General features: G+C 68.3%; 105 protein-coding genes, 2 tRNA genes and 1 pseudogene (1 of these 108 cut by a window edge). 57 read left to right on the top strand and 51 right to left on the bottom strand.

Annotation, left to right across the window (positions count from 1 at the left end):
• Positions 1–444: 444 nt before the first annotated feature.
• Complete coding sequence (gene tyrS, locus ACIO3S_RS18080) at positions 445–1,716, bottom strand: tyrosine--tRNA ligase (protein ID WP_400466423.1); 1,272 nt, start codon at positions 1,714–1,716, stop codon at positions 445–447.
• A 134-nt stretch (positions 1,717–1,850) separates the two neighbouring features.
• Here tyrS and ACIO3S_RS18075 point away from each other — a divergent pair, with 134 nt between their 5' ends.
• Entirely contained in the window at positions 1,851–3,311 is a 1,461-nt protein-coding gene (locus ACIO3S_RS18075) for a serine/threonine-protein kinase (RefSeq protein ID WP_400466420.1), read from the top strand.
• Positions 3,312–3,323: 12 nt separating this feature from the next.
• Here the strand turns inward: ACIO3S_RS18075 and ACIO3S_RS18070 are convergent, their stop codons facing one another.
• From ACIO3S_RS18070 to ACIO3S_RS18015, 12 genes are read right to left on the bottom strand one after another with little or no spacing between them, the layout of a single operon-like run.
• A complete protein-coding gene (locus ACIO3S_RS18070) occupies positions 3,324–3,659 on the bottom strand; it encodes a gas vesicle protein K (RefSeq protein WP_400466418.1) in 336 nt (111 codons plus the stop codon).
• Positions 3,656–4,315: a GvpL/GvpF family gas vesicle protein gene (locus ACIO3S_RS18065; RefSeq protein ID WP_400466415.1), complete on the bottom strand. Its 660-nt coding sequence runs from the start codon at positions 4,313–4,315 to the stop codon at positions 3,656–3,658. The genes ACIO3S_RS18070 and ACIO3S_RS18065 overlap by 4 nt, the downstream gene beginning before the upstream one ends.
• Positions 4,312–4,509 carry a gas vesicle protein GvpJ gene (gene gvpJ / locus ACIO3S_RS18060; RefSeq protein ID WP_160028538.1) on the bottom strand — a complete coding sequence of 66 codons (198 nt, stop codon included), beginning with the start codon at positions 4,507–4,509 and terminating at the stop codon, positions 4,312–4,314. The genes ACIO3S_RS18065 and gvpJ (ACIO3S_RS18060) overlap by 4 nt, the downstream gene beginning before the upstream one ends.
• The gene (locus tag ACIO3S_RS18055) at positions 4,506–5,309 is read right to left on the bottom strand and encodes a GvpL/GvpF family gas vesicle protein (protein WP_400466411.1); all 804 of its coding nucleotides are present in this window, start codon (positions 5,307–5,309) and stop codon (positions 4,506–4,508) included. Before ACIO3S_RS18055 ends, gvpJ (ACIO3S_RS18060) begins: the two co-directional genes overlap by 4 nt.
• Positions 5,296–5,658, bottom strand: a complete 363-nt coding sequence (locus ACIO3S_RS18050) for a gas vesicle protein (protein WP_350712773.1) — start codon at positions 5,656–5,658, stop codon at positions 5,296–5,298. Before ACIO3S_RS18050 ends, ACIO3S_RS18055 begins: the two co-directional genes overlap by 14 nt.
• Positions 5,655–5,927 (bottom strand): gas vesicle protein, encoded by a 273-nt coding sequence (locus ACIO3S_RS18045; RefSeq protein WP_400466408.1) that lies wholly within the window; start codon positions 5,925–5,927, stop codon positions 5,655–5,657. The genes ACIO3S_RS18050 and ACIO3S_RS18045 overlap by 4 nt, the downstream gene beginning before the upstream one ends.
• A complete protein-coding gene (locus ACIO3S_RS18040) occupies positions 5,920–6,156 on the bottom strand; it encodes a gas vesicle protein GvpG (RefSeq protein WP_400466406.1) in 237 nt (78 codons plus the stop codon). Before ACIO3S_RS18040 ends, ACIO3S_RS18045 begins: the two co-directional genes overlap by 8 nt.
• Positions 6,147–6,896, bottom strand: a complete 750-nt coding sequence (locus ACIO3S_RS18035) for a GvpL/GvpF family gas vesicle protein (RefSeq protein ID WP_400466403.1) — start codon at positions 6,894–6,896, stop codon at positions 6,147–6,149. The genes ACIO3S_RS18040 and ACIO3S_RS18035 overlap by 10 nt, the downstream gene beginning before the upstream one ends.
• 2 nt (positions 6,897–6,898) lie before the next feature.
• Entirely contained in the window at positions 6,899–7,354 is a 456-nt protein-coding gene (gene gvpJ, locus ACIO3S_RS18030; RefSeq protein WP_400466401.1) for a gas vesicle protein GvpJ, read from the bottom strand.
• A gap of 3 nt (positions 7,355–7,357) precedes the next feature.
• Positions 7,358–7,609, bottom strand: coding sequence for a hypothetical protein (locus ACIO3S_RS18025; RefSeq protein ID WP_400466398.1), 252 nt, complete (start codon positions 7,607–7,609; stop codon positions 7,358–7,360).
• A 2-nt stretch (positions 7,610–7,611) separates the two neighbouring features.
• Positions 7,612–8,904, bottom strand: coding sequence for an SRPBCC family protein (locus tag ACIO3S_RS18020; RefSeq protein WP_400466395.1), 1,293 nt, complete (start codon positions 8,902–8,904; stop codon positions 7,612–7,614).
• Between the two features lie 3 nt (positions 8,905–8,907).
• Positions 8,908–9,618: a hypothetical protein gene (locus ACIO3S_RS18015; protein ID WP_400466392.1), complete on the bottom strand. Its 711-nt coding sequence runs from the start codon at positions 9,616–9,618 to the stop codon at positions 8,908–8,910.
• Positions 9,619–9,696: 78 nt separating this feature from the next.
• Here ACIO3S_RS18015 and ACIO3S_RS18010 point away from each other — a divergent pair, with 78 nt between their 5' ends.
• Together ACIO3S_RS18010 and ACIO3S_RS18005 are read left to right on the top strand one after the other, a co-directional pair.
• A complete protein-coding gene (locus ACIO3S_RS18010; RefSeq protein ID WP_400466389.1) occupies positions 9,697–10,965 on the top strand; it encodes a helix-turn-helix domain-containing protein in 1,269 nt (422 codons plus the stop codon).
• Positions 10,966–11,053: 88 nt separating this feature from the next.
• A complete protein-coding gene (locus ACIO3S_RS18005) occupies positions 11,054–13,057 on the top strand; it encodes a fatty acid desaturase (RefSeq protein ID WP_400466386.1) in 2,004 nt (667 codons plus the stop codon).
• Positions 13,058–13,308: 251 nt separating this feature from the next.
• Here ACIO3S_RS18005 and ACIO3S_RS18000 read toward each other — a convergent pair whose 3' ends face one another.
• Complete coding sequence (locus tag ACIO3S_RS18000) at positions 13,309–13,869, bottom strand: hypothetical protein (protein WP_400466383.1); 561 nt, start codon at positions 13,867–13,869, stop codon at positions 13,309–13,311.
• A gap of 782 nt (positions 13,870–14,651) precedes the next feature.
• Here ACIO3S_RS18000 and ACIO3S_RS17995 point away from each other — a divergent pair.
• A complete protein-coding gene (locus ACIO3S_RS17995; protein ID WP_400466380.1) occupies positions 14,652–14,891 on the top strand; it encodes a hypothetical protein in 240 nt (79 codons plus the stop codon).
• A 19-nt stretch (positions 14,892–14,910) separates the two neighbouring features.
• Here ACIO3S_RS17995 and ACIO3S_RS17990 read toward each other — a convergent pair whose 3' ends face one another.
• The 5 genes from ACIO3S_RS17990 to ACIO3S_RS17970 all read right to left on the bottom strand — a co-directional run bounded on the left by ACIO3S_RS17990 (position 14,911) and on the right by ACIO3S_RS17970 (position 19,507).
• The gene (locus tag ACIO3S_RS17990) at positions 14,911–16,176 is read right to left on the bottom strand and encodes a hypothetical protein (protein WP_400466377.1); all 1,266 of its coding nucleotides are present in this window, start codon (positions 16,174–16,176) and stop codon (positions 14,911–14,913) included.
• Positions 16,177–16,290: 114 nt separating this feature from the next.
• Positions 16,291–17,133 carry a hypothetical protein gene (locus ACIO3S_RS17985; RefSeq protein ID WP_400466374.1) on the bottom strand — a complete coding sequence of 281 codons (843 nt, stop codon included), beginning with the start codon at positions 17,131–17,133 and terminating at the stop codon, positions 16,291–16,293.
• Positions 17,134–17,165: 32 nt separating this feature from the next.
• Entirely contained in the window at positions 17,166–17,519 is a 354-nt protein-coding gene (locus ACIO3S_RS17980) for a hypothetical protein (RefSeq protein WP_400466371.1), read from the bottom strand.
• Complete coding sequence (locus ACIO3S_RS17975; RefSeq protein WP_400466368.1) at positions 17,516–18,661, bottom strand: hypothetical protein; 1,146 nt, start codon at positions 18,659–18,661, stop codon at positions 17,516–17,518. The genes ACIO3S_RS17980 and ACIO3S_RS17975 overlap by 4 nt, the downstream gene beginning before the upstream one ends.
• Before the next feature lie 498 nt (positions 18,662–19,159).
• Positions 19,160–19,507, bottom strand: a complete 348-nt coding sequence (locus tag ACIO3S_RS17970) for a GntR family transcriptional regulator (protein ID WP_400466365.1) — start codon at positions 19,505–19,507, stop codon at positions 19,160–19,162.
• Between the two features lie 120 nt (positions 19,508–19,627).
• Between ACIO3S_RS17970 and ACIO3S_RS17965 the strand changes: the two genes are divergently transcribed.
• The 29 genes and pseudogenes from ACIO3S_RS17965 (at position 19,628) to ACIO3S_RS17825 (ending at position 45,905) form a co-directional block, all read left to right on the top strand.
• Positions 19,628–19,891 carry a DUF6284 family protein gene (locus ACIO3S_RS17965; protein ID WP_400466362.1) on the top strand — a complete coding sequence of 88 codons (264 nt, stop codon included), beginning with the start codon at positions 19,628–19,630 and terminating at the stop codon, positions 19,889–19,891.
• A gap of 20 nt (positions 19,892–19,911) precedes the next feature.
• On the top strand, positions 19,912–20,124 hold the full coding sequence (locus ACIO3S_RS17960; protein WP_400466359.1) for a hypothetical protein: 213 nt from the start codon (positions 19,912–19,914) through the stop codon (positions 20,122–20,124).
• Positions 20,121–20,483 (top strand): hypothetical protein, encoded by a 363-nt coding sequence (locus tag ACIO3S_RS17955; RefSeq protein WP_400466356.1) that lies wholly within the window; start codon positions 20,121–20,123, stop codon positions 20,481–20,483. The genes ACIO3S_RS17960 and ACIO3S_RS17955 overlap by 4 nt, the downstream gene beginning before the upstream one ends.
• Entirely contained in the window at positions 20,483–20,881 is a 399-nt protein-coding gene (locus ACIO3S_RS17950; RefSeq protein WP_400466353.1) for a hypothetical protein, read from the top strand. Before ACIO3S_RS17955 ends, ACIO3S_RS17950 begins: the two co-directional genes overlap by 1 nt.
• Positions 20,874–21,050: a hypothetical protein gene (locus tag ACIO3S_RS17945; protein WP_400466350.1), complete on the top strand. Its 177-nt coding sequence runs from the start codon at positions 20,874–20,876 to the stop codon at positions 21,048–21,050. Before ACIO3S_RS17950 ends, ACIO3S_RS17945 begins: the two co-directional genes overlap by 8 nt.
• A gap of 118 nt (positions 21,051–21,168) precedes the next feature.
• Positions 21,169–21,363, top strand: coding sequence for a hypothetical protein (locus tag ACIO3S_RS17940; protein ID WP_400466348.1), 195 nt, complete (start codon positions 21,169–21,171; stop codon positions 21,361–21,363).
• Positions 21,364–21,366: 3 nt separating this feature from the next.
• A complete protein-coding gene (locus ACIO3S_RS17935; RefSeq protein ID WP_400466345.1) occupies positions 21,367–21,579 on the top strand; it encodes a hypothetical protein in 213 nt (70 codons plus the stop codon).
• A 32-nt stretch (positions 21,580–21,611) separates the two neighbouring features.
• On the top strand, positions 21,612–21,815 hold the full coding sequence (locus ACIO3S_RS17930; protein ID WP_400466342.1) for a hypothetical protein: 204 nt from the start codon (positions 21,612–21,614) through the stop codon (positions 21,813–21,815).
• Positions 21,816–21,921: 106 nt separating this feature from the next.
• On the top strand, positions 21,922–24,258 hold the full coding sequence (locus ACIO3S_RS17925; protein ID WP_400466339.1) for an FtsK/SpoIIIE domain-containing protein: 2,337 nt from the start codon (positions 21,922–21,924) through the stop codon (positions 24,256–24,258).
• 290 nt (positions 24,259–24,548) lie between these two features.
• A complete protein-coding gene (locus ACIO3S_RS17920) occupies positions 24,549–25,619 on the top strand; it encodes a helix-turn-helix domain-containing protein (RefSeq protein WP_400466336.1) in 1,071 nt (356 codons plus the stop codon).
• Positions 25,606–25,845: pseudogene (locus tag ACIO3S_RS17915) on the top strand (WhiB family transcriptional regulator); the annotation flags it as partial. The gene ACIO3S_RS17920 and the pseudogene ACIO3S_RS17915, both read left to right, overlap by 14 nt.
• A gap of 158 nt (positions 25,846–26,003) precedes the next feature.
• Entirely contained in the window at positions 26,004–26,267 is a 264-nt protein-coding gene (locus tag ACIO3S_RS17910; RefSeq protein ID WP_400466333.1) for a hypothetical protein, read from the top strand.
• Positions 26,264–27,244 (top strand): bifunctional DNA primase/polymerase, encoded by a 981-nt coding sequence (locus tag ACIO3S_RS17905; protein ID WP_400466330.1) that lies wholly within the window; start codon positions 26,264–26,266, stop codon positions 27,242–27,244. The genes ACIO3S_RS17910 and ACIO3S_RS17905 overlap by 4 nt, the downstream gene beginning before the upstream one ends.
• Entirely contained in the window at positions 27,244–28,941 is a 1,698-nt protein-coding gene (locus ACIO3S_RS17900; protein ID WP_400466327.1) for a DNA cytosine methyltransferase, read from the top strand. The genes ACIO3S_RS17905 and ACIO3S_RS17900 overlap by 1 nt, the downstream gene beginning before the upstream one ends.
• A gap of 39 nt (positions 28,942–28,980) precedes the next feature.
• Positions 28,981–30,711: a hypothetical protein gene (locus ACIO3S_RS17895; RefSeq protein ID WP_400466324.1), complete on the top strand. Its 1,731-nt coding sequence runs from the start codon at positions 28,981–28,983 to the stop codon at positions 30,709–30,711.
• A 250-nt stretch (positions 30,712–30,961) separates the two neighbouring features.
• Positions 30,962–31,168, top strand: coding sequence for a helix-turn-helix transcriptional regulator (locus ACIO3S_RS17890; RefSeq protein ID WP_400466321.1), 207 nt, complete (start codon positions 30,962–30,964; stop codon positions 31,166–31,168).
• Positions 31,165–32,571: a tyrosine-type recombinase/integrase gene (locus tag ACIO3S_RS17885; protein WP_400466318.1), complete on the top strand. Its 1,407-nt coding sequence runs from the start codon at positions 31,165–31,167 to the stop codon at positions 32,569–32,571. The genes ACIO3S_RS17890 and ACIO3S_RS17885 overlap by 4 nt, the downstream gene beginning before the upstream one ends.
• Before the next feature lie 453 nt (positions 32,572–33,024).
• Positions 33,025–35,382, top strand: a complete 2,358-nt coding sequence (locus ACIO3S_RS17880) for an MrcB family domain-containing protein (RefSeq protein WP_400466315.1) — start codon at positions 33,025–33,027, stop codon at positions 35,380–35,382.
• The gene (locus ACIO3S_RS17875; protein WP_400466312.1) at positions 35,354–36,577 is read left to right on the top strand and encodes a hypothetical protein; all 1,224 of its coding nucleotides are present in this window, start codon (positions 35,354–35,356) and stop codon (positions 36,575–36,577) included. Before ACIO3S_RS17880 ends, ACIO3S_RS17875 begins: the two co-directional genes overlap by 29 nt.
• Before the next feature lie 65 nt (positions 36,578–36,642).
• Positions 36,643–36,948 (top strand): hypothetical protein, encoded by a 306-nt coding sequence (locus ACIO3S_RS17870; RefSeq protein ID WP_400466309.1) that lies wholly within the window; start codon positions 36,643–36,645, stop codon positions 36,946–36,948.
• A 35-nt stretch (positions 36,949–36,983) separates the two neighbouring features.
• On the top strand, positions 36,984–37,439 hold the full coding sequence (locus tag ACIO3S_RS17865; RefSeq protein WP_400466306.1) for a hypothetical protein: 456 nt from the start codon (positions 36,984–36,986) through the stop codon (positions 37,437–37,439).
• A 313-nt stretch (positions 37,440–37,752) separates the two neighbouring features.
• Positions 37,753–39,468 (top strand): ATP-binding protein, encoded by a 1,716-nt coding sequence (locus ACIO3S_RS17860; RefSeq protein ID WP_400466303.1) that lies wholly within the window; start codon positions 37,753–37,755, stop codon positions 39,466–39,468.
• A 716-nt stretch (positions 39,469–40,184) separates the two neighbouring features.
• Positions 40,185–41,072 carry a hypothetical protein gene (locus ACIO3S_RS17855; RefSeq protein ID WP_400466300.1) on the top strand — a complete coding sequence of 296 codons (888 nt, stop codon included), beginning with the start codon at positions 40,185–40,187 and terminating at the stop codon, positions 41,070–41,072.
• Between the two features lie 671 nt (positions 41,073–41,743).
• On the top strand, positions 41,744–42,199 hold the full coding sequence (locus tag ACIO3S_RS17850) for a hypothetical protein (RefSeq protein WP_400466297.1): 456 nt from the start codon (positions 41,744–41,746) through the stop codon (positions 42,197–42,199).
• A 543-nt stretch (positions 42,200–42,742) separates the two neighbouring features.
• A complete protein-coding gene (locus ACIO3S_RS17845; protein WP_400466295.1) occupies positions 42,743–43,078 on the top strand; it encodes a hypothetical protein in 336 nt (111 codons plus the stop codon).
• Positions 43,079–43,097: 19 nt separating this feature from the next.
• Positions 43,098–43,171, top strand: a tRNA-Ile gene (locus tag ACIO3S_RS17840).
• Positions 43,172–43,422: 251 nt separating this feature from the next.
• Positions 43,423–44,457 (top strand): hypothetical protein, encoded by a 1,035-nt coding sequence (locus tag ACIO3S_RS17835; protein ID WP_400466292.1) that lies wholly within the window; start codon positions 43,423–43,425, stop codon positions 44,455–44,457.
• A 251-nt stretch (positions 44,458–44,708) separates the two neighbouring features.
• A complete protein-coding gene (locus ACIO3S_RS17830; RefSeq protein ID WP_400466289.1) occupies positions 44,709–45,791 on the top strand; it encodes a DUF4238 domain-containing protein in 1,083 nt (360 codons plus the stop codon).
• A gap of 39 nt (positions 45,792–45,830) precedes the next feature.
• Positions 45,831–45,905, top strand: a tRNA-Ile gene (locus tag ACIO3S_RS17825).
• Here the strand turns inward: ACIO3S_RS17825 and ACIO3S_RS17820 are convergent.
• The 5 genes from ACIO3S_RS17820 to ACIO3S_RS17800 all read right to left on the bottom strand — a co-directional run bounded on the left by ACIO3S_RS17820 (position 45,900) and on the right by ACIO3S_RS17800 (position 51,890).
• On the bottom strand, positions 45,900–46,862 hold the full coding sequence (locus ACIO3S_RS17820) for a GNAT family N-acetyltransferase (protein ID WP_400466286.1): 963 nt from the start codon (positions 46,860–46,862) through the stop codon (positions 45,900–45,902). The genes ACIO3S_RS17825 and ACIO3S_RS17820 overlap by 6 nt on opposite strands.
• An 89-nt stretch (positions 46,863–46,951) precedes the next feature.
• Complete coding sequence (locus ACIO3S_RS17815; protein WP_400466283.1) at positions 46,952–49,213, bottom strand: transglycosylase domain-containing protein; 2,262 nt, start codon at positions 49,211–49,213, stop codon at positions 46,952–46,954.
• A gap of 207 nt (positions 49,214–49,420) precedes the next feature.
• Positions 49,421–49,846: a ribonuclease domain-containing protein gene (locus tag ACIO3S_RS17810; protein ID WP_400466280.1), complete on the bottom strand. Its 426-nt coding sequence runs from the start codon at positions 49,844–49,846 to the stop codon at positions 49,421–49,423.
• Positions 49,847–49,956: 110 nt separating this feature from the next.
• A complete protein-coding gene (locus ACIO3S_RS17805) occupies positions 49,957–50,610 on the bottom strand; it encodes a response regulator (protein WP_400466277.1) in 654 nt (217 codons plus the stop codon).
• A complete protein-coding gene (locus ACIO3S_RS17800) occupies positions 50,607–51,890 on the bottom strand; it encodes a sensor histidine kinase (RefSeq protein WP_400466274.1) in 1,284 nt (427 codons plus the stop codon). Before ACIO3S_RS17800 ends, ACIO3S_RS17805 begins: the two co-directional genes overlap by 4 nt.
• A gap of 118 nt (positions 51,891–52,008) precedes the next feature.
• Between ACIO3S_RS17800 and ACIO3S_RS17795 the strand changes: the two genes are divergently transcribed.
• On the top strand, positions 52,009–52,761 hold the full coding sequence (locus ACIO3S_RS17795) for a GAP family protein (protein ID WP_400466271.1): 753 nt from the start codon (positions 52,009–52,011) through the stop codon (positions 52,759–52,761).
• 3 nt (positions 52,762–52,764) lie between these two features.
• On the opposite strand, the gene ACIO3S_RS17790 is transcribed toward ACIO3S_RS17795, so the two are convergent.
• From ACIO3S_RS17790 to ACIO3S_RS17735, 12 genes are all read right to left on the bottom strand, one after another.
• Positions 52,765–53,607 carry a hypothetical protein gene (locus ACIO3S_RS17790; RefSeq protein ID WP_400466268.1) on the bottom strand — a complete coding sequence of 281 codons (843 nt, stop codon included), beginning with the start codon at positions 53,605–53,607 and terminating at the stop codon, positions 52,765–52,767.
• A gap of 31 nt (positions 53,608–53,638) precedes the next feature.
• Entirely contained in the window at positions 53,639–56,407 is a 2,769-nt protein-coding gene (locus ACIO3S_RS17785; protein WP_400466265.1) for a family 78 glycoside hydrolase catalytic domain, read from the bottom strand.
• Positions 56,408–56,466: 59 nt separating this feature from the next.
• Positions 56,467–59,631 carry a family 78 glycoside hydrolase catalytic domain gene (locus ACIO3S_RS17780; RefSeq protein WP_400466262.1) on the bottom strand — a complete coding sequence of 1,055 codons (3,165 nt, stop codon included), beginning with the start codon at positions 59,629–59,631 and terminating at the stop codon, positions 56,467–56,469.
• A gap of 93 nt (positions 59,632–59,724) precedes the next feature.
• Positions 59,725–60,333, bottom strand: coding sequence for a lactate utilization protein C (locus ACIO3S_RS17775; protein WP_400466259.1), 609 nt, complete (start codon positions 60,331–60,333; stop codon positions 59,725–59,727).
• A complete protein-coding gene (locus tag ACIO3S_RS17770; protein WP_400466256.1) occupies positions 60,326–61,786 on the bottom strand; it encodes a lactate utilization protein B in 1,461 nt (486 codons plus the stop codon). Before ACIO3S_RS17770 ends, ACIO3S_RS17775 begins: the two co-directional genes overlap by 8 nt.
• Positions 61,783–62,550, bottom strand: a complete 768-nt coding sequence (locus ACIO3S_RS17765; RefSeq protein ID WP_400466253.1) for a (Fe-S)-binding protein — start codon at positions 62,548–62,550, stop codon at positions 61,783–61,785. The genes ACIO3S_RS17770 and ACIO3S_RS17765 overlap by 4 nt, the downstream gene beginning before the upstream one ends.
• A gap of 9 nt (positions 62,551–62,559) precedes the next feature.
• On the bottom strand, positions 62,560–62,787 hold the full coding sequence (locus ACIO3S_RS17760) for a helix-turn-helix domain-containing protein (protein WP_160028490.1): 228 nt from the start codon (positions 62,785–62,787) through the stop codon (positions 62,560–62,562).
• 62 nt (positions 62,788–62,849) lie between these two features.
• Positions 62,850–65,948, bottom strand: coding sequence for a glycosyl hydrolase (locus ACIO3S_RS17755; RefSeq protein WP_400466248.1), 3,099 nt, complete (start codon positions 65,946–65,948; stop codon positions 62,850–62,852).
• Between the two features lie 23 nt (positions 65,949–65,971).
• Positions 65,972–67,453 (bottom strand): rhamnulokinase family protein, encoded by a 1,482-nt coding sequence (locus tag ACIO3S_RS17750; protein WP_400466245.1) that lies wholly within the window; start codon positions 67,451–67,453, stop codon positions 65,972–65,974.
• Entirely contained in the window at positions 67,450–69,480 is a 2,031-nt protein-coding gene (locus tag ACIO3S_RS17745) for a bifunctional aldolase/short-chain dehydrogenase (protein ID WP_400466242.1), read from the bottom strand. The genes ACIO3S_RS17750 and ACIO3S_RS17745 overlap by 4 nt, the downstream gene beginning before the upstream one ends.
• Before the next feature lie 7 nt (positions 69,481–69,487).
• The gene (rhaI, locus tag ACIO3S_RS17740; protein ID WP_400466239.1) at positions 69,488–70,657 is read right to left on the bottom strand and encodes an L-rhamnose isomerase; all 1,170 of its coding nucleotides are present in this window, start codon (positions 70,655–70,657) and stop codon (positions 69,488–69,490) included.
• 193 nt (positions 70,658–70,850) lie between these two features.
• Positions 70,851–71,189: an L-rhamnose mutarotase gene (locus ACIO3S_RS17735; protein WP_400466236.1), complete on the bottom strand. Its 339-nt coding sequence runs from the start codon at positions 71,187–71,189 to the stop codon at positions 70,851–70,853.
• A gap of 138 nt (positions 71,190–71,327) precedes the next feature.
• On the opposite strand from ACIO3S_RS17735, the gene ACIO3S_RS17730 reads away from it, so the two are divergent.
• From ACIO3S_RS17730 to ACIO3S_RS17705, 6 genes are all read left to right on the top strand, one after another.
• A complete protein-coding gene (locus tag ACIO3S_RS17730; RefSeq protein WP_400466233.1) occupies positions 71,328–72,371 on the top strand; it encodes a LacI family DNA-binding transcriptional regulator in 1,044 nt (347 codons plus the stop codon).
• Positions 72,372–72,455: 84 nt separating this feature from the next.
• Positions 72,456–73,478, top strand: coding sequence for a LacI family DNA-binding transcriptional regulator (locus tag ACIO3S_RS17725; protein ID WP_400466230.1), 1,023 nt, complete (start codon positions 72,456–72,458; stop codon positions 73,476–73,478).
• A gap of 232 nt (positions 73,479–73,710) precedes the next feature.
• The gene (locus ACIO3S_RS17720) at positions 73,711–74,862 is read left to right on the top strand and encodes a Gfo/Idh/MocA family protein (protein ID WP_400466227.1); all 1,152 of its coding nucleotides are present in this window, start codon (positions 73,711–73,713) and stop codon (positions 74,860–74,862) included.
• Positions 74,859–76,043 carry a dihydrodipicolinate synthase family protein gene (locus ACIO3S_RS17715; RefSeq protein WP_400466224.1) on the top strand — a complete coding sequence of 395 codons (1,185 nt, stop codon included), beginning with the start codon at positions 74,859–74,861 and terminating at the stop codon, positions 76,041–76,043. Before ACIO3S_RS17720 ends, ACIO3S_RS17715 begins: the two co-directional genes overlap by 4 nt.
• Complete coding sequence (locus ACIO3S_RS17710) at positions 76,040–76,891, top strand: sugar phosphate isomerase/epimerase family protein (protein WP_400466221.1); 852 nt, start codon at positions 76,040–76,042, stop codon at positions 76,889–76,891. Before ACIO3S_RS17715 ends, ACIO3S_RS17710 begins: the two co-directional genes overlap by 4 nt.
• Positions 76,891–78,012, top strand: coding sequence for a glycerate kinase (locus ACIO3S_RS17705; protein ID WP_400466218.1), 1,122 nt, complete (start codon positions 76,891–76,893; stop codon positions 78,010–78,012). Before ACIO3S_RS17710 ends, ACIO3S_RS17705 begins: the two co-directional genes overlap by 1 nt.
• 78 nt (positions 78,013–78,090) lie before the next feature.
• Here ACIO3S_RS17705 and rhaS read toward each other — a convergent pair whose 3' ends face one another.
• From rhaS to ACIO3S_RS17685, 4 genes are read right to left on the bottom strand one after another with little or no spacing between them, the layout of a single operon-like run.
• A complete protein-coding gene (rhaS, locus tag ACIO3S_RS17700; RefSeq protein WP_400466215.1) occupies positions 78,091–79,122 on the bottom strand; it encodes a rhamnose ABC transporter substrate-binding protein in 1,032 nt (343 codons plus the stop codon).
• Between the two features lies 1 nt (position 79,123).
• A complete protein-coding gene (locus ACIO3S_RS17695) occupies positions 79,124–80,203 on the bottom strand; it encodes an ABC transporter permease (RefSeq protein WP_400466212.1) in 1,080 nt (359 codons plus the stop codon).
• On the bottom strand, positions 80,200–81,243 hold the full coding sequence (locus tag ACIO3S_RS17690) for an ABC transporter permease (protein WP_400466209.1): 1,044 nt from the start codon (positions 81,241–81,243) through the stop codon (positions 80,200–80,202). Before ACIO3S_RS17690 ends, ACIO3S_RS17695 begins: the two co-directional genes overlap by 4 nt.
• The gene (locus ACIO3S_RS17685; protein ID WP_400466206.1) at positions 81,240–82,766 is read right to left on the bottom strand and encodes a sugar ABC transporter ATP-binding protein; all 1,527 of its coding nucleotides are present in this window, start codon (positions 82,764–82,766) and stop codon (positions 81,240–81,242) included. The genes ACIO3S_RS17690 and ACIO3S_RS17685 overlap by 4 nt, the downstream gene beginning before the upstream one ends.
• Positions 82,767–82,944: 178 nt before the next feature.
• Between ACIO3S_RS17685 and ACIO3S_RS17680 the strand changes: the two genes are divergently transcribed.
• Both ACIO3S_RS17680 and ACIO3S_RS17675 read left to right on the top strand, forming a co-directional pair.
• Positions 82,945–83,643: an NAD(P)H-dependent oxidoreductase gene (locus ACIO3S_RS17680; RefSeq protein ID WP_400466203.1), complete on the top strand. Its 699-nt coding sequence runs from the start codon at positions 82,945–82,947 to the stop codon at positions 83,641–83,643.
• 69 nt (positions 83,644–83,712) lie between these two features.
• A complete protein-coding gene (locus ACIO3S_RS17675; RefSeq protein WP_400466200.1) occupies positions 83,713–84,273 on the top strand; it encodes a hypothetical protein in 561 nt (186 codons plus the stop codon).
• A 5-nt stretch (positions 84,274–84,278) separates the two neighbouring features.
• On the opposite strand, the gene ACIO3S_RS17670 is transcribed toward ACIO3S_RS17675, so the two are convergent.
• On the bottom strand, positions 84,279–85,148 hold the full coding sequence (locus ACIO3S_RS17670; protein ID WP_400466197.1) for a family 16 glycosylhydrolase: 870 nt from the start codon (positions 85,146–85,148) through the stop codon (positions 84,279–84,281).
• Positions 85,149–85,357: 209 nt separating this feature from the next.
• On the opposite strand from ACIO3S_RS17670, the gene ACIO3S_RS17665 reads away from it, so the two are divergent.
• On the top strand, positions 85,358–85,531 hold the full coding sequence (locus tag ACIO3S_RS17665; protein WP_168381132.1) for a hypothetical protein: 174 nt from the start codon (positions 85,358–85,360) through the stop codon (positions 85,529–85,531).
• Positions 85,528–87,048, top strand: a complete 1,521-nt coding sequence (locus tag ACIO3S_RS17660) for an amino acid permease (RefSeq protein ID WP_400466193.1) — start codon at positions 85,528–85,530, stop codon at positions 87,046–87,048. Before ACIO3S_RS17665 ends, ACIO3S_RS17660 begins: the two co-directional genes overlap by 4 nt.
• Positions 87,049–87,057: 9 nt before the next feature.
• On the opposite strand, the gene ACIO3S_RS17655 is transcribed toward ACIO3S_RS17660, so the two are convergent.
• The 4 genes from ACIO3S_RS17655 to ACIO3S_RS17640 all read right to left on the bottom strand — a co-directional run bounded on the left by ACIO3S_RS17655 (position 87,058) and on the right by ACIO3S_RS17640 (position 92,695).
• On the bottom strand, positions 87,058–88,206 hold the full coding sequence (locus tag ACIO3S_RS17655; RefSeq protein ID WP_400466190.1) for a S1C family serine protease: 1,149 nt from the start codon (positions 88,204–88,206) through the stop codon (positions 87,058–87,060).
• 622 nt (positions 88,207–88,828) lie between these two features.
• Positions 88,829–89,323, bottom strand: a complete 495-nt coding sequence (locus ACIO3S_RS17650) for a (2Fe-2S)-binding protein (protein ID WP_400466187.1) — start codon at positions 89,321–89,323, stop codon at positions 88,829–88,831.
• 11 nt (positions 89,324–89,334) lie between these two features.
• Positions 89,335–91,671 carry a molybdopterin cofactor-binding domain-containing protein gene (locus ACIO3S_RS17645; protein ID WP_400466184.1) on the bottom strand — a complete coding sequence of 779 codons (2,337 nt, stop codon included), beginning with the start codon at positions 91,669–91,671 and terminating at the stop codon, positions 89,335–89,337.
• Positions 91,672–91,870: 199 nt separating this feature from the next.
• Positions 91,871–92,695 (bottom strand): class II glutamine amidotransferase, encoded by an 825-nt coding sequence (locus ACIO3S_RS17640; protein ID WP_160028446.1) that lies wholly within the window; start codon positions 92,693–92,695, stop codon positions 91,871–91,873.
• Between the two features lie 35 nt (positions 92,696–92,730).
• On the opposite strand from ACIO3S_RS17640, the gene ACIO3S_RS17635 reads away from it, so the two are divergent.
• The 5 genes from ACIO3S_RS17635 to ACIO3S_RS17615 are packed head-to-tail and all read left to right on the top strand — an operon-like array spanning position 92,731 to position 96,755.
• Positions 92,731–93,870, top strand: a complete 1,140-nt coding sequence (locus ACIO3S_RS17635) for a glutamate--cysteine ligase (protein WP_400466180.1) — start codon at positions 92,731–92,733, stop codon at positions 93,868–93,870.
• 30 nt (positions 93,871–93,900) lie between these two features.
• Positions 93,901–94,569 (top strand): methyltransferase, encoded by a 669-nt coding sequence (locus ACIO3S_RS17630; RefSeq protein ID WP_400466177.1) that lies wholly within the window; start codon positions 93,901–93,903, stop codon positions 94,567–94,569.
• Positions 94,570–95,505 (top strand): iron-containing redox enzyme family protein, encoded by a 936-nt coding sequence (locus tag ACIO3S_RS17625; RefSeq protein ID WP_400466174.1) that lies wholly within the window; start codon positions 94,570–94,572, stop codon positions 95,503–95,505.
• A complete protein-coding gene (locus ACIO3S_RS17620; protein WP_400466171.1) occupies positions 95,502–95,723 on the top strand; it encodes a CDGSH iron-sulfur domain-containing protein in 222 nt (73 codons plus the stop codon). The genes ACIO3S_RS17625 and ACIO3S_RS17620 overlap by 4 nt, the downstream gene beginning before the upstream one ends.
• Positions 95,724–95,735: 12 nt before the next feature.
• Positions 95,736–96,755 (top strand): DNA topoisomerase IB, encoded by a 1,020-nt coding sequence (locus ACIO3S_RS17615; RefSeq protein WP_400466168.1) that lies wholly within the window; start codon positions 95,736–95,738, stop codon positions 96,753–96,755.
• 23 nt (positions 96,756–96,778) lie between these two features.
• Here the strand turns inward: ACIO3S_RS17615 and ACIO3S_RS17610 are convergent, their stop codons facing one another.
• The 3 genes from ACIO3S_RS17610 to ACIO3S_RS17600 all read right to left on the bottom strand — a co-directional run bounded on the left by ACIO3S_RS17610 (position 96,779) and on the right by ACIO3S_RS17600 (position 98,508).
• Positions 96,779–97,453 carry a DUF6766 family protein gene (locus tag ACIO3S_RS17610; RefSeq protein WP_400466165.1) on the bottom strand — a complete coding sequence of 225 codons (675 nt, stop codon included), beginning with the start codon at positions 97,451–97,453 and terminating at the stop codon, positions 96,779–96,781.
• Between the two features lie 94 nt (positions 97,454–97,547).
• Positions 97,548–97,943 carry a hypothetical protein gene (locus ACIO3S_RS17605; RefSeq protein WP_400466162.1) on the bottom strand — a complete coding sequence of 132 codons (396 nt, stop codon included), beginning with the start codon at positions 97,941–97,943 and terminating at the stop codon, positions 97,548–97,550.
• Between the two features lie 10 nt (positions 97,944–97,953).
• Entirely contained in the window at positions 97,954–98,508 is a 555-nt protein-coding gene (locus ACIO3S_RS17600; protein WP_160028430.1) for a DNA starvation/stationary phase protection protein, read from the bottom strand.
• A 65-nt stretch (positions 98,509–98,573) separates the two neighbouring features.
• On the opposite strand from ACIO3S_RS17600, the gene ACIO3S_RS17595 reads away from it, so the two are divergent.
• From ACIO3S_RS17595 to ACIO3S_RS17585, 3 genes are all read left to right on the top strand, one after another.
• Positions 98,574–99,035 carry a DUF3817 domain-containing protein gene (locus ACIO3S_RS17595; protein ID WP_400466158.1) on the top strand — a complete coding sequence of 154 codons (462 nt, stop codon included), beginning with the start codon at positions 98,574–98,576 and terminating at the stop codon, positions 99,033–99,035.
• 245 nt (positions 99,036–99,280) lie between these two features.
• Positions 99,281–100,366 (top strand): ice-binding family protein, encoded by a 1,086-nt coding sequence (locus ACIO3S_RS17590; protein WP_400466155.1) that lies wholly within the window; start codon positions 99,281–99,283, stop codon positions 100,364–100,366.
• A gap of 275 nt (positions 100,367–100,641) precedes the next feature.
• Positions 100,642–101,088: a class F sortase gene (locus ACIO3S_RS17585; RefSeq protein WP_400466152.1), complete on the top strand. Its 447-nt coding sequence runs from the start codon at positions 100,642–100,644 to the stop codon at positions 101,086–101,088.
• Between the two features lie 93 nt (positions 101,089–101,181).
• Here ACIO3S_RS17585 and ACIO3S_RS17580 read toward each other — a convergent pair whose 3' ends face one another.
• The gene (locus ACIO3S_RS17580; RefSeq protein WP_400466150.1) at positions 101,182–101,616 is read right to left on the bottom strand and encodes a winged helix-turn-helix transcriptional regulator; all 435 of its coding nucleotides are present in this window, start codon (positions 101,614–101,616) and stop codon (positions 101,182–101,184) included.
• A 99-nt stretch (positions 101,617–101,715) separates the two neighbouring features.
• Between ACIO3S_RS17580 and ACIO3S_RS17575 the strand changes: the two genes are divergently transcribed.
• The 4 genes from ACIO3S_RS17575 (at position 101,716) to ACIO3S_RS17560 (ending at position 104,982) form a co-directional block, all read left to right on the top strand.
• Entirely contained in the window at positions 101,716–102,411 is a 696-nt protein-coding gene (locus ACIO3S_RS17575; protein ID WP_400466147.1) for an SDR family oxidoreductase, read from the top strand.
• A gap of 20 nt (positions 102,412–102,431) precedes the next feature.
• Positions 102,432–103,223, top strand: a complete 792-nt coding sequence (locus tag ACIO3S_RS17570) for a thioesterase family protein (protein ID WP_400466146.1) — start codon at positions 102,432–102,434, stop codon at positions 103,221–103,223.
• Positions 103,224–103,287: 64 nt separating this feature from the next.
• Positions 103,288–104,454, top strand: coding sequence for an acetyl-CoA C-acyltransferase (locus tag ACIO3S_RS17565; protein ID WP_160028420.1), 1,167 nt, complete (start codon positions 103,288–103,290; stop codon positions 104,452–104,454).
• Between the two features lie 6 nt (positions 104,455–104,460).
• The gene (locus ACIO3S_RS17560) at positions 104,461–104,982 is read left to right on the top strand and encodes a PaaI family thioesterase (protein ID WP_400466143.1); all 522 of its coding nucleotides are present in this window, start codon (positions 104,461–104,463) and stop codon (positions 104,980–104,982) included.
• Between the two features lie 19 nt (positions 104,983–105,001).
• Here ACIO3S_RS17560 and ACIO3S_RS17555 read toward each other — a convergent pair whose 3' ends face one another.
• Both ACIO3S_RS17555 and ACIO3S_RS17550 read right to left on the bottom strand, forming a co-directional pair.
• Complete coding sequence (locus ACIO3S_RS17555) at positions 105,002–105,556, bottom strand: hemerythrin domain-containing protein (RefSeq protein ID WP_160028416.1); 555 nt, start codon at positions 105,554–105,556, stop codon at positions 105,002–105,004.
• Between the two features lie 69 nt (positions 105,557–105,625).
• Positions 105,626–106,024 (bottom strand): DUF5709 domain-containing protein, encoded by a 399-nt coding sequence (locus tag ACIO3S_RS17550; protein ID WP_400466139.1) that lies wholly within the window; start codon positions 106,022–106,024, stop codon positions 105,626–105,628.
• A 124-nt stretch (positions 106,025–106,148) separates the two neighbouring features.
• Between ACIO3S_RS17550 and ACIO3S_RS17545 the strand changes: the two genes are divergently transcribed.
• Positions 106,149–106,709 carry the start of a cation:proton antiporter gene (locus tag ACIO3S_RS17545; RefSeq protein WP_400466136.1) on the top strand. It continues 720 nt past the right edge of the window, so only the first 561 of its 1,281 coding nucleotides appear in the window; it begins with the start codon at positions 106,149–106,151; the stop codon falls past the right edge of the window.

Below are 106,709 nucleotides of genomic sequence, written 5' to 3'. Positions count from 1 at the left end.
CCGGTCCTGCCCCGCAGACTTTATCAGAGCCACTCTCGCTTTACCAACTCGGCGCTTTCGCGCTTTCCGCTGGATTAGCAGTTGTGTTTCTGCTTCGTCCTGGAGGACTTTATCGGATCTCGCTTTGTTGTCCAATTCGGCGAATTCTCGCTCTTATCGGATAAAGACGATATCCACGCCGACACAGCACAAGACAATCAAACTGCGGTCCGTCACGGTCTTGATGCCTGGTCCGAAGACCTGACTGAGACTCTGAACCGAGCTGAAGCTCGAGAATGTTGGCGGCCGACTCAGGGGCCGGAAACCCGCTCGAAGACTCGAACTTGCTTCCCGCCGCACCCCGGCGACCAGATGAACATTACGCCTCAGTGACGCGCTTGCCAAATCGAGGAACGCCCCCGGGAAGGCGGTCACCTTCCCAGGGGCGTTCTCGCAGGTCAGAGGCTACTTGAAGCGCACTCCGGCGAACTTCTTCTTGCCCCTGCGCAGGACGACCCAGCCGTCACCGAGCAACTCTTTTTCGCCGAGCGCGCCCTCGGCGTCCTCGACGCGGACGTTGTTGACGTACGCCCCACCCTCGGAGATCGTCCGGCGGGCCTCCCCCTTGGAGGAGACGAGGCCGGCGGCGACGAAGAGGTCGACGTACGTCGGCAGCTCCTCACCCCGCTCCAACTCGACGGCACCGGCCTCCGTGATCGCGGCGGCCAGCGTCGTACTGCTCAGGGTGGCCAGGTCGCCGCCGCCGAAGAGCGCGGCTGCGGCCTGCTTGGCCTGCTCGGTCTCCCCTGCCCCGTGGACGAGAGTCGTCATGTGATCGGCGAGTGCCTTCTGGGCCACCCGCAGGAACGGCTTCTCCGCGTGCTGCGCCTCCAGGGTCTCGATCTCCTCGTGGGACAGGAAGGTGAAGACACGGAGCATCTCCCCCACCTTGGCGTCCTCCACGTTGAGCCAGAACTGATGGAAGGCGTAGGGCGACATCATCGTCGGGTCGAGCCAGAGGGCGCCGCCCTCGGTCTTGCCGTACTTGGTGCCGTCGGCCTTGGTGATCAGCGGAGTGGTGAAGGCGTGGACGGTCTCGCCGGTGACCCGGCGGACCAGCTCGACACCGCCGGTGATGTTGCCCCACTGGTCCGAGCCGCCGAACTGAAGACTCACCCCGTGCGTACGGAAGAGGTTCAGGTAGTCCATCGACTGCAGCAGGATGTAGGAGAACTCGGTGTAGGAGATGCCGTCCTCGAGACGCTTCTTCACCGTGTCACGCGCAAGCATCCGGTTGACCGGGAAGTGCTTGCCGATGTCACGGAGGAAGTCGATCACCGACAACGACGCCGTCCAGTCGGCGTTGTTGACCATCGTCGCGGCGGTCTCGCCCTCGAAGGAGACGAACCGCTCGATCTGGCTGCGCACCTTCGCGACCCATTCCTTGACGGTCTCGGGTGAGTTGAGGGTGCGCTCGCCCGAGTCGCGCGGGTCACCGATCATGCCGGTGGCGCCGCCTACAAGTACGTAGGGCGTGTGACCTGCCCGCTGCAGGCGCATCGCCATGGTGATCTGGAGAAGGTTGCCCATGTGCAGGCTCGGCGCGGTGGGGTCGAACCCGATATAGAACTTCACACTCCCGCCGGCGAGCGCTTCTCGGAGCGCGTCGCGGTCCGTCGAGTCGGCGATGAGGCCTCGCCACTCGAGGTCGTCGAGGAGTGTGGGATCGATGGACACGTGGTGCCTTTCTCAGATCGTTCTCAGATGGTGTTTCCGGGGCCCGGAACGGGCTGTCCCGGAAGCAAGGGTAGTAGGCGATACCCCCTAGAGTTGACCACTGGCGTTCGCGACGAGATTTTGAGGGGACCTGGGTGATCGCAGGGAGGTACCGGCTCGAGAGGGAGCTCGGCCGGGGAGCGATGGGAGCCGTCTGGCTGGCCACCGACGAAGTTCTGGGGCGTTCGGTCGCACTCAAACAGCTGATCGCTCTCGACGGCGTATCGGATGCCGCCGTCGAACGCGAGGCGCAACTCGCCGCACGACTGGTCCATCCCAACGTCGTCGCCGTCTTCGACCTGGTGCGCGACGACGACAAGCCCTGGCTGGTGATGGAGTACGTCGAGGGGAAGACCCTCGCTCACATGGTCCGCGACGACGGACCCCTGCCCATCGAGGACGCCGCGAGGTTGATCGGTCAGATCGCCTCGGCCCTGCGCTCGGCCCATGCCGCCGGCATCGTCCATCGGGACGTGAAGCCCGCCAACATCGTGGTCGGCCGTGCCGAGCGCGCCAAGCTGACCGACTTCGGGATCGCGCGCGGCGTCGACTCCCAGACCACCCAGACCGGACAGGTCACCGGCTCGCCGGCGTACCTGGCTCCGGAGATCGCGACCGGCGGGCGGGCCACCCCGGCCAGCGACATGTGGTCGCTGGGGGCCACGCTCTTCCAGGCGCTCACCGGCGAGCCTCCCTACGGGATCGGCGACAACGCGCTCGCGACGCTGTATCGGGTCGTGCACGAGGACCCGCCGCGTACGCCGCTGGCCGGCCGGCTCGCTCCTCTGCTGGAGCACACGATGGCCTACGACCCCGCCGAGCGGTGGTCGGCCGAGGACGTCGTCGACTTCCTGGCCGGGCGGTTGGCGGCCGAGAAGCTGGAGCCGGTGGCGCTGCGTACGCAGACGCTCGCCGCGGTCGCGGCACCCACGCCTGCGCCTGCCGCGCCTTCGGGGCTGGCACAGTCGACGAGCACTCCGACGCGGCGGCGCTGGTGGCCGATCGCGCTCGTCGCCGCTACGGCATTGGTGCTGGTGGTCGGCGGAGCGCTGTGGGCCAACCGCGGCGAGGAGCCGAGTGCGAAGCCGAAGCCGGTCGCGTCCGGATCGCCGCTGTCGGAGACGACCGACAAGGCCACCGAGGACGCGGACGACCAGGAGTCGGAGGAGGCCTCCGAGGAGCCGCCGCCCAGCGAGACGGTCAGCGAGTCTCCGAGCGAGAGCCCCTCGGCCAGCGAGACCGCCGGCCCGACCGCCGAGGGGATCGACGCCTTCATCCGCAGCTATCTCGCCACCGCGCCCAAGAACCCCGACAGCGCCTTCGGCTCGATGCTGACCCCGGCGTTCCAGTCAAGCAGCGGCGGGATCGAGGGTTACCGCGACTGGTGGGGCTCCGTCGCGAGCACCAGCGTCGTCTCGGTCTCCCCCAGCGTCGACCCGCTCAAGGTGACCTACACCTACAAATACACGATGAAGGACGGCCGGCAGGACGGTGGCACGGTGACGTTGGGGCTCGTCTACGCCGACGGGAAGTACCTCATCAACAGCGAGGGTTGAGCGCCGAGCACCTCAGAGGAGCTTGCCCAACGGGCCCAGGTCGATGTTGAGATCCTCGGCGGTGAGCCCGAAGTGGTCGCGCAGCTCGGTCATCTTCTCGTCCAGCAGCATCAGGGTCTGCCCCAGCCGCTCGATGTCCTCCTCGCTCAGGCCTCCCGCATCCATCCGGCGGATCGCCTGACGCTCCATCAGCTGGCGGAGCAGCTCGACCAGGGTGAGCACGAGCTGAACGAGCCCCTTCTCGACGGACTCGGGGTCGGCGTCGATCCGCCGGCTCAGCGCCGACGGCAGGTCCCGCTCGTCATCGAGGTCCAAGGGCCAGGGAGCTCGGTCTTCCGGATCCCTCACGCGCCGACCTCCTGACAGAAGCTGAAGGGTGGCCACGGGCCGGTGATGGTCGCACCGGCCCGGCTCGTGGCCCACCACTCGACGGCCGCCAGGACCTCCTCCACGACCTCGTCGGCCACCAGGACGGACAGCCTGGCTTCGCTCGGGCGGACCTGTGGCAGTGGCGTGATCTCCGAGGCGTACGGAGCGAGCAACGCCTTCAGCTCGGCGGTCTCGTGCTCGTGCGCTCTCACCTCGGCGGCGCGCCGGCGAAGATAGTCCGTGCCCGTCTGCTCCGCGTTGTCGGTGCTGTCGGTGCTGTCGGTGCTGTCGACGGCATCGCTCGGTAACGGGAGGTGCACGATGCACTCGCTGCGTCCCGCGACCGCGGTGAGCCTCTCGGTCCATGCGCTCTCGTGCTCCGCGACGAGCTGCTCGAGCTCCGTCTCGTCGCTCACGACCGTCCCGAAACGGACCGGAAGAACGGGAAACCGGGTCCACAGCTGGTGGAGTATCCGCCCGTACGCGAAGACCTCGCGCGTCGATCGCTCGGGTGCCTGGGTGCGCGGTTCGACGAAGACCGTCACGTCGTCGTATCGGTGCGCCCGCAGCGGCGTACCTTCCGTGGCGGCGGTGCTGTCGGCGTCGCCGGCGGCGACGGCGTAGAGCAGCATCATGACTGCCTCCCGGCTCCGGGCAGCTGGATCCTGTGCGCGGGGGCGATGACCAAGCGCAGGCCGACGTAGACGAGGTCGACGCCGGCCAGCGACAGCACCAGGTCGCCGCCCACCACGACGCCGCCGTCGATCAGCCGGTCGACGAGGTCGACGAGCGAGGTCTCGTCGAGTGCGGGGGAACGCTCGAGCGTCATGACACCAGTCCGGTCAGGTCGTCGTCGTGCGGCTCTTCCGCACCGACGAAGCTGTAGGGCGGCCACGGCCCGGTCACCTCGACACGCATGCCGGCGGTGGCGACCAGCTGGTTGTGGAGCTCTTCGGCAAGGCCGAGGAACCGGTGCTCCTCGTTCCGCGCCACGAGGTAGGCGCTGTTGAGCAGCATCGGCTCGTCGCGGCCGGTGACGGCAGCGTCGAGCGGGGCGCGTACGACGCTCGTGGCCGCGCTGCGAGCCAGCGTCTCGTGCGTCTGCGTCACTGCGGCCTCGCGCCGTCCGCGTTCGGTGTTGCGCGCATCCTGTTGCGACCGGCGCCGTTCGAGGTACTCACGGCCGCTGCGGGGCGACGGCTCCTCCGGCGCGGCAGGAGCCGATGTCGGAAAGATCTGGAGCGACCACTCGACGCGACCGGCGACGAGCTCCCAGACGTGTTCGAGGCGGGCGCGACTCGACTCCAGCGCGTCGATCAGCGCCTCATCGCTCGGGTAGATCCCGGGTAGCTGCAGCGGCAGCACGTCCCCGTGCTCGACCAGGTGCTGAAGCACCTCGTGGTGGGCTGCGGCGACGGGCGTGACCCAATGAGTGTCCTCCCCGTGCTCTGCCCAGGCGCGCTCACCGAAGGACGCCTCGGGCAGATCGCTGACCACGATCTCGAGATCGTGGAACGCGCAGGTTCGTACCTTCGCATCCGCGATGCCGCGGTCGGGGAGGGAAGGCGTCCCATCGCCCCGAACCAGTCCGTACGCGTGGACCACTGTGGTCGGCTCAGCGGCGCTCACGGCTCGTCTCACCTTCCACGATCTCGGTCTCACCGCCGACGCTGCGCTCGAGCGCCTCGAGGCGCCGGCGGAGGTCGAGCTCTTCGTTCTTCTTCTCCTCGTCCTCGAGGTTGCTGACGAACGGGTCGCCCTCCCACCAGTTGATGCCCATCTCTCGCGCGCGGTCGACCGAGGCGACCATGAGCCGCACCTTGATGGTCAGCAGCTCGATGTCGAGCAGCCTGACCTGGATGTCGCCGACGATGACGATGCCCTTGTCGAGGACGCGCTCGAGCACGTCGGCGAGGCTCTGCGACGACGCTTGGGGGCGGTTGTTCACGAAGACGGGCGTGCGCTGTGTCTCTGTCATCGATCCTCCACCTGGGCTCGGACGTAGCGGTGGGTACGGCGATAGCCCGTGAGCTCACCGTCCTCCCCAACCGTCACCTCATAGGACGCCAGGACATCGGTGGTCTCCGGCACACGCTCGAGCTCGAGGATCTCCGCGGTGACGACCCAGCCGTCGTCGTCTCGGCGGATCGCCGTGACGCCCTCGGCGGGACATCCCACGAGCGCCTCGAGCTCTTCGAGCACCTGCTCGGCGATCGAGGACAGCGTGGGTTTGCTGGGCTCATTCATGCCAGCCTCCGGCGATCAGGCGCTGCACCAGATCCTCCTCGAGATCGGCAGCCTCCTCCTCGGTCAACAGGCCCGCCTCCCGGCGGGCGTCGACGTCCTCGAGGGCGGCTTGGATCGTGGCCGGGTCGAAGTACTGGCTCTCGGCCTCGTCGCGGATCTGTTCCGCCACCCAGACCACACCGCGCACGGGCGCGATGGGCAGGGTCAGCAGCTGCGTGATCAGGCCCATGCGAGCTCCTCCGACGAGGCGGCTTCGAGAAATGCGTACGGCGGCTGCGGACCGACGTACCGAAGCGACGCCAGTGGTGCCAGGTCCTCGCGCAGCGTGGTCACCGTCGCGTCGACCTCGCTCTGTCGGTCACGCTCGACCAGCAGGAAGACCTCCGCCGCCTGCAGCGCACCGCGGACCTCGCCGAGCGAGACCGCGCGGGCGGTCGGGGCCAGCCGATCCACGACGCCGTCACCGACGCCGGCCCGAAGCGCGTCGAGCGCGGCCGCGATGGCCTCGCCCAGGCGTACCTCCGCCGAGTGCCGCTCCTGCGGACTCGCTCGCTGTACGTGGTCGCGCAGCGCGACGAGGTCCTGGTCCCGGCGAAGCACCTCCCTGAGCGCTTCAGGCTCGATCAGGTCGACCGAGACGGTGAGCTGCAGCAGACCGTCGAACCGTTCCAGCAGCGGGCGGATCTCGTCACCGCGGCTCTCGATCAGCTCGTGGCGCACGGTGTCGTCGTCCGGCATCTCCACGCCGAACTGCATGGGCAGCACCGCCCCGAGCGCGGCCACCGCCTCGAGCGTGTGCGCATGTGCCAGCAGGTCCTCGCGCAGCACGCGCGAGTCGGCGTCCACGTCGCTGACGAGCACCCGAAGGCCGTCGCCGTCGATCTGGCGCAGTGGACGTTTCGACCGTCCCGTCCGGTCCGCGGGGATCGTGACCGATGTGTCCGTGACTCCGTAGATGTGGACAGGCACGGTCAGTCCTCCTTCTCCTTGGTCTGTCTGGACGTGCTCTTACGCGTGCGACGGGCGGGCTGCTTGCGACCCTCGTCCTTCTCCTCGTCGGCGTCCTTGTCGGAGTCCTCGTCGTCGCTGCCGGGAAGGATGCTCCCGAGCTTCTCCTTGGCTCCCTCGATGGCACCGGCCGTCTTGCCCTTGGCCCCGGACTCCGTCACGCCTTGGACGAGCTCCGGGATGCCGTGGGTCTGGGTCTCGGTGAGATCCAGACGATTGACTGCCTCGGCGAAGCGGAGGTACGTGTCCACGCTGGCGATGACGATGCGCGCGTCGATCGTCAGCAGCTCGATGCCGACGAGGGAGACGCGTACGTAGATGTCGATCACCAGACCCTTGTCGAGGATCGTGTCGATGACGTCGGCCAGGCTGCTCGGCGCCGGGCGCTCGAGGTACCGGTTCTGCTGGGTGATGGTCATGAATCAGTCGCTTTCTGTCGGTGTCCCCGCTGGCACGGGTTGCTCGGCACGCTCGAGGAGATGCCTGCGGATGTAGCTCCGGTTGGCGCCGAGCGACGCCGCCAGGCGTGACTTCCCGCAGCCCACGAAGTAGCCGATGCACCAGTCGAGCTGCTGCAGGGCGTCCTCCGCGGCGGTTCGGTATCGGTCGACCTCCTCCATGAGGTGCTCGACCTCACGCTCGAGCTCGTGGACCTGGCTGTCGTCAGCGGCCATGCTCAGGCCCCCTTGGCGGAGGAGCGGGAAGACGTACGCTTGCTCGCGCTCTGCTTGCTGGCGCTCTGCTTCCTCGGGCTCCGCTTGGTCGCGCTCTGCTTCGTCGGGCGCTGCGCGCTCGCGGTCTTCTTGGCGGCCGTTTTCTTGGCAGTGGTCTTCCTGGCCGTCGTCGTCTTCCTGGCCGTCGTCGTCTTCTTCGCTGCAGTCTTCTTGGCCGCCGGTTTCTTGGCCGGGGGTTTGTCACCGGACTGCCCGTTCCCAGAAGAGCTGTTTCCAGAACTCTTGCCTGACGACCCGCTGCCGGACGACGACTTCTCGGAACCGTTTGAGCTGCTCGACGTACGGCTGTTCGCCTTGCTGCTCTTCTCCTGGTTCTTCTCCTGGCTCTTCTTCGAGCCCTCGTCCGAGCCCTCGTCCACGACCTCCTTGTCATGGATCTCGCCGGTCCAACCGTCGATCTCGTCGCGATGGAGAAGGGTGTGGTTGGCGACGTGACGCCGGAAGTGCTTCATCTCCAGACGCACCCGGCGACCCTGAGCGCGCCAGAGGTTTCCGGTGTGCTCGAAGAGGCCCTTCGGGTGGTACTCGAGCGAGACCAGGATCCGGGTCAGGTTCGGCGCGAGCTCGTGGAAGGTGACGGCGCCGTCGACGCGCCCCTTCTCGCTCTGGCTGGTCCACACGATGTGCTCGTTCGGGACCTGGTCGAGGATGGTGGCCTTCCAGGTGCGGTGGGACCAGAACACCTGGGCCTGCCAGGTGATGACCTCGTCCTCCTCCTGCGTGACGTTCTCGACCTTCTTCATGAAGGTCGGGAACTCCTCGAACTGAGTCCACTGCTCGTAGGCGACGTCCCGGCTCACGGGTACGTCGATCGACTCGACGATGTTCGTCACCTTGAGCTTCTTGCCGGTGGGCTGCTCGCTCTTGCCGAGATTCCCGGCGACCTGCCCGACGGTGTCCTTGACCTGGGCAGCCGTCTCCTTGACCTGGGCAGCGGTGTCCTTCACCTTGCCGACCGGGGCCGTGACCTTGTCAGCGGCCGCCTTCGCGCCCGCCTTCACGGTCGAACCAGCCTTGGACGGCTTCGCATCGCCCTTCGTGGGAAAGCTGTCGGCGAAGCCGGTGAGCCGATCGGTTATCCCTTCGACACCGTTGCCGATCCTGTCCAGGCTCCGCTTGCCGAAGGCTCGACCGAGGCCCACGGCCTCGTGTCTCAGCCGGTCGATCGGCAGCTGCGAGAGAAGGCCCGAGTCCCCCTTGTCCGTATCTGCGTTCTTGCGAATCTGTTCGGTCATGACTCAGGCACCTCCGGTCGGCGCACCTGCGCGTCGACGACGGGAGCTCCGCGCGCCTCGGCGCGGCTTCTCCTCTTCGTCCTCGTCCTGCTGGTCCGTCTCGTCGTACTCGTCTTCCGGCTCTTCCTCCGGTTCTTCTGCTTCCTCGTCGTACTCGTCCTCGGGCTCTTCCTCCGGTTCTTCTGCTTCCTCGTCGTACTCGTCCTCGGGCTCTTCCTCGGCGTCCTCCGCTTCCTCGTCGTACTCGTCCTCGGGCTCTTCGTCCGGTTCGTCCTGAGCCTCGTCTACGGGCTCTTCGTCCTCCGGAACCTCATCGGTGTCCTCGTCGGATGACGACGCGCCCCAGAGCGTGCTCTGCTCACGCAACCGATCGCTGAGCTTGTCGATCTGGCCCGCGGCCGCGGCGACCGCGGCTGCCTTGCCGGCCTGAACGAGCTTTCCGCTGACCTGCTGCCCGAGCTTCTGTACGTCGGACGAGCCGCCGAGGCTCTGCGTACCGATCTTCAGCATCTCGAGGCTGCGTTCGCGAACGGCGCTGTTGCTGAGCGCCGACGCAACGACCACAGCGAGTCGAAGTTTCTTGAATCGCCCGAGCACATAGCCAGCCGCTACAGCGGCTCCTACGCGCGTGGTAACAGACATGTCCGTGCTCCCTCCTCGGGCGGCCCTCCACCACCCATTACCCCGGGCGGTACCCGATGTGACGCGGGTCATACGTTGGTCCCGGAAGAGGGCGCGCAGTGTCCACCAACAGCGAGGGTTGAGCGCCGGAACGCTCGGTAGTCTCCGGACATGGGTGACAGCGCGGGACAGCAGGAAGACCTGCCCGAGTCGGTCGTGGTCGAGCTGCGCCGTACCGCTGCCGATCTGCTGGGGCACGTCGCGTCGTACGCCGATGACATGCTCGCCCACATCCTCGAGTGGATCCCGGAGGCGAGCGCTGATGACGAGCTCCGCGGGCTGACGCTGGGATCGTGCTCCTCGAACCTCGAGGCCGCGCTGTCGATGGTGCGGCACGGTATCGACGTGAGTGCCGCCTCGGCGCCGGTCACCGCGCTCGAGCATGCGCGTGCCATGGCCGGCCGCGGCTACAGCGTCGATGTGATGCTGCGCTTCTACCGGATCGGCCATGCCTACTTCAGCGAACGAATCCTGACCGGGCTCACCGACTCGGTGAAGGATCCGGCCCTCGCCCTTGCGGTCGTCGCACACCTGCAGCACTACGCCTTCGCCTACGTCGACCGCATCTCCAGCGAGGTCGCCGCAGAGTACGTCGCCGAGCTCGACCGGATCCAGACCCAGGCCCGTGCGGCCCGGACGGACGCGGTCCGCACGTTGATCGCCGGCGGACGGATCGACCTGCGCCGTGCGGAGCGCACGTTGTCCCACCGGCTCACCGGATGGCAGACGGCCTTCGTCTGCTGGACCGATGGCGACGACGTCGATCTGGCGCGCGTGGGTGAGACGGTCGGCACCCACTTCGGATCACCTCATCCCCTGCTCGTCCCGGACGGCGCTCGGGCGTTGTGGGGCTGGGTCTCCACGACGGGAGCTCCTGGCATCGCACCGGCGGACCTCAGGCCTCTGGCCGGGAGGGTCCCGGAGACGGTCCGGGTCACGCTCGGCACGCCGGGATCCGGTGCCGCTGGCTTCCGCGACTCCCATGTCCAGGCACAGCGCGGCCGTCGGATCATCGAGCTAGCGGGTCGCGGAGCAGCGGTCACGACGTACGCCGAGGTCGCGCTCGCAGACACGATGAGCGGCGACCTGGAACTGACTCGCGCCTTCGTCGCGACCGAGCTGGGCGGGCTGGCGGTCACCGGGCGTCGGGAGGAGGAAGAGCGGCGGGCGCTGCTCGCGGTCCTCGACGCACAGGGTGGGCTGGCGGCCGCGGCCGACGAGCTCGGCGTGCACCGCAACACGGTGCTGCAGCGTGTTCGCCGGGGCGAAGAACGGCGGGGGCGTCCTGCGACCGAGCGCGTTGCCGAACTGCATGCTGCATTGCGCGTGGTGAGCGTCCTGGGCTCACTCGTGCTCTCGCCGGAGCACGACCAGGTCTGACCGGAGCCGGCTGGGATGTGCTGCGCGCACATCGACATGGGCTCGGCACCTCTCGCGGGGTGCGGCTCGCGGTTCGTACGTTTCGAGCATGTCAACAACGACGGAGCAACCCGCAGCCACCCGCCACGCGCTTCCCGACCCGGGCGAGAAGGTCCCGACGATCTCCTGGCCCATCGTCGGCATCTTCTCCGGCGCGATCGCGCTCTTCGCGGTCTCGACCTGGGCGGCGTTGGCCGAGCGCCTTCCGGTCCCGGTGACGGTCCTGCTCAGTGCGGCAGCGATCTTCGTGCTGTTCACCGTGCTCCACGATGCCGCGCACTACTCGATCAGCACCCATCGCTGGGTCAACGTCGCCTTCGGCCGGGTCGCGATGTTCTTCGTCTCGCCGCTGATCTCGTTCAGGTCGTTCGCGTTCATCCACATCGAGCACCACCGCAACACCAACGATGACGACAACGACCCCGACCACTTCGTCAGTGGCGCTCCGTGGTGGCAGGTGCCGTTCCGGTTCCCGCTGATGGACGTGCCGTACCTCTCCTTCCTGGTGCGCAACGTTCGGCGGCGTCCGCGGGCGGAGGTGGTGGAGACCTCGTTCCTGCTGGTGATGAGCGTCGTGGTGATCGTGGCGGCCGGGTTCACCGGCCACCTGTGGACGCTGGCGGTGCTGTACCTGATCCCCGAGCGGGTCGCGATGTTCGTGCTGGCGTGGTGGTTCGACTGGTTGCCGCACCACGACCTCGAGGACACCCAGCAAGAGAACCGCTACCGCGCCACCCGCAACCGCGTCGGCTCGGAGTGGGTCTTGACTCCACTGCTCCTCTCGCAGAACTATCACCTCGTCCATCACCTGCATCCCTCGATCCCGTTCTACCGCTATGTCGCGGCCTGGAAACGCAACGAGGAGGCCTACCTCGAACACGATGCCGCGATCGGCACCGTCTTCGGTCATCAGCTCGACGCGGACGAGTACCGCGAGTGGAAGACGCTGAACGGCAAGATGGCCCGGCTCCTCCCGGTGCGGATGCCGAAGCGATCCTCGGCCCGTGCCGCGGAGTTCCACCCGCTCCCGGTCGCCGGCGTCGACCGGCTGACCGACGACAGCGTGCTGATCCGCTTCGCCGTGCCCGACGAGCTGCGCGAGAAGTTCTCCTTCGAACCCGGTCAGCACCTCGCCGTCCGCACCGACCTCGGCGGAGAGGGCGTACGTCGCAACTACTCCATCTGCTCCTCGGCCACCTCCGACACACTGGCGATCGCCGTCAAGCACATCCCTGGCGGTGCCTTCTCCACCTTCGCGATGGAGCAGCTCCGAGCCGGCGACACCCTCGAGCTGATGACACCGACCGGTTCGTTCGGGACAGCGGTCGACCCGCTGGCCACGAAGAGCTATGTGGCGATCGCCGCCGGCAGCGGCATCACCCCAGTCCTCTCGATCCTGCAGACCACCCTTGCCGTCGAGACCGAGAGCCGCTTCACCCTGATCTACGGCAACCAGGACGCGGACAGCACGATGTTCCGCGACGAGCTCGACGACCTCGAGACGCGGTACGCCGACCGGCTCCGGATCATCCACGTACGCTCCCGCGACCCGCGGCACCCGGCACCGCTCCGAGGTCGCATCGACCGCGCGAAGCTCGAACAGTGGATCGGCTCCGACCTGCCCACCGCGTCGGTGGACGAGTGGTTCCTGTGCGGACCGTTCGAGATGGTGACCGACCTACGCGACCTGCTTCTCGAACGCGGCGCCGAGCCGGACCACGTCCACGTCGAGCTCTTCCACGGCTACGCCAAACCCCGCATCGCCGACGGCTTCGCCCCGGCCACGGTCACCGTCGGCCTGCGCGGCCGGCAGCACGAGGTTTCCCTGACCGCCGGCGACACCGTGCTCGAGGCCGCGTTGAAGGCCGGGCTGGACGCGCCGTACGCCTGCCTCGGTGGAGCCTGCGGCACCTGTAAGGCGAAGGTGACGCTGGGGTCGGTCGCCATGGAGCAGAACTTCGCCCTGTCCGCGGCCGAGGTCGAGACCGAGCACGTGCTGACCTGCCAGTCCCGCCCGACCACGCCGTCGGTCACCGTCGACTACGACGGCTGAGTCCGATCGTCCGTACGCGCCCGCTAGGATCTGCGCGGGCCGTTAGCTCAGTCGGTTAGAGCAGAGGACTCATAATGCCGAATGCGCCCCGGAATCATCCACGCGGCCTCACACAGGAGCCGCCCATGACGACACCGTCCTCGCTGGTCAGGCCCAGATCGATTCTGTCAAGATCGAACGATTGTTCGACATGCTTGTGAATACGTCCGCGTCCTATTTACGTACGAGACGACCGCGCTGGCCGAGCAGTTTCAGTCCTCAGGCCGGCGATCGACCTGCGCAGTGTTGCCGACCCCGATGTTGATCGCGTTGCCGTTCCCGCTAACGTCGATCCGACTACTGAACGCGACGTCCTGCATACCTTGGAGGATGTCGTCCTCGACCTTCTCCAGCTCCTCGAGCTCGGTGAAGAGCAGGTCGAACGACTCGCCTTCGAACCAGATGCGCAAGCGGTGGGAGACGTGCGGCGTCTTGCGTTGCTGCTCGGCGTAGAACCACGCCTCCAGGACGAGGGACCGCCAAACCAGTGACGCGACAACGAGGATCCCGATCGCCGCCAGGACGCCCCACTTCATGTAGGCGTAGACAGGCACGGCCATCAGGGCGACGGTGCGGAGGCCCAGCCGACCGGTGGCGCGGTCGTAGTCGTCGGGCGTGATCGCCGGGTACTCGACGATGTCGGACTCCATGCGAACGCGTCCTAGGGGAAAAATGTTCTGGCTCGTCGTATAGACGATGGCCAGCACGCCCTTTTCGACCTGGACGGCGAGCAACTCCGGAAGCTGCAGCGGATCAATGGGGATATCGTCCACGAACCGCCCCTTCACCCGATCCACAGGCTGCGACGAGCCACCCTCAGCGCCCGAGCGCCTGGATGGCGTTACCCACTGCTTCTACTGCCTCCGCGGACCCGACAACCGACGCACTCACACCAGCAACGACCGCGGCCGCCATGGTAAGGACCCGCCGAATCGCCGACCGGTCCTCGCGAGGCGTGTCCTCTAACGTCGCAGCAGCGGCCTCCAGAGCGGTCGCGTCCGGTCCGTCCAGCTGATCCGCCAGCGCCCGCAACGCAGCCAAGGCTGAAGCTATCTCGTCTCCACCTGCACTCGCCCCGGTGTGCACCTCTGCATGGTTGTGCGTCCCTCCCAGGTTGACAGCGTTACCGCTGCCACTGATCGAGACGTGCGGGATCCGCGATTCACCCATCTGGCCTACAGCCCTTTCGCCCCTGAGTCATGCGATCAACGGAGAGCAACAATTCAACGCAAACCGTACGCCAAGAGGCCGGTGCGGATCCCTTGTTTGACGCGACAGGACCGGGCGAGGTCAGCGCCAACTTCAGCCTCATGCGCCGAGGCAGCACCACGAAAGAGCGTCTTCGGGCCACTGCGAGATCGCGAGCCGGACACGGGGATCGATGGGTTCACTGACAGCCACCGCCCGAGGATCACGACCGAAGTGTCACCACCCAACCCCACCAGATGTGTCAGCGATGTCTTGATTCAGAGCCGTCACCGATGTCCTGGGAGATGACAGCAGCCCTCAAGGATCCCTCAGCCACACCATCGAACACATGTTCTATCCTGGCGGAGTGAGCACGATCCCCGAACTGGCTGCCAAGGACTGGCGATTTCGACCGCCGCGGCACTGCTTCGTTCGGTTCGGCAACACCCGGTGCCCTGCAATTCTGCTCGAGTGGCGGCCGAAGCGGGATCGCGGTGGCGTCTCGAAGTGGGAGGGCCTCGTCGTCTACGCAGGTCATACCCCAGCCACGGGCGAATGGGACATCAGCCAGCGCTGGATGCATGGCGACCTCATCGAGCCTGATTGAGCGATACGCCGACGCGTCCCTAGTCCTGTAGAGGGTTCGACTGGGTCTCGTACAGGTCGAGGATCTGGCTCAACGTGGACTCCGTCGCCATCAGGAGGGTGCGCAGCGTCATCGCGTTACCGACGGACTCGTGTCGCCCCTTGCTTGCCTTACTGACCAGGGCGTCGTGGGCCTTGGCCAAGCCAGCGGCCGTCGCAGCGAACAAGTCCCGATCGCTACCCTTGCGGTGACTAAGGGTGGCGAACCGAATCCGGGCAGCGTATGTGTACTTCCCCTGGGCGTTGCGGAGCTTCTCGCCGGGGTTGGCCAACTCGTACTCCTTCATCTTCTCGTCTGTCGCGACGTGCTGCCGGACGAGACGGACGAGTAGCTCGTACAGGCCTGTGCACGCTTCCTCTAGGAACCCGTCTTGGCCCTCGCGCCGGAGCGCGGCACATGCCGCGCGGTAAAACTCCGCCATCTTCGGATCGATCGCGGCGAGCCGTGCCTCGAACTGCACATTCAGGTCGAGACGAGCCTCCTTCCAGGGCGGGAGCACCTCCGCCTCTACGAGATCAGTGAGATCGGCGTGCGCCACAGCGTCGGGAGCGAGCGTGCTCAAAGATTCGGTGGCGATGAGACCATCCACCGTGAATCCGCGAGAAGCGACCGGACCGAAGGATTCTGCGGTCCACGTCTTGGGCCGGTAGGAGCTGAGCCAACCGTCGTACGCCTCCAAGAGCCTCATGGACGGCCGCGCCGCCTGGGCGATCGAGACCCCCAGCGCAGCATTAGGCAGGGACTGGTCAAGGAACTTTGCCATGTGGTTCCGCGCAGCGACCTGGCTGGCCGCGAAGGCCGTGAAGCTTGCGTACGCGGGACGGTTGGTCGGCATGACCTGACCCAGCAGACCGTCCATGCGGAAGGAGATCGGCCTGCTTAATGTCGCGAGACTCGTTACTTCGCCGAGCCCGAGACGCGCCCCCAAGCCCATCGGCGTCGACAAATCGCCGAGCCCGAGACGCGCCCCCAAGCCCATCGGCGTCGACAAATCGCCGAGCCCGAGACGCGCCCCCAAGCTCACCGGCGTCGACAAATCGCCGAGCCCAAGGTTCGCCACAGCACTCGCCCGCCAGAGGGTCTCATTGAAACCGACATTCGCCGCCATACTTGCCCGCGAGAAGGTCTGGCTCAAACCGAGACTCGCGGCTGCCATCAATCCATCATCCGCCCATTCCTCCGCAGAGTCTTCCGCCTCGTTGCCGGGACGGTCCTCCGGCAGGTCATTCGGGCTGGGCGTTGTCACAGGCTGGGGGTCCTCTGAGATGCGCTGGTGATGGTCGGGAACTCGCTGAATCAAGTGGTACCACAAGGCTCCGACACTCCGACTTGACTTGCGAAAACACTCCACCCGGCGCCGCTAGAACTCCTGGTCAAGGCGTCGGAGAATGTTCGCAAACAGGATGACCGAGTCAGCTGCGATCCCGGCGTCGCGCCTTGTCGGAGCGGGTCTGTGCTTCACCTTGTGGGCCAACTCGGAAACCTTCTTGGCTACGCCTCGAACCTCCTCGTTCTCCCCACCACCAAGCGAGTCCTCGATGTACCGACCGATGCGGAGGTTGGTCCTATCCACTGGGGGTTCGACTTCCCCGTCGCGCAGGTGTTTTGCCGGGTCATAGATCGTTCGACTCAAGGCCTCCAACACAGCGACCGCACGATTCCCAACGTCGCGGTAGTCCTGCGCGGTCGCTGCCGACCGGAACCGCCGCTGGAGCTCTCTGATCTCTTCGTCGACGTGCAGCCATCCGGTTCGGTGATGAGGTGAAACCGGTTCCGCCAGCACTGCTCGGAACTGCGCCTCTTCGAGGTGGTCGAGTTGAGCCCAGACCGGCTCAAAGTAGCCGGCCAGCAAATCTCGGCGCGCCTGCCAGGAACCGCGGGCACCTTTCTGGATCCAGAACGACCTGAACCCATTGAAATCCCTCCACGGAAGGTTGAGCATCACCCCATGCCGACCAAGGGTGGCCCGCAACGCCCGCTGGCAGAGCTCAATCTCCTCGTCATCGAGGCGGTTGTTGCCATCGGTTCCAAACGCTGTTAACTCGCCATGCACGAGGCGGGTCAGTGCCACCGCAGTTGCAAGATCGTTGTCGTCCGGGATAGGTCCAGATCTAAGCGCTTTGATCAAGTCGCTTCTCAGCGTTGCCGGCGAACCGAACGGATCAACTTCGTCCTGGTCAGTGAAGAGGTCATCGGGTTCCAAAGGCTCAGTCCTCCGGCCGAGTTAGCGCGCGCTCATCCGACCACGGATGGCCAGCGGACTGTGAGAACGATCGAGTCATCGAACGCCTGCCACGAGTGAGAGGTGCCCGGGCCGAATACGACGAAATCGCCTTCGCGCTTCATCTCCTGGTCACCGTCGGGGAGACGTACGGCGAAGTGGCCACGAAGGAGCAGGACCATCGTCGTGCGGACCTCCTCCTCGGCCACGGTCCACTCATGGCGCTCCTCCCCCGCCTGGTGAGTACCCCACTTGACCTCGACGTCGGTCGAGTGCAGTGGACTGGTCTCGGAGTCGATGAAGTGGCCGATGAGCCAGCCACGGCGCTCTGCACCGTCGTCGTACGCGTTGCCGGAGGCGGTCGTCACTGGGCGAATCCAATCTCAAAGTGGGGCAGCGCTACGCGCTCTGGGTGCAGCTCGTGGAGACGTCGAAGGCCGAGGACAAAGGCGAAGAGGCCCTCGTCTGACCACGCCGGATTGTGTGCGAGAGCCCGCAAGCCGGCCTCATCCTGCGACGAGACCAGGGTGATCCGCTCGGACTCCCAGTTGCTCTCGACATCACCGCCACAACGCTGCCAGAAACCCTCGTCGTGCACAGCGACAAGACACGGAAATTCATAGTTTCCGGTGAGGAGGTTGAAGCCGAATCCGGTGCACTCCATCGACCAGGCGTCGGGCCCCGCCTCGGTCAGGTAGCGCATCGGCCCAGTGAGGAGATCCGGGTGCATTGGGTCGATCGTGCGGCGCGTGTCGAGGGTCGTGTCGACCTCTGCCTTGCCGAAGAGTTCCTCCTCGAGCTCTCTCGCGAGCGAGGTTCCGACACTGACCTCCCAGCTCGGCTCCGAGGTCGGCTCGTGGAAGCACTTCGGAATCACGGCGAGTCGACCAGACGCGTTGAGAACCTTTGCCCCACGCTCCTGAATCAGCAATGCGAAATCGGCCGGGCGCGCACCTTGCGCCGACCGGGCAAACGCCGTCAACGCGAGCGCTCCGCCCATGCAGTTACGCGAGCCAGGCGTGAGCACCGACTCGACCGTCGGCATCATGAGATCGCGCAGCGGGAGCACCTCTCCCCCGCCCTGCGCGGCTGCGAACGTTTCAGCTTCGAGGAGATCCACCGTGAGCGCGTACTGCGCAAACGATCCAGTGGTGAAGGACGTGCGTACGCCGTCGGGCTGCGCCCCCCACCCGGTCATCCGGTAGAGCCGGCCGTCGACGAAGCGGGTCTCCTGGACCAGGCACTCAGCGAGCCTGGTTTCGGCGGCGCGGCGCCAGATGTCCGAGTCGGGCTGAGGTACGACGACGGCCGCATGGTCGTATGTGAATCGCTTCGCCGCCTCGACCGCCTGCAGGTCGACCGAGTTGCTGACCCACTCCGTGGCGCTCAGGATTGTGAGATCGATGTCCGCATCGCCGAGCCCGACGCGGACCGGGCGATGATCGCCGAACCCATCTGCGTAGTACTGGTGCAGCCTCTGAGCCACAGCCGACCTGTCGGTCTCAGCCATACGCCACCGAGGCCCGGCGGCCGCGTCCATCCGAGCCGCCGCCGCAAGCACCCTGGCACCCGCGTCGTCGTCCCGGCCACTCTGCAGCCACGTGAGGGCACTGTGAAGGTTCGCAGCGGCATCGAGGCGGCTCCGCATCTCGTCACCGTTGCTGCCCACTCTGTCGAGACCGGCCAGCTGCGCGAACCGCTCACGCTGTGAGTCGGTCGCGCTCTCTAGGACCGTGTCGAAGATTCGCTGGATCTGCAGCGAGATCGCTCCGCCGCCACCCTTGCGCCACAACGCAACAGAGCGCGCCGACACCCCGAGCTGCTCGGCGAACTCCTCGTTGGTGAGCCGCAGAGCGGTGCGCAGCGCATCAGCCTCTCGCGTGGTCCACTCGACGACGCTGATCATCGGAACACTGTCCCTTCCTCGACGAAAAGGCAGCGGATTGCACTGCGATTGCACAACCGCTTCATGGTGAGAAACGCCTGATCACGGCTGACTAGAGGCATGTCAGGCACCAGCCGAATCGGCGCGATCAACGAGCTTCTCCAGCCGCTCAACACGGCTGGACAGGCTCGCGACATCGCGCCGGAGTTGGTCAACGTCGTCGGTGCTCTCTCGGCTCTCCGGGAGCGCATTGACGTACGTGCCACGTCCGGTGCTCGACACGAGGACGCCTTCCCGCTGCAACTCGCGGATGGCGTTGTGAACCGTGACCTCGGCGACGCCGTACGTCTCCCGAAGCTCACGGAGCGGGGGCAGCTTCGCGCCTACCTCGTACTCACCGTCTCGCACTCGCTGCCGGATGTCCTCGGCGACCTGCTCGTGAAGAGGGGTCGCGTTGTCTCTGCTGATCATGCCTCCAAGGTAACCACAAATGCCCTGGTGTGCGTAGAGGCATTGACATCCTCGATTGCCCTAGTGCACCCTAGTGCACAGCAAGGCAATGTCACCCGCTGCTACGGAAGGCACCAACCGATGGACACCGCTCCAACGCACTCCGACCTAGCCGAGATTGAGGCCGAGTGGCCGCAGATCGCCGCTGAGGTCGACTTGGTCGACGCCGAGTGTCGCCTACTCGCCGACCCGGGCGACGTGCTCGCCAAGCGGGCTCACCGGCGGGCATTGAGCGCGCTCCTGCTCCTGCTGGTTCAGCAGGCCAACCACGACGCGGCCCTGAGGGTCGCGCCTGTCTACACCCTCATCAACCCGTGCCCGGCCGGCCAGGCCGAGGCTGCCTGATTCTCGGAAGGAACCACGTCATGATCACCGCTCCTCTGTTCATCATCTTCCTGCTCGTCGCGTTCGCCATGATCAAGTGGGGCAACGTCCATCCCGGCGTCCTCGCCTTCGGCGCGATCCTCGGGCTCTCGCTGGCATCGACCACGCTCGGCGGGCCGATCCTGAACGGCATCGAGTCCGGCATGACCGCGGCCCTCTCGGCCGCCTCCAACATCGCTGGCGGTGCCCGATGAGCGCCGCACAGTCCTGGGACCTGACCTGGGTCGCGACCCTCCTTGAGGGTCTCCCCAACGTCGAGCTGCACGGGTTCTCCGTCGACGTCGAGCCGAACTTGGCCGCTGCCAAGGTGCTCGGTACGTCTGGTCGGCGGCCGGTGGTGCGGTTGTCGATCCGCCCGGCCGGCTACGAGGCCGCCTCACAGCTCGCCAAGCTCCTGCACCTGTCTGAGCACATGACCGCCGACACCGAGGACGGCCTCGGCCTGCTGGTCCGCCACACCTGGGCCGGCTGGGAGGTCGCCGCGTCGGACGAGGTCGATGCGTGGGTGGAGATCACCACGACCCAGCGGGTCTGGTCCGAGGCGGTCGCCTGATGGGCACAACGACGTCGCCGAATGCACTGGTCGCCGCTGGGCTGCGACGGTCGGTCCGCAACTGCCTCGAGGGCGAGGCTGCGGTCGAGCTGCTCATCGGCTACGAGAGTGGGCGCCTACTCGATGGGCCCTGGATCGTGCGTACGCCGGTGTTGCGCCGCTACCAGTTCCGTCCCGCTCCCGAGGACTACGACACCCACGGTCAGGAGCGATCCGGGCTGTCCGAGCGTGACGCGCTCGTGTTGCAGGTCGCCGCGTCGGTGACGTCGATCGCCTTCCCGGGCGTCCCCGTCACCGCACTCCTGGACCTCGACCGCACCACCCTCGCCCTGGTCCTCACCGCGTACGCGCACATCGCCTGCCGCGTCGTCGAGAACGAGGTGGCACGTCATGGCTAAGGGCGATACCCCGAACTACACCCGCAAGCAGTCCGACAAGGACCTTGCGCGGATGCAGCGCGCCGCGAGGGCAGCCCGTGCGCGAGGCGACGAGCAGCGGGCGCGCGAGTTCGAGGACGTCGTCGCCTCCATCCAGAGCGTGCGCAGGCACCGGGGCTGGAGCACGTGAGGACGCCCGGCAAGCCCAGGGCCCACAGGTCGGTCCGGTCGCACCTAGCCGTCCAAAGCAAGTGCGACCGGACCTCAACAGAGAAGCACCCAACCAACCAAGGAAGAGAGCACCTGTCATGGGGCACCTTAACGACGTCATCGTCGCCGCCGGGGTGATCGGGGTACCTGCCCTGACCGCCGCAACGATCGCACTCGCCATCCACGGCCACCGCCGCGGCGCTCGTCTCTACCGCAAGTACGCCGCGGCCGACACGGACACCGTCCCGGCCACGGTCGGGGACCAGGCCGCGTCTGAGAAGGCGGGGGTCTGAGCCATGGCTGTTCAGTACACCGGCCTGTTCGGCCACGGCACGTTGAAGGACACCGCGCGTCATGTCGTGAAGACCAACGGAGCGAAGGTCGCGAGGAAGCTCCCCGGTCGCGCGGACCCGTATGCGGGAAAGAAGGCCAAGGTCGGCAAGGCGTCGGATCCGTACCGGAAGAAGAAGCCGGTCAGGCGCACCAACCCCGTAGGCCGCCGGGGCTGACCCACTGCCGCCACGACAAGGAGAACCACCTCATGAAGTACGACAACCGAACCTTCAAGGTCCGTGAGTACACCGGGATGGGCACCGGCAACATGCGCCTCGTTCACGTGTACATGGTCAAGGCCGTGAAGCCGATGAAGTCGGGCGGCGGGTCTGCGATCTACCTCACGAACGGGGACACGGTCATCACCCCCGACTCCGTACGGCAGATCAAGGTCTTGATGAAGAACGCCTAACCCAACGCCAACCGCCCCGGCGCGGAGTAGTCCGGCATCCCGCTCGCGACGGGACCGGGGCACGCAATCCATCACAACCCACCAACCATCGAGAGGAGAACGACCGATGAGCACCAACCTGAACGAGTCCGACCAGGCCGATGAGGTCTACGACCTCGAGGCCGCGCGGCGTGCCCGCGAGTCACGTGCCGCCGATCCCACCGCTGACAGCGACAGTGACCCGATCTCTGTGAGCAAGCCCGCGCACGCGGCCGAGGAGTCCGCTCAGGATGCCTCTGAGAACACCGCGGCCGCCGAGGCGACAGAGGACGAGGACGTTCCTGTCCTGGTCGAGGGTGAGGTCCTCGCGGTGCGCGATGACAGCGCCACGGTGGCCCAGCGTGCGTCGGCTCCGCGTCGTGAGGTGCTGCCTGGATGGGCTAAGAACCGGGATGCAGCCAAGGCGGCCGCGAAGTGGGCCACGTCCTACTACAGCCACCTGGTCGCCTACCACACTGTCCGGCTGCCGCTCTACTACGGCAAGCTCAGCGCGCGCTCCCCGCTCGGTGCTGGTCGTCTCGTGGCGACCACGTGGGGCTGGATCAATGACGCCGCGGACCGGGAGAACCGGATGGCGGTGCGCGGCAGCACCCTCGACGCGGGCGCGTTCCTCCAGCTCAAGGAGCACCACCGCCGCCAGGTCCAGGCCCGCACCTTCATGGTCCTCGTCGCGGTGCTGGTCCTGGCAGGCCTGATCGCAGGGGTTCTGTTCGGTACCAACCCGATGGTGCAGCTCGTGGTCGCGCTGGCCGCGCTGGGCGGCCTGGGGATCCTGGGCCGGAACCCGGACAAGCCGATCACCGGCCGGGCCGTGGACGCGACCAAGGAGCCGCGTCTGACCTCGGACCTGATCGTGGACGCCCTGGGGTCGCTCGGGTTGGGTGAGCTGAACAAGGCCCTGACCAAGTACGGCTCCAAGGCGATCGCGTTCGTCTCCCCGATCATGCGTGACGGTGCCGGGTGGCGTGCCGAGATCGACCTGCCCGGCGGGGTCACCGCCTCCGAGATCATCGACCGCCGCGACAGGCTCGCCTCGGGTCTGCGGCGCTCCCTGGGCAAGGTCTGGCCCGAGGCCGACACCGACGTCCACGCCGGCCGCCTAGTGCTCTACGTGGCCGACAAGTCACTCTCGGAGACCGAGCCCGCCGCGTGGGCTCTGGAGTCGAAGGGGAAGGTCAACATCTTCGACCCGATCCCGATCGGCCAGGACCAGCGTGGCCGCCCGATCCACGCCACGTTGATGTTCGCTCTGGTCCTGATCGGCGCGATCCCGCGTATCGGGAAGACGTTCCTTCAGCGGCTCCTGGTCCTCGCCGCCGCTCTGGACCCGCGGGTCAAGCTCTACATCTTCGACCTCAAGGGCGGCGCCGACTGGCTCCCGCTGCGCCACGTCGCCCACGCCCTGCGGATCGGTGATGACCCCGAGGACATCGCCTACGTGCTCGCGTCACTGCGGTCGCTACGCACCGAGATGCAGCGTCGCTACAAACTGCTGCGCCGCCTCCCGCTCGAGCGCTGCCCCGAGTCGAAGGTCACCGACGAGCTCGCCTCGGACAAGTCCCTCGACCTCGGACCCATCCTGGTCGCCCTCGACGAGTGCGGGCTGGCGTTCGGGCACTCTGAGCACGGCAAGGAGATCACCGACATCTGCGTCGACCTCGGCAAGCGCGGCCCGGCCGCCGGCATCATCCTCATGCCCGCCACCCAGCGCATCGACGCCGCCAGCGTCCCGCCCGGGATCAGCTCGAATGCGGCCCTGCGGTTCGCGCTCAAGGTCATGGACCACACCGCCAACGACATGATCCTCGGCTCCGGGATGTACAAGGCCGGCGTACGCGCCACCATGTTCGGCCGCCACGACCGAGGCGTCACCCTCATGGTCGGCGAGGCCGACGACCCGGTCATCTTCCGCTCAGCAAAGATCGACGCCGAGAAGGCCGAGAAGATCGCCCTGCGAGCCCGCGCCGCCCGCCACGCCGCCGGACTCCTCACCGGCCTGGCCGCCGGCGAGGAAGACGCCGCAGACACCGACACCGGCTCCATCCTCGACCACCTCCTCGCCGTCTGGCCCGCCAACGACCCCGAGTGGTCGGCCGGCAAGGTCTGGTGCGAGGAGCTCGCCCACCGGCTCGCGGCCGCCCAGCCCTCCCTGTACGAGGGATGGACCGGCGAGCAGATCACCGCCGCGGTCAAGCCGCACGGCATCCGCACGGTCCAGATCAAGCGCAACGACCCCGAGGAGGGCAAGCCCGTCAACAAGCGCGGCCTGGTCCGCCGCGACCTCACCGACACCCTCGGCCACACCGACCCCGACCAGAACCCCAACACCGGCCTCAGCACGGGCCCCAACACCGGCCCGGCCAGCCCCTCGGCCGGTACCTCGGGAGGTCCGCTGGAGCCCTGAATCGGTAGCGGTAGCGGCTGCTACCCGTAGCACCCCTGCTACCCCCGAAACTGCTACCTGACCTGCTACGTAGCAGATCAGCACCCCTACTCGCACACCCGTTCGAACCCCGGATCAGGGCCGATCCGACCCCCTCGCACCCTGCTGCCGCTACCCGCCTCGCCCCGCACGTCGATGGGCAGCGGAGAAAGCCTCCGGAACGCGCTCGCTGGCCCAAGTCCCTGCCTCACGCATGCCAAAACAGCCCTGAAACCGGCTCCACATCAGCCCCTGGAACAGGAGATCTCGCCGTGAACACCCGCTCTCAGTACACCGAAGGCCGCCCCCACGGCCACACACCCACCGCCCGCTCTACTCGCCCCTCCGGCCTCGCCATCGTCGGCCTCGCCATGACCCTCGTCGGGTTCCTCCAGGTCGCAGTCACCATCGCGCCGCAGGTCGCCCAGATGATCCCCGCCGCCGGCGCCGCCGCACCCGCTGTCGGCGTAGCCGTCGCCCTGGCCGCCGACGTCGTGTGGGCCGCACTGGGCCACACCACGATCGCCGCTTACAAGTCCGGCCAGCGGGCCGCCGCCTACGGCTTCGGAGCCGCCACCGCGGCCGCTGTCGCCGTCTCCACCGTCCTGCTGGCCGCCGTGGGGCACATGGGCCCCTGGTCGGCTATCCCTGCCCTTGCCGCGCTGCTGCTGGTCGCCGACGGGATCCGTGACCAGGTCACCGTGTCTCCCGAGACGGCCGCGATCATCCGGACCCGCACCGCCGAGATCCGCGACCAGCGCGCCCTAGCGGCCATCGAGGCCCGCCACGAGGCCCACATGGAAACCATCACCGGCTACGGCAAAGCCACCCGACTCGCCGCCCGCACGCACGCTCTGGCCGAGATCAAGGTGACCGTCGCACGCGCCGAGGACAAGGCCGCCAAGCGGCTCAAGACCTCGGCCGAGAGGCACTCCGCCGGCGTCGACGCCTACCGCGAACTGATCGGCGGCCCCTCGACCACCGACCCTGACACCACCCCTGACACCAAGGCTGACACCGAGGCTGACACCGCCCCTGACACGCACCCGGGCGCAATCGTCGCGCCGGTCGCCGCTGTCACCCCGCTTGCTGGGCCCGTTGTCACCTCCGTGGTCAGCCCTGACAACGACGAGGGCGACGGCGAGCACGACGCTGACACTGGCCTGTGCGCCATCTGCGAGACCGACCTCGGCGAGGAAGACGGCAACCACGTCCACCCCGCCTGCGCCGCCGTCGAACTGCGCCGAGTCATGAGCGTGCCCGAGGTCGCCGAGCTGCTCGGCGTCACCGAGCGAACCGTCTACCGCTGGACCAAGGAGGCGAACCGCAATGAGGTCGCCTGAAACCCCTGCCATCCACCCCGGTGAGCTGCCCGGCGCGCTATGCCCGCAGACCGACCCCGAGATCTTCTTCCCCGAACCCGGTGGCAGCCCCAAAGCAGCCAAGAAGGTCTGCGCCGCCTGCGACGTCCGACCCGACTGCCTCGCCCTGGCCCTCTCCCTCGGCAACGTCATGGGCGTGTGGGGTGGCCTGACCGAGCACGAACGCACCAGGCACAAGCGCGCCGCCCGGACCCCCGCACCCGTCCGCCGTACCTGCCCGGGCTGCGGTGAGGAGTTCACCAAGCCGACGCCGCACGCCATCTACTGCGGCGACCTGTGCCGCCACAAGGCCCGCCGCGCCACCAAGGCCGCCTCCGATGCCCGCCGACCCCGAAAGGCCGCCTGATGCCCGGCTACCACCGCGAGGTCGAGGGGATCGTGATCAACCCCGCCGACACCTTCACCCTCACCGACGACACCGACGGCGACCCGGCCCTGAGCATCGAGAACAGCATCTGGGCCGACGAGCCGCGGATGCTGCTCCACTTCGCCGGCGACGGCCACGACACCCAACACCAGGTCGCCGAGCTCGTCGCGGTGCTCCACCAGCTTGCTGACGAGATGAAACAACGCCACCGCGCCGCCCAGACCCGAGAGGCGAACCGATGACCACCACCGACATGCTCACTGGAGCCCTCGCCGCCGCCGCCCGTGGCTGGCACGTCTTCCCGCTGCTGCCCAGCACCAAGCGCCCCGCACGGCCCAACCACCGCGAGCGCGACTGCACCGGCACCGACCCACGCTGCCGGGCAGGTCACACCGGCTGGGACGCCCGCGCCACCACCGATCAGACCCGGATCCGGCGCGCCTGGTCCAGCAACAACCCCAGCTACGGGATCGGGATCGCCTGCGGCCCCTCCGGCCTGGTCGTGGTCGACCTCGACACCCACAAGCCCGGCACCGAGATCCCCGAGCCATGGAACCGGTTCGGGATCCGGACCGGCGAGGATGTCCTCGACCACCTCGCCGGCGCCCGCGGCGGCACCATCACCCCGACCTACACCGTGCGTACACCGTCGGGCGGTACCCACCTCTACTACACCGCCCCCGAGGGTGTCCGGTACGGCAACACGGCTGGGACGATCGGCTGGCTGGTCGACACCCGCGCTCACGGCGGCTACGTCGTCGCCCCTCCCACCACGATCGGTTCCAGCTCGTACGTGGTGACCGATGACCGACCGGCCGCGCCGCTGCCGCTGTTCCTGCTCGACCTCCTCAAGCCCCAGCGCCACACCACCAGCGCGGCCGCTCCCAAACGGTTCGACGCCCGTACCGACCGCGTGCCGGCCTACGTCGCCTCGGCGATCAAGGGCGAGGTCGCCAAGGTCACCAGCGCCGGGGCGAAGCAGCACAACCACCGGCTGCTCTGCGCTGCGATCGCCCTCGGGCAGCTCGTGGCCGGAGGCGTGCTCGACGAGCGCACTGCCTACGACGCACTCACCGACGCCGCGCGCGTGCTCATGGCCCGCGGCTGCGACTGCACCCCTATCGAGGTCGACCGGACTATCCGCTCCGGATTCCACATCGGATCCCGCAACCCCCGCACGCCCGGCACCACCCGTGACAACTCGAGGAAGGCCGCCTGATGACCCTGACCGCTGTCGACTACTTCTGTGGCATGGGTGGCTCCTCGACGGGGCTGACTGAGGCCGGGTTCGAGGTCAAGGTTGCCGCCAACCACTGGGACCGGGCGATCGAGACCCACTCCGCGAACCATCCCGACACCGAGCACCTGTGCGCCGACATCCAACAGGTCGACGTCCGCTATCTGCCCAAGGCCGACCTGCTGTGGGCCTCCCCGATCTGCACCGAGCTGTCCCAGGCCGGCGGCCGGAAGAAGCCCCGCGACCATGACCAGCCCGGCCTGTGGGAGGAGCACGGCCACGTGCCCGCCGAGGCGTTCGAACGCACGAGGGTGACGTTCTGGGAGGTGCTGCGCTACGCCGAGGTCCACGACCCCGACGTGGTCCTGGTCGAGAACGTGGTCGAGGCCGCCGACTGGCACCTGATCACCACCTGGCTCCACGGCTGGGCCACCCTCGGCTGCCGGGTCCAGCTCGTGTGCGTCTCGGCCGCCCACGTCGGCGGCGAGGACAACGACCCCGCCGGCCAGTGGCGCGACCGGATCTACTTCGCCATCACCAAGGAGTCCATCCCGGCCCTCGACCTCGAACCCCGCCCGCTGGCCTGGTGTGAGAAGTGCGGCACCGACGTGCCCGCCCAGCAGTGGTGGAAGCCGAAGACCAAGCGGATCAACGGCATGCCGGTGGGCAAGTACGGGCCGCAGTACATCTACGTCTGCCCCGAAGGCGACCACGGCCAGGTCGAGCCCTACGTCGCCCCCGCCGCCTCGGTCATCGACTGGACCGACTTTGGCGTCCGCATCGGCGACCGCGCCGAGCATGGGCTGCGCGACCTCGGCCCCAAGACCATGGCCCGCATCCGGCTCGGTCTCCAGACGATTGCCGACCCGGTTCTGATCGGTGCAGGCGGGAACACCTGGGATGCCGCGTCCGGTGCGAAGAACTCCTACCTGCGGGCCTGGCCGCTGCTGGAGTCCCCGACCCCGGCTCAGGTCACCGCGATCCAGAACGGGATCGCGATGAGTGAGGAGATGCGCAAGTTCGTCTTCAACGTCAACCACGGCGGCCCCGCCGACGGCTCCGGCGGGCGTTGGTTCGACCCCGAGACCCGTCCGATGCCGACCAACACCATCAAGCGCGGCGAGGGCCTGGTGATGACCGAGCCGTTCGTCTCGATGCTGCGCAACCACGGCCGCAACCACCCCGTCACCAGCGGTCCGGTGCCCACGTTCAGCGCCGGTGGATTCCACCATGGCCTGACCATTCCGCCGGGTGCGTTCGTCTCGGCGCACCACGGCGGGTACGCCACCGCCGATCCGTCGATGAACAAGCCGGTCACCGAGCCCCTGCGGACCCAGACCGCCCAGCTCAACAAGAGCTTGGTGATCCCCTACAGGAAGGGAGCCACGCCCTACCCGGCCACCGCCGACGCGCTCTCCACCCTGGCCACCCGTGAGCAGCATGCGCTGCTCCAGGCCGCGATCGAGGTCGAGGACTGCTACTTCCGGATGCTCAAGCCCCGCGAGGCCGCCAACGCCCAACGCTTCCCCCGCGACTACGTCATCACCGGCAACCAGGGCGAACAGCAGATGCAGGCGGGCAACGCCGTCGCGGTCAACGTCGCCGCCTGGCTCGGCCGCCGCGCCGGTGACGCCCTCGGCTGGGGCACCACCCGCCGCACCCGCCCGATCGCCGCCTGAACACGACCACCACGACCACGAGATCGAGAGGTCAACCTCATGACTGAGAACGCCACCGACACCGCACCTGGTCGAGGCTCGCGCGCTCCGCTGCACGCGGTGCCCGGCGACGGCCGCCGGCCGATCAAGGTGGGCAACGACCCCGAGAGCATCCGCGCCCTGACCCAGGCGCTCGACCAGCGGCTGCTGCAGGACACCTACGTCCATGACGGCGACCCGATCGTGCTCCAGACGATCTCCGGGGCCGCCGAGATGGTCGCCGGCGACGAGGACGCCCCCGCACCCATGCGCCCGACCGTGCTCCGGCCAGCGCTGCTGGCGCACCTGCTGGCCGAGCAGGCCGAGGTCTTCCGCACCCGCCACCCCAAGGACGGACCCGCCTACGACGAGGAGATCACCCCACCGCGCCACGTCCTCGAGTCCGTGCTGTCCCGCTCGATCTGGCCCGGCCTGCCGGTGCTCCACAAGGTCATCACCACCCCCGTCCTGCGTCCCGACGGCACCCTGCTCCAGACCCCTGGGTATGACGAGGCCACCGGCTACTACCTCGCCGGAAGGGTCACCACCGATCCCATCCCGGAGCACCCCACCGCGGAGCAGGTCGCCGAGGCACGGGCGTTCCTGCTGGGCACGTTCCTGCGGGACTTCCCGTGGCGTACGCCATCGGACAAGGCCAACTACCTGGCCATGCTGGCCACGCCGATCCTGCAGCCGTTTACCCGCGCGCTGTCGCCGTTCGGGGTCGTGGACGCCACCATGCCCGGCTCCGGCAAGACCATCCTCACCTCCTGCGTCGGACTCCTGGTTGGGCAGCGGGTGTTGACCTGGACCGATTCTGAGGAAGAGCTGCGCAAGTCCATCACGACCGTGCTCGCCGACCAGGCCGGTGTGATCGTGTTCGACAACCTCATCGAGGGCTGCGTCATCGACTCCGCCGTCCTGGCCCGCCTGGTCACCGAGCGGACCTGGACCGACCGCCGCCTCGGCACCAACGCCGCGAGCTCGTTCGCCAACGACCGGCTGTGGCTGGCCACGGGCAACAACCTGCGCACCGGTGGAGACATGGCTTCCCGTGCCGTGTGGGTGCGCCTCGATCCGGACTGTCCCCACCCTGAGGCCCGGACCGGGTTCTCCATCCCCAACCTCGACACCTGGATCCTCGACCCCGCGAACCAAGCCATCGTGCTGCGCCACCTCCTGATCCTCATCCTCGACTGGACCCGCGCCGGGGCGCCCAAGGCCAAGAACGTGCCCGCGATGCGGCAGTTCACCCGCTGGGCCCAATACCTCGGCGGGCTCCTCGAACACCACCAGGTGCCCGGATTCCTCGCCAACGCCGACGAGGCCCGCGACCTGGACGACGACTACGCCGAATGGCGCGCGTTCCTGCTGCGCTGGCACGACCTCTACGGCGACCAGCGCCGCAGCGCCGCCGAGCTGCGCTCCAGCGCAGAACCCGACCTCGGCATGCCCGACCGCTGGGAAGGCACCTTCCCCACCACCGCCGCCGGCCGCCTCCTCACTCCCAAGAGCCTCGGCCGCATCCTCACCGGCCAGATCGGCCGCTGGCGCGGCAACGTCGTCCTCCGCTCCGAGATCGACACCCACACCCGCGCCCGGACCTACTACATCGAACGCACCCCCGACCCCCAACAGCCCGAGGCGAAACCGGCTGGACCAAAGGGGGTGAACGCTCCCGAAGAGACCGGGCTCTTCCAGAACCCCCAAAACAAACCCGCAAACCCGCAAACCCGCCAAACACCACCCTGACCAGCCAAAACACTCTGCGGGTTTGAAAACGAGTTAACCAGCACTAACCCGCAAATCCAGCAGATTCGGCGGGTTTGCGGGTTTAGCCCCAGGCCGAAAAACACCAAACCCGCAACACATTTGCGCAGATCAGAGACCGATTTAGCGGGTTTGCGGCTTTAAACCGCCGATTCCCGCCCCCAGATCTCAGAGGGAGAGAACACCCCTCTGGTCCAGCCTTCAGCATCACCGCACAAGGGAGAACCGACACATGTCTCGGCACCGCTCACAGAGCACCGCTGCACACCTGACCGTCCGCGACTTCTGCAACGAACTCGGGATCACCCGGGCGACCTTCTACAACTGGCGCGCGAGGGGCGTCGGTCCGCGTTGCATCAAGCTGCCCGGCGGCGAGATCCGCGTACGCCGCATCGAACTCGACAACTGGCTGGCCAACTTGGAGGACGAAGCATCATGAGTACTAGCTACGACGTACGCATCTGGAACATCGAGACCCTCCTCGGCAAGCGCGGCACGACCTACCGCGTCCGCTGGGTCGTCGGAAGGAACGCTCCGATCCCCCGGACCTTCAGCACGAAGCGGCTCGCGGAGTCGTTCCGGTCCGACCTGATCTCGGCCGCCCGGAAGGGCGAGGCGTTCGACATAGAGACCGGGTTGCCCCAATCCATGATGCCCACGGCGACGAGCCCTGCGTGGCTGAAGTTCGCGATGGACTACATCGACGTGAAGTGGACCGACTTCGCTCCCAACCACCGGAAGAGCACGGCGGATGGACTGGTCACGATCACGCTCGCGATGGTGAAGGGCGAGGACGCACCGTCCGATGTGGCCCTGCTCCGAAAGGCGTTGCGGACGTGGGCGTTCAACTCACTCGCCCGCGCCAAGAGCCCTGAACCGCCGGCGGAGTACCGCGAGGTGATCACCTGGATCACCAAGCGAAGTCGAACAGTGGATGAACTCAATGACACTGCGACTACGCGCCAGGTGCTTAAGGCGACCTCGCTCAAGCTCGACGGCAGTCCGGCGTCCGCCAAGACGGCTAACCGGAAACGCGCTGCGTTCTCAAGCGCGATCGGCTACGCACTGGAGTTGGGCCTGCTGGAGTCCAACCCGCTCCACCGGGTCAAGGTGAAGCGCGCTGCTGTCGCCGAGGAACTCGATACGCGAGTGGTCCTCAATCATCGGCAAGCGAAGCGGCTCCTTGCGGCCGTTCGTGCCTCAGATCCGGAGTTCGAGGCATTCTTCGGATGCATCTACTACTCCGCAATGCGGCCCGCTGAGGTGCGCAACCTCAACGAGCTCGACCTCACCCTGCCGGCGAAAGGATGGGGCGAAGCCCGTCTCGCGGGTTCCTACCAAGACCCAGGCAAAGACTGGACTGACGACGGAGAGCTCGGCGAGGAACGCGGCCTAAAGCATCGCGCCCGCAACGCCACCCGGACGGTTCCCCTCCCTCCTCCGCTGGTGATGTTGCTTCGACGGCATTTGAATGAGTTCGGGACCGGCCAGGATGGACGGCTATTCGTCGTGCGCTCAGGCAAGTGGGGCCATGCGCTGCCCGCGTCGCTGTCGCGCCCGGTGCCGCTCTCCGCCGTCGGCCGCGTGTTGAAGAGCGCCAGAGCAGCGGCATTTACTGAGGAAGAGCAGAACTCCCCGCTGGCTCGCCGGGCCTACGACCTGCGACACGCAGCTGTCTCGACCTGGCTCGCCGCTGGTACGCCTCCACCCCTTGTGGCGAAGTGGGCCGGCCACAGCGTCCAGGTACTCCTGACCGTCTACGCGCACGCCGTTGACGGACAAGAACATGTCGCGCGAGAGAGGATCGAGCAGGCCTTGTCCGATGACGACCTTGCTGTGTAGTGCCTGTGTACTTAGCGATGAGTGGCCGCTCGGCTCTACTCCCGGGCCGTTAGTGCAGGGACGCTGCCTCCTAGCACTCCTCAGCGAACAGCAACTCGTTCATCCTCTTGCGGATCCGCTCGGTCCTGCGGTCATCGGAGAGCCGCCGGCACTGAGGAGGATGAATGTCAGCGTCGTCCCTATCTAGTGCGGAGGAACGGTCCCGGTGAGGCTGGACTGTCACCTGTCGACAAGGTTCGGACTCGCGATGTAGCAGCGGCCGTGCTGGCCGAGATGGAGCGAAGTCTCAAGGCGCACGGCTAGCGGAGGCTCGATCAGATCATGTGACTCGGAATTGAGCACACGCCCCTGTGCGCCGGCAGGTCTTATTCACCACAACCCATGCGACGGACCCAAAGGTTTGGCAGGGTGTCTTGAGGTACTGCTCCGATCCGATCGCAACCAGGAGGCCCCGTGTCCGACCCTCTCGAGGGGTTCTCTGAACGCCGCCCGCTGGTTCGCCCCGAACTCCGAGATGTACCGGATGAGTCAGGTGTCCACGTGGTCTGGGATGCCGATGGCGAGCCGCTCTATGTGGGCTATAGCGGTCGAACCCGAGAGAGGCTTCGCGACCACCTGGTACGTGGGCGCGAAGCCTCCGTTCTGCATCAGAAGGTCGGCGTCGAACTCGACAACGACTTGGATCATTCGGCAACGGCCGCCGAGATCGAGGCGCGTCTGAATCGATGCTCCTTCCAGTTCAAGCTCAGCGATCGACCCCAGGCCCTGAAGGCACAGGTCATGGCCGCGCTCACGCCCCGCTTCAACGCGGTCGTCCCGACGCCGGAAGAGACAGGCGATCGCGCCGACGATCAGGGTGTCGGAAACCTCCTCAGGGAGGTGATGGCGGAGCTCGGTCGTCCACAACAAACCGCGGCCGCAGGTGCCACATATCGCCGCGCTGTCATCGATGCGTTGCCAGAGGCCCTTCGAGGATGGGTGCCGGCCGGCCACACGGTGAAAGGGAGCGTCGGCTACGGATCTCGGGCTGATGTTCCTTGGGTCTCAATCTTCCGCGAGGGCGACGACAGCACGGCTCAGGAGGGCGTGTACGTGGTGTACCTCTTCGCGGCTGACGGTTCGACGGTCTACCTCACGCTCGCCCAAGGGGTTTCGAGCATCAATGGTGGAACGACCGTGCTCGCGAAGCGCGCCCTGGACATACGGGATGCGATCGTGCCGCGAAGCGACTGGCTGGAACGGATCGATCTTCAGTCAGACAACAGTCTCCCGAAGAAGTACGAGGCATCCGCCGCGTACGCCGTCGCCTACAGGTCCGATGGCGTGCCGAGTTCGGACGTGCTAGCCCGCGACCTCACGGACATGCTGGACGCTCTTGGCAAAGCGGAGATCGCCGGACTGACCGATCTACCAGCCATAGAACCGGTCCACCTGGTCATGAAGTGGAACAAGGACATCCGTTCCGACACGATTGCTCAACACAAGAGCATCGCCGACACGCATGGTTCAGTGTGGTGGGGGAAGTTTGGTACCGCCGGAACGAACGCCATGGGCGCTGCTCGTCTTGAACTCATCCGAAAGCAGTTGAGCGCAGGCGTTGAGACGTGGTGTTTCCTGTATCGCAACGGGGAGTTGTGGCGGACTCGACTCGTTGCCATCACGCCGGACGCGGCGGACATCGACCCCTCCCTGCTGCCGGACTACTACACGGCGTCGGAGGCCATCTTGTTTCTCGAGGTCAAAGACTTCGAGGAGATCCACCCTCCGACCTGGGCGCTCTCTAACCTGCTGCTTGCGAGTGACCCCGACCCCTCGAAAACTCAAGGTGCGCTCAGTAACCAGACGAGCCCGGTTTTCGTGTACGTGCGAGGCGGAACGGAACTGAGTGAACGTCGGCCGCTTGAACCCGGCAGCGCGATCGAGGGCCAGGCGGACATGGCCGAGCCGCCCTCGATCCCCGTGCTCGACATGGATTGGCTGGTGCAGCAAACGCTGTGCGAGCGGGAATGGCTGGAAGAACTCGTAGCAACCCTCCAGCGGCGCCCTCAGGTGGTGTTGGCGGGACCACCGGGGACCAGCAAGACATGGATCGCTGAGGCGCTTGCTCGCTACTTGACCCAAGACGAGCCTTTGGCCCGCGGCTTGGTGCAGTTGCATGCCTCTTATGGCTACGAGGAGTTCATCGAGGGTCTGCGGCCGGAGCCCGCCGGGAGCGGCGGCATCCGCTTCGCCCGTGTGGATGGCGTCGTCCTCCGAATGGCGAGCCAGATCAAGGACGACGACCAGAAGCACGTTCTGGTGATGGACGAGATGAACCGCGCCAACCTGCCAAGGGTCTTCGGCGAGCTCATGTACCTCCTCGAGTACAGGGACAAGCCAGTGGACCTTCTGTACACCCAGGGCTTCACCCTGCCGAAGAACCTGCTCTTCATCGGCACTATGAACACCGCGGATCGGAGCATCCGCAGCATCGACCTCGCCCTCAGACGAAGGTTCGAGGTCTTCGAGTGCCCCCCGAGTCGGAAGATCCTGGAGTCTTTCTACGAGACAGCACAGTGCGAGGTACCGGACCTCCTCGAGGGCTTCGACAAGCTGAACGTGCGCCTGACCGAGTTGCTCGACCGCCATCACACGGTGGGCCACTCGTTCTTCATGGCAGATCCGTTGACCCCTCACCTGCTAAAGGCCGCCTGGACCCGCCAGCTCCAGCCGCTGTTCGAGGAATACTTCTTCGACGATCCGAGCGTTGCAGCTTCGTTGCAGATCGAGGAGTTCTGGCCGAGTGTCGCCTCTACCTCAGACGCTGACTGAATCGCGTCCTGCAATCGTCGCACTCGACGATGTCCAGGCCGCGTCGCTCCAAGCTCTGGGCAAACGCCTTGCGGGCAAATCCGACTGGTGGGGTGCGGCCAACACACCACGCCAAGGCGGGAGCGCGATCAGCGTCTCACCAAGTGGCGCACAAGGGCAGTGGACGCTCCGCGTCAACGACGCCATCGGCATTCTTAGCGTGGGCGGTCAAACGATGCCCGTGCTGCCCAAGATCCCTGAAAGCCACGCACTAGCACTTCTCGGCCTCGCCGGTGCCATCCCGCGAATGGACACACTCGCTGCGCAGGCAGCGACAGGCACCTCGCTCTTCGACCTCCTCTCACGCTGGCTCGTGCACACGGTGGAGAGAGTCCTGCAGCGAGATCTGATGAAGGGCTACCAAGTCCACCGCGAAGAACTGGCTCATGTTCGCGGTCGCATCAGCGTCAAGGAGACAACGCTGGCCGTCACGCTCGGACGAGCCCGAGTTACAAGTGAGTTCGACGAACTGGACCGCGACAACCCGTTGAACCGTGTACTGCTAGCTGCGCTACGGCTTGTTAGCGGGGCGCCGTTCGCTTCACCCGACGTGCGCGCCCACGCGCGACGAGCCAGTGCTCGATTCGATGGGGTGTCGGAACTCCGGCACGGCGACCTCCGCGTCACCGTGACGCCCAGGACTGCCTACTACGGCGACAGTCTGGCGATCGCGAAGGCCCTCTTAAGGGGTGCTGCGCGCAAACTCGACGCAGGTGGTGAGGTGGCCTGGGCCTTCCTTATCCGTACTCCTGAAGCCATCGAGGCCGGGATCCGCACTGTCCTCCAGAACGCGTTGGCCCCGTCGTTCGAGGTAGAGAAGCGAGGCCTGGCGCTGCTTCCCTCGACCAAGACACTGAACCCTGATCTGGTGTTTGGCGATGTCGCAGTAGGCGACGTGAAGTACAAGTTGCAGACCTCGGACTGGGACACGGGCGACCTCTATCAAGCGGTGGCTTTTGCCACCGGCTTCCATGTCTCGGAGGCAGCGATCCTGACGTTCTCCACGGGCCGGCCGGGGCACATGCCGCTGCAAGTAGGCGACGTGCGGCTGTCCAACTTCTGCTGGCCCGCAGACCCCTCGCTCGCACCGGAGGAAGCGGCCGAACGGCTTGTGACCGAAGTCCGCATATGGCTCGCCGAGTTCTGGCCGTCGTAGCGGCGTCATGTACCTACGCGAGCCACCGACCGTTACGCGACGAGCTCCCCGCTATGGTCGTGAGTATGGCTGGTGAAGCAGACCTTTACGACGCCCTTGAGCGGTTGATCTCTCAGGAGATCGAAGCGCTCCCGTCCTCGGGTGATCCCGACAACCTTTCTTCGTGGCCAGAGGGTGAGGCCGAGCGGATGGCTGTGCTGCGTGAGGACGAGGCGACGCTCGCCGCCCACCGCGAGCCAAGTCACGGCACCTCTGCCGCCTTGGACCCGGTGCGCTGCGCGGCGTGCGGTGCGCCACGTACTTGCCCCACGATGGCCGCCATGCGCGACCGCTATGCACTTTCGCCCGCTGAGTACAGGGGCGACCGCTAGACAGTCCGTTCGGGCCGACCTTCTCGCTTCGTCGTGTGAAAACAGGAAACCTGTGTCTGCGCGATCTCCTGCACAACGAGGTGGGCATCGCGGTTCTCGGCAATCTCGAATTGTTTCCTGCCGTCGCCATCCACGAGGCCCATCAGGACGGCGATCTGCACCTCGTGGCCACGCCGACCACCGCGTACTACAGCGACGGCATCGCCATCGCCAAGGCGCTGCTCAACGGTGTCGCCCAGAAGTTGGACGCTGGCGGCGAGGTTGCATGTGCCTTTCTGATTCGGACTCCCGAGGCCATGGAGGCCGGTGGCCGCGCACTCTTGGCGGATGCGCTGAGTCCAGATTTTACGGTCGCGAAGCGCGGCCTCACGCTGGTTCCCTCAAGGAAGACCTTGAACCCAGATCTGGTGTCGACGGCCTGGCGGTCGGCGACGTCAAGTACAAGCTGCAGTCTAAGGACTGGGATTCGGGCGACCTCTACCAGGCCGTGACCTCGCGACCGGCTTCCAACTGAGGGAGGCGGCAATCTTGACCTTTTCGACGGGTCATCCGCCACACTCCGTTCTGCATGTTGGCAGCCTTCGGTTATCAAACATTTGCTGGCCGGCTGACGCTGCACTGAGCCCACAGGACGCGGCTGATCAACTGGCGACGGCCGTGCGGCGTTGGCTCGACGAAGCCGTCACCTGATCAAGCCAGTCAACCTGAACTTCTGCCGCACAGTCTCACCGTTAACGGTCGTCGCCGCCGGATCTGACACTAGAGTGGCATCGACCGCATCTCCCGATCTGGCGAAGGTTCCGAGTGAATTCCTACACTTCTCATGTCTCCCAAGACTCCCTGCTGCGGCAGGCGGTCCTGAACACCAGCCAGTCGGTCGAGTTGCTGCGCGAAGCGGTGTCGAACAGCGTCGACGCCGACGCCAAGAACATCGATATTCAACTGACAAATGCCGGCGGCGAGATGTGGAACGTCGTTATTCAAGACGATGGCAACGGCATGGAAGACAAGCACATGAGAGCCTTCTTCAATGCTGGCGACTCGGTCAAGGACTTCCCGCAGACCTCGATCGGCGAGAAGGGACTGGGCTCGAAGACTTCGTTCGTGGCCAAGGAGATTCTCGTCGAGTCTCGGCGTCACACCAACCAGACCGTACTGCTTGTCGGGAAGATGTATGACCCGATGAGTGAACTGACAGCCGGCAAGATGCCTACGTACACCGTCGAGGAGGATCCGGGTGGTCATACGCCAGGCATTTCTTCTAAGGGCACGCGGATCACCCTGATGGGCGTGCATCTCACCAGTTTCAACGGGAAGAAGACCACCGACGGGAAGGACATTGCTGACCGGGTTCTGCATTACCTGCGAAGCATGTGCGCAACCGGAACCGTGAAGAACCGGCATGGACAGCATGCGCACGTGATGAGCACTGTCGCCAACGTCGGAGTCATACCGTGGGTGACGGTCGAGGTCGTGACCGCCGGCGGAACCGTGACGCTTGGTCCAGCGCCGGGGACTTTTCAGGTGCCGCCAGTCGACTTGATGCCGACTGGCGGCCCCGTAACCGAAGGCATCGCGCAGAACTCCAAGAAGTTTTGTGATGTCTACGATTTCTCCCGCAGTAAGACCATTAGCGTCCAGGGAAGTTCTCTAACAGTTCACTACGACGGAACGGTAATCATCGCCGGCGAACACGTGCGAGCGGAGATGCTTCAGTACGAACTCATGCAAGGTTGGACGCAGAAGTCTCAGATGGGCATCCACTTCTGCAAAGACTTCATCCCGCTGCGCAACGAAGCATCCCTGTCGCGGGAACTATTGGGAGGCGAGTACTACTTCGAGTATAAGGCCTTTCTAAACTGCCAGTCGTTCCAGCTGAACGCCGACCGGAATGTCATCACAAACGAAGAGTCAGACGAAGTAGCCTGGATCAAGGCGGATTTCTTGGCTTCGGTGTGGCCGAACATCCAGGCGCGCGCCAAGGCCTACAAGGACATGAAGGACGCCGAGGACGCGGCGATCGAAGCGGTGCGAAGAACCAAGCAGGCGGCTGACCTGAAGGCGGGCTACTCAACCAGTTCGAACGTGGCCGTGACCAAGCCCGGGGCTTCGTTGGCGTTCGTAAAACAGCCCCGGAAGGAAGCGGATGTGTCGCATCTGCTCGCTATGATGGTGCAGTCAGGCGACTGGAAAGCCGAACTGTCGCCCATCGAACGGTTCGGGCAGTACATCGACGCCTCAACAGATGTACTCGTGGAAGATGCGTCGGGGAAGGTTCTCCTCCTCGAGATCGAGTCCCAGCTCTTCAACCTGTTTCGGCACCGGCACCCGATGAACTCCTATGACCTCGTCGTCGTCTGGTCTCTTGGGGGGATGTCGTCAGGCACCAGCCATACTGCGCCGTGGGGGACGAACAGTTCGATGGTTCCCGTGGTACTCAATCAGAACGCTATGGGAGGCTGGGAACTGAAGTGGGGAACCCACACTAGGCGTGTCATCGTGCTCGAGGACATTCTCTAGCGGCCGTGCACCTGCATGTAATGCGTGCACGGCGTGATCCAACGACCACCCAGAACAGCCCCTGCGCACGGCGTTGGGTCCACAGTGGGCCCACTGCTCCGCCAAACGCACGCGGGCGCATGGTTGGATCGTCCGCCAACCCGAAACGAACTCTAACTCCGACGGGCATCAGCAGGCGGAGGCCGGGATCTATCGATCGAAGTCGAGGCCAGACACATCCGCCGCCCTGTACGTCCGAACGAGGTCGACGAACGAATCAAGTATCGGCGGGTCGAGTTCGTCGAGCGCAACCGGCTCGCCCAAGAGGGACTCGAGAACGTGACGGAGAGCCCGACGGGCGGCGCCCCGTACCTTCGGTGCCGCGACCTGGGACTTTAGATAAGTCCAAGTCTTCCTGACCGGAAGAACTTCGGTGTCTCTACACGCCGATCTCACCACCACGTCGTAAACGATCGGGCTATAGTTTCGTTCTAGCGGAGTGCCGGCTCACGGTCCTACCCAGACAGCAGCCCAAGGTCCCCTAAGGGCCAGAGCAGGGAAATGTGCGTATGCCTTTCTTTGGGACGCGACGCCGACGTCACGAGCGCGCGGTTATTGCTAACCTGGCCGAGATTCGAAGTGTGCTCGAGCGACAGGGCGAGTCACTCGCTTCGCTTCGAGCTCTTCAGAGGGAGCCGAAACGGCGACCTTTTCAGGCTGCTATTGCGCTCCTCGGCGTGTTCGTCGCGATCTACCTGATATGGTACGGATCCTCCGGGCTGTACGAACCAGACGGAGTTTCAACGAACTTCGGCGACATCGGCGTCGGGGTTGCCGTTGAAGATTCACGGAAACCTGGCGACTACCCATTCCCGGACGCAGAGGTTATCGGCGTTGGCGTGTACGCCGCACCCGAACTCGGGACGGTGGCAACGTCGACTGTCTACACGCTCTTTTTTCCGCGCCAGTTCGCCAATCGCTCCTTTGCCTTAATGCTTGAGGATTCCGCCACACTTAGCGGCGTTCGGAGCTCCGTAGCAACGAGGCAGACGCCCATTCGTTCGTGCAAGGAAACTGGAGGAGAGGGAGAGTACTCGTATTCGAAAGAACACAAATGCCAGGTCATCTACGGGATTGTTCCGGATCACCAGTCTGATGCGAATAAGCCATCCCCAACGTGCCACCCATACGAACACGAAATATTCGACTTCGATTCGAATGCAGCGATCATTGTAAGGGTGTCAGGAAGTGCTGATCTTGTCGAGCGACAGGACTGGGCACATTCTGTAGTGCAATTGCCAACCACAGTTGGAGTTGGACCGCCGTCTGTGATCGAAACCTGGAATGGAATGGACTTGCGGGAGCGCTTCGGAACGGCGTTGCAGACCGGTTGCAAAGTTGCCGCCACCCCTTCTCTCGCAACTGTCGGCGGTGTTTCCGACGCTCCAACCAGCTCAGACCAGTTCTTCCTTCGCTGGGAGGATAGTGACGCAGTTCAAAGCGTGTCGTTCGTTGCTACGAGTCGAAGTCGGGATCGCTTTGTCAACTTGTGGATTGCCCTGGGCGGACTCCTCGGCGGTATTGCCCTTAGCCGGCTCGGGGCGACGCTCTCAAAGAGGCATTAGCAAAGTTTGGCCATTCGCCCGCGCGACGAACCGTCAGGCGCGTCGTCCAAGTGTCAGGACAGATCAGACTCGCGCTCTGGACGCGGGGCAGACCCCCATCGGCCAGATCCCGAACCACCGTAAGAACCTGCTCATCAGGTCAGTTGGCGCTGGAGCGTCCCACGGGATTCTGGACTGACTTACTGCAAGGTCAGATGCATGGTGGCAGCGTGGAGTCCTCTGCCGGACTCGCCGTCATCATGAAAGACCAGGGCTCATGGAACAGACGGCCTTGTGTCGCCAACTACAACCGCTTGCCCCGTGCGCTCTGCATTCACGAGTTGCTGGCTTCCGGATGCCAGAGCTCTTTGCTGCCCACATGTCTTCGTCGGCTGGGCATCTGACCGCAGGCCGCGTATGCGCGAATCGTGGCACCCGCCGCGAGCGGGTCAAGCTCGCCGGGAACGCCGTCACCCCGCCCGCCGCACGCGACCTCATCGCCGCCGTCGTCGAAGCCCTCGCACGACCACAGTCAGCCGGCGACCAGACCAACCCATATCCGACCCGGAGGAGACCAGCATGAAAGCGCCCGTCACCTACGACCCGACCGACGAGCGCCACCGCGCCGACCTCTGGCCGCTCTCTGGTTTGTTCGGGTCATCTCGCCCTCCCCCATCGACTACGTTCTGGCCATGAGCTGGTTGACCGATGCACATTGGGGGTTCGCCGGGGTCGTCTTCGGCATCTTGCTGACGACGCTGTTCGGGTTCATCAAGTCGGCTGTCGAACTACATTGGACGAGGCAGGATCAGTCGGCTGAGCGGCTCTTCGAGCACCGGCAGGCCGCTCATCTGATCGTCATCCTGGCGCTCAACAAGATCCCGTTAGACCCGTTAGCCAAGGACCTCCACGAGGCGCTCGACGCCATGGAGCCAGCCGTCGGTTCTCTGTATCTCTACGCCTCGAAGCAAGCGAGTCAGGATGCCGTCACGATGGCGACCGACCTGGCCTCATGGGAGGAATCTAAGGAAAAGGATCCTCCTCGGGGTGAGGAGAGCGACGAGACCCTTCGCCGGTTTCACAGGTTCACCATCAGTTCCGTGCGCTACCGACAGTCCGCGCGGCGTGACCTGGGTGTGAAGGATTGAACCTTCTCGCGCGGCCGGCGCGGCGCGCCCCGGGAACCGCCCGCCTCGAACCGGTCGCGCTAGGAGGCCCCGGACGGGTTGCCGGTAACAGGCGGTTCAGGCGTTCGAAACGTCCGGTGGCGCTCAGCAGCGATCGCCTTGACCCGCTCAGCGTTCGCACCAGCGTCGACCAGGAGCAGAGCGGCGTCGCGACCGAGCCAATACCTGCGAGGGTCGTGCTGCCAGCTGGCGAGATTGTATCCGGCAGCATCCTCGAGCAACTCGGCGCGCACCCGCGACCGGCCGGTGTCAGGGTCTGGCTGCGTCGCCCTGGCGGCAAGCTCGGCCACAGCCGCGTCGTGCTCCCACGTTCGCCAGCCAGGAACACCGCGGCGCCAGCCATGCCGGCAGTCGTGATCTCGTCGTCGCGTCGGTTCGGCCGCTTGATCCGCAACTTACGGCGTGCTCTGGTCATGTCGGATCGACTCCTGTGCTCCACGGATCGACCCCGAGTCCCAACTTACGACACACGACCGTTGCGCCCCACAGACGTACGATCAGGTCGTGGCTTCCGAAACGGATCTGGGCCATGCGCTGCCCGCGTCGCTGTCGCGCCCGGTGCTGCTCTCCGCTGTTGGCCGCGTGATGAAGAGCGCCAGAGCAGCCGCATTCACCGCCGAAGAACAGAACTCCCCGCTGGCACTTCGTGCGTACGACCTGCGACACGCAGCCGTCTCTACCTGGCTCGCCGCCGGCACGCCTCCGCCACTCGTGGCGAAATGGGCCGGCCACAGCGTTCAGGTCCTTCTGACCGTATACGCGCACGCCGTCGACGGTCAGGAAGACGCTGCACGCATGCGGATCGAGCGGGCTCTGGCCGATGACGACGAAGCCGCATAGAGCCCGCTAGGATCTGCCCGGGCCGTTAGCTCAGTGGGTTAGAGCAGGCGACTCATAATCGCCCAGTCGCGGGTTCAAGTCCCGCACGGCCTACAGCCAGGTGCCCCTGTCCCAGATAGACGGGGGCACCTGTCACGCCGACCTCTTCACCCAGCTTCCCAAATGCGACGGCTGCCTCGGGCTCGACTTCGACCATCCCACTCGTCCAGCCCCTTGAGAACGCCGACAGAGTGTCCCCCAACTCACAGATGTTCGCCAGGTCCCGCCTTAGGATGTCGCGCGGGTCCGGTCGCGTTGCGGGGCTACTTGTACCTTCTGGCCCACTATCGACGAGGAGTGCGGAGATGAAAGACCCTGAACCTACGTCCGCCGCAAACGCAGCCCACACGGATGCCGAGGAACTGACTGCGGCGGCGGGAAAGTGGATTCGACGGGCAGCGCGCGCATGGGCCGACAAGGATCCAGCGCTCGTCGCCGTCGCCGCTCCAATGGCGGTTGAGCAGCTCGGGAAGGCCTTCTTGTGGCGAACCAACCCGTTGCTGGTACTGCCCATCGATCGAAAGCATGAGGGCCTCTTCATCCGGATGGCACTGAACCCGTCGCTCGCCGACCCCAGTCTTCGAACGATTGGTTTGGGCGCAGTCCTGGACCGAGTCATGACGATTGTCCCGACGTGGCCACTCAACGCGGACGGAGCCAAGAGCCTCGCCGACGCCAGGAACGGGGCCGTGCACGTTGGCACTCGTGCCTCGGCATCCTCAGAACAACTGCTTCGCCTCGCCATCACCGCCTGTGACCGTCTGCTTGCCGAGATCGGTACGTCGCCCGAGGATTTCTACGGCGCGGCTGACCTTCCACTCGTGGCCACCCTTCGCAAGAACTACCGCACCACGGTGGAGGAGTTGATCGGAAGGAGACGTGCGCGGGCCCGACACACCTTCGAGAAGCTCCGCGAGACAGCCGGCGAACAATCTGATGAAGTGGTGGCTGCGAGGGAGGCCACAGCAGCCGACCACCTAGATGGGAGGCTGTCCGACAACGGTGCCCTGCTTGGCGTTAAGGAGCAATGCCCGGTGTGCGGCTCCGCCGGCAGGCTCTACGGACGTCTGGACGTTGATTACGAGGTGGACTTCGACGTCGAGCCAATGGGCGGCGGGCGGTATGACCCGATTCCATTCCCCTACCCCGTCGTCACGCTCTCGCCTCTCGCCTTCGGTTGCAACGTTTGTCAACTACGTCTAGACGGAGCTGACGAGTTGAAGGAAGGCAGCATCAACCCAGAACCTCGTAAGGTCGAACCCTCCGACTTGCCCGACGACATAGATGTCTACCACCTCTACATCGAACACGCTGACGAGGACGCGTTGAATGATCTGTAGATGATCAGCGGCCAATTCGGCAGCGGATCATCTGGATTTCTCCAGTCGCGGGCCCAAGTCCCGCACGGCCTACCACAAACCGCTCAACCCGCAGACCGTTCAACGTCGACGTTCCTCCTCGGTCTCCAGGACCTGTCGGTGGCGAGTGCTTAGATGCCTGTGTGAACTGGCCTTCTGCCGATGACGCGCGCACAAGTCAACGGCCACCTTGGACATCCGAGCGGCTGATCGCTCGCCAGACCGAGGAGGTCATGGCGAAGATCGACCCCAAGAGGTACGTCGGGGCGAAGCATCATGTGGTGCCGAAGTTCATCCTGAAACGCTTCGCAAACGCCAAGGACCAGGTGCTGGTCCGAGATCGCGCTACGGGAGGAAGGCGACTGAGCAACATCAAGGCGCTTGCGGTCACCGACTTCTATACGTTCATCGACCAGGCGGGCGAACTCAACTCCTCTTTTGAACAGTTGTGGGGTGTAGTTGAAGGTGCCGCGGCCGACATCTTGCGGGATCACCTCGACAACCCATTCAGTCGGCCGAGACCGTTCGATCAGGAGGAGAAACAGGTAATCGACGCCTTCGTCGCGTTGCAGTTGGTGCGTGGACCCTCATTGCGACGCGTCTACGAGGTCGTGGCCGACTACGGGATGAAGCTCGTCAACCAGGACAAGTTCAGCGCTGACGATCTCGACAGAGTCGAGTTCCGCGCACACCAGAACCATCACCTCGAGTTCCTCGCCAGCAACGTCGAAATGATCAATGCACACCTTGCGACCCGGGCTGCCTGCCTTGTCACCCTTGACCAGCAACTGCTAGTGATCAGTGACGAACCGGTCTGCCTCGAGCGGCCCGCCGACTTCGCTCGGCCTACTCGTAGGCAGATGCGAGGCCACCCCCGCAACGTCCTCGTGGACGGCGAGCCTGTCGCGCCAGAGGACCTCATCCAGCTCAGCAGCGGGAGCGTCGGCCTCGCTAACGCGGAAGCCATCGCGATGCCCATCAGCCCCCTGCACGCCATCGTGTATGACCAACCCGAAAGTTTCCGGCTGACGAGGCACGTCGTACTGACCGGCAAGGACGCCGCCGAGTTCGCGAACGACGTAAACCAGATCTGTATGGAACAGGCGGTCGTCTGGATCGCCGGCAACCCCGGCCACCCGACGCTGAGTCGAATCAAGTTACCGAGGCAACCGCCGCCCGTTGTCATTCGTGATGGTGGCAGTCGCCTCGCCCGTCAGGCGCACAACACCACCCGCAGAAAGCCGGTCCGGCTCGACAAGACGGCTCAACCCGCGCCCGAGTCCAGCGGGGGCGGGAGCTCGCAACTTAACCCCTGACGTACGAATCGCGTCGCCAGCACGACGTCGTGACAAGAAAGGCCAGGTCAACGCCACGCGGCCAGAGGACTCATAATCCTTGGGTCGCGGGTTCGAGCCCCGCACGGCCTACCAACGATCGGTGCGCTGGACCTCGTGCATGAGCTCGATCTTGCGGAAGCCGAACTGCTTGTTGATGCGCTGCATCACGTCGTTGGACGGGTCGGTCCAGGTGTGGATGCTGGTGCGCTCGGGGTGGTCGCGCTGGACGGCGGCGAGGGTGGCGACCTTGAGGGCGAGGCCCAGCTTGTGGCCGCGGTGGGCGGACTTGACGAAGGTGTCGTCCTGGATGGCCTCGTCGCTGCCGTGGGCGAGGAAGATGACGGAGTAGCCGACGAGCTCGCCGGTGAGGATCTCGCGGGCGGCGGCGGTGATGCGGTCGTAGGAGCGCGCGGTGCTCTTCTCGGCCGAGCGGATGCGGTCGGCGGTGTGCGCGACCAGGTCCTCGTGGGACTTGCCCGGCATCTCCTTGCCCATCTGGTTGCGCAGGCCGACGAACTGGGCGAGCAGGTCCTCGGGGGTCCGGTCCTCCCACATCAGGATCTCGTAGCCGAGAACGTTGAAGGGCTTGTGCGGCAGCGGGAGGTCGGCGGCGAGGTGGTCCTCGCGGCGTACGGACTTGAAGCCGAGCGCTCGCGCGAAGGCCAGGGACGACTTCGGGGGGATGGTCACCTCGGCGGTCGTCAGGGTGCGGCCGCTGGTGCGGCGTACGTCATCGGCGGCTCGCCACAGCTCGGTGCCGACCCCGCGCCAGCGGTGCACGGGGAGGACGTGGATGCCCAGCTCGACGACGTGGCTCCGCTCCTCCTCCGGGAGGTCGAGCTCGGCGATGCCGATCGTCTCGCCCTGCTCCTTCGCGGCGAGGAGTACGCGGCGGCCGTGGTCGTGCGGGGTGCGCACGGAGTTCGCGAGCGCCTCGAAGGTGCGATGCGACGCGTAGGGTCGATCGAAGGCCATCGATGCCGCCTCCACGGCGTACCAAGCCTTCAGAGCGGTGTCATCGTGGACGTCGACGGGGGCGATCACAGACACGGGCACTATCTAACCGTGTCGGGCAAGGCCGCGGGAAATGAGGTCCCCCAGCAAGCGTTGACACGTCATCTGTACGGACCGGATCCGCCTCAGAGCGGCCCCGGCTCGGTCGAGGGGTCGTCGGGGTCGGGGTCCGGAGGTCCGGGCGTCTTGGTCGGCGTCGGAGTCGGCGTCGGAGTCGGGGTGGGGGTCGGCGTCGGGGTCGGCGTCGGAGTCGGGGTGGGAGTCGGCGTGTCCGACGGCTTCGGCTCCTCGGTCGGCTCGGGATCCGGGCTCGGCGGGACGTACGGCGCGTGGCCGGACTCGGGGGCGTCACCGTCGAGCCAGGCCGGCGGCGGGAACTCCTCGTAGTCGAGCTCGTCGGTCAGCGCTCCCATGATCTCGACCCAGGTGTCGGCCGGGTAGTCGGCGCCGAAGAAGGTGTCGAGCCAGCCGTCCAGGGCGCCGCTGCCCTGCCCGCGGCTGTAGGCCACGGCGGTGGAGAGCTGCGGGGTGTAGCCGACGAACCAGGCCGAGGAGACCTCGTCCTTGTCGTTGGTCGCGGTGCCGGTCTTGCCCGCGGCGGGCTGGACGACCGCGCTGGCCGCCTGGCCGGTTCCGCTGGAGACGACCTGCTGGAGCGAGTAGGAGGTGTCGGCGGCGACGTCCTCGTCCATCGCCCGCCGGCTGCCCTCGGTGTCGTCGTGCTCGTAGAGGACGGTGCCGTCGGCGTCGACCACCTTGGAGACGACGTAGACGTCGTTGTGCACTCCGCCGTTGGCGATCGTGGCGTAGGAGTTGGCCATGTTGATCGGGCTGACCGTCGAGTTGCCCAGCGTGAGCAGGAAGTTCTCGGGCTGCATGTCGCCGCCCGACTTCATCGGGATGCCCGGGTAGGCGGGGTCGCTGCGGTCGCCGCGAGGGATGCCGGAGCGTACGGCCATGTCGTAGACGTCCTTGCTGCCGTTGGGCAGTGAGTCGGACATCTCGACGAAGGCGGTGTTGATCGACTTCTCCATCGCGGTAAGGCTGCTGACGGAGCCATAGCTGTGGCCGTTCGGGTCGGCGGCGCTCTGACCGGAGTTGCGGACGGGCAGGCCGTTGAAGTCCTTGGGCGAGTTGCCGTCCCAACTGTCCTTGAGCGAGTAGCCGGCCTTCAGGGCCGCTGCCATCGTGAACGCCTTCATCGTCGACCCAGCCATGGTCGAGCTGCTCGCGGCCCAGTTGATCTGGGACTCCAGGTAGTCCTGGCCACCGTAGAAGCCGCGCAGGGCGCCGGTCTTGACGTCAACCGTCGCCGCGCCGACGTGGAGCTCGTCGCTGACGTCGCCCTCGATGTAGGCCTTCTTGTCATCGGGACGTACGTCGTTGACCGCCTGCTCCGCGGTCCTCATCGTCTTCTTGGTCAGCGTGGTGGTGATGCGGAGCCCGCCGCCGTTGATCTCGTCCTCGGTGACCAGCGGGTTGCCCTGCTCGTCCTTGAGCTTGAGGAGCTCGTCGCGGACCAGCTTGAGCGCATGACCCTTCTGGCCGCCGTAGCGGCTGTCGGAGCGCGGCTTCTTGAACTTCGGCAGCGACTCCTTGGCCTTCTCGCCCTCGGCCGCGTCGACCATCTCCATCTTGACCATGGAGTTGATGACGTAGCGGTAGCGGCCCTCGAGCTCGGCGACCGACTCCTCGCCGTTGCTCGGGTCGAGGTCGTTGGGGTCGTTGAGGATCGCGGCGAGCGCCGCGGCCTCCCGGAGGGTGAGCTTCGCGGCCGGCTTGTCGAAGTAGGCGTTCGACGCGGCCTCGATGCCGTAGGCGCCACGGCCGAAGTAGATGGTGTTGAGGTAGCCGGCGAGGATGTCCTCCTTGGACTTCTGCCGGCTGATCTTCAGCGAGATGACCGCTTCCTTCACCTTGCGGGTGTAGGTGCGCTCCTGGGTGAGGTAGAGGTTCTTGACGTACTGCTGGGTGATCGTCGAGGCGCCGGACTGTGCGCCGCCGGTGTTGTTGTTGACCACCGCGCGCACGATGCCCTTGATGTCGATACCGCTGTTGGTCCAGAACGTGCGGTCCTCCGCGGCGACCGCGGCGTCCTTCATCAGCTGCGGGATCTCGTCATAGGGCAGCGAGTCCCGGTCCTGCGAGTCGGCGATGTAGCGCCCGATCTCCTCCTCGCCGCCGCGGTAGTAGACGAAGGACGTCTCCTTCTCGTACGCGGAGTTGGCGCTGGGGATCGGGATGGCGTTGTAGGCCACGATCACACCCAGAGAGCCGAGCAGCGCGCCCACCAGAATCACGATGAAGAAGGCCTTCAGGACCTTCTTTCCTCGCTTCTTCTTCGGCGCCGGTGTCGGTATGTAAGGCGGATTGCCCTGCCAGCTCAAATTGTCCCCTCCCGCGGTCACAAACGTTCCTAGAGTACGGCGGGCTCCCAGCCGGTTCGCGATCCTCGGAACCGTGTTTGCGTCGTCTCAGCGGTGTGTCAGCAGGGTCTCAGCGAGGTCTCAGGAGGTTACAGGCACAGGAACGGGCCTCCGACCTGGGCCGACGATGTCGTGTCTGCCCAGGTCAGAGGCCCGTTCCCGAAAAACTCAGACCAGGAAGTAGAAGGTGCTGTAGTGGTCGGGAGTGAAGTACACATCACCCGTTGTGGTGTCGACCACGAGCCGGTAGGACTGACGCTGCGCACCGCATTCACGCGGGGTCACGTCGAACTCGAGGTAGGAGTGGCCCGAGGGCAGCTCGCCCTCGTAGTTGTTGTAGGTGCCACCCGAGAAGTTGCAGGTGCCGGTCGGCGGCCAGTCGTGCCAGCCACGGTTGGACGGGTAGCCCAGCGAGGCCCAGACCTCGTTGGAGTCGAGGGCCTCGGCACAGCCCTTGTGGGTGCAGCTCTCGATCCAGTCGGCCTGGGCGGCAGGGGCGAGCGCGACGCTCCCGCCGAGCAGGCCGGTGGTGGCGACGAGAGCTGCGAGGAGCAGCTTGAGCATCGTGAGCACGGAGCGGTTCTTCCCGGACATGAATCCTCCAGTGTGTGCGTTACGGACGGTTGGTAATTCTGCTACCTGGCACGTCCGGATGGGGGCTCCGAAGGTCACGAACCGGTGAACTCTGAGGTGTGAGCGCGTCGTCAGACGATGCCCGCCTCGCGGGCCACGATCGCCGCCTGGACCCGGGAAGCGACCCCGAGCTTCGCCAGCACGCGAGAGACGTGGGTCTTCGTCGTCGCCTCGGAGATCACCAGCCGCTGGGCGATCTCGGCGTTGGACAGGCCCTGTCCCATGGCGGCGAGCACGTCCCTCTCCCGGGGTGTGAGGTCCGCGGGGAGCGGTGCCGCGGGCGTGACCGCAGCGCCCGATCGGTCCGGTGCGCCGGCCAGCTCGGCGAGCACCCGTCGGGTCACCTCCGGGGCGACCACGCCGTCGCCCGCGGCCACGTGCCGGACCGCGTCGACCAGGTCGGAGGCCTCCGCCGACTTCAGCAGGAACCCGGCCGCGCCGGCGCGGAGAGCGCCGAAGACGTACTCGTCCAGGTCGAAGGTGGTGAGCACGAGTACGTCGGCGAGCCCCTCATCGACGACCTGGCGGGTCGCGGTCACGCCGTCGGTGCCGGGCATGCGTACGTCCATCAGCACGACGTCGGGGCGCAGGGCCCGCGCGTTGGCGACCGCGGTCGCGCCGTCGGCGGCCTCCCCCACCACCTCGATGTCGCCGGCAGTGGCGAGCAGCATCCGCAGGCCCGCTCGGATGGCGGCGTGGTCGTCGGCGAGCAGGACCCGGATCATGCGCTCGCTCCCGGCAGCGGCAGGATCGCTCGGACCCGCCAGCCGGTGCCGTCGGGGCCGGCCTCGAAGGTCCCACCGAGGGCTTCGGCTCGTTCGCGCATCGACACCACTCCAGTACCGGTGCCGGCCTCGGCCGCGGGCTCCTTCGCGGCGCCGGCATCGGCCACCTCGATCGCGAGGGCGTCGCCGGGGATCAGGCGCAGATGAGTGGTGCCGCCGCCGTGCTTGAGCACGTTGGTCAGGGACTCGCGCACGATCCGGTAGACGGCGTGGTCGACCGCAACCGGCAGCGCGAGGTCGGCGCCGTCGAGAAGCCCACCGGGGTCGTCGACCCGCAGCGGCAGACCGGCCAGTCGCGCCTGCTCCAGGACGGGGCCGAGGTTGGCGGCGCGGGAGGCGGCGGTGAGGTCCTCGGCGTCGCCGGGTTCGCCGTCGGAGCGCAGGACCCGGATCATCGCGCGCATGTCGTCGAGCGAGGCCAGGCTCTCGGCCCGCACCGACCGCAGCGCCGCCCGATCCCGTTCCGGGTCTTGCTCGCCGGCCAGCGCCGCACCCGAGGTCAGCGCGATGGCGGACAGGTGGGACGCGACGACGTCGTGCAGGTCCCGGGCCACCGCGGAGCGCTCGGCCCGGACCGCGTCGTGCCGCTCGGCGTCGGCCAGGCGCAGCAGCGCGGCGCTGCGCTCCCGCTCGAGCCGGGCCCGGTCATCGGCGGCATCGGCGAGCTCGCTGCCCTGACGTACGTTGCTGCCCCACCACATCGGGGTGACGACGATCGCGAAGAGGGTCAGCGCGAGCACGACCGGGGTGCGCGGGTCGGAGGTGGCCGCGGCGGAGGCGACGACCGAGGCAGCGATGGCCGCCGCGACGGCGAAGGCGGCGATGCGTCGCGCCAGCGGTGACCCGTGCAGCTGGCCGGCGAAGAGCGCGTCCCAGAGCACCACCACCATCGCGATGCTGCCCCCGAGCAGCAGGTCCGCCCCGAAGCAGAGGGCGACCACGGTCTGCACCGCGAGCGGCCGGCGCCGCTTGAGCACGAGCGCCCCCGCCGCGAGGGCGAGCGGGACGAGATGCCACCACGTCGGCACGGTGTCCAGGTCGATGCCGAACGGGTGCACGCCGCGTACGCCTCCGACCTGCCCCAGGGCGTGCAGCGCGAGACCCGCAACGAGCACGACCACGGCGTCGAGCCAGGCCAGCCGGCGGTCCGCGGCGCGCAGGCTCGTGCCACCGCCGAGAAGCGCCGCGGGCAGCTGCTGCAGCAGGGTCGGGCGGTCCACGACACCATCTCAGCACGTACGCCGCCTCCCCGGGGTCATCCGAAGGATGTATCCCTGGGCGGAAGGATCAGCGGTTCGGCTGACGCGCGCGAGGCCGGGCACACGCGAGCCTCGGGGCATGGACATCGACCTCGGCCCACTCACCGGCGACCTGGGCGGCACCGCGACGTACGTCGCACTGGCGGTGCTGGCGCTGATCGACTCGACCAGCTTCGGCACTCTGCTGATCCCGGTGTGGCTGCTGATGGCGCCGGGAAGGGTGCGGCCCGGGCGGATCCTGGTCTACCTGGGCGCGATCGCCGGGTTCTACGCGCTGCTCGGCATCGCGATCCTGCTGGGTGGCTCGGCCGTGGCCGATGCGCTCACCGGGCTGAGCGGCTCGCGCCCGTTCCTCTGGGGGCAGCTGCTCGTAGGCGTCGGCCTGTTCGCGTGGAGCTTCAAGCTGGACCCGCCCAGGTCGGCGAAGGGCCGGACCGAGGCGCCGGAACCGCCGCGCCGCCTGCTCCGCTGGCGCGAGCGGGCGGTCGCCTCCGAGTCGGGCTCGGCCTCGGCGCTCGCCGCGCTGGCGGTGCTCGCCGGGCTGGTCGAGGCCGCCTCGATGCTCCCCTACCTCGCCGCGATCGGAGTGATCGGGACCCAGGGGCCGGACTGGCCGGTGTCGGGGCTGTGGGTGCTCGGCTACTGCGCCGTGATGATCGCTCCGGCGCTCCTGCTCACCGCCGCGCGCGTCTTCGCCGCTCCCCTGGTCGCGCGACCGCTGGCCCTCCTCGACGACTGGCTGGCCAAGCATGCCGCCAGCGCGACGGCATGGGCAGTGGGCATCGTCGGGTTCCTGCTCGCCCGGGCCGCGCTCGGGCCGCTCTTCGGCTGAGCCTCACTCCCAGCCGCAGTAGCCGGGCAGGAAGTCGTAGAGGGCGGTCTTCTGGGCCTTGCTGAGCGGGAGGAAGTAGCTGGCGCCGTCCGGGACGTCGGGGCCGCCGACGTGGACCCGGAAGAGGCTGCCGACCTTGTCGTCGGCCAGGGCGTGCGGGTCGCACCGGGCGGGGAGGACCCGCAGCTCCAGCGTGGTCGGATCGCCCGTCATCGGAAGCGGGGTCGCTCGCGGCCAGGTCGGCGTCTCGGCCGCGAGCTGGAAGAGCACCGTGCCCTCCCAGCCGTCGAAGGTGACGTCCGGGCGACCCTCGGTCGGGGCGAACGTGACCGGGAGGATGAAGACGCTCTGCTTGCCCTCACCCTCGACCCGGGGCTCGCCGACGGTGATGTCGGCGGCCTCGGTCAGGCTGCGCTCGGCGCAGTCGCGGTCGAGGAGGCGGTCGACGTTGGCGTACCTGTCCTCGGCCGTGCCGGTGCTGGTGCGCCACTCCCCCTCTTTGCCGGTCCGACGCCAGGTGATGGTCAGGTCGGCGTCGCCGCCCTCGCCGCACTTCCCGCGGGGCATGTCGAAGTCGAAGTCCATCTCGGGGTCGACCGGTTCCGAGCCCGTCCATCGGGCCCGGAACCGGTCGCTGCTCACCTCGACGCGCGAGACCTCGATCGAGGTGCCGGTGTCGTTGACGAGGCGTACGAACGCCTCACCGGTGTTGCGCTGGAGCCGGGTCTGGTCGAGGTTGGCCGTGAGCCCGTCGGGCCAGGCCGTCTCGCGCGGCTCGGTCGTGCCGCAGGCGGCCAGGGTCGACCCGGCCAGGAGACCCGCGGCGAGCACGGCGATTCGGCGCACTGCCGCAGGTTAGCGGAGTCACGGCACCTGTTCATGCCCCTTTCGTGAAGGTCCAGGCGCCGGAGCCGATCCGGTAGGAGGTGATGCCGTTCTCGGTACCCAGGCGCTCCGGGGTCGCCCTGCCGGGGCCGGTGGCCAGGTAGGAGCCTTCGGGGAGGCGTACGACCGCGGTGACGTTGACCGGGATGCTGGCGCGGAGGGTGAGGCCGTCGGCGGTGCGGGTCCAGGCGGAGGCGACGCGGCCGCGCTGGGTGGCCACGGAGCCCTTGGCGTGGGTCAGACCGGTGGCCGGCACGGTGAGCTCGACCTCGGCTGCGCCCGGGGCGGTGGTGCGGATGCCGAGCACCGACTCGGTGACGTCGACGATGCCGCGCGAGCCCCAGCCGTGGGAGGCGCTGTTGGCCGAGCCGCTCAGCTCCCAGGCCTCGGGAGTGAAGGTGCCTCCGTCGGCGAGCCACCCGGCCCAGCCGTAGTCGTCCTCGTTGGTCAGCAGGGTCAGGACGCTCTCGTCGGCACCGGCGTCGGCGAGGGCCTCGAGCAGCACGTGAGCGGTCATCGGGCCCTGCTTCATCCCCTGGGAGGCGATCTGCTCACCGAGTGCGGGGACGTCCTGCTCCGGTGCGACACCGAAGGCGATGGCGTACGAGGTCGCGTGCTGGCCGGCGTGGGCGGACTGGGTGCCGTCGGCGAGCAGACCGTCGACGTAGGACCCGTCCGCCTTGCGCAGCGTCTGGTTCATCCGGGTCGCGAGGGCGTCGGCGTCCGAGCGGAGGGCGGCGACCTCGGCGTCGGGGCGGTCCAGCTCCTCGCCGATCAACGCGACCTTGCGGAGCACGTCGACGCCGAGCGCGTTGACCGTGGTCCTGGCGGCGGTGGTCATGTCGTAGCCGAAGCGGCCGTGGGCGGGCCAGTCGACGATGCCGTAGAGATACTGGCCGGAGCCGCCGGAGAGGTTGGTGACCAGACCCTGAGTCGGGCCGCTGGTGGCGATGTGGCGGCGGATGTAGCCGGCGGTGGCGGTGAGGTTGTCGTACGCGTCCTCGAGGACGGCCTTGTCGCCGGTCTCGAGGTAGTAGCGCCAGATCCAGTCGGGGACGACCTCGGTGAAGTCGGGGATGTCGCGCTTGCCGTCGCCGTTGGGGTAGACCGCGTTGTAGCGGCCGGCGTCGTTGCCGGTCCTCCAGTAGCGCTCCTGGCTGAGCAGGAACTCCCGGATCGCCTGGCGGGAGGCGACCCGTTCGCGCTGGGCCGACATCAGGCCGATCGAGATGTTGGCGGTGTCGTGCAGGAACTGGCCCTGCTCACGCGTCGGGGTGTCGACGAAGGTCTCCTGGACCGAGTAGCGCAGCGATCGGTCCATCAGGTCCCACACGTCGTCGAGGGTCGCGTCGGAGCTCTCGAAGGTGGCGGCGCCGTCCTCGTCGTACGCGGTGTGCACGACGGTGGCGGTCACGTCCTCGGCGGTGATCTCCTCCCCCGCGCCCGGGATCTCGAGGTAGCGGAAGCCCAGATGGCCGACCGCCAGGTAGTCCTGCGCGCCCGCGGCCTGGGTGTAGGGGAAGGACATGTTGGTGCTCTGCGTCGAGAGGCCGGTGGTCGAGACCCGGCCCGTGTCGGCGAGCTCGTAGCCGGCGCGAATCGGGACCTGTCGCCCGGCCACTCCGTCCTCGAAGTGCACGCCGGGTCGGGCCGGGATGATCGTGCCGAAGTCGGCGACCGGGGTGCCGTCGGCGGCTTCGAGGATGCGCTCGGGGTGGACGACGGTCTCCTCGAGCCGGGTCTGCTGGCCCTCCAGGTGGGTGAACGGCGCCACCGGGTGCGCGCCGACGACCACGGCACCGGACCACTGGGAGTCGTCGTAGCCGGCTGCGGTCCAGTCGCCGATCGCCCGGGCGGCCTGGCCGTCGAGGTGCTCGATCCACAGGCCCTCGCCGTTGCGGGTGCCGACGGTGACATACGGGCCGCGGCGGACCTTCCAGGAGCCGTCGGTGACGATCGTGGTCGTCTCACCGTCGGCGTAGGTGAGCTCGAGCTTCAGGAGTACGCCGGGGATGCCCGCGGCGCGGCCCTGGCCGCCACTGAACCAGTGCAGCTTCACGCCGAGGGCGAGGCGCTCGCCGGGCGTGACCAGGTCGGTGACGTCCGCGGCCTGGTAGTAGCCCTCGCTCAGGTAGCCGAAGTTGCTCATCCGGTCGGCCTGCTCGCCGCCGAGATAGAGCTCGGCGGTGTGGCTGGCGGCCAGGTAGCTGCGGGCGCGGACGATCCTGCCGTCCGGGACCTCGACCTCGGCGCGGGCCAGGGTCCACTCGTCGCGTTCCTGGGCGGGGTTCTCCGCGGTGCCCGGTGGTCTCCTTATCCAGCTCGCGCCGGCCCAGTCGCCGTCGCCGATCCCGGTCTCGAACGCGGCCCTCGCCGACCACCGCGACGGGAGCTTGCCGCGGTCCCAGGTCATGACCCGCCAGGTGTAGCGGCTGCCGGGCTCGAGGGTCTCGCCGGCGTAGTCGATGTAGGACTGCTGCGCGGAGGTGACCTTGCGGGAGTCCCAGACGATCTCACCGGCGGCGTCGCGTACCTCGATCTTGTAGGCGCTCTGCACCTCGTTGGCGTCGCTGTCCTGGGGCAGCCAGCCGAACCGTGGGGTCAGGTCGGTGTTGAGCGGACGGGCGACGTCGTCGACGGTCAGGCCGACGGGTGCGTCGGGCGCGGTGTTGGCGGACGCGGCACCGGTCGGTGTCACGGCCGCCGCGAGGCTGGTGACGACCAGGGCGCTGGTGACGATCGCGGCCAGGCGGAGCTTCATGGGGTCCTCCGAGCGAGTTGGTACGTTGCTGTGCCCGGTTCCGGGCACAGCCTTCAGGTTCAGCAGACGGCGCGAAGCCGCTCGACCTCCGGGCTCTCGCCCGAGCTCGTGCTGATGACATGGCATCCGGAGGGCACGTCCTGGATCACCAGGTAGGAGCCCTCACGCGTCGCGGGCACCGGGCGCCCGTCGAGGAAGACCTGCTCGCCGGACGGCGCCGGCACGAGAACCTCGGCCCGGGAGTTGCCCGGGACGCTCACGCCGACGTCGATGCCTCGGTCGGTCGTGGCGTACGCCGCGCCGATGCGTCCGCGGAGGGTGGGCAGGGTGACGTGTGCCCACGGGACCCCAGCGGGCTGGGGCCGGACGCGGAACTCCTCGTAGCCGGGCACCAGGGGCTCGATGCCGAACATGCCCTGGGGCACGTTGTAGGCCGGCGATGCCGCCCAAGGGTGCGACCAGGTCATGTTGGGCTTCAGCGAGGTGTCCCAGGCCTCGGCGGTGGCACCGGCTCCCTTCGCGATCATGTTGAGCCAGCTGCGGAGTCCTGTGCTCGTCAGCAGCTGGTGCGCGACGTCTCCGCGGTCACCGTCGTAGAGGGCTTCGAGGACGAAGGCGGCACAGTAGACGCTGCAGGCCATGCCGCGGGTGCCGATGTAGTCCGCGGCGCGTTGCGCGACCTCGCCCTGGGCGAGCCCGAACGCCGTGGCGAAGACGCTCGCCTGGATCGCCCAGTGCTGGATCGGGGTGCCGTCGGCGTCGAGGCCGTCTCGGTAGGCACCCTTGGCCGGGTCCCACAACCGGTCGTTGGCCGCGTTCCGGAGGCGGTCGGCGATGGCGGTGTAGGTGGCCGCGTCGTCGTCATGGCCCAGCGCCGTCGCGATCTCCGCCATGTCGCGGAACGACCGGTGTCCGATCGCGTTGATGACGGTGTTGTAGGGACGGAAGACGTAGCCGTCGCGCTCGGATGCCGGCCAGTCGACGATGTCGCAGTCGGTGCACGAGTTGGAGCCGGTGGATCCGGTGTTCTTGCGGATGAGTCCCGTGGACGGCTCCACCCACTTGAGAGGCAGCTTCTCCTGCAGGGCGCTGTAGTTGCGGGCCAGGGCCTCGGTGTCGCCGGTCTGCTGCCAGGAGTCGTGGAAGGCCAGGATCGTGTACATCGGCCACTCGGTCGGCCACGTCCTGCGGGTGAGCAGGTACTCCAGGGAGTAGTTGCCCAGGGTCGGGTCGCTGGAGACGAAGAAGTTGGCCATCATCTGCAGGTAGCTGTCGGCCTCATAGGCGCCGCGCTCGCGGCTCCAGGAGTCGACGTAGAGGTCGTGGTTGGTGGCCTCGATCGTGTTGCGCGACAGCGCCCACACGCGGTCTAGGTCGTCATCGGCGGAGTCGAAGATCGCCTCGTCGGTGTCGAAAGGATAGACCTGCGCCAGGGCCGGGAAGTCGGCGGCGCCCAGGCCGGAGGGAGCTCCGATGACCTCGGCGTAGCGGAAGACCCGCATCCCCCAGGTCTCCAGGTGCTGCTCACCGGCCCGCAGCGTCCACCTGTCCTGGTAGGTGTTGCCGGTCCGCATGGCGTACCGCACGGTCTGGGGCGCGGACAGCTCTTCGCCGAACCGGAGGTCGAGCACCTGTCCCGCCGTGCCGTCGACGTCCAGGGAGAGACCGCCGATCCACGTCCGGCCGTAGTCGATGAAGTAGTGGCCGGGCGCCTTCTCCACCACGCTGACCGGCGCCCTCAGCTGCTGCTCCACCTTCGCCGTGGGAGCCGCACGAAGGTCGCCGAAGGCCGGACGTACCGCGGCGTCGCTCCAGCCGGAGTCGTCGAAGCCCGGCTCGGCGAAGCCGTCGGGCCAGTGGGCCGACTGCAGGTTCTCCTTCGGTGCCGAGAAGAACGAGGTCCCGATGCTGCCGGCCGAGGGGAAGACGAGGCCACCGGAGCGACTCCGCCACTGCGGACCGCTCACGATCGCGTCACGGGTGCCGTCGGCATACTCCACGACGAGCCGTCCGAGGAAGCGCCGGTCGCTGCTGGTCCAACCGAGCACCCCGATCGCGTTCTCGGCTCCCGGCCGCAGTGCGGCGGTCACGTCGAAGCCGTCGTATCGAGCCTCGCCGCGGATCGGCTGCGTCGGTCCGAGACCGACGAAGTCGCCGTTGAGCCACGCCTTGTAGACGTACTGCCGGCCCGGCGCGGTCGAGGATGCGGTCGCGTAGAAGGTGGCCGCCGCGATCGGCTTGTCGGGCAGCGTGAACTCGTGCCGGAAGAAGGCCCAGTCCTGCGATTCGACACCGTAGACGCAGTTGGCGTTCGTGCCGATCTCGAGCCAGCCGCCCACCGCGGCGCCGCAGGCGAAGTCACTGCCGGCGGAGAAGTCGTTGGCGTAGAGGACCTCGCCCGAGGCGGAGGTGACGCTCAGGTCGTCCCATCGGTTGCGCTCGGAACCGCCGGTGCGGAAGCCGACCGAGCCGGCGGCGAAGTCGGTGAGGGTGCGGGTGTCGACGAGGGTGTCGTCGAGCCACGTGCGGATGGTGGTTCCCTCTGCCTGGATGCGCAGCCGGTAGGAGGTGTCCCGGACGAGGGGCTCGGGCAGCGGCACCGAGTCGAGCTGGGTGAAGGTCCCGCCCACGCGCTTGTGCGGAGCGAAGGTGTTCACCCCGTCGCCGCGGAACTGCCACATGTAGTAGTTGCTGGCGTCCGCGGCCCGGAAGGCGATGGTGGCGTTCTGAGACGTGATCCGGAAGGTGGTGTCGATCGTGACGTCGCCCCAGGAGATCGTGCGGGCCGGGGCGAGCCAGATCGGCTGGGCCTGACCCCACTCCTGACCGGGACCGGTGGTGAAGGTGGCGACGCTCGACCAGTCCGAGCTCTTTCCGCGGCCGTCCCACGTGCGGACCCGCCACTGGTAGGTCTGCTCGGGCTCGAGCGCCGGACCGTCGTAGGGCACGTTGGTGCTCGCCGACGACCTGACGCGACCGGAGTCCCAGACGCCGGCGGCTCCGATGCCCTCGGTGATCCGGGCCACCTGTACGCGGTAGGCGCTCTGCGCGGCGAAGGGAACGTGCCAGGCCAGCAGCGGCGAGCGGAGGTTCTCCACGTCGCGCGGCGAGGGCAGCTGCGAGACGGTCAGGTGGGTGGCCGCCGAGCCGTCGACGGCGACGGCCGGGACTGGTGCCGCGACGACGAGGACACTGATCACGATCGCGGCCAGGCGGAGCTTCATGGGGGTCCTCCGGATCGGGATTGATACGTTTCAGAGCACCCCGAAGACTATGACCACCGTCACATGATCGGGAAGGGTCGTGGCCGGATCCGGTCACCGTCTGCCGGCGACCACCAGGACGTGGAGGGTGCGGGGGCCGTGGACGCCTTCGACGCGGTCGAGCTCGATGTCGCTGGTGGCCGACGGGCCGCTGATCCACGTCTGCGGACGGGCGGGGTTCAGAACGCCGATGGCATCGGGTACGTCGGGGACCACCTGGTCCTCGCGGACGACGCAGATGTGGGTGTCGGGGACCAGTGAGATGGCTCGGCGGCCCTGGTCGGGGGCATGGTCGAGGACGATCGTGCCGGTCTCGGCGATGCCGACCCGAGCCTCGGTGACGACCGCTGCGATCCGGTCCAGCTCCGCGGCGGTGAGGGTGCCGTCGTCGACGATCGCGCCGGGGACCTGGACCGACAGGCCGGGCGGGACGACCACCCGGCCGGCTGGGAGCGCGGCGGCGATGCGGTCCTCGAGCTCCTCGGCTCCGCAGCGCTCGACCACGGCGCGGTAGTCGGCCACGCGTTCAGCGAAGAGGTCGACGACATCCGGGGTCGCGACCGGCGCGAGGTCCCGAGGGGCGCCGGCCTCGACGAGGTCGATCGTCGAGCCGGCCAGCGCCTCGCGGACTCTGGCGAGGATCTCGGTGCGTGCGTCAGTCATCGATGCCATCTCCCGTTCGGCCGTAGTCGGTTCGGCCCCCATCCGTGCGCCGCCACCAGGCCCGGAAGCTCTCCCCCGGCGCGTCCGGCAGATCTCGCGCGCCGATCCAGGCGGCGGGTCCGAAGCGGCGCGCGAAGCGCATGCCGAGACCGGTGAAGCGCTCGACGGCGGCGAGGCGGCGCGAGCGCCTCAGGACGTACGCCGCACCCTTCATCGCCACGGCCTCGGGCTTGGGTACGCCACCTCGGTGGGCGTCGACCACCTGAGCGCGCTGGTCGACCAGGACGGAGGGGATGTCGATGCGTACCGGACAGACCTCGAAGCAGGCGCCACACAGCGAGGAGGCGTAGGGCAGCGAGTCGATCTGGTCGTCGTGCCCGACGCCCTTCAGCAGCGGGTTGAGGATGGCGCCGATGGGACCCGGGTAGACCGAGCCGTACGCATGGCCGCCGGTGCGCTCATAGACCGGGCAGACGTTGAGGCAGGCCGAGCAGCGGATACAGCGCAGCGCCTGACGCCCGACCTCGTCGGCCAGGGCGCGGGTGCGGCCGTTGTCGAGAAGCACCACGTGCACCTCCTGCGGGCCGTCGCCGGGGGTGATCCCGCTCCACGTCGAGGTGTAGGGGTTCATCCGCTCGCCGGTCGAGGATCTCGGCAGGAGCCTGAGCATCGGGTCGAGATCCTCCCAGCGGGAGACGACCTTCTCGATGCCGACGACGGAGACCAGCACCTCGGGCAGGGTCAGGCACATCCGGCCGTTGCCCTCCGACTCCACGACGACGAGGGTGCCGGTCTCGGCGACCGCGAAGTTGGCACCGGAGATCCCGACCTTCGCACGCAGGAACTTCTCGCGCAGGTGCTCCCGCGCGGCGGCGGCGAGAACGGCCGGCTCGTCGGTGAGGTCCGCGGGCGCCGGACGGCCGGCGGCTCCCATCTTCGACCGGAAGATCTCGCGGATCTCGGCCCGGTTGCGGTGGATCGCCGGCACCAGGATATGGCTCGGCAGGTCCTCGCCGAGCTGCACGATCAGCTCGGCCAGGTCGGTCTCCCAGGCCGCGATGCCCTCCTCGGCGAGCGCCTCGTTGAGCCCGATCTCCTGGGTCACCATCGACTTGACCTTCACGACCTCCTCGGCATGGTGCGCCTTGGCGATCGCAGCGACGATCGCGTTGGCCTCGGCGGCGTCCCGGGCCCAGTGGACGGTGGCGCCGTTGGCGGTGAGGGTCTCCTCGAGGCGTACGAGCTGGGTGTCGAGGTCGAGCAGCGCGCGTTCCTTGACCGCGGCACCGGCCAGGCGCAGCTCCTCCCAGTCCTCGACCTCGGCGACGACCTTCGCCCGCTTGGCGCGGATGGTGCCGGTCGCGTGGGCGAGGTTGTGGCGCAGCTGGGAGTCGGCGAGGGCCTCGCGCGCGGCCTCCGGGAAGGCCGGCATGCCGACGAACGTGCCCGTCATCGGGACCCCTCGGTCGAGGCGAGGATCTCGGCGAGATGGACGGTGCGTACGCCCGAACGCTGCCGGGAGAGCACGCCGCCGATGTGGGTCAGGCAGGAGTTGTCACCGGCGACCACGATCTCGGCGCCGGTCTCGCGGATGTGGCGGGCCTTGTCGGCGCCCATCGCGATCGAGGTGTCGGCGTTCTTGACCGCGAAGGTGCCACCGAAGCCGCAGCACTGGTCGGCCCCTGGCAGGTCGACCAGCCTGATCCCCCGCACCGCCTCCAGCAGCCGTCGCGGCCGGTCCCCCACGCCCAGCATCCGCAGCGAGTGGCAGGTCGGGTGGTAGGTCACCCGGTGCGGGTAGTAGGCGCCCACGTCCGTCACCCCGAGCACGTCGACGAGGAACTCGGAGAGCTCATAGACCTTCGGGGCGACCTCTGCGACCGCACTCTCCAGGGCCTCGTCGCCGGAGCGGCGGGCCACGATCGAGTGCTGGTGCCGGGCCGAGCCCGCGCACGACCCGGACGGTGTCACGACGGCGTCGTAGCCGGCGAAGGCGTCCACGAACGTACGCACCACCGGGACCGCCTCGTCCAGGTAGCCGGTGTTGACCATCGGCTGTCCGCAGCAGGTCTGCGCCTGCGGGAAGTCGACCTCGACGCCGAGCCGGCGCAGGAGGCGTACGACGGCCTGACCTGTGCTCGGGTAGAGCGCGTCGTTGATGCACGTGACCATCAGCGCGACTCGCATCCGGCGGCCTCCTTCGTCTCTTGTGTCCATCACATCAGTTCAGATGAGTCCGGTGCGTACGGCCCGCACGACCGCCTCCACACTCGTCCCCGCTCCCAGCGCATCCGCGGCCGCCCGGAGACGGCGCCGCACGGTGCGTTCGGAGATGCCCAGCGCCCGCGCGATCCGCTCGATCGTGTAGCCCCGAGCGAACAACGCCAGCACCTCCACCTCGTCCGATGGAAGGTCGGTCGTAGTGGAAGGTCGTACGCCGCCCGAGGCCGCCACGGTTCACTCCTGTCTCAGCATGACGCTGACCGTTGGATGGGCTCGCGACCGGGACACCGCGCTCATCCGGCCACCACCTTGTCGACGTAGGGCACCAGGCGCACCGGCCCGGCGAGCCCGTAGCTCTGCCTGCTCGCCACGCCGTAGACCGACGGGGTGACGGTGCGCAGCCGGTTGAGCAGCGTCGAGGCCACCTCGATCTCGATCGTGTTGGAGCCGGGGACCAGGGCATGGCCCAGGTCGACCACCGGATCCATCGGGTCGCACGGCGCCAGCAGCTCACCGTTGACGCGCACCCGGAAGGTGTCGTTGACCTCGCCAAGCTCGAGGTAGGCGCCGTCCTCCGCGGTCCAGTCGGTGCCGAGGTCGATGCTCGTGCGGTAGCGGCCGATGCCGGAGGCGTCCTCCAGGCCGGCGACCTTCGACCAGGACTGTGGCGCCGCGAGGTCGCTGGTCACGACCTCCTTCGTCGTGGCGAGGTCCTTGGGGTCGGCCGGGTTGGCCGGCTTCCAGTCCTCGAGCGCGAGGGCCCAGGACTGGGGCGTCACCGGCTCGTGGACCCGGTCGACGGCGACCTTCACCGTCCGGCCGTCGGCCTTGGTGAGCTCGAAGGTGCCGGCGGTCGTCGTGCGCAGCGCGACGTTGGCGCCCCGCGCCACCACGGCCTGGCCAGCGGTGGCGACGGGGAGAACAGAGCGGGCGACGCCCGCGCCCGGGGCCGCGAGAGCGACCACGGTGGACTGCCCGGGAACGAGGTCGACCCGCACCCGGACCCGGTCGTCGGCACGCTCGTAGGCGGCGATCCGGGTGACCTCGCCGGTCCACGCGTCCAGCAGCCACGGCACGGCGGCGCGGTCGGTGGCGGTCAGCCAGACGTCCTGCTGCACCGGGTTGAGCCGCCGGTTCTCGGCGTGCCGGGCGTTGGCGAGGTAGTAGAGGTCGACCTTGCCGGTGACGCGCCGGACGTGCATCACCGTCGAGTCGGCGTGCTCGACGTCGCGTACGACACCGAGCGCGGCCAGTGCGTTGCCGACCTCGGCCTCGGGGACGGTGCGGGTGGTCGGCAGGGCGCCGATCTGGGCCATCAGCGAGCGCACCTCGGCGGTCGCCGCCTCGCTGTCACGCCCGGCGACGGTGACCTGCGACCAGTCGCCGATGAGGACGATCGGCAGGCCCTTGCGGCCGAGTGCGAGCAGCCGCTTCGCGCCGTCGATCTCCATCGTGAACGCGTTGCTGCGCAGGTTGTCGGGTCCGACGACGACCGCCTTGTAGGCCGGACCGTCCGGCGCCAGGCGGCCGTTCGCGACGTCGACGCCGTCGAGCGCGAGCAGCGAGGCGCTGACGAAGGAGTGCGACCAGCCGAGCTTGGTGCCGTTGTTGGTGATCCACTGCGGGCCGATGCCGGTCGAGGCCCAGCCCTTGTGGCGCCAGAACGCGACGTCGTACTTCGGGGTGCCGGTCTGCAGCACCAGCTGGGTGCGGGCGAGGTAGGCGGCGATGCCGGGGATGTGCTGCCACTGCGGAGTGCGTGGTCCCCAGGCCTCGCCGAAGCCGATCGCGCCGTTGTAGTAGGGCGAGAAGGCCGCGAAGCCCGGCCAGGTGACGTCGGGCGCCTTCGCGTAGGGGAAGCCGTGGATCATCAGCTGGTTCACGCCGGCGACGAAGATGCTGTTGATCGTGAACAGCGCCTGGTTCTGGGCGGTCGGGCTGGTGCCGTTGGCGCCCCAGGTCGTGTTGTAGGCCGCGCCGTTGTAGCAGATCGCCTCGCAGGAGAGGACCGTGTGGCCGGCGAGGTCGCGGCCGGCGGCCATCACCCGGTAGTCGTCCAGGTTCTTGAAGCCCAGGGACTCGGTCTCCGGTACGTCGACCACGGCCGAGTGCTGCATGGTGTCGGTCTCGAGGCCGTAGGGCTGGATCCGGATGCCCATGCCGAGCGTCTTCGCGAACTCCTGCATAGGGCGCAGGTGGTGGTCGCGGTAGAGGTCGGAGAGCACGATGTTGTAGTCGTCGCGGATCTCGTTGGTACGCAGGTTGTCGGCGATGGCGGGGTCGGTGGCCGCGATCGAGAACTGGTACTTCTCGTCCTTCTCCAGCACGAACGGCAGCCACGGCCGCAGGTCGTAGCCGTGCTTCGCCTCGAACTCGTCGAGGAGGTCGCGGGTCCAGATCGTCGCCTCGGTCTCGATCTCGAGGGAGTCCTCGAAGAGGTAGCCGCCCGCGGCCCGCAGCAGCGTACGCAGCTCGCCGTCGAGCACCCGGTCCTGCCACAGGTCGATGACCTTCTGGGCGCCGCGGCGGTTGAAGTGGTCGACCACGTAGGCACGCGGGGAGGTGTGCGGGCCGGCCTCGGGCTCTTGGCCCGAGCCCCGCTTCCAGGTCGCGAGCACGACCCAGGTGGCGCCGGCCGGGTCGGCCGGCGCGGTCCAAATGAGGTGCTCGCCCTCGACGCTTGCGCTGAGGTCGAGGTAGGAGGCGGGGTCGAGGATCGTGCTGGTGATGTTGTTGTTGCGGTCGCGTACGTAGCCGGTGACGCGGTGCGCCTGCACGGTCACCAGCTCCGCGCGGGTCACCGACGACGCCGGCTCCACGACGGGCTCGGGAAGCGCCGCGTCGTAGGACGACCCGGCACCGACGACCGCCTGACCGTGCACGAGCTCGGTGCAGGCGGCGTCGTCGTCCGGGGTGATCGTCGGGACAGCGGCCGGCCACGAGGGGCCGACGGTCAGGTCCACCCGTACGTCACGCTTCGCCGCCTGCGCGAGCGCGGCCTTGACGCCGGCCACCCACGGAGCGGCCCCCCACCCGTGCGTTGCGACGTCGATGTCGATGTTGCGGGCACGCAGGCTGTGGGTGACGTCGGCGACCTCGAGCACGCCGAACCCGGCGTCGGCGACCTGGTCGACCTCCCGCGCGATCTCGACCGGGTCGACGAGGCCGTGCGGCCACCACCAGCGGAAGCCCGCGGCGGTGGCGGTCCCCGGCTTGCGGAACGCCTTGACGAAGGCGTCCGGGAGCCCGGAGGTGGCGGTCGCGGTCGTGGCCCCGGCGGGGGTCGCGGCCGCGGTCGCGGTGACGCCGGCGGCAGCGGTGCCGAGGGTGGCGGCCGCAGTGCCGAAGAGCGCGCGGCGGCTGAGCCGGGCGTTGGAGAGGAAGTCGGTCATGGGGGTGCCTTCGGGGAGCAGGGTCAGGAGATACGGGCCTCTGCGGCGGACCAGTCGAGGCCGTCGCGCGGCTCGAAGCGGCGTACGTCGTAGGAGCGGCGGACCAGGTCCCGCATCGCGGGGAGGTCGGGCAGGTCGGCCCCGAGGGACCTGCCTTGGATCAGTACGTTCCCGAGAGCGGCCGCCTCGACCGGGCCGGCGAGAACCGGCAGGCCGCAGGCGTCCGCGGTGAGCTGGCAGAGCAGCTCGTTCTGAGAGCCACCGCCGACGACGTGGACGACCTCGGGCGAGGTACCCGCGAGGGCGGCCGCGGTGCGGACGTGACGTCGGTAGGCGACAGCGAGGCTGTCGAGGATGCAGCGGGTGATCGCGGCCGGCGAGTGTGGGATCGCCTCGTCGGACTCGGTGGCCAGCGCGGCGATCCGCTCCGGCATCGGGTCGGCCGGCGTGCTCGGGAAGAGCAGTCGCGGGTCGTTGATGTCGACGACCGTACGCAGCGGCTCGAGCTCCGCTGCGGCGGCGAGCAGCGAGCCCAGCTCCGCGCCCTGGTAGCGCCGCTCGCTCCACGAGCGCAGCGACTCCGACAGGACCCACAGGCCCATCACGTTCTTGAGGAAGCGGATGGTCCCGTCGACGCCGACCTCGTTGGTGAAGTCGGCGAGCCGGGCCTCCTCGGTCAGCACCGGCTGGCCGAGCTCGAGGCCGACCAGCGACCAGGTGCCCGAGGAGATGTAGGCGAACTCCCAGTCGCTGCCGGTGTCAGCGGGGACGCCGACGACCGCCGAGGCGGTGTCGTGAGAGCCCACCGCGACCACGGGTACGTCGGTGGTGACACCCAGCTCGTCAGCGACCTCGGGCAGCAGCATGCCGAGGAGAGAGCCCGGGTCCCGAAGGGGCGGGAGGACCCCGTCGGGAATCCCGAGCTCTCGGCACAGGTCGACCGCCCAGGCGCCCTGACGGACGTCGTAGAGCTGGGTGGTCGAGGCGTTGGTGCGCTCGGCGCCGATCGCACCGGTGAGCCAGTAGCCGAGCAGGTCCGGTAGGAGCAGCATCGTCTCGGCGTTGTCGAGGGCGGTGGTGCCGCGCGCCGCGACGAGCTGGTAGATCGTGTTGAACGGGAGCTGCTGGATGCCGGTGGTGCCGTAGAGGGTCGCCGCGCCGATCTGGGCGACGACCTTCTCGGCGATCCCCTCGACGCGGGCGTCGCGGTGGCTGAAGACCTGGCCGAGGAGCTGGCCGTCGTGGTCCAGCAGCCCGTGGTCGATGGCCCAGGAGTCGATGCCGATGCCGTGCAGCGGCCCGGTCCGGGCCACCTCGCGGATGCCGGCGAGCACCTCGCGATGGATGCCGAGCACGTCCCAGAAGAGCGATCCGCGGACACGTACCGCGCCGTTGGGGAAGCGGTGCAGCTCGTCGAGCTGGACCCGGTCGCCACCGATCCGGCCGGACATGACCCGGCCGGAGGTGGCACCCAGGTCGACTGCGGCGACGCGTATGTCGTTCATCGCAAGAAGGCGGCGGCGACACCGGCGTCGACGGGGACGTGTAGACCGGTGGTGTGGGTCAGGTCGGGGCCGCAGAGCACGAAGACGGCGTTGGCGATGTTCTCGGGGAGCACCTCGCGCTTGAGCAGAGTGCGCTGGGCATAGAACTTGCCGAGCTCCTCCTCCTTGACCCCGTAGACCTCGGCGCGCTTGGCGCCCCAGCCGCCGGCGAAGATGCCGGAGCCCTGGACCACCCCGTCGGGGTTGATGCCGTTGACCTTGATGCCGTGCTCACCGAGCTCGGCGGCCAGGAGGCGTACCTGGTGGGCCTGGTCGGCCTTGGCCGCGCCGTAGGCGACGTTGTTGGGCCCGGCGAAGAGCGAGTTCTTCGAGGAGATGTAGACGATATCGCCGCCCATCTCCTGCTCGATCAGCACCTTGGCGGCGGCCTTGGAGACCAGGAAGGAGCCCTTGGCCATCACGTCGTGCTGGAGGTCCCAGTCGCGCTCGGTGGTCTCCAGCAGCGACTTCGACAGCGACAGGCCGGCGTTGTTGACGACCAGGTCGACACCGCCGAAGGCGAGCACCGCGGCGTCGAACATCGCCTGCACGGCGGCCTCGTCGGAGACGTCGGCGGCGAGACCGACAGCCACATCGCTGTTGCCGATCTCTTCCGCCGCAGCCTGGGCTTTGGCGAGATCGAGGTCGGCGATCACGACGCACGCGCCCTCGGCGGCCAGCCGCTTCGCGGTGGCCTTGCCGATGCCGGAGGCGGCGCCGGTGACCAGCGCGACCCGGGTCGCCAGGGGCTTGGGGGCGGGCATCCGCTGGAGCTTGGCCTCCTCGAGCGCCCAATACTCGATCCGGAACTTCTCCGACTCGTCGATCGGGGCGTACATCGAGAGCCCCTCGGCGCCGCGCATCACGTTGATCGCGTTGACGTAGAACTCTCCCGCGACCCTTGCCGTCTGCTTGTTGCGGCCGAAGGAGAACATGCCGACGCCGGGGACCAGGACGATGAGCGGGTCCTTGCCGCGGATGGCGGGGCTGTCGGCATCGGCGTGGCGGTCGTAGTAGCCCTGGTAGTCCTCGCGGTAGCTGACCGCGAGCTCCTTGAGCCGGGCGATGCTGTCCTCGACGGAGGCCGTGGCCGGGAGGTCGAGGACCAGCGGCTTGACCTTCGTACGAAGGAAGTGGTCGGGGCACGAGGTGCCGAGCTCGGTCAGGCGCGGGTGGGCCTCGCGGGCCAGGAAGTCGAGGACCACCTCGGAGTCGTTGAAGTGGCCGACCATCGGCTGGTCGGCCGAGGCGATGCCGCGGATCGTGGGGGCGAGCGCAGCCGCCTTCGTACGCCGCTCGGCCTCGGCCAGCGGGCCGTAGCCCTCGAGCGCGGGCCCGAACGGCTCGGCCTTGCTGTGCTCCTCGATGTAGGCGGCGGCCGTGTCGATGATCCAGAGCGAGTTCTTCTCGGCCTCCTCGCTGGTGTCGCCCCAGGCGGTGATGCCGTGGCCACCGAGGATGCAGCCGACCGCCTGCGGGTTCTTCGCCTTGATCTCGGCGATGTCGAGACCGAGCTGGAAGCCGGGGCGGCGCCACGGCACCCAGACCACCTGGTCGCCGAAGATCGTGGTGGTCAGCGCCTCGCCGTCGGCGGCCGTCGCGATCGCGATGCCGGAGTCGGGGTGGAGGTGGTCGACGTGGGCGGCATCGACGAGGCCGTGCATCGCCGTGTCGATCGAGGGAGCCGCGCCGCCCTTGCCGTGCAGGCAGTAGTCGAACGCGGCGACCATCTCGTCCTCGCGCTCGACGCCCGGGTAGACGTCGACGAGCGCGCGCATCCGGTCGAGCCGGAGCACCGCGAGGCCGCTCTCCTTCAGGGTGCCGAGGTCGCCGCCGGAGCCCTTCACCCAGAGCAGCTCGACGTCCTGGCCGGTGACCGGGTCGGTCGCGGTGCCCTTGGCGGAGGTGTTGCCGCCGGCGTAGTTGGTGTTCTTCGGGTCGGCGCCGAGGCGGTTCGAGCGCGCGATCAGGTCTTCTGCAGTGGTCATGAGTCTTTCAGTTCCATCCAGCCTGGGTGCCGCCGATTCGGGCGGCTTCGATCTGTTCCTGGTAGCCGCTGGCCAGGTAGGCGCGCATCGGGTTCGCGGCCAGGCCACGGTCCTCACGCCACCCGCCGAGGTCGGCGCGTACGTCGGTGTAGAAGGCGTCCATGAAGATCTCGTTGGCCAGGAGTACGTCGCCGTCCTCCTGCGCCGCGGTGAGAGCGTCGGTGTCGAGGAGGAGCGCCCGTGCGGACATCTCCTGGACGTTGAGCACGGACCGGATCTGGCCCGGGATCTTCTTCTCGATGTTGTGGCACTGGTCGAGCATGAAGGCGACCCCGCCCTCGGCCACGGGCTTGAACCCACCGCCACGGACCACCTCGACGAGGATCCGGAAGAGCTGGAACGGGTCGGCCGCACCGACGATCAGGTCGTCGTCGGCGTAGAAGCGGCTGTTGAAGTCGAAGGAGCCGAGCTTCCCCAGCCGCAGCAGCTGCATCACGATGAACTCGATGTTGGTGCCGGGCGCGTGATGGCCGGTGTCGAGGCACACGACGGCCCGGTCGCCGAGGGCGCTGACCTGGGCGAACGAGGTGCCCCAGTCAGGGACGTCGGTGTGGTAGAACGCCGGCTCGAAGAACTTGTACTCGAGCACCAGGCGCTGCTCCTCACCGAGGCGCTCGTAGATGGTCGCGAGCGACTCGGCGAGCCGGTCCTGGCGGCCGCGCATGTCGGCCTGGCCGGGATAGTTGGAGCCTTCGGCGAGCCAGATCTTCAGGTCGCGCGAGCCGGTCGCGTGCATCACCTCGATGCACTCGAAGTGGTGGTCGATCGCCTTCTGCCGGATCTTCGCGTCGGTGTGGGTGAGCGCACCGAGCTTGTAGTCGTCGTCCTGGAAGGTGTTGGAGTTGATCGTGCCGAGCGCGATCCCCTGGTCCTCGGCGTAGGAGCGCAGGGCCGCGTAGTCATCGACCTTGTCCCACGGGATGTGCAGCGCGACGCTCGGCGCCAGGCCGGTGAAGCGGTGAACGGTGGCCGCGTCGGCGACCTTCTCCTCGGGGGTGCGCGGTGTGCCCGGGGTGCCGAAGACCTTGAACCGGGTCCCCGAGTTTCCGTAGGCCCACGAGGGGACCTCGATCTCAAGGGCGGCCAGGTCGCCCGAGATCTGGTCGAACGTCGTCATCGGAGAGCCTCTCTGTGTGCGGTTGAAAGGTTTCAAAGCGCGAATCCGACGTTAGTGGCGCACGTCACTTGCGTCAAGAGGAGGACGGCTTTCGTTGCGTTTCAGTTCCGCGCCGACCCTCGCCGAGTCGGCGCGTCCTGACCGCAACCGTCGCCGAGTCGGCGCGTTAGAACGCGCCGACTCGGCGAGGGATTCAGGCGCGACCGAGCTGGTCCTCGAGGTGGAAGACCTCCTCGAGGCGGAGGAAGCCCTCGTCGGGCGCGACACCGTCGAGATCTTCGAAGAACTCCGCCATCTCCGCCTGCCAGCGGGCGTTGACCTCGGTGGCCGCCATGCCCGCCTGAGCAGCCTCGATGGAGGGGGTCTCGACGTAGCCGATGAGCAGGCCGTCGGGGCGCAGGAACAGCGAGTAGTTGTGCCACCCGGTCTCCGCGAGCGCCCGGAGCATGTCGGGCCAGACCGCCGCATGGCGCCGCTTGTACTCCTCGATGCGCTCGGGCTTGACCTGCAGCTGGAAGCAGACGCGCTCCATGACGACCTCCGATGAAACGATTTAGGCACGGACGCTAATGAGCATGTCCGACATCGGTCAATCCCGGTAGCGTCCTTCCTCGTCACCAGCGCCGCCCACGGCCTATGCTGCGATTGAACGTTTCAGGAAGGAGCCCAGGTGGCGATCACACCAGGTGCGGGTACACCGCGCAGCGCCTCGGTCAAGGATGTCGCGGCCACCGCAGGCGTCTCCCTCGGCACGGTGTCCAACGTGCTCAACCGCCCCGACCGGGTCAGTCGGACGACACGCGAGCGGGTCGAGCGCGCGATGGCCGACCTCGGCTTCGTGCGCAACGAGTCGGCGCGCTCGCTGCGCACCGGCAGCACCCAGTCGCTGGCCTACGTCATGCTCGACGCCGGCAACCCGTTCTTCACCGATGTCGCCCGTGGCATCGAGCTGGCCGCCGAGGCGGCCGGGCTCTCGCTCTTCCTGTGCAACAGCGACGGCCGTTCGGCCCGCGAGGGCGCCCATCTGGCCCACCTGCAGCAGCAGCGGGTCCAGGGCATCCTGATCACCCCGGTCGACCCCGACGACCCGCAGCTCGACCAGCTGATCGAGCGGGGCACCCCGGTCGTCATCGTCGACCGCACCCGGGCCGGGTCGTCGTTCTGCTCCGTCGCCGTCGACGACGTCCTGGGCGGCCGCCTGGCCGTCGAGCACCTCATCGACGCCGGCCACAAGCGGGTGGCGTACGTCGGTGGGCCGGAGTCGATCGGACAGGTCCGCGACCGCGGCGAGGGCGCCCGGCAGGCCTGGGCCGAGGCCGGGCTGCCGCCGGAGGATCTGGTCGTGCTCACCTGCGACGCTCCCACCGTCGCCTCCGGCCGTGCCGCCGGCGAACGGCTCGTCGGGCTGCCCGCCCGGCGCCGCCCCACCGCCGCGTTCTGCGCCAACGACCTGCTCGCGCTCGGGCTCCTCCAGCAGACGATCTCCAGCGGCCGGACCGTGCCCGGCGACCTCGCGATCGTCGGCTACGACGACATCGAGTTCGCCGCCGCCGCTGCCGTACCGCTCTCCTCCGTACGCCAGCCCCGCCAGGACCTCGGCCGCCGCGCCGCCGAGCTCCTCCTCGACGAGGTCGGCGACCCCGCCCACCAGCACGAGCAGGTCGTCTTCACGCCGGAGCTCGTCGCCCGCGCCTCCACCCTCGGACGCCCCTGACCGCCGAGCCGGCCGGAGCACGAGCGGGCGTACGTCTTCGTCGGATGCCTTAGGCTCCAGGATCGGAAGCCGAAGGAGAGTCAGTTGGCCGGAGAACGCGCAGCGACGCTGAGCGATGTCGCCCGCGAGGCAGGGGTCTCGCTGGCCACCGCGTCGCGCGCGTTGAACGGGAGCGACCGGGTGGTGCGCCCCGAGCTGCAGGAGCGGGTCCTGGCCGCGGCGAACAAGCTCGGCTACACACCCAACGCCAACGCCCAGGCCATGGCGCGCGGATCGACCGAGACCGTCGGGCTCCTGGTGAAGGACATCTCCGACCCCTACTTCTCCACCATCGCCGGCGGTCTGGCCGACGAGGCCGAGAAGCACGGCCTGCTGGTGATGCTGTGCAACACCGGCGGCCAGCCCGAGCGCGAGCAGAAGTTCCTGGCTGCGCTGCGGCGCCAGCGCAGCCGGGCGATCGTGCTGGCGGGAAGCGACACGGCCGACGTACGCCACACCAGCGAGATCGCGGACCTGCTGACCTCCTACCTGGACGGCGGCGGCCGGGCGGCCGCGATCAGCCAGCCGCGCCTGCCTGTCGACACCGTCGTGATCGACAACCACGGCGGCGCCAAGGCGCTGGCCGAGCGGCTGGTCGGCCTCGGCTACCGCCGCGCCGCGGTGCTCACCGGCCCCGAGAACCTGCTGGTCTCGGCCGAGCGTCACGCCGGCTTCGCGGAAGGGTGGCGGGAGGCGACCGGCTCGGAGCCGGCGTGCGTCTCCGACGAGTTCAGCCGCGACGGCGGACGCCGGGCGATGACCCGGCTGCTCGAGGAGGGTCCGAAGGTGGACTGCGTCTTCGCGGTCAACGACCTGATGGCCGTCGGCGCCCTCGCCGCCTGCCGGCAGGCCGGCGTCGAGGTGGGGCCCGATCTGGCCGTCGCCGGCTTCGACGACATCGCCACGCTGCGCGACGTGACACCCGGGCTGACCACCGTACGTCTCCCGCTCGCCGACATCGGCAGGCTGGCGCTCGAGCTCGTCCTCGGCAAGCCGTCGGCGGAGCTTCGCAAGCGGTCCGTCCACGGCGAGGTCGTGCTGCGGGAGAGCACTCCCCCGCGTACCTGACACACCCCCGACTCGGCGCAACTGTCCCGAGAACCGGCGCCGAGTCGGCACTACGCCATGGACCAGACGCGCCGACTCGGCGTTCCTGGCTGAGACAGACGCGCCGACTCGGCCGGGTTGAACGCCGGCTCGGCGGAACACCCTCTTGCGACGGCCATCACATTTGCCATACCGTATTGGAAAGCGCTTTCCCCACGCTTTCCCGCGATTCCAGCAGACGAGGAACCCTCACATGGCCACACGACGGCTCGGCATCATCATGAACGGCGTCACCGGACGCATGGGCTACCGCCAGCACCTGGTGCGCAGCATCCTGGCGATCCAGGAGCAGGGTGGTGTCGAGCTCTCCGACGGCACCCGGATCCTGCCCGACCCGATCCTGGTAGGACGCAATGCCGAGAAGCTCCAGGACATCGCCAAGGAGCATGGCCTGGACCGTTGGACCACCGACCTCGACGAGGCCCTCGCCAACGCCGAGGACACGGTCTACTTCGACTCCCAGCTGACCAACGTCCGCGAGGTCGCCATCACCAAGGCGGTCGCGGCCGGCAAGCACGTCTACACCGAGAAGCCGATCGCCGACGACGTCGAGGGCTCGCTGCGCCTGGCGCGTCTGGCGGCCGACGCTGGGGTGAAGAGCGGCGTCGTCCACGACAAGCTCTACCTCCCCGGCCTCCTCAAGCTGAAGCGGCTCGTCGACTCCGGCTTCTTCGGCCGCATCCTCAGCGTGCGCGGCGAGTTCGGCTACTGGGTCTTCGAGGGCGACCTGCAGCCCGCCCAGCGGCCGAGCTGGAACTACCGCAAGGAGGACGGCGGCGGCATCACCACCGACATGTTCCCCCACTGGAACTACGTCCTGGAGAACCTCTTCGGCAAGGTCGAGGCCGTCACCGCCCGGGTCGTCACCCACATCCCCGAGCGCTGGGACGAGAAGGGCGCGCGCTACGAAGCCACCGCCGACGACTCCGCCTACGGCATCTTCGAGCTCGAGGGTGGGATCGTCGCGCAGATCAACTCCTCGTGGGCCACCCGGGTCAACCGCGGCGAGCTGGTCGAGTTCCACGTCGACGGCACCCACGGCTCCGCCGTCGCCGGCCTGCATCACTGCGTCACCCAGGACCGCAATCTGACCCCAAAGCCGGTCTGGAACCCCGACCTCGTCGAGTCGATCCAGTTCCGGGACCTGTGGAACGAGGTCCCCGACAACCAGCCCTTCGACAACGGCTTCAAGGCCCAGTGGGAGCAGTTCATCCGCTACGTCGAGGGCGACGGCGAGCACCCCTACGACTTCATGGCGGGGGTCCGTGGAGTGAGGCTCGCCGAGGCCGGGCTCACCTCGTCCGCCGAGGGCCGCCGGATCGAGCTCGGAGAGATCCAGCTGTGACCTCCGTACGCCTCCCGCTGCCCGACGGCGGCACCGAGCTCTACACGCTCGCGGCCCCCACGGAGTGGACGAAGCCGAGTGCGCCGTTCACCTCCCGCACCGCGTACGCCGCCGCTCACGTCGTCCCCCGCACGCTGGCCGAGAACGTCCCCGGCGCCCCCGCGGACATCGACTGGGACCGCACCCTGGCCTACCGGCACGAGCTGTGGTCCTACGGTCTCGGCGTCGCCGAGGCGATGGACACCGCCCAGCGCGGCATGGGCGTCGACTGGACCGCCGCGGCCGAGCTGATCCGCCGCTCCGCCGCCGAGGCGGCCACTGTCGGCGGGGCGATCGCCTGCGGCGCCGGCACCGACCAGCTCTCCCTGTCCGCTGTCCCCGAAGGCAGACAAGGCCTGGCCACCGTCATCGACGCCTACCGCGAGCAGATGAAGGTCGTCGCCGACACCGGCGCGACCACGATCGTGATGGCCTCGCGCGCGCTCGCCCGTGTCGCTCGCAGCGCCGAGGACTATGCCGAGGTCTACGCGACCCTCCTCGACGAGGCCGAGAGCCCGGTGATCCTGCACTGGCTGGGCGACATGTTCGACCCGGCGCTGGCGGGTTACTGGGGCTCGTCCTCGGTCGAGGAGGCGACCGAGACCTTCCTCGACGTGATCCGGGCCCGTCCCGGCAAGGTCGACGGGGTCAAGGTCTCGCTCCTCGACGCAGAGCACGAGGTCGGGCTACGCCGGGCGCTGCCCGGCGGCGTACGGCTCTACACGGGGGACGACTTCAACTACCCCGAGCTGATCGTCGGCGAGGGGACCGAGGAGGGCGAGTTCTCGCACGCGCTGCTCGGCATCTTCGCCGCGATCTACCCGGCCGCCTCGGCCGCACTGCAGGCGCTCGACGACGGTGATCCCGAGACGGCCAGGCAGCTGTTGGAGAGCACCCAGGCGCTCGGCCGCAAGATCTTCGAGGCGCCGACCTACTACTACAAGACCGGGATCGCGTTCCTCTCCTGGCTCAACGGCCACCAGCCCGGCTTCTCGATGGCCGGCGGCCTGCACACCGGTCGCTCGGTGCCTCATCTGGCCGAGGTGTTCCGGCTCGCGGACGTGGCCGGCCTGCTGACCAGACCCGACCTCGGGGCCGCACGCATGCGCGCCTTCCTCACCGTGCAAGGAGTCGACCAGTGACCGACGGCATCACCGGGCTGGAACGCCTCTCGCTCAACACCAAGACCACCAACTCCTGGACCCTCGCCCAGGCCGTAGACGGAGCCGCTCGTGCCGGCATCCCCGCCCTGGGGCTGTGGCGCGACCGCGTGCACGAGGCCGGGCTGGAGAAGGCCGCCAAGCTCGTACGCGACGCCGGGCTGCGCGTCTCATCGCTCTGCCGCGGCGGCTTCCTGACGGCGTCCGACGAGACGGGAATCGCCGGCGCGCTCGAGGACAACAAGCGGGCGATCGACGAGGCCGCGACGCTGGGCACCGACGCGCTGGTGATGGTCGTCGGCGGTCTTCCCGGGGGCGACGTGGACCTGGCCGGCGCTCGGGAGCGGGTCGCCGAGCGGCTCGCCGAGCTGGCCCCGTACGCAGGTGACCACGGCGTGAAGCTCGTCCTGGAGGCGCTGCACCCGATGTACGTCGCCGACCGCGCGGTCCTCTCGACCCTCGGCCAGGCACTCGATCTGGCCGCGCCGCACCCGATCGACGCGGTGGCGGTCGTCGTGGACACCTTCCACGTCTTCTGGGACCCGGACATCGCGGCCCAGATCGAGCGGGCCGGCGCGGAGGGCCGGATCGCGGCGTACCAGGTCTGCGACTTCAACCTGCCGATCCCCGCCGACGCGCTGCTGGCGCGCGGGATGATGGGCGACGGCGTCATCGACTTCGCGTCGATCACACGGATGGTTGCCGCGACCGGCTACACCGGCGACGTCGAGGTCGAGATCTTCAACGAGGCCGTCTGGGCCGGCGACCCCGACGACGTGCTCGCCACCATGGCGCAGCGCTACCGCGACCTCGTCCTCCCCCACCTGTGATGCCGGCTCGTCGGGTCGTCATCGCCTGCGACAAGTTCAAGGGCTCCCTGACCGCAGGCGAGGTCGACGAGGCGGTGGCCGCCGGGATCCTTGCCGCGAACCCCGGGACAGAGGTACGCATCGTGCCGATCGCCGACGGCGGCGACGGCACCGTGGCGGCACTGGACGGCGCCGGCTTCGACCTGGTCGCGGTCCAGGTCGCCGGCCCGACGCTCGAGCCGGTGGCGGCGCACTACGCGGTTCGCGGTGACCTGGCGGTCGTGGAGCTCGCCGACACATGTGGGCTGCTCCGGCTGCCCGGTGGCCGTCTCGCCCCGCTGACCGCCTCCTCACGAGGTCTCGGTGAGGCCGTGCTCGCCGCCGTCGACGGTGGTGCCCGCACGGTCGTTCTCGGCCTCGGCGGGAGCGCCAGCAACGACGGCGGGGCGGGGATGCTGCGTGCCCTCGGCGCACGGTTGCTGGACGCATCCGGGGCCGAGGTCCCGGAGGGCGGTGGATCGCTCGGCAGCCTCGCCGCGATCGATCTCTCCGGCCTCGACCTTCGCCTCCAGAAGACCGAGATCGTGGTCGCCTGCGACGTCGACAACCCGCTGCTCGGCCCCCGCGGCGCGGTCGCCACCTTCTCCGCGCAGAAGGGCGCCGGTCCCGCGGACCAGGAGCTGCTCGAGGCAGCCCTGACGACGTACGCAGCCGCCGTCGCCGAGACCACCGGACGCGATCGCGCCGAGATCGTCGAGGCGCCCGGCGCCGGAGCAGCCGGCGGCGTCGGGTTCGCCGCTCTCGCGGTGCTCGGCGGGCGGGTCGAGCGCGGTGTCGAGCTGCTGCTCGGCCTCGTCGGCTTCCACGAGGCCCTCGCCGGTGCCGACCTGGTCGTCACCGGCGAGGGCTCCTTCGACCATCAGACCCTGTCCGGCAAGGCACCGATGGGCGTGCTCCAAGCTGCCCGCGAGGCGAACATCCGCGCCGTCGTCGTCTGCGGCCGCACCACCCTCTCCCCCATCGAGGCGGAGCAGGCGGGGGCCGCCCAGGCACGCGCGCTCACCGACCTCGAGCCCGACCCTGAACGCTGCATGACGAACGCCGCCGAGCTGCTCTCACAGCTCGGCGGCGAACTCGGGTAACACGTCGTTCGTAGTTCTATCCGGTCGTTCCGATAGGGCGAGTGGTGCTACGAACAGCGTGTTACAGGGGGCTCGATCTCAGAAGTCGAAGTCGTCGATGTTCGACTCGTCGAAGACCGTCGGCTCACCCAGGACGACTACGCCGTCGGGGCCGACGGTGTACTCACCCAGGTCACCGGCCTCGAAGGTGTCGCCCTCCTTGCCCTCGATGTCACCCGAGGCGAGCGCGTCGGCGGTGTACGCGGCCAGGTAGCCGAGCTGCTCGGGGTCCCACAGCGCGAAGGACTTCACGGTGCCGTCCTTGATGTACTCCCGCATCTGGTTCGGGGTGCCGAGACCGGTCAGCGCGACCTTGCCCTTGTACTCCGAGTCGGACAGGTAGCGGGCGGCCGCGGCGATGCCGACCGTGGTCGGGCTGATGATGCCCTTGAGGTTGGGGTGGGACTGCAGCAGACCGGCGGTCTTGTCGAAGGAGGTCTGGTCGTCGTCGTTGCCGTAGACGGTGTCGACGAGCTTGATGTCGGGGTGGCTCGCGGCCAGCTCCTCCTCCATCAGCTTGATCCACTCGTTCTGGTTCGTGGCGTTGGCCGCCGCCGAGAGGATCGCGATCTCACCCTTGCCGCCGATCTGCTCGGCGATGAGGTCGACCTGGCTCTTGGCGATACCGGCGGCGTCGGCCTGGCTGACGAACACGTCGCGGAACTGCGGCTCGGTGTCGGAGTCCATCGTGACGACCTTGGTGCCGGCGTTGCGGGCCTCGTCGAGGGCGTCACCGATGGCGGTCGGGTCGTTGGCCGAGACGACGAGCGCGCCGGCGCGCTGCTGGGTCGCGGTGTTGATGAAGCTGACCTGGGAGTCGGGAGTCGACTCGGTCGGGCCCACCTGCTCCCACTTCGTGCCGATCTCGTCGGCGGCCTTCTTGCCACCGGTGTCGGAGGCGTCGAAGTAGGGGTTGCCGAGGTTCTTCGGGATGAAGGTGATGCTGCTGGTGTCGCCGCCACCCTCTCCATCGCTGCCGCTGTCGCTCCCGCCGCCGCAGGCGGACAGGGCGAGGCCGAGGGCCGCAACGATGGCGACGGCACTGCCTGCGCGTCGGAACTTGCTGGTCATGTCACTTACTCCGCTTTCTTTGAGGAGACTGCTTTGAGGATGGTTCGTCCGAGCTGTGTTGCCGGCGATAGGTGCCGACCATGCGACCGGTCCAACCGAGAACGCTGGCCGCGATGACCGCTGCGATGAGAAGTACGCCGGTGATGATCTGGATGATGTTGGCGCTGAGTCCGTCCAGGCGCAGCGCGCTGCCGATCGTCCCGATCAGGACGACGCCGGCGATGACCCCGGGGATGGCCCCGCGACCGCCGAAGATCGAGACGCCGCCGAGCAGCACCGCGGCCACGACCTGGAGCTCCAGCCCGGTGGCGTTGTCGCCACGTGCACTGCCGTAGCGCAGCGTGAAGTAGATGCCCGCCAGCCCCGAGACCAGCCCGCTGAGCGTGAACAGGATCAGCTTCGTACGGTCGACGTTGACGCCGGAGAAGCGCGCCGCGTCCTTGCTGAGCCCGGCCGCGAAGATGCCGCGCCCGAAGGGCGTGAAGTGCAGGATCACGGCGAAGATCAGGATCAGGACGACCAGCGGGATCGTCATCAGCGGGATCTGGGAGTCGCCGATCCGGGCCTGGACGGCGTCGCCCCAGGAGTCGGGCCAGTCGGTGATCGCGGTGGTGCCGAGCGCGCCGACCGCGATGCCGCGGAAGAGCGCCATGGTGCCGATGGTGACGGCCAGCGACGGCAGCCCGAAGCGGGTGACGAGCACCCCGTTGAGGGATCCCGCGACCGCGCAGGCGAGCAGCGCGATCACCATCGCGGCGACCATCGGGAGGCCCTCACGGTGCAGCACCCCGAACAGCACGCTGGAGAGCCCGACGACGCTTGCCACCGACAGGTCGATCTCACCGGTGATGATGATCAGCGTCATCGGCAGCGCGATCAGCAGGATCGGCGTGATGTCGAGGACCAGGAAGTAGACCGTGATCGGGTCGGAGAAGTTGAGGATCGCGATCGAGGCGTACAGCCACACGACCACGAGTAGGGCGATGATCGCCGAGTCCCGGGTCATCAGGGTGCGCTGCCACCACGGCCTGGCGTGCGCTGCGTACGTCCGGGCGGGTGCCTTCTCGGCGAGGAGACTCATGCCTCTTCCCTCTCTGCGAGGAGCTTGTCGTGCTGACGGCGGGCGAAGTAGCGGTCCAGGACGATCGCGCCGATGATCAGCGCGCCGACGACGGCCTGCTGCCAGAAGTCGGGGATGCCGAGGATCGGGAGCGCCCGGTTGATGGTGACGAGGAGGTACGCCCCCAGGGCTGCCCCGAGCACCGTGCCGCTGCCGCCGAAGATGGCCACGCCACCCACGACCGCGGCACCGACGGCCTCGAGCTCGATGCCCTGGCCGACGCCAGAGCTGATGGTGCCGTAGCGGGAGACGTACAGGATCCCGGCGAGGCCGGCGAGGGCGCCCGAGGTGGCGAACGCCTGCAGGACCCGGCGCTTGTCACGCAGCCCGTAGAGGGTGGCCGCGTCGGGGTCGGAGCCGATCGCGTAGAACTCGCGGCCGACACGCGTGGAGCGCATCAGGTAGATGGCGACCGCCAGCAGCGCGAACGAGATCCAGGCGAGATTGGGGATGAACAGGAACGATCCGGTGCCGAAGTCGAGCAGCCCGGGCGGGATGTCGGAGGCGTTGATCCGGTCGCTGCCGGCCCACTCGAGCATGATCCCGCGGTAGACGTAGAGCGTGCCGAGGGTGATGACCAGCGCCGGCACCTTGGCGAAGGCGACCAGCGCCCCGTTGATCAGGCCGAGCACGGCGCCCGCGGCGACGGCGATCAGGACGACCAGGATCACCGGGAGCCCGGTGTCGAGGAAGAGCCGCCCGGCCAGGTAGGCCGTGAGCCCGAGGGTCGAGCCGACGCTGAGGTCGACGTTGCGGGTGACGATCACCATCGCCTGGCCGATCGCCAGGCACACCAGGATCGCCGGGGTCAGGGTGAGGTCGCGCCAACCGTCCGTGCTGAACAGGAAGTTGGGGTTCACCGCCGTGGTCACCACGAGCAGCAGGATGAAGGCCACGGCGATGCCGGTCTCGCGCTGCTTGAGGAGCCAGGTCAGCCGGCTGGCTGCTCGGTGGCGTGGCTGCGGCGCGGCCGGGGCAGGCGCGTCGAGCGTGGTGGTCATGATGCCTCGCTGACGTTCAGGGTGGTGGAGTGGTGGGCCGTCGCCGCGCGCATGACGGCCTCGGGGGTCGCCTCCGCGCGGCTCAGCTCGGCCGTCTGGTGACCCTCGCTGAGGACGATCACGCGGTCGGCCATACCGAGCACCTCGGGGAGCTCGGAGGAGATCATCAGGATCCCGAGACCCTCCTGCGCGAGGGTCGAGAGCAGGCGGTGGACCTCGGACTTGGTGCCGACGTCGATGCCTCGGGTGGGCTCGTCGATGATCAGCACCCTGGGCCGGGTCGAGAGCCACTTGGCCAGGACGACCTTCTGCTGGTTGCCGCCCGAGAGCGTGCCGGCCAGGGTGTCGAGCGTCGCGGCCTTGACCTCGAGCCGGGCGGCCCAGTCGGCGGCCGAGCGGTTCTCGATGCCGGTGCTGATCAGCCCGGTGCGGGCGAGCCGGCCGCTCGTCGGGAGGGTGATGTTGCGCGAGATCGGCGCGTCCAGGACGAGACCGTGCTGGCGGCGGTCCTCGGGGACGAACGCCAGCCCCATCTCGATCGCTCGCCTCGGGTCGCCCGGCGGGACCGGCTTGCCCTCGAGGGTGACCTCGCCGCTCTCATAGGGGTCGACGCCGAAGATCGCCTGCGCGACCTCGCTGCGCCCGGCTCCGACGAGGCCGGCCAGGCCGACGATCTCGCCCTCTCGGACGGTGAGGCTGATGTCCTGGAACAGCCCGGTGCTGGTGAGGCCCTTGACCTCGAGCAGGGGCTTGCCGACGGTGGCCTCGAGCTTCGGGTAGAGGTCGGAGACCTCGCGCCCGACGAGCCGCTGGACGATCTCGTCCTCGGTGACCGCCGAGATGGGGTCGGTGGAGATGTAAGCGCCGTCGCGCATCACCGTGATCGTGTCGCAGAGCGCGAACACCTCGTCGAAGCGGTGCGAGATGAAGACGACGGCGCAGCCCTGGTCGCGCAGCGTGCGCGCCACGCTCATCAGTCGCTCGACCTCGTTGCCCGACAGGGCGGCGGTCGGCTCGTCCATGATCAGGACCTTGGCGTCGAGCGAGAGCGCCTTGGCGATCTCGATCAACTGCTGGTCGGCGATCGAGAGGCCCTCGGTCGGACGGTCGGGCTCGATCGGGACTCCGAGCCTGGCGAAGAGCTCGACGACCTCGGTGCGCATCGCGGCGCGGTCGATCTTGCCCCAGCGGTTGGTCGGCTGGCGTCCCATGAAGATGTTCTCGGTGACCGAGAGGTCGGGAAAGAGGGTCGGCTCCTGGTAGATGACCGCGACCCCGGCCTGCTTGGCGTCGGCGGTGTTGCGGAAGTCGACCTGTTCCCCGGAGAGCAGGTAGTCGCCGGCGTCGCGGCGGTAGAGCCCGGCGACGATCTTGACCAGGGTCGACTTCCCGGCACCGTTCTCCCCCACGAGCGCGTGGATGGATCCGGCCTCGACCCGGAGGCTTCCGGACCGGAGGGCGCGTACGGGGCCGAAGGACTTGGCCACGTCCCGCAGCTCCAGTGCGGCGGGTGTGTCCGGCATGGGCAGCTCCTCGAATTGAAAGGTTTCAAGCCTGGTTTACGCTAGTGATGGCAATCACATACGTCAACACTCTGAGGCCGCTAATTTGAGCGAGGTCCCGACTTTGTCTTCAGACCGGATCGACACTCGCCCGCTTCCGGGCGGGAATCTCACCGCTTCAGACTGTGTTCACAGCCCCATGCACGCACTCTGGGTATGGGCACATCCGCACGCGTCATCACTCAACGGCCGGCTGCGGGAGGTGGGCATGAGCGCGCTCGAATCGGCCGGCTGGAGCGTCGACGAGATCGACCTCTATCGGATGCGTTTCAACCCACTTCTGGTGGAGCTGGGCGAGGCTGACGTACGCCGCCACCAGGACCGGCTGCGGGAGGCCGATCTGCTGGTCGTGCAGTTCCCGCTGTGGTGGTATTCGATGCCGGCCATCCTCAAGGGCTGGATCGACCGGGTCTTCGAGTCGGGGTTCGCCTTCGACGTACCGGACCCGGAGACCGGCAAGCCGCTCAAGTACGGCAAGGGCGGCCTCGTCGGCAAGCGCGCGCTGACGATCGTCACCGCCGGCGACCGGGCCGCGAGCCTCGGCGCACGCGGGATCAGCGGCCACATCGAGGACGTCCTGTGGCCGCTGCTGCACGGCACGTTCTGGTACACCGGGATGGACCCGCTGCGCCCGCACCTCATCACCGACACCGACACCATCGACGCCGAGCTCATGGCTCGGATCGAGGCCGACCTGAGCGTACGTCTCGACGGCGTGATGACGGAGCCGCGACTCGACTACCGGCCGATGGCCGACGAGCACTACGACCACACGATCAGGCTCCACGACTCGGTCGCACCCGGGGAGGACGGGCTGAGCGCCCACCGCGAGGGCTGAGTTCGTGCCCCACGGAGGGCAAGGAGTATTCAGAGGCGCGAATACCCTAGGTGGGTATAGGTTCCCGCCATGACCGCACACCCCGACAGCACGCCCACCCCGTGGCGCACGAGCATCGCCGCCATCCCGGTGCTGGTCGGGGTCGCCAGCGGAATCGCGATGACACAGGGCGGTGTCTCGGCCGAGTCCTCCGCGATCCCTGCCGGGATCGCGACCTTGGCCTACCTCGCCGCCGGCGCGCTCGGCTCACGGTGGACGGCCTGGGCCGCGGTCGCCGCCGGCACGGCGCTCGTGGTCCTCGGCGAGCTGCTCGGAGCCACCTGGTGGCACCTGATCGCCGCAGCAGGCACGGTCCTGGTGGTGGTGGGTGTCGCCCGCCGACAACGGGCGACAGCCCTGGAGGCCGGTGGCATGGTCGGCTACTTCGGGATCGCCGTCGCGGCCCTCTTCCTCAGCCCCGCACTGGGCCTCGGCCTGGCCGCCCTGACGCTGATCGCGCACGCCGCATGGGACGCCTACCACCTCGCCAGGGACCGGGTCGTCCCCCGGTCCCTGGCACTGTGGTGCATCGGCCTCGACGTCACCGTGGGCATCCTCTGCCTGTGGTTCGCCCTCACCGGCCTCGGCTGATCACCTCACAGCTGGGAGTCGTAGACGCGTACGTAGTCCACGACCATGCTCTGCGGGAACTGGGTCGTGCCGTCGGGGTTGCCGGGCCAGTTCCCGCCGACGGCGACGTTGAGGATGAAGAAGAACGGCTGGTCGAAGACCCAGGGGTTGGCGCCGGTGTTGGCCGTGGTGAAGGTCTGGTAGGCCACACCGTCGACGGACCAGGTGATCGAGCCGGGCCGCCAGTCGATGGCGAAGGTGTGGAAGGTGTCGGCGAACGACCAGCCCTGCGGGTGCATGTACTGGCCGGTGATGCCGTTGCCGCCGGAGTATCCCGGACCGTGCAGGGTGCCATGGACCAGGTGGGGCTCGTAGCCGACGTTCTCCATGATGTCGATCTCGCCGGCGTTCGGCCAGGGCGTGTTCGGGAACTGGCCGCCCAGCATCCAGAAGGCCGGCCAGATCCCCTGGCCGCGCGGAATCTGGATCCGCGCCTCCAGGCGGCCGAACTTCGGCTGGACCTTGCCCTTGGTGGTGAGCCGGGCCGAGGTGTAGCCGCCCCCGCTCTGGCGGGCGGTGATGACCAGGTTGCCGTTGCCGTCGAGCGCTGAGTTGTCGCGAGAGTCGGTGTAGGTCTGGAGCTCGTTGTTGCCCCAGCCGCCACCTCCGGTCTCGAAGTTCCAGTTGGCGCCGTTCGGGGCGCTGCCAGCAGGCCCGTCGAACTCGTCGGACCAGGTCAGGGCTGCCGCCCCGACCTCTCCGGCGCGGGTGGCTGCGTCGCCGGCGTCGGGGCCGGGCACGGCGGCCGGCGCGGCCAGCGGGGCGACCAGGACGAGAGCCAGAGCGGCGGTCGCCGTGAGTGTGGTGCGGATGGTGCGGATCCTCGAGCTACGCATCGAACACTCCTTCATGGGGGTTAACTGTAAGGCGACCTTACTGTTATTTGCCGTCCTGCGGAACGGAAACGCCGGGCGACGTCCGGTCACCGCGAGAACCCGCTCGATGCGCTCTAATGGGTCCCCGGAGCGGGGCCATCGGGGGCCCTGCAGGTGAGGTGATCGCATTGGCACGGGATCCATACAGGCCACGGACGCCGATCATCGGCATGACGATGGTGTTCCTCGCGTTGGCGATCGTCGGGGTGACGGCGTACCTGCATCTCGGCTGGTGGTCGCTGATCGGCTACGCCGTGGCGGCGGTCGTCGCCGTGGTCGGCGGATGGCTGCTGTTCAAGGACGTGCCCGAGCCACCGCACTCCGGAACGGGAGCGAGCCGATGACTGACACCGAAGACCAGACCAGCGGCCAGGTCAGCGGCCTGACCGACGAGGACGAGGGCTACCACAAGAGCCTCAGCCCACGGCAGCTGCAGATGATCGCGATCGGCGGCGCCATCGGCACCGGACTGTTCCTGGGAGCGGGCGGCCGCCTCCACGAGGCGGGGCCGGGCCTGTTCCTCGTCTACGCCTTCTGCGGCGTGTTCGTCTTCCTCATCCTGCGTGCGCTCGGCGAGCTCGTGCTGCACCGACCCTCGTCGGGATCGTTCGTCTCCTACGCCCGGGAGTTCCTGGGTGAGCCGGCCGCGTTCGCCGCCGGCTGGATGTACTTCCTGAACTGGGCGATGACCTCCATCGTCGACGTCACGGCGATCGCGACGTACATGCACTTCTGGGGCACGTTCGAGGTCGTCCCGCAATGGGTGATCGCGCTCGTCGCGCTCGCGGTCGTGCTCTCGATGAACCTGATCTCGGTCAAGCTCTTCGGCGAGCTGGAGTTCTGGGCGGCGCTCATCAAGGTGGTCGCGCTGCTGGGCTTCCTCGTGCTCGGGATGATCGTGCTCGCCGGAGGCGAGGAGCTCAACGGCCAAGAGACCGGCATCGGGATGGTGATCGACAACGGCGGCCTGTTCCCGGTCGGCGCGCTCCCGCTCGTCATCGTCATCTCCGGCGTCGTCTTCGCGTACGCAGCGGTCGAGCTCGTCGGCACCGCCGCCGGCGAGACCGCCGAGCCGGCCAAGATCATGCCCCGGGCGATCAACTCCGTCATCGCCCGCATCGCGGTGTTCTACGTGGGCTCGCTGGTGCTGCTCGCGCTGCTGCTGCCCTACACGACCTACCGGGCGGACGAGAGCCCGTTCGTGACGTTCTTCGACCAGCTCGGGATCGCGAACTCCGGCACCATCATGAACCTCGTGGTGCTGACCGCGGCGCTCTCCTCGCTCAACGCCGGCCTCTACTCGACCGGGCGCATCCTGCGGTCCATGGCGATGAGCGGGAGCGCGCCGGGCTTCACCGCGCGGATATCGAGGAACGGGGTTCCGTTCGGCGGGATCCTGCTCACCGGCTGCATCACGCTCCTCGGCGTCGGCCTCAACGCGATCGTGCCTGGCCAGGCGTTCGAGATCGTGCTGAACATGTCGGCCCTCGGCATCATCGCCTCCTGGGCGACCATCGTGATCTGCCAGATCCAGCTCTACCGGCGCTGGAAGAAGGGCCTGATGTACCGGCCCGACTTCCGGTTGTGGGGATCGCCGTGGACCGGCTACGCCACCCTCGTGTTCCTCGCGAGCGTGCTGGTCCTGATGGGCTTCGACTACCCGATCGGCACCTGGACGGTCGCGACCCTGGTCGTCATCATCCCGGCGCTGATGATCGGCTGGCGGCTCGTCCGTGACCGCGTCCAGCAGATCGCCCTCGAACGCGAGGGCTACACCGGCGCGATCCCGATCAGGGCGGAGCGGCCGATCTCCGACGAGTCGACAGGCGGCCCCGGCGACGACGACGGACCGAGCCGCTGACCCTCGTGGTCAGGCGACCGGGCCCTCGCCGAGCGTCACGGTCGCGGTGTGGGCCTGGCCGGCGGCGTCGGTCCAGCTGACCGCGACCTCGTCGCCGGGCTCGTGGTCACCGAGCACCGAGGTGATGTCGTCGATGCTGGCCACGGCGGTCCCGTCGACGGCGGTGATCGTGCTGCCCTCGGTGACCCCGGCGGCCTCGGCGGCGCCGTCCTCGACCACGCCGACGACCAGCGTCGACCTGGTCGTGTCCACCTGCACCCCGAGCGCGGCGGCCGAGCCGCCGATCTCGACGTCGCCCGACTCCTCCCCGGCCAGGATCTGGGCGGCGATGTCGAGCACAGTGTCGATCGGGATGGCGTAGCCGGAGATCTCGGCCGAGCCCGAGGTCGCGGCGACGTTCATCCCGATGACCTCGCCGTCCTCGTCGAGCAGCGCGCCGCCGGAGTCGCCGGAGACGACGTCGGCGTCGGTCTGGATCAGGTCGCTGAGCTCGGCGGTGGTGCCGTCCTCGTTGTTGACGGTGATCGCGGTGCTCGGGTCGGTGACCGTGCCGTCGGCGGCCGACAGCGAGCCCTGGCCCTCGGCGTTCCCGACGGCGGTGACCTCCTCGCCCTGCGTCGCGGCATCCTGGTCGGTCGCGACCGTCGCGAGCCCCGAGGCGTCCTCGAGCTGCAGCACCGCGACGTCATGGACGTCGTCGTAGCCGAGGACCGTCGCGGCGTACGTCTCCCCCGTGCTCGGGTCCGTCACGGTGATCGAGGTGGCGCCCTCGACGACGTGGTGGTTGGTCACCACGATCCCGTCGCCGGTGATCGTGAGCCCGGTGCCCGCGCCCTGTCCGGTGCCGTAGCCGACCGTGGTGTTGATCAGCACGACGCCGGTCGACTCGGCCTCGGTCGCGGGCTCGGAGTCGACGGCCGCGGTCGAGGTGCCGAGGCTCTGCCGGTAGGGGTCCACGATCCCGCCGCCATAGGCCCCGCCGTAGCTCTCGACGGAACCGCCGTAGCCGTACCCGTAGCCGGGGCCGGACTCGGCTGCGTACGTCTTGGCGGCGCTGACCCCGGCCACCGCGAGGGCCGGGGTGGCGATCGGGATCGCGACGAGCGGGATCGCCGCGACGGCGAGAAGAGAGTGACGGATACGGCGGGAGCGGGACATCGGGTCCTCCTTGAGGCGGTTGATGCCTCAAGATTCCGCTCGCCCGCTGTGGACTTCCTGTGAGTACGTCACGGAATGGCTGGGAATGCCAGGACACCCGATCGGGGGCGACGCCCTCGGCCCTCGCCTCCGTGCTACTCGTTCAGGTCTGCTCAACCCACCGCCCGACACCATCTGCGTGCGCCAGCAGATGGGCGCTTCCGACCTGAGGTGGGGGTGAGCGTGACGCGCCGGTGAGCAGCGGATGGCGTTCTGAGAAGGTGTCGAGGCCTTCAAGATCGGTGGCGACCAAGCAAACGTTCACCGGAAGGCCTCGACGTTGTCCGAGCCTCCGGCGCGCGGTGCTGCACGCTGCCACCACGACTCGCCCTACTGCGCCCGCTGCGACCTGTTGGTCGGGCTCGACGGCCTCGACGTTCTCGCCGTCATGCACGATGAGAAACGCCAACGACTCCGTGGGGTGGTCGAGTCCCAACCGGCTCCGATGGGCTGCTCCTCGTGCGGCGTGATCGCCCACAGCCACGGCCGGCGCGAGGTCACGTTGATCGACGCGCCCTGCTTCGGGTGCCCCTCATGGCGGACCGCCTCTGACCAGCCGTGTCGCGGCTGGTCAGAGACAGGATCACATCCGCCCGGCTCCGTCTCGGATGGCCTCGCGGATCCGGGTGTAGGTGCCGCAGCGGCAGACGTTGCGGATCCCGTCGAGGTCGCCGTCTGTGATGGTGCGGCCCTCGGCCCGCACCTTCTTCACCAACGCCACCGCCGCCATGATCTGCCCCGGTTGGCAGTAGCCACACTGGGCCACGTCGTGGTCGAGCCAGGACTCCTGCATCGGGTGCAGACCGTTCGGCCCGCGGTCTGACTCGGGCACCTCACCCGGGAGACCCTCGATCGTGGTGACCTCGTCGTCGGCGCTGAGGGCACCGACCGGCACCGCGCACGGGTTGAACGCCTTGCCGTTGAGATGTGACGTACAGGCCTTGCACACGTTGATCCCGCATCCGTACTTCGGCCCCTTGACGCCGAGCAGGTCACGCAGGACCCACAGCACACGTACGTCGTCCTCGACGTCGACGCTGATCTTCTCGCCGTTGACGACGAATGTCTGTTCAGGCATGTCAGGGCTCCTCAGTAGGTCCACCGGAGGCCGTCAGTCGGAGACTGCGGCACGGGCGGGATGAACGACTTCGGCTCGAAGAAGATCGGATCGTTGTGGTTGATCGGGAACTCCGTCGGCATTCTCCCGGTGGCCCGGGCGTAGGCACAGGCGGCCGCGGCGGCCGCAGTAGCGACACCGGCCTCGCCGACACCGCCGATGATCTTGCTCTCCCCCGGCAGGATGACCACCTCGACCTGGGGCGGCGTGTTCCACTGCCGCGTGTAGGCGTAGTTGTCCCAGCTGGCCTCCAGGAAGTGGCCGTTCTGGAGATGCACGCTGCTGGAGAGCGTCATCGCGATGCCGTCGTTGATGCAGCCCTGCATCTGCGCCTCGACGCTGCGGGGGTTCACCACTTGGCCGATCTCGATGACCATCGTCGCCCGGGTGACCCGGGGCCCGGCGTACGCATCGCGCACCTTCCGGTTGACGGTCTCGGGGCGACAGTCGATCTCCATGACGCAGGCGCTCACGCCCTTGTACTCGTAGTGCACCGCGATGCCTTGGGCCGTGCCCGGAGCCATCGGCTTCCCCCACTCGGCCACCTCCGCGGCCTTGTCGAGCACCGCCCGGATCCGCTCGTTCCGCAAGAACTCCTTGCGGAACTCGTACGGATCCTTGCGCATCGCTTTGGCGAGCTGGTCGACCACCAGCTCGCTGGCCGTGCGTACGTCCGGGGAGTAGACGTTGCGCATGGCCCCGGTGTTGAACCGCGTGTCGGTCTCGTTCATCGTCTGCGCGAGGACTCCGAAGTCGTAGGGGATCCCCGAGGTGAGCGCGAAGATCAGCTGGGAATAGCCGAGGTTGCTCAGTCCCTCCGGCAGGTCCGCACCCAGGGAGGTGACGATCTCACCGAAGCCGTGGCGCCAGTCCGTCTCGACGCTGGTATGCGACTGCTGGAAGGCCAGCACCTCGTTGCCGACGTACGACGCGCGCACCCGTGACGTGCACAGTGGATGGAGTCGCCCGGCGCGAGGCTCGTCCGCGCGATGCCACATCAACCGGACCGGCACGCCCATGGCCTTGGACGCGTGAGCGGCATCCAAGGCAGCATCCCAGAAGAGCCGGTGGCCGAAGGAGCCGCCGCCCTCGACGACGTTGACCTTGAGCTTGGTGGGGTCGATGCCGACTTCGAGGGCAATGCGCTGCTGGGAGACGATCGGGTTCTTCAGGGCCGCCCAGATCTCCCCACCGTCCGCACTGACGTCGGCGACGGCGCTGATCGGATCCAGCGGGGCGTTGCTGCGGAAGTAGAAGGTGAAGTCAGCCGCGACCGTCTTGGATAGCGGGTTGTTGGGCAGCGAGGGCATCGGCAGCTCGGCCGCCTTGACCCCGGAGAGGATGTCCTCGTCCGACTCGCCGGCGACCGGGCCGTCCTTCCAGGCCACGTCCATCTTCTGGATCGCGTCGATGCACTGGCCGAACGTCTTCGCCCGCACCGCGATCCCGGTCGGGATCTTGGCGACATGGGTGACCCCAGGCATCTCGAGGATCTCCGCCCTGTTGCGCAGTTCCACCGGAGTGCCGTTCATCGTGGGGGCACGGCACACCATGGTCGGCATCGCGCCCTTGTGGTCGTAGTCCATCGCGAACTTCTTGGTGCCCGTCACCGCGGCGAGCGCGTCCACCCGGTTGCGCGGCTTCCCGATGAGGGTGAACTCGCTGGCGTCCTTGAGGGTGACCTCGACCTCCTTGGTGGTCCCAGCAGCAGCACGCTTGGAGAGCTCGGCGTACGTCGCGGTAGCACCGTTGGCGGCGGTGACGACGCCGTCCTTGGACGTGAGCTCGTCGACGGTCCCGCCCAAGAGAGCGGCTGCTGCCTCGAGCAGGGCACCCTTCGCGATCGCGGCCGCGACGCGTACCGGCGTGAACATCGCGTGGATCGTGTTGGAGCCACCGGTGATCTGGTTCCAGATCAGCTCTTGGCGAGCCGGCGCCAAGGTGACCGTGACCCTTTCCAGCGGCAGGTCGAGCTCCTCGGCGATGATCATCGCGATCCCGGTCGTGATGCCTTGGCCGTTCTCGGAGCGAGGCAGCTCGAAGCTCGCCGTGCCGTCCTCGTTGATCACCACCGTGATCAGGTTGGCCGTCGGACGCGCGGCGTCGGTGAGCGCGTCGGAGAGGTCGTAGGTGTCGAAGACCTGCGGCAGGCTCGGCACCTTCGCATCGGCGGGCTCGGCGAGCATGCCGAGATCGGCGGCCGCCATCACGGTGGCGCCACCGATCAGGTAGCCGATGAACCTGCGCCGCCCCATCGGGTACGGCCCGGTCGACGTCTGCGCGCCGATACTTTCGTGAATTTCTGTCATGCGGAGCACCTCCGATTTCGAGGCTCCGGACGCTGCGCCCAGAGGTTCTGCTCCCTCCCCTGACGGGACATCGTGGCATCGGTCACAGACGGCCACTACCCACCTTGGGGGGTGATCGGCTCCGAATGAAAGTGCTCCGGATGGGGTACCTCTGGGCATGCCCGAACGCACCCCACAGCAGGTCGGCGGTAGCCCGTCATCAGTCGCGGGCCCGCAACGCGTCGGCGCCGAGCTGAGCGATCGGATCCAGCCGGGTGACCTCCCGGGTGGCCAGGTCGACCATCACCGCGGTGTCTGCGGGCACCGGGGTCCAGCCCGGCTGATCCAGACCGCTGGAGACGATCTCGAGGCCGTAGCCGGTCCGCCGGTAGTCCATCGCGAAGTACTCCGTCGTGTGTCGCGGCGGGATGTCGCCCTCGTCGTCGAAGAGTTCGCGCAGCGCGCGCAGGGGCGAGTCGGCACGCGAGTTGATGTGGATCGCGAACATGTGGGTCCGGGTGAGCATCAGCGCGTTCAGGCTGCATCGCGGGAACTTCTGGACCAGCGTGGCCAGTGCTTGGGTGACGCCCTCCGCCTCGTCCCCGTACTTCTCGACGTTCTGGTGCACGAAGTGGAAGTAGCGCTCGCTGTCGGTGTCACCGCGCAGCCGCCCACGCGACTCCGGGGTCAGCAGCGCCTCGAGGTCGGCGATCGGCGAGATGTGGCCGTTGTGCGCGAACGCCGCGCCGTCATTCAGGAACGGGTGGGTGTTCTCCGGACGTACGTCGAGACCACCCGTCGCCCAGCGAAGATGCACGAACCCGGCATGGGAGAGCGGGGCCTCGACGAGCCGGCGATAGGTGTCGTCGATGTCCGCCGAACTCGGCGAGCTTGTCGTACAGGTGCCCTCGGGCGTGTGCCAGGACATCCCCCAGCCGTCGGAGTGCACGGACGTGAGCGAGGTGAACGCGGCCAGCCCCTCCTCCCCGAGAAGGTCGGCTACGGCACACGGGGACTCGGTCACATATCCGAACAGGCGACACATCGTCGAGTTGCTCCTTCCAGAGGCAGGTGTGAGCAGTGAAGAGCCACTATTCGAGCAGTACCCATCACCAGGTCAGGACAGTCGGCGTCGAGGAGGAGCTGCTCCTCGTCGACGCCGAGACCGGCGCGCCGCGATCGGTGGCCAGCGAGGTGCTGCGGGTGGCGCGCCGGCACGGCGACACCGAGGTCGCGGCCGGCGAGGCCGGCGGTTCGGTGGGACCGGAGCTGCAGGAGCAGCAGGTCGAGACCGACACTCCGGCGCAGGAGTACCTCGGGCTCCTCGAGCAGGACCTGAGGCGGTGGCGCGACAAGGCGCGGGCGGCCGCGAGCGAGGCGGGCGCGCTGATCCTGGCCAGCGGCACGACCCCGCTGCCGGTGTGGCCCCAGACCTTCGACGACGAGCGCTACGCGGCGATGGCGGAGCGGTTCGGGCTGACCGCCAGCGAGCAGCTCACCTGCGGCTGCCATGTGCATGTCTCGGTCGAGTCCGAGGACGAGGCCGTGGGAGCGCTCGACCGGATCCGCGCCTGGCTGCCGGTGCTGCTCGCGGTGAGCGCCAACTCACCCTTCTGGCAGGGCGGCGACTCGGGATACGCGAGCTACCGGTCCCAGGTGATGACCCGGTGGCCGACGAACGGTCCGACCGAGATCTTCGGCAGCGGCCAGGCGTACGCCGACCACCTGCGCCGGCTCATCGACACCGGGGTGCCGCTCGACGAGGGCATGGCGTACTTCGACGCCCGGCCGTCCCGCAACTACCCGACGCTCGAGATCCGGGTCGCCGACGTCTGCCTCGACCCCCGCGACGCCGTGCTCGTCGCCGCGCTGGCGCGGGCACTGGTCGAGACCGGAGCCCGGGAGTGGGCCGAGGGCCGGCCGCCAGACCCGGTGTCGGTGGCCGTGCTCCGGCTCGCCATGTGGCAGGCGGGACGGCACGGGATCACCGGCGATCTGCTCGACCCGCGTTGTCATCGACCGAGGCCGGCTCGTGAGGTGGTGGACCTCCTGCTCGAACACATCGGCCCGGCGTTGCGAGACACCGGAGACCTCGCGCGCGCCGAGAAGGGCATCGGCCGGATCTTCACCGGCGGCACGGGCTCCACGACTCAGCGCCGGATCCACGACGAGGAGGGTCGTCTGGACCGAGCAGTGGTCCGGCTGGCCGAGCTCACCTGAGTTTCCCATCCCTGAACTGGAGGCACCTGCATGATCCGCTTCGGTCATCTCGACATCGACTTCGACGACCGCGTGCTCACGCCGCGTACCTGGACCGTCCGTCAGTCCGAGTGGGCGGCCAAGCTGGCCGCGGAGCTGCCGGACGGGCCGATCCTCGAGCTGTGCTCCGGCGCCGGCCAGATCGGCCTGCTCGCCGCCGCCCTGACCGGCCGCGGTCTGGTGTGCGTCGACGCCGACCCGGTCGCCTGTGCCTTCGCCCGGGCCAACGCCGAGCGCGCCGGGCTGGCGGACGTGGTCGAGGTACGCGAGGGCAGCATGGAGCAGACCCAGGACCCGGACGAGCGCTACTGGCTGGTGATCGCGGACCCACCGTGGGTGCCCACGGCCCAGGTCGGGCGCTATCCCGAGGACCCGCGGACGGCCATCGACGGCGGCGCCGACGGGATGCTGATCGCCGAGAGGTGTCTGACCACGACCGTCCGGCACCTCTCCCCCGGCGGCGCGGCCGTCCTCCAGCTCGGTACGCCAGGGCAGGCCGATCGCCTGCTGGAGATGGTCGAGGGCAGCGACCTGAGGATCGAGGAGGTCCGGGACTCGCCGGGCGAGGGGGTGCTCGTGCACCTCGCCCGGGCACCGCGGCCGAGCATGTCGGAACCGACCGCCGGGTACCGGCCGGTCGTGAGGGAAAGGTGGGCCTAGATGCTGCCGAAGTCGCGTGGCACCCTGAGTGCCGCTGTGTTCACTGCGCTGCAGAGCGGCGCCACCGCTGATCTGGAGCCGACTCCGGAGTCGGCCGAGGACGCCCAGATCGCTCTGTGGGCGCTCTACGAGCTCCACTACCGGGGCTTCGACGAGGTCGATCCCGACCTCGAGTGGGACCCGGACCTGCTGCGCCTGCGCCGCGGTCTGGAGAGATCGTTCGAGACCGAGCTGCGGCGGCGTTGGGAGCACAGCGGCTTCCAGGAGGACCGCGAGCTGGACCTGCCCGGACTGGTCGCCGGCCACGACGGACCGTCGCTGGCACGGTTCGTGCAGCGCCGGGCCGACCGGGAGCAGGTGCTCGAGATCCTCAAGCACCGCTCGCTCTACCACCTCAAGGAGGCCGACCCGACCAGCTGGGTCGTCCCCCGGCTCGAGACCCGGCCCAAGGCCGCGATGATGGAGATCCTCTTCGACGAGTACGGCGACGGCGACCCGAACCGGCTGCATCACCACCTGTTCCGCCGCGGCATCGAAGCGGCCGGCCTGCGAACCGACCACGCGTGCTACGTCGACGAGGCGCCAGCCGAGATCCTCGAGTCGAACAACGCGCTGTCGCTGTTCGGGCTCCACCGCAGGCTCTGCGGAGCGGCGCTCGGCCACTTCGCCGCGTTCGAGTCGACCAGCTCGGTGCCGTCGCGGCAGCTCGCCCAGGGGCTGCGTCGGCTGGACTTCCCCGAGGAGATGGCCGCCTACTATGACGAGCACGTCGAGGCCGACTCCGTACACGAGCAGCTGGCCGTACGCGACGTGTGCGGCGCGTTCGTGGAGGAGAACCCGAGCGAGCGCGACCAGGTGCTGTTCGGCGCCTTCACCTGCCTCGACCTGGAGGCTCGCTACGCCCGGACGATGCTCACCCAGTGGGGTGCCTCATGACGGACTTCGAGCACGCCTCGATCGTGCTCTGCCCCGCCGGGCCGATGCTGCTGCGCGGGAAGCACGAGATCCAGGATCCCGACGGGAAGATCCACCACACGGTTCGCCCGGTCAGCGCGGTGTGCATGTGCGGCGGGTCCGCGATCAAGCCCTGGTGCGACGGTACGCATCGGCTGCTGGCCGCGCGAGGGCGCGACAGCGACGACACCAGCGGGTGAGAGGAGCCCCTGGTGGTTCGACTTCGTCGGGTCTCGGCGGAGGAGCCGGGGTGGACCCGCCGTCGCGCGGGTCGCGGCTTCGTGTACCTCGACGACTCCGGTGACCGGTTGCCGGACGACGCCATCGAGCGGATCCGCGCCCTGGCCATCCCACCTGCCTGGGAGGACGTCTGGATCTGCCCCCGTGAGAACGGGCATCTCCAGGCCGTCGGGACCGATGCGTCCGGCCGCCGCCAGTATCTCTACCACCCCGACTGGCGGACGAAGCGCGACCAGGAGAAGTTCGAGCGGGTGCTGGAGCTCGGGGCGGTCCTGCCCCGCGTACGCGAGCGGACGGAGCGGGATCTGACCACCACCGGGATGAGCGCTGCCCGGGCATCAGCACTCGCGGTGCGGCTGCTGGACCTGGGGTGCTTCCGGATCGGCAGCGACGCCTACGCCGACGAGAACGGTGGCTTCGGCCTGACGACGCTGGAGCGTCGCCACGTACGCAAGCGGGGCGAGGCGTACGTCTTCGACTTCACCGGGAAGTCGGGTGTCCACCACTCCATCAGCATCGACGACCCGCTCTCGGTGGAGGCGATCGCGCAGCTGCGGCGCCGCCGCGCCGGCTTCGAGGAGCTTCTCGCCTACCGGGAGGGCCGGCGGTGGCAACGGCTGACGCCGGCCATGGTCAACGACTACATGCGCGAGCTGAGCGGCCTCGAGGTGTCGGCGAAGGACTTCCGGACCTGGCACGCGACCGTGCTCGCGGCGCTCGCGCTGGCCGAGGATCCGCACGCTGCGGGGCGCTCGACCCCGACCACCAGATCCCGCCGCAAGCAGCAGGTCGCCGCGATCAAGGAGGTCGCGGAGTACCTCGGGAACACTCCGGCGATCGCCCGGAGCTCCTATGTCGACCCGCGGGTGCTCGAGCTGCACGAGCAGGGCCACACGATCCGAGTACGCGATGGCGTGAGCAAGGACCCGCAGGCACGCCAGGCCGCGGCCGAGCGCGCGGTCCTGCGACTGCTGGCGCAGGACGACGGCTGAGGGAACCGGGCGTACGGCCCCGCTCAGCCCTCGATCCCGGTGGCCTCGTGCGAGGCACCCACCGGCTTGCTCTCCGGTGATCCACGTTGCCTGAGGTAGATCGAGAGGACCGCCATGGAGCCGACCGCCAGAAACTCCGACTGCCAGTTCTGCAGGGTGCGCGCCCAGAAGTCCGAGTGCGTCAGGTAGGACGCCCACGAGATCGGGTCGCGCAGCTGACGCAGCCTGGACTCGTTGTACGCAGCCCACCCCGCCACCGACTGGACCAGCCAGGACAGCAGGAAGATGGTCCCCATCGTGATGCCGAGGGACCGCGAGTAGAGCGCGGTCCGCCAGCCGCCGGCCCGGGCCAGCCTGGGCGAGTCAGGACGGGCGTACGCACCGACCTTCTGCGCCTCGTCGGACTCCTGGCCGGCGTCCTTCAGCGGCTTGGACTCCGGGGAGCCCCGCTGCACCAGCCAGACCGTGAGCATCACGTAGAGCAGGAACTGGAGGTACTCGCTCTGCCAGTTCTCCGTCACGTCCACGGCGAAGCTCGCCGAGGTGAGATACCGGCCCAGCGAGAGCTGGTGGAGGCCGTCGGCGAACAGCTCGTCGTTGAGCTGGTGCCACCCGGCGACGGCCTGGCCGGCGAGACTGGCCAGGAAGAGCGCCCCGAAGCCGAGGCTGAGCGAGTTCTCCTTGAGGAACCGGCGCATCCGTGCTCCTCACCCGTGCCTCAGCGCGAGGACGAACGTGTAGATCAGTCCGATCCCGATGACCGCCAGGTAGGCGACGTACATGACTCGCATCTCAGCCTCCGTGCAGGGCGCAGTCGTAGGGCTTGGGAGGCTGGGGTGTACAGCCGGCCGCGAACATCCGCCAGCCGTCGGCGAACCGGGTCAGGAACACGGTCTCGCCCTGATAGCGCGCCTCGGCCATCGTCCCGAAGACGTCCACACCGTCGGGGGCGCCCGGAGTGGGGAGATCCTCCTCGGCCAGCGCGCCCTCGCACGGCTTCTTGGCGGCGGACTCCAGCTCGGATCGCGTCTCCGGAGCCAGCAGCGCGCACGCCTCGCCCCAGTTCTGGGCGGCGACCGCGTCCTGGAAGGCCGCGGCGCTGTCACGCACCGCCTCGTCCTGTCCCGAGCCGCATCCGGTGAGGATCATCGGAAGGAGCAGCGCTAACGCCGTCAACCACCACCGCATGCGGGATTCCTCAGTCGTGGGCGGCTCGTGCCGCTCCCGCCTCCGTGGCCTCGCCGCTGGTCTGGAGCTGACCGCCCTGGTCCTCCAGGTGGGCGCGTACGAACCAGTGGAAGAGCTCGAGCTGCTCGACCTGGCCGATCAGGATGTCCTGGGTGACCAGGTCGATGTCGTCGAGGGTCTTGATCGCCTCACGGTAGGAGGAGATCACGCCCTGATAGGTGACGTCGAGCGCGGCGAGGTGCTCCTGGGTGGTGGCCCGGCCGATGCTGTAGTCGTTCCACTCGCGCTCCTCGACCAGCGCGCCGGGGGTGCCTCGCGGGGCACCGCCCAGGGTCGCGATGCGCTCGGCGAGCGCATCGGCCATCGCGCGTACCGCGTCGACCTGCGGGTCGATCATCTGGTGGACCGCGATGAAGTGGGGGCCCACGACGTTCCAGTGCACGTGCTTGAGGGTGAGCTGGAGGTCGTTGGCGGCATGAAGGCGCGACTGGAGCAGGCCGATGGTCGTCCGCGCAGCATCCTCGTCGAGGCCCGGGATCGTGTAGTGCAGCTTGTCGGTCGTCATGCCGCGATCGGTACCCATAGCCGCCCGATTCATACCAGTACACGGGTGCGAATAAACTTGGCCGCGTGCCCGCACTTCTCAGCTCACCGTCTCGCGTCTTCCGGATCGTCGCCACCGCCGAGGCGGTGACCTGGACCGGGCTGCTCTGCGGCATGTTCCTGAAGTACGTCACCGAGACGACCGAGCTGGGAGTCAGCATCTTCGGGATGCTGCACGGGATCGTCTTCATCAGCTACTGCGTGACCACCGTCGCGATCGCGGTCGACCAGCGCTGGTCGTTCGGCCGGCTCCTCGCTGGGCTCGCGTCCTCGATCCCGCCGCTCCTCACCCTCTGGTTCGAGCGCTACGCCGAGCGCCGAGGCCTGCTCGCCCCGACGTGGCGGCTGATCGACGAGTCTCCCGCCCGCCCGCTCGAGCGTCCGCTCGCGTGGCTCCTCCGCAACCCGGTGCGCGGCGTGGCCGCCGGCCTCGCCAGCGTCGCCGCCCTGACCGTGGTCGCGCTCATCGCCGGACCGCCGGTCGGCTGAACACGCCGCATCGCGCGGCCAACAACGCCGGCGGCTCCAACGGCGCCAGCGTGACGCTCACAATGGGTGTCAGGCGAATGTATGCGAATGCAGGCGAATATAGGCGTACAGTCGCAACTAGTCTGCGTTGACGCCGCTCGGTGGGAACGCGCGCGGCGGAGTCTGGTCACGGATTTCCACCGACACCTGTTGGATCATCGAGAGCCGGCCAGAGCGCCCTGTTCCAATGATCATTGGAAATCTCGATGAAGTTCTCGGTACGCCCTCTCATTCCCTTCCTCCCCTCACACCGCCGATTCCGTGGCCCCGCGCTGGCCGCGCTGGTGGCCCTCATGCTGATCGTCCCGTTCGCGGGCACTGCCCAGGCTGCCGCGACGGAGATCCCGCTCGGTACTGCCGCGGACTTCTCTGTCCTGGCCGGGTCTACCGTCACCAACACCGGCACCACCACGGTGGCAGGCAGCGTCGGGGTCCACCCGGGCACGGCGATCACAGGACAGAACACCATGGTCATCGGCGGCACGGTCCACTCCGGCGATGCGGTTGCCCTGCAGGCGCAGACCGACCTCACGACCGCGTACGGCAACGCCGCCGGTCAGACCCCGCCGATTGCGGCCGACCCAGAGCTCGGCGGCGAGACACTGGTCGGCGGCGTGTACAACCGGGCGGCCGCCATGGCGCTGAACGGCGTGCTGACCCTGGACGGGCAGAACGACCCCGACTCGGTCTGGGTGTTCCAGGCGGGCACCACGCTGATCACGGGCTCGGCGGCCTCAGTCGTCCTGATCAACGGCGCCGACCCCTGCAACGTCTACTGGCAGGTCGGTAGCTCAGCGACGATCGGCACCACGACCGCGTTCGTCGGCAACATCATGGCCGACCAGAGCATCGCGATGCAGACCGGCGCGACGCTTCAGGGTCGAGCCCTTGCCCGCATCGGCGCGGTCACCCTGGACAACAACGTGATCACCAATCCCATCTGCCGCGCAGGCGGTGGTGGCGGCGGTGGCGGCGGTGGCGGCGGCGGTGGCGGCGGTGGCGGCGGCGGTGGCGGCGGCGGCGGCGGTGGCGGCGACAACGGCGGTGGCGGTGACGGCGGCGGCGGCGACAACGGCGGTGGCGGTGACGGTGACGGCAACGGTGACGGCGGCGACAACGGCGGCGACAACGGCGGCGACAACGGCGGCGATGGCAACGGCGGCAACGGCGGCAACGGCGACGGCGACACCCCGCAGATCACCACGCCCCCGAGCGGTTCGGTCGACACGGGTGACGCCGGTCCTGCGGCGTGTGCCGGAGGCGTGCCGGCTCCGCTGCTTCTCGGCCTGTGACTCTCGATCGCGGGCTGCCTCAGCCTGGCTGCAACGAGGCGGTGCCTACACGCGTGACGAGTGGTCACCGACGCCACCGCCCGCCCAGGAGAAGTCTCTGGGCGGCCGCGGTGACGGTGGTTGCCACGGCCGCGGTCCTCGTGGGGATCACCCTTGGGACGAGCGCGTGCGATCAGGATGCGCCCGGCGCCGGCGTCGGTTCCCAGCCGTCGCCGACGTCCACGTCGGCGGCCGGCGACCGTCGGGCGGGCCATCCGGAAGTAGCTGTCCAACCGATGGTGCGGTCGGCGCCGACCCGGTTGCGGATCCCGGCCATCGGCGTGAATTCAAGCTTGATGGAGCTGGGCCTCCGGAGCGACGGGAGCCTCGAGGTGCCACCGGACGCCGTTCCCGCGGGATGGTTCACCGGGTCCCCGACGCCAGGCGAGCTGGGCCCGGCGATCATCGCCGGCCACGTGCGCTGGAATGGCACACCCGGGGTCTTTCAACACCTGACCGACCTCGAGGTGGACGACGTGGTGGACATCGCACGCCAGGACGGCAGCACCGCCGTGTTCCGGGTGACCAGGATCGAGCACTTCGCCAAGAGCGCCTTCCCCACCGACGCCGTCTACGGCAACATCCCACGCGCCGGCCTGCGGCTGATCACGTGCGGCGGGCTGGACCCGGACACGAACAGCTACGAGGAGAACGTCGTGGTCTTCGCCGTCCTCGTGAGCTGACCCGGACGATCTCTGGAACTCAGGTCGCGCGGGAAGCGGTCATCGGGCATCACACCTGGTCCAAGCGAAGCTGACCCCTACTGCGCAGCCCGATCACGTCGCGGCGTCTACGATCTCGACCTCGCCGCGGCGTACGACCTCCCCGCAGGCCTTGCAGGCCAGCACGGGGTGAAACTCCGAGCCACAGGAGTGCTCGAACCTGGCCGGCGGGCCGTCGTCCCCGGCCAGGTGACGGTCGCCGAACTCGCGCATCGTGGCGATGATCGGCGCGAGCGACCGTCCGAGGTCGGTCAGGTGGTATTCGAACCTCGGCGGGCGCTGCTCGTACTGGACCCGCGTCACCAGTCCGTGGGCCTCGAGCCGGCGTAGACGGTCGGTGAGGATGTCGCGCGGGCCGCCCGTGAACCGGGCGATCTCCTCGAACCGGCGGCTTCCGAGAAACAGCTCGCGAACGACGAGCAGGGTCCATTTGGAGCCGACGAGCTCGAGCGTCCGCGCCACCGAGCACTCACGTACCTGCGTCATCATGGTTCGATCCTAATCGAGTTGGAAAACCAAACCAACCCGAGTACGTTGGAAAAACCAACTCATCGGAGCGGCGCCCGCGCCCTCGAACAGGAGAACCACATGCCCACTCTCGCGAACGCGGTCGTCCTGGTGACCGGGGCGAACGGCGGACTCGGCACCCATTTCGTCAACCAGGCGCTGGAGCGCGGCGCCGCCAAGGTGTACGCCGCGGCCCGCAAGCCCCGCGAGTGGAACGACCCGCGCATCGTGCCGCTGAGGCTCGACGTGACCGACCACGACTCGGTCGCCGAGGCGGCTGCGGCGGCCGAAGACACCACGGTCGTCATCAACAACGCCGGCGGCTCCAACGGCGCCAGCGTGACCGGTGACCTGAGCGCCGCTCGCGACCTCTTCGAGACGAACTTCTGGGGAGCGCTCGACGTCACGACCACCTTCCTGCCGTCGCTGCGCGCGAGCAAGGGCGTCGTGCTCAACGTGCTGTCGGTCCTGAGCTGGTACGGCATCGGCGACGCCTACAGCGCCACCAAGGCCGCGCTGTGGTCGGCGACCAACACCCAGCGCCTCGCGCTGGCCGGCGACGGCATCCACGTCGCCTCGCTGCACCTGGGCTACACCGACACCCCGATGACGGTCGGCATCACCGACCCTAAGAACGATCCGGCAGACGTGGTCCGCAGCGCCTACGACGGCCTGGAGGCCGATGCGTACGAGATCCTCGCCGACCAGGTGAGCGCCGACGTCAAGGCCGGTCTCGCCCAGCCGATCGAGGCGCTCTACCCGCAGCTGGCCCGCTGACCCACGCCCAGGAGACGCTGATGACCCTCGAGTTCGACGCCTTCTACCTACCGACCGACGACGACGGAACCTTCGAGTCGACCCCGGCGACGGCAAGCCCCTGGGACCACTCGTTGCAGCACGGCGGCCCTCCCGCCGCCCTGCTGGCCCGGGCGATCGAGTCCGTACGCTCCGACCCGGCCCTCTCCATCGCCCGTTTCACGGCCGACATGCTCGGCGGCATTCCTCAGGGAACCATGCGCGTCGAGGCGCACGTGGTCCGGCCGGGTCGTCGCGTCGAGCTCGTCGAGGCCTCGCTGTGGGCCGGTGACCGGCTCGCCGTCAAGGCGAGCGCCTGGCTGATCCGGGCCACGCCGGGGTCGACCCGCGAGCACTGGCGTCCGGAGAAGGTCCCCGACATCCCGCCGGCCTCCTCCGAGCGCTTCTTCGACGGAGTCAGCCCGGACTGGGGCTACGGTCGCGCCATCGACTGGCGGTTCATCAGCGGGGGTTACGAACCCGGCCCGGCGGCGGTGTGGGCGCGCCTGCGTGTCCCGCTGGTCGCCGGCGAGCAGGCCTCGCCGGTGCAGCGCCTGCTCACCCTGGCCGACTCCACCAACGGCCTGTCCGGCTCGCTGCCGATGAGCGAGTGGTACTTCATCCCGCCGACCGTGACCGTCACCATCGAGCGACCGCCCACGAGCGAGTGGATGCTGCTCGACGCCCGCAGCACCATCGGTCCCGACGGCATCGGGCAGGCACACGGCGACATGGCCGACGAGCACGGCACCTTCGCCACCGTCGCGCAACCGCTGATGGTCGCGCCTCGCTGACCATCGTCCACGCACCACCCCAGGACCCCCTCAACCGACCTCTCGAACACGAAAGAAGACCACCATGCCGAACGCTGTGATCGTCGACGCCGTCCGTACGCCCGTCGCCAAGGGCAAGCCCGGCGGCGCCTACTCCGAGATCCATGCCGTCGATCTCCATGCCCACACGCTCGCCGCGCTCGTCGAACGCACCGGCATCGACCCGGCCGTCGTCGACGACGTGATCAGCGGCGCGGTCGGGCAGGTCGGCGAGCAGTCGGGCAACACCGCCCGCTGGGCCCTGCTCGGCGCCGGGTTCCCGGAGTCGGTCCCCGGCGTCACGGTCGACCGGCAGTGCGGCAGCTCGCAGCAGGCGCTCCACTTCGCCGCACAGGGCGTGATCGCCGGGGCGTACGACGTGGCCATCGCCTCCGGCGTGGAGTCGATGAGCCGCGTCCCGATGGGGTCGCAGTTCCTGGGCAAGGACTTCTACGGCAGCAAGGTGAACGCCCGCTACGACGGCGGCCTCGTCCTCCAGGGCATCTCGGCCGAGCTGATCGCCAACAAGTGGGACCTCTCCCGCACCGAGCTGGACGAGTTCGCGGCCGAGTCGCACCAGCGGGCCGCGACGGCATGGAAGAACGGTCACTTCGACTCGCAGGTCACCTACGTGAACGACCTGCGCGTCGACGAGACGATCCGGCCGTCCTCCACGGCCGAGTCGCTCGCAGGCCTTCGCCTGGCCTTCAAGGACGAGAGCTCCGTGGCCAGGTTCCCCGACATCGACTGGCGCGTCACGGCCGGCAACAGCTCCCCCATCAACGACGGCTCGGCCGCACTCCTGGTCGCGTCCGAGGAGGCCGCCGCACGCCTCGGCCTGACCCCGAGAGCACGGGTCCACTCCTTCGCGGTCGCCGGCGACGACCCGATCTTCATGCTCACCGGCATCATCCCCGCGACCCAGAAGGTGCTCGCCCGCGCCGGGCTCTCCATCGACGACATCGACGCCTTCGAGGTCAACGAGGCCTTCGCCTCGGTCGTACTCGCCTGGCAGAAGGAGACCGGTGCCGACCTCGCCAAGGTCAACATCAACGGCGGCGCCATCGCCATCGGTCACCCGCTGGGCGGCTCCGGCGCTCGGCTGATGACCACGCTGCTGAACAACCTCGAGCAGACCGGCGGCCGCTACGGCCTGCAGGTCATGTGCGAGGCCGGCGGCCTGGCGAACGCCACGATCATCGAGCGGATCTGAGCCGCCATGACCCAGGACACGACCTCCGAGCAGTCCCGAGCGGTACGCGAACGCACCTACTCGTGGGCCGACCCACAGCTCTTCGCCACCGCCGCCCGGGAGCTCGACGGGCTCGACTTCTTCAAGCAGCTGGGCGACAGCGAGCTCCCGCCGCCACCCATCAACGCGACCCTCGGCATGGCTCTGGTCGAGGTCAGCGACGGCCGGGCCGTCTTCGAGCTCACGCCCGAGGAGTGGCACTACAACCCGATCGGCACCGTGCACGGCGGCATCCTGGCGACCCTCGCGGACTCGGCTCTCGGGTGTGCGGTCCACACCAAGCTGAAGGCCGGCACCGGTTACACGTCGCTCGATCTGACCATCAAGTTCACCCGCGCGGCCACGCTGGACAGCGGCACGCTCACCTGCGTGGGACGCGTCGTGACCATCGGACGTCGCGCCGCGACCGCCGAAGCCGAGATCACCGACGAGACGGGCCGCGTCGTCGGTCACGCGGTCGCGACCTGCCTCATCATGGCGGGGAGCTGACGGCTTCGGCGGTTGCGCGTCAGCTGTCGGCGTGCTGATCGAGCGTACGCCGCAGGTCCTCCTTGCCCTTGTCCCCGACGGGGATGTCGGCGTTGGCGGCCTGGCGGCGGAGCTCATCGCGGGTGATGTCCTGGGGCATGTCACCGAGGTGCTCCTGGCGGCTCTTCAGGAACGCCTTGCCCAGCTCGGCACGGCGGGCGTCGTCGAGACGGTCGCGAATGCCCGGCAGCACGGTGCTCTCCTCCTCCTCGACGTGGTGGGAGACCGCCTCGACCACCTCCGCCAGCTTGTCGCCGTACTCCGCTGAAAAGGGGTCGCACTCGCTGAGCTCGGCGAGGAGGCGGTCCGCCAGCAGGTGCTCCTCCTGACTGTGCGCGACGTCCTCGGCCTCCCCCGCCTCGTCCCGGGCGACCGGGTAGACCTCAGCCTCCTCGGCACGGCTGTGTGCGGCCAGGAGCGTCACCAAGATCGGGGTCAGCCCGGCTCGTACCTCCGGATCTCGCTGAAGCTTCTCGAACAGGCTCTCCACCTCACGGTGGTCCTGCATGATCAGGTCGGTCACGTCTTCGGACACGGCAGCTCTCCTCTGCACTGAAAAGGGATCCGGCCGCTCACCGGTACCCCCGAATGCGCAGAATCAGCCTCAGTCAGGCGGCTCGTCGACGATGTGCACGGCCGCTTCCTCGGCGGAGGCGCCGGCACCGTCGATGCCCTCGTCGTGTCCGATGAGCTTCCCCTCGTCGTCCTCCCGCACGCCCTCGTCGGGGCTGGTGAGCCGACCGGAACGGGCCTCGCCCACCTCCCCGGTCACCGGACCGTCCAAGATGTCGGCGTCAGCCTCCGCCTCGGCCTCCTCCCAGACCTCCGGCTCCTCCTGAGTGCGCCGTTCGTCGATGGTCTCGCCCTCGATCTCCTCCCGCGGCGTCACACCCTTGGCGGTGACACCCCGCGGCCGCTCGGGCGGCGAATAGCCCTCGTCCAGGACATCGTCGACACCGCGGTCGTCGAGGGTGTCCTCCGGCTGAAGCTGCTCTTCACTCATGACTCGACCGGTAACCCCCGACGCGACCTCGCATGCTCCGCGAGTCGGTTGGTTCGTACGTAACCTGGTTCGGGGAGGCTGGCCGTGCTGGACCTGCAATGCGACGAATCGGGGCGACGTAGCTATGACTGCCGACCTTGCCTACGTGGTGATCGGCGCCAGCCTGCTGCTGGCCATCGTGCTTCCCGACCTCCTCAACCGGTGGGCGATCTCGGCTCCGATGGTGCTGGTCGGGGTCGGGATGCTGATCGGGCTCACGCCGCTCCCCGATGGTCTGCCGCTGGACCCGCAGGCCAACCGGGCCGCGATCGAGCACGCCACCGAGCTGGCCATCATCGTGGCGCTGATGGGCGTCGGCCTGGCGCTCGACCGGCCGCTCGAGCTCCGCGATCCGAGGACCTGGGGCCGGTGGTCGTCCACCTGGCGGCTGCTGGCGATCGGGATGCCGATCACCATCGCCGCCATCGCGGTTCTCGGGTGGGCCGCCGGACTGGCACCGGCCGTGGCGATACTCCTGGGCGCGGCGCTGGCGCCCACCGACCCCGTGCTCGCCTCCGACGTCCAGGTGGCCGGCCCGCAGACCGGTGACCACGAGGTCGACGAGCGCGACGAGCTCCGGTTCACCCTCACCTCGGAGGCGGGCCTGAACGACGGCCTCGCCTTCCCGTTCGTGTACGTCGCGATC

It is taken from the genome of Nocardioides sp. NPDC087217 (genome assembly GCF_044744805.1).
In the GTDB taxonomy this organism is placed as follows: domain Bacteria; phylum Actinomycetota; class Actinomycetes; order Propionibacteriales; family Nocardioidaceae; genus Nocardioides.
This window is presented reverse-complemented; position numbering and strand designations above follow the sequence as displayed.

What these genes read in the sequence shown, in the direction of transcription:
- ACIO3S_RS18065 (WP_400466415.1), bottom strand. Translation starts at nt 4,315, where the DNA reads ATGATGCTGCTCTACGCCGTCGCCGCCGGCGACGCCGACAGCACCGCC.
- gvpJ (WP_160028538.1), bottom strand. Translation starts at nt 4,509, where the DNA reads ATGACGCTCGAGCGTTCCCCCGCACTCGACGAGACCTCGCTCGTCGAC.
- ACIO3S_RS18050 (WP_350712773.1), bottom strand. Translation starts at nt 5,658, where the DNA reads ATGACAGAGACACAGCGCACGCCCGTCTTCGTGAACAACCGCCCCCAA.
- ACIO3S_RS18045 (WP_400466408.1), bottom strand. Translation starts at nt 5,927, where the DNA reads ATGAATGAGCCCAGCAAACCCACGCTGTCCTCGATCGCCGAGCAGGTG.
- ACIO3S_RS18040 (WP_400466406.1), bottom strand. Translation starts at nt 6,156, where the DNA reads ATGGGCCTGATCACGCAGCTGCTGACCCTGCCCATCGCGCCCGTGCGC.
- gvpJ (WP_400466401.1), bottom strand. Translation starts at nt 7,354, where the DNA reads ATGACCATCACCCAGCAGAACCGGTACCTCGAGCGCCCGGCGCCGAGC.
- ACIO3S_RS18025 (WP_400466398.1), bottom strand. Translation starts at nt 7,609, where the DNA reads ATGGCCGCTGACGACAGCCAGGTCCACGAGCTCGAGCGTGAGGTCGAG.
- ACIO3S_RS18020 (WP_400466395.1), bottom strand. Translation starts at nt 8,904, where the DNA reads ATGACCGAACAGATTCGCAAGAACGCAGATACGGACAAGGGGGACTCG.
- ACIO3S_RS18015 (WP_400466392.1), bottom strand. Translation starts at nt 9,618, where the DNA reads ATGACCCGCGTCACATCGGGTACCGCCCGGGGTAATGGGTGGTGGAGG.
- ACIO3S_RS18010 (WP_400466389.1), top strand. Translation starts at nt 9,697, where the DNA reads ATGGGTGACAGCGCGGGACAGCAGGAAGACCTGCCCGAGTCGGTCGTG.
- ACIO3S_RS18005 (WP_400466386.1), top strand. Translation starts at nt 11,054, where the DNA reads ATGTCAACAACGACGGAGCAACCCGCAGCCACCCGCCACGCGCTTCCC.
- ACIO3S_RS17975 (WP_400466368.1), bottom strand. Translation starts at nt 18,661, where the DNA reads ATGGCTGAGACCGACAGGTCGGCTGTGGCTCAGAGGCTGCACCAGTAC.
- ACIO3S_RS17970 (WP_400466365.1), bottom strand. Translation starts at nt 19,507, where the DNA reads ATGATCAGCAGAGACAACGCGACCCCTCTTCACGAGCAGGTCGCCGAG.
- ACIO3S_RS17965 (WP_400466362.1), top strand. Translation starts at nt 19,628, where the DNA reads ATGGACACCGCTCCAACGCACTCCGACCTAGCCGAGATTGAGGCCGAG.
- ACIO3S_RS17960 (WP_400466359.1), top strand. Translation starts at nt 19,912, where the DNA reads ATGATCACCGCTCCTCTGTTCATCATCTTCCTGCTCGTCGCGTTCGCC.
- ACIO3S_RS17955 (WP_400466356.1), top strand. Translation starts at nt 20,121, where the DNA reads ATGAGCGCCGCACAGTCCTGGGACCTGACCTGGGTCGCGACCCTCCTT.
- ACIO3S_RS17950 (WP_400466353.1), top strand. Translation starts at nt 20,483, where the DNA reads ATGGGCACAACGACGTCGCCGAATGCACTGGTCGCCGCTGGGCTGCGA.
- ACIO3S_RS17945 (WP_400466350.1), top strand. Translation starts at nt 20,874, where the DNA reads ATGGCTAAGGGCGATACCCCGAACTACACCCGCAAGCAGTCCGACAAG.
- ACIO3S_RS17940 (WP_400466348.1), top strand. Translation starts at nt 21,169, where the DNA reads ATGGGGCACCTTAACGACGTCATCGTCGCCGCCGGGGTGATCGGGGTA.
- ACIO3S_RS17935 (WP_400466345.1), top strand. Translation starts at nt 21,367, where the DNA reads ATGGCTGTTCAGTACACCGGCCTGTTCGGCCACGGCACGTTGAAGGAC.
- ACIO3S_RS17930 (WP_400466342.1), top strand. Translation starts at nt 21,612, where the DNA reads ATGAAGTACGACAACCGAACCTTCAAGGTCCGTGAGTACACCGGGATG.
- ACIO3S_RS17925 (WP_400466339.1), top strand. Translation starts at nt 21,922, where the DNA reads ATGAGCACCAACCTGAACGAGTCCGACCAGGCCGATGAGGTCTACGAC.
- ACIO3S_RS17910 (WP_400466333.1), top strand. Translation starts at nt 26,004, where the DNA reads ATGCCCGGCTACCACCGCGAGGTCGAGGGGATCGTGATCAACCCCGCC.
- ACIO3S_RS17905 (WP_400466330.1), top strand. Translation starts at nt 26,264, where the DNA reads ATGACCACCACCGACATGCTCACTGGAGCCCTCGCCGCCGCCGCCCGT.
- ACIO3S_RS17900 (WP_400466327.1), top strand. Translation starts at nt 27,244, where the DNA reads ATGACCCTGACCGCTGTCGACTACTTCTGTGGCATGGGTGGCTCCTCG.
- ACIO3S_RS17895 (WP_400466324.1), top strand. Translation starts at nt 28,981, where the DNA reads ATGACTGAGAACGCCACCGACACCGCACCTGGTCGAGGCTCGCGCGCT.
- ACIO3S_RS17890 (WP_400466321.1), top strand. Translation starts at nt 30,962, where the DNA reads ATGTCTCGGCACCGCTCACAGAGCACCGCTGCACACCTGACCGTCCGC.
- ACIO3S_RS17885 (WP_400466318.1), top strand. Translation starts at nt 31,165, where the DNA reads ATGAGTACTAGCTACGACGTACGCATCTGGAACATCGAGACCCTCCTC.
- ACIO3S_RS17870 (WP_400466309.1), top strand. Translation starts at nt 36,643, where the DNA reads ATGGCTGGTGAAGCAGACCTTTACGACGCCCTTGAGCGGTTGATCTCT.
- ACIO3S_RS17850 (WP_400466297.1), top strand. Translation starts at nt 41,744, where the DNA reads ATGAGCTGGTTGACCGATGCACATTGGGGGTTCGCCGGGGTCGTCTTC.
- ACIO3S_RS17835 (WP_400466292.1), top strand. Translation starts at nt 43,423, where the DNA reads ATGAAAGACCCTGAACCTACGTCCGCCGCAAACGCAGCCCACACGGAT.
- ACIO3S_RS17830 (WP_400466289.1), top strand. Translation starts at nt 44,709, where the DNA reads ATGGCGAAGATCGACCCCAAGAGGTACGTCGGGGCGAAGCATCATGTG.
- ACIO3S_RS17810 (WP_400466280.1), bottom strand. Translation starts at nt 49,846, where the DNA reads ATGTCCGGGAAGAACCGCTCCGTGCTCACGATGCTCAAGCTGCTCCTC.
- ACIO3S_RS17805 (WP_400466277.1), bottom strand. Translation starts at nt 50,610, where the DNA reads ATGATCCGGGTCCTGCTCGCCGACGACCACGCCGCCATCCGAGCGGGC.
- ACIO3S_RS17795 (WP_400466271.1), top strand. Translation starts at nt 52,009, where the DNA reads ATGGACATCGACCTCGGCCCACTCACCGGCGACCTGGGCGGCACCGCG.
- ACIO3S_RS17785 (WP_400466265.1), bottom strand. Translation starts at nt 56,407, where the DNA reads ATGAAGCTCCGCCTGGCCGCGATCGTCACCAGCGCCCTGGTCGTCACC.
- ACIO3S_RS17780 (WP_400466262.1), bottom strand. Translation starts at nt 59,631, where the DNA reads ATGAAGCTCCGCCTGGCCGCGATCGTGATCAGTGTCCTCGTCGTCGCG.
- ACIO3S_RS17775 (WP_400466259.1), bottom strand. Translation starts at nt 60,333, where the DNA reads ATGACTGACGCACGCACCGAGATCCTCGCCAGAGTCCGCGAGGCGCTG.
- ACIO3S_RS17770 (WP_400466256.1), bottom strand. Translation starts at nt 61,786, where the DNA reads ATGACGGGCACGTTCGTCGGCATGCCGGCCTTCCCGGAGGCCGCGCGC.
- ACIO3S_RS17765 (WP_400466253.1), bottom strand. Translation starts at nt 62,550, where the DNA reads ATGGACACAAGAGACGAAGGAGGCCGCCGGATGCGAGTCGCGCTGATG.
- ACIO3S_RS17755 (WP_400466248.1), bottom strand. Translation starts at nt 65,948, where the DNA reads ATGACCGACTTCCTCTCCAACGCCCGGCTCAGCCGCCGCGCGCTCTTC.
- ACIO3S_RS17750 (WP_400466245.1), bottom strand. Translation starts at nt 67,453, where the DNA reads ATGAACGACATACGCGTCGCCGCAGTCGACCTGGGTGCCACCTCCGGC.
- ACIO3S_RS17745 (WP_400466242.1), bottom strand. Translation starts at nt 69,480, where the DNA reads ATGACCACTGCAGAAGACCTGATCGCGCGCTCGAACCGCCTCGGCGCC.
- rhaI (WP_400466239.1), bottom strand. Translation starts at nt 70,657, where the DNA reads ATGACGACGTTCGACCAGATCTCGGGCGACCTGGCCGCCCTTGAGATC.
- ACIO3S_RS17735 (WP_400466236.1), bottom strand. Translation starts at nt 71,189, where the DNA reads ATGGAGCGCGTCTGCTTCCAGCTGCAGGTCAAGCCCGAGCGCATCGAG.
- ACIO3S_RS17720 (WP_400466227.1), top strand. Translation starts at nt 73,711, where the DNA reads ATGGCCACACGACGGCTCGGCATCATCATGAACGGCGTCACCGGACGC.
- ACIO3S_RS17705 (WP_400466218.1), top strand. Translation starts at nt 76,891, where the DNA reads ATGCCGGCTCGTCGGGTCGTCATCGCCTGCGACAAGTTCAAGGGCTCC.
- rhaS (WP_400466215.1), bottom strand. Translation starts at nt 79,122, where the DNA reads ATGACCAGCAAGTTCCGACGCGCAGGCAGTGCCGTCGCCATCGTTGCG.
- ACIO3S_RS17695 (WP_400466212.1), bottom strand. Translation starts at nt 80,203, where the DNA reads ATGAGTCTCCTCGCCGAGAAGGCACCCGCCCGGACGTACGCAGCGCAC.
- ACIO3S_RS17690 (WP_400466209.1), bottom strand. Translation starts at nt 81,243, where the DNA reads ATGACCACCACGCTCGACGCGCCTGCCCCGGCCGCGCCGCAGCCACGC.
- ACIO3S_RS17685 (WP_400466206.1), bottom strand. Translation starts at nt 82,766, where the DNA reads ATGCCGGACACACCCGCCGCACTGGAGCTGCGGGACGTGGCCAAGTCC.
- ACIO3S_RS17680 (WP_400466203.1), top strand. Translation starts at nt 82,945, where the DNA reads ATGCACGCACTCTGGGTATGGGCACATCCGCACGCGTCATCACTCAAC.
- ACIO3S_RS17675 (WP_400466200.1), top strand. Translation starts at nt 83,713, where the DNA reads ATGACCGCACACCCCGACAGCACGCCCACCCCGTGGCGCACGAGCATC.
- ACIO3S_RS17670 (WP_400466197.1), bottom strand. Translation starts at nt 85,148, where the DNA reads ATGCGTAGCTCGAGGATCCGCACCATCCGCACCACACTCACGGCGACC.
- ACIO3S_RS17665 (WP_168381132.1), top strand. Translation starts at nt 85,358, where the DNA reads ATGACGATGGTGTTCCTCGCGTTGGCGATCGTCGGGGTGACGGCGTAC.
- ACIO3S_RS17660 (WP_400466193.1), top strand. Translation starts at nt 85,528, where the DNA reads ATGACTGACACCGAAGACCAGACCAGCGGCCAGGTCAGCGGCCTGACC.
- ACIO3S_RS17655 (WP_400466190.1), bottom strand. Translation starts at nt 88,206, where the DNA reads ATGTCCCGCTCCCGCCGTATCCGTCACTCTCTTCTCGCCGTCGCGGCG.
- ACIO3S_RS17650 (WP_400466187.1), bottom strand. Translation starts at nt 89,323, where the DNA reads ATGCCTGAACAGACATTCGTCGTCAACGGCGAGAAGATCAGCGTCGAC.
- ACIO3S_RS17645 (WP_400466184.1), bottom strand. Translation starts at nt 91,671, where the DNA reads ATGACAGAAATTCACGAAAGTATCGGCGCGCAGACGTCGACCGGGCCG.
- ACIO3S_RS17640 (WP_160028446.1), bottom strand. Translation starts at nt 92,695, where the DNA reads ATGTGTCGCCTGTTCGGATATGTGACCGAGTCCCCGTGTGCCGTAGCC.
- ACIO3S_RS17630 (WP_400466177.1), top strand. Translation starts at nt 93,901, where the DNA reads ATGATCCGCTTCGGTCATCTCGACATCGACTTCGACGACCGCGTGCTC.
- ACIO3S_RS17625 (WP_400466174.1), top strand. Translation starts at nt 94,570, where the DNA reads ATGCTGCCGAAGTCGCGTGGCACCCTGAGTGCCGCTGTGTTCACTGCG.
- ACIO3S_RS17620 (WP_400466171.1), top strand. Translation starts at nt 95,502, where the DNA reads ATGACGGACTTCGAGCACGCCTCGATCGTGCTCTGCCCCGCCGGGCCG.
- ACIO3S_RS17610 (WP_400466165.1), bottom strand. Translation starts at nt 97,453, where the DNA reads ATGCGCCGGTTCCTCAAGGAGAACTCGCTCAGCCTCGGCTTCGGGGCG.
- ACIO3S_RS17605 (WP_400466162.1), bottom strand. Translation starts at nt 97,943, where the DNA reads ATGCGGTGGTGGTTGACGGCGTTAGCGCTGCTCCTTCCGATGATCCTC.
- ACIO3S_RS17600 (WP_160028430.1), bottom strand. Translation starts at nt 98,508, where the DNA reads ATGACGACCGACAAGCTGCACTACACGATCCCGGGCCTCGACGAGGAT.
- ACIO3S_RS17590 (WP_400466155.1), top strand. Translation starts at nt 99,281, where the DNA reads ATGAAGTTCTCGGTACGCCCTCTCATTCCCTTCCTCCCCTCACACCGC.
- ACIO3S_RS17585 (WP_400466152.1), top strand. Translation starts at nt 100,642, where the DNA reads ATGGTGCGGTCGGCGCCGACCCGGTTGCGGATCCCGGCCATCGGCGTG.
- ACIO3S_RS17580 (WP_400466150.1), bottom strand. Translation starts at nt 101,616, where the DNA reads ATGATGACGCAGGTACGTGAGTGCTCGGTGGCGCGGACGCTCGAGCTC.
- ACIO3S_RS17575 (WP_400466147.1), top strand. Translation starts at nt 101,716, where the DNA reads ATGCCCACTCTCGCGAACGCGGTCGTCCTGGTGACCGGGGCGAACGGC.
- ACIO3S_RS17570 (WP_400466146.1), top strand. Translation starts at nt 102,432, where the DNA reads ATGACCCTCGAGTTCGACGCCTTCTACCTACCGACCGACGACGACGGA.
- ACIO3S_RS17565 (WP_160028420.1), top strand. Translation starts at nt 103,288, where the DNA reads ATGCCGAACGCTGTGATCGTCGACGCCGTCCGTACGCCCGTCGCCAAG.
- ACIO3S_RS17560 (WP_400466143.1), top strand. Translation starts at nt 104,461, where the DNA reads ATGACCCAGGACACGACCTCCGAGCAGTCCCGAGCGGTACGCGAACGC.
- ACIO3S_RS17550 (WP_400466139.1), bottom strand. Translation starts at nt 106,024, where the DNA reads ATGAGTGAAGAGCAGCTTCAGCCGGAGGACACCCTCGACGACCGCGGT.